Source organism: Streptomyces sp. NPDC048111 (assembly GCF_043202815.1).
GTDB lineage: Bacteria > Actinomycetota > Actinomycetes > Streptomycetales > Streptomycetaceae > Streptomyces.
Genome location: NZ_JBIDBD010000001.1, coordinates 665,027 through 780,369, shown reverse-complemented (window position 1 = coordinate 780,369; position 115,343 = coordinate 665,027). Strand labels below are relative to the sequence as shown.

91 protein-coding genes and 3 pseudogenes (1 of these 94 cut by a window edge) are annotated in these 115,343 nt (G+C 73.0%); 47 read left to right on the top strand and 47 right to left on the bottom strand.

Annotated elements, in window-relative coordinates:
- The 6 genes from ACGF3I_RS03500 to ACGF3I_RS03475 all read right to left on the bottom strand — a co-directional run.
- Positions 1–1,844, bottom strand: partial view of a right-handed parallel beta-helix repeat-containing protein gene (locus ACGF3I_RS03500; RefSeq protein ID WP_393128835.1) — the 5' portion only. 571 nt of this gene lie to the left of the window's left edge; 1,844 of the gene's 2,415 nt are visible here — the first part of the coding sequence; its start codon is at positions 1,842–1,844; the stop codon falls past the left edge of the window.
- A gap of 115 nt (positions 1,845–1,959) precedes the next feature.
- Positions 1,960–2,571: a hypothetical protein gene (locus tag ACGF3I_RS03495; RefSeq protein ID WP_393128834.1), complete on the bottom strand. Its 612-nt coding sequence runs from the start codon at positions 2,569–2,571 to the stop codon at positions 1,960–1,962.
- Between the two features lie 172 nt (positions 2,572–2,743).
- Positions 2,744–3,577: an MOSC domain-containing protein gene (locus tag ACGF3I_RS03490; protein ID WP_393128833.1), complete on the bottom strand. Its 834-nt coding sequence runs from the start codon at positions 3,575–3,577 to the stop codon at positions 2,744–2,746.
- 57 nt (positions 3,578–3,634) lie between these two features.
- A complete protein-coding gene (locus ACGF3I_RS03485; protein WP_393128831.1) occupies positions 3,635–4,087 on the bottom strand; it encodes a DUF6643 family protein in 453 nt (150 codons plus the stop codon).
- A 346-nt stretch (positions 4,088–4,433) separates the two neighbouring features.
- Positions 4,434–5,234, bottom strand: a complete 801-nt coding sequence (locus ACGF3I_RS03480) for a SigB/SigF/SigG family RNA polymerase sigma factor (RefSeq protein WP_393128830.1) — start codon at positions 5,232–5,234, stop codon at positions 4,434–4,436.
- Between the two features lie 264 nt (positions 5,235–5,498).
- Positions 5,499–7,496 carry a SpoIIE family protein phosphatase gene (locus ACGF3I_RS03475; RefSeq protein WP_393128829.1) on the bottom strand — a complete coding sequence of 666 codons (1,998 nt, stop codon included), beginning with the start codon at positions 7,494–7,496 and terminating at the stop codon, positions 5,499–5,501.
- Between the two features lie 375 nt (positions 7,497–7,871).
- Between ACGF3I_RS03475 and ACGF3I_RS03470 the strand changes: the two genes are divergently transcribed.
- Positions 7,872–9,230 carry a TerD family protein gene (locus ACGF3I_RS03470; protein ID WP_393129113.1) on the top strand — a complete coding sequence of 453 codons (1,359 nt, stop codon included), beginning with the start codon at positions 7,872–7,874 and terminating at the stop codon, positions 9,228–9,230.
- Positions 9,231–9,237: 7 nt separating this feature from the next.
- Here the strand turns inward: ACGF3I_RS03470 and ACGF3I_RS03465 are convergent, their stop codons facing one another.
- Positions 9,238–10,485 (bottom strand): glycosyltransferase, encoded by a 1,248-nt coding sequence (locus ACGF3I_RS03465; protein ID WP_393128828.1) that lies wholly within the window; start codon positions 10,483–10,485, stop codon positions 9,238–9,240.
- A 60-nt stretch (positions 10,486–10,545) separates the two neighbouring features.
- Between ACGF3I_RS03465 and ACGF3I_RS03460 the strand changes: the two genes are divergently transcribed.
- The 6 genes from ACGF3I_RS03460 (at position 10,546) to ACGF3I_RS03435 (ending at position 17,289) form a co-directional block, all read left to right on the top strand.
- Positions 10,546–11,328 (top strand): glutamate racemase, encoded by a 783-nt coding sequence (locus tag ACGF3I_RS03460; protein WP_393128827.1) that lies wholly within the window; start codon positions 10,546–10,548, stop codon positions 11,326–11,328.
- Positions 11,329–11,374: 46 nt separating this feature from the next.
- Complete coding sequence (locus tag ACGF3I_RS03455; RefSeq protein WP_393128825.1) at positions 11,375–11,962, top strand: hypothetical protein; 588 nt, start codon at positions 11,375–11,377, stop codon at positions 11,960–11,962.
- A gap of 72 nt (positions 11,963–12,034) precedes the next feature.
- Complete coding sequence (gene lnt / locus ACGF3I_RS03450) at positions 12,035–13,687, top strand: apolipoprotein N-acyltransferase (protein WP_393128824.1); 1,653 nt, start codon at positions 12,035–12,037, stop codon at positions 13,685–13,687.
- Positions 13,688–13,720: 33 nt separating this feature from the next.
- The gene (locus ACGF3I_RS03445; RefSeq protein ID WP_393128823.1) at positions 13,721–14,203 is read left to right on the top strand and encodes an NUDIX domain-containing protein; all 483 of its coding nucleotides are present in this window, start codon (positions 13,721–13,723) and stop codon (positions 14,201–14,203) included.
- 55 nt (positions 14,204–14,258) lie between these two features.
- Positions 14,259–15,062, top strand: a complete 804-nt coding sequence (locus ACGF3I_RS03440) for a 3-hydroxybutyrate dehydrogenase (protein WP_393128821.1) — start codon at positions 14,259–14,261, stop codon at positions 15,060–15,062.
- Between the two features lie 202 nt (positions 15,063–15,264).
- Positions 15,265–17,289: a helix-turn-helix domain-containing protein gene (locus ACGF3I_RS03435; RefSeq protein WP_393128820.1), complete on the top strand. Its 2,025-nt coding sequence runs from the start codon at positions 15,265–15,267 to the stop codon at positions 17,287–17,289.
- 49 nt (positions 17,290–17,338) lie between these two features.
- On the opposite strand, the gene ACGF3I_RS03430 is transcribed toward ACGF3I_RS03435, so the two are convergent.
- From ACGF3I_RS03430 to ACGF3I_RS03420, 3 genes are all read right to left on the bottom strand, one after another.
- Entirely contained in the window at positions 17,339–18,748 is a 1,410-nt protein-coding gene (locus ACGF3I_RS03430) for an MFS transporter (protein WP_393128819.1), read from the bottom strand.
- Between the two features lie 172 nt (positions 18,749–18,920).
- The gene (locus ACGF3I_RS03425; protein WP_393128818.1) at positions 18,921–19,406 is read right to left on the bottom strand and encodes a hypothetical protein; all 486 of its coding nucleotides are present in this window, start codon (positions 19,404–19,406) and stop codon (positions 18,921–18,923) included.
- Between the two features lie 127 nt (positions 19,407–19,533).
- Positions 19,534–20,076: an isochorismatase family cysteine hydrolase gene (locus tag ACGF3I_RS03420; protein WP_393128817.1), complete on the bottom strand. Its 543-nt coding sequence runs from the start codon at positions 20,074–20,076 to the stop codon at positions 19,534–19,536.
- 232 nt (positions 20,077–20,308) lie between these two features.
- Here ACGF3I_RS03420 and ACGF3I_RS03415 point away from each other — a divergent pair, with 232 nt between their 5' ends.
- The 4 genes from ACGF3I_RS03415 (at position 20,309) to ACGF3I_RS03400 (ending at position 26,074) form a co-directional block, all read left to right on the top strand.
- Positions 20,309–21,508, top strand: coding sequence for a glutamate--cysteine ligase (locus ACGF3I_RS03415; protein ID WP_393128816.1), 1,200 nt, complete (start codon positions 20,309–20,311; stop codon positions 21,506–21,508).
- Positions 21,509–21,669: 161 nt separating this feature from the next.
- Positions 21,670–23,454, top strand: coding sequence for an N-acetylglutaminylglutamine amidotransferase (locus tag ACGF3I_RS03410; protein ID WP_393128815.1), 1,785 nt, complete (start codon positions 21,670–21,672; stop codon positions 23,452–23,454).
- Positions 23,451–25,631, top strand: coding sequence for a S9 family peptidase (locus ACGF3I_RS03405; protein ID WP_393128814.1), 2,181 nt, complete (start codon positions 23,451–23,453; stop codon positions 25,629–25,631). The genes ACGF3I_RS03410 and ACGF3I_RS03405 overlap by 4 nt, the downstream gene beginning before the upstream one ends.
- A gap of 197 nt (positions 25,632–25,828) precedes the next feature.
- Complete coding sequence (locus tag ACGF3I_RS03400) at positions 25,829–26,074, top strand: DUF6158 family protein (RefSeq protein ID WP_393128813.1); 246 nt, start codon at positions 25,829–25,831, stop codon at positions 26,072–26,074.
- A 35-nt stretch (positions 26,075–26,109) separates the two neighbouring features.
- Here ACGF3I_RS03400 and ACGF3I_RS03395 read toward each other — a convergent pair whose 3' ends face one another.
- From ACGF3I_RS03395 to ACGF3I_RS03385, 3 genes are read right to left on the bottom strand one after another with little or no spacing between them, the layout of a single operon-like run.
- Positions 26,110–26,841: a phosphodiesterase gene (locus ACGF3I_RS03395; protein WP_393128811.1), complete on the bottom strand. Its 732-nt coding sequence runs from the start codon at positions 26,839–26,841 to the stop codon at positions 26,110–26,112.
- 34 nt (positions 26,842–26,875) lie between these two features.
- Positions 26,876–27,367, bottom strand: coding sequence for a hypothetical protein (locus tag ACGF3I_RS03390; RefSeq protein ID WP_393128810.1), 492 nt, complete (start codon positions 27,365–27,367; stop codon positions 26,876–26,878).
- On the bottom strand, positions 27,364–29,868 hold the full coding sequence (locus ACGF3I_RS03385) for a molybdopterin oxidoreductase family protein (RefSeq protein ID WP_393128809.1): 2,505 nt from the start codon (positions 29,866–29,868) through the stop codon (positions 27,364–27,366). Before ACGF3I_RS03385 ends, ACGF3I_RS03390 begins: the two co-directional genes overlap by 4 nt.
- Before the next feature lie 347 nt (positions 29,869–30,215).
- On the opposite strand from ACGF3I_RS03385, the gene ACGF3I_RS03380 reads away from it, so the two are divergent.
- The 6 genes from ACGF3I_RS03380 to ACGF3I_RS03355 all read left to right on the top strand — a co-directional run bounded on the left by ACGF3I_RS03380 (position 30,216) and on the right by ACGF3I_RS03355 (position 38,246).
- The gene (locus ACGF3I_RS03380; RefSeq protein WP_393128808.1) at positions 30,216–31,229 is read left to right on the top strand and encodes a DNA topoisomerase IB; all 1,014 of its coding nucleotides are present in this window, start codon (positions 30,216–30,218) and stop codon (positions 31,227–31,229) included.
- 550 nt (positions 31,230–31,779) lie between these two features.
- On the top strand, positions 31,780–34,050 hold the full coding sequence (locus tag ACGF3I_RS03375; RefSeq protein ID WP_393128807.1) for a catalase: 2,271 nt from the start codon (positions 31,780–31,782) through the stop codon (positions 34,048–34,050).
- A 215-nt stretch (positions 34,051–34,265) separates the two neighbouring features.
- Positions 34,266–35,357, top strand: coding sequence for a glycosyltransferase family 1 protein (locus ACGF3I_RS03370; RefSeq protein WP_393128805.1), 1,092 nt, complete (start codon positions 34,266–34,268; stop codon positions 35,355–35,357).
- A complete protein-coding gene (locus tag ACGF3I_RS03365) occupies positions 35,354–36,421 on the top strand; it encodes a glycosyltransferase (protein ID WP_393128804.1) in 1,068 nt (355 codons plus the stop codon). Before ACGF3I_RS03370 ends, ACGF3I_RS03365 begins: the two co-directional genes overlap by 4 nt.
- Entirely contained in the window at positions 36,418–37,443 is a 1,026-nt protein-coding gene (locus ACGF3I_RS03360; protein WP_393128803.1) for a glycosyltransferase, read from the top strand. The genes ACGF3I_RS03365 and ACGF3I_RS03360 overlap by 4 nt, the downstream gene beginning before the upstream one ends.
- A complete protein-coding gene (locus ACGF3I_RS03355) occupies positions 37,428–38,246 on the top strand; it encodes a galactosyltransferase-related protein (RefSeq protein ID WP_393128802.1) in 819 nt (272 codons plus the stop codon). Before ACGF3I_RS03360 ends, ACGF3I_RS03355 begins: the two co-directional genes overlap by 16 nt.
- Before the next feature lie 28 nt (positions 38,247–38,274).
- On the opposite strand, the gene ACGF3I_RS03350 is transcribed toward ACGF3I_RS03355, so the two are convergent.
- Complete coding sequence (locus ACGF3I_RS03350; RefSeq protein WP_393128801.1) at positions 38,275–38,508, bottom strand: hypothetical protein; 234 nt, start codon at positions 38,506–38,508, stop codon at positions 38,275–38,277.
- 174 nt (positions 38,509–38,682) lie between these two features.
- Between ACGF3I_RS03350 and ACGF3I_RS03345 the strand changes: the two genes are divergently transcribed.
- Complete coding sequence (locus ACGF3I_RS03345) at positions 38,683–39,117, top strand: VOC family protein (protein ID WP_393128800.1); 435 nt, start codon at positions 38,683–38,685, stop codon at positions 39,115–39,117.
- Between the two features lie 124 nt (positions 39,118–39,241).
- Here the strand turns inward: ACGF3I_RS03345 and ACGF3I_RS03340 are convergent, their stop codons facing one another.
- The 3 genes from ACGF3I_RS03340 to ACGF3I_RS03330 are packed head-to-tail and all read right to left on the bottom strand — an operon-like array spanning position 39,242 to position 41,317.
- Positions 39,242–39,661, bottom strand: coding sequence for a VOC family protein (locus ACGF3I_RS03340; RefSeq protein ID WP_393128799.1), 420 nt, complete (start codon positions 39,659–39,661; stop codon positions 39,242–39,244).
- A complete protein-coding gene (locus tag ACGF3I_RS03335) occupies positions 39,658–40,119 on the bottom strand; it encodes a helix-turn-helix transcriptional regulator (RefSeq protein WP_393128798.1) in 462 nt (153 codons plus the stop codon). Before ACGF3I_RS03335 ends, ACGF3I_RS03340 begins: the two co-directional genes overlap by 4 nt.
- A gap of 58 nt (positions 40,120–40,177) precedes the next feature.
- Positions 40,178–41,317, bottom strand: coding sequence for a mechanosensitive ion channel family protein (locus tag ACGF3I_RS03330; RefSeq protein ID WP_393128797.1), 1,140 nt, complete (start codon positions 41,315–41,317; stop codon positions 40,178–40,180).
- A gap of 590 nt (positions 41,318–41,907) precedes the next feature.
- Between ACGF3I_RS03330 and ACGF3I_RS03325 the strand changes: the two genes are divergently transcribed.
- The 3 genes from ACGF3I_RS03325 to ACGF3I_RS03315 all read left to right on the top strand — a co-directional run bounded on the left by ACGF3I_RS03325 (position 41,908) and on the right by ACGF3I_RS03315 (position 46,112).
- A complete protein-coding gene (locus ACGF3I_RS03325; RefSeq protein WP_393128795.1) occupies positions 41,908–42,114 on the top strand; it encodes a cold shock domain-containing protein in 207 nt (68 codons plus the stop codon).
- Positions 42,115–42,298: 184 nt separating this feature from the next.
- Positions 42,299–44,521, top strand: a complete 2,223-nt coding sequence (locus tag ACGF3I_RS03320; RefSeq protein WP_393128794.1) for an NADP-dependent isocitrate dehydrogenase — start codon at positions 42,299–42,301, stop codon at positions 44,519–44,521.
- Between the two features lie 340 nt (positions 44,522–44,861).
- The gene (locus ACGF3I_RS03315; protein WP_393129112.1) at positions 44,862–46,112 is read left to right on the top strand and encodes a cytochrome P450; all 1,251 of its coding nucleotides are present in this window, start codon (positions 44,862–44,864) and stop codon (positions 46,110–46,112) included.
- A 39-nt stretch (positions 46,113–46,151) separates the two neighbouring features.
- Here the strand turns inward: ACGF3I_RS03315 and ACGF3I_RS03310 are convergent, their stop codons facing one another.
- Positions 46,152–47,624, bottom strand: coding sequence for a hydrolase (locus ACGF3I_RS03310; RefSeq protein ID WP_393128793.1), 1,473 nt, complete (start codon positions 47,622–47,624; stop codon positions 46,152–46,154).
- Between the two features lie 259 nt (positions 47,625–47,883).
- Entirely contained in the window at positions 47,884–49,362 is a 1,479-nt protein-coding gene (locus tag ACGF3I_RS03305) for a peptidoglycan D,D-transpeptidase FtsI family protein (protein WP_393128792.1), read from the bottom strand.
- 313 nt (positions 49,363–49,675) lie between these two features.
- Between ACGF3I_RS03305 and ACGF3I_RS03300 the strand changes: the two genes are divergently transcribed.
- From ACGF3I_RS03300 to ACGF3I_RS03290, 3 genes are read left to right on the top strand one after another with little or no spacing between them, the layout of a single operon-like run.
- Positions 49,676–50,527: a GNAT family N-acetyltransferase gene (locus ACGF3I_RS03300; RefSeq protein WP_393128791.1), complete on the top strand. Its 852-nt coding sequence runs from the start codon at positions 49,676–49,678 to the stop codon at positions 50,525–50,527.
- Positions 50,524–51,363 (top strand): lysophospholipid acyltransferase family protein, encoded by an 840-nt coding sequence (locus ACGF3I_RS03295; protein ID WP_393128790.1) that lies wholly within the window; start codon positions 50,524–50,526, stop codon positions 51,361–51,363. Before ACGF3I_RS03300 ends, ACGF3I_RS03295 begins: the two co-directional genes overlap by 4 nt.
- Positions 51,332–52,039, top strand: a complete 708-nt coding sequence (locus ACGF3I_RS03290) for a class I SAM-dependent DNA methyltransferase (protein ID WP_393128789.1) — start codon at positions 51,332–51,334, stop codon at positions 52,037–52,039. Before ACGF3I_RS03295 ends, ACGF3I_RS03290 begins: the two co-directional genes overlap by 32 nt.
- A gap of 105 nt (positions 52,040–52,144) precedes the next feature.
- On the opposite strand, the pseudogene ACGF3I_RS03285 reads toward ACGF3I_RS03290, so the two are convergent.
- A pseudogene (locus ACGF3I_RS03285) lies at positions 52,145–52,567 on the bottom strand (NPCBM/NEW2 domain-containing protein); the annotation flags it as partial.
- Positions 52,568–52,600: 33 nt separating this feature from the next.
- A pseudogene (locus ACGF3I_RS03280) lies at positions 52,601–54,286 on the bottom strand (NPCBM/NEW2 domain-containing protein); the annotation flags it as partial.
- Between the two features lie 213 nt (positions 54,287–54,499).
- On the opposite strand from ACGF3I_RS03280, the gene ACGF3I_RS03275 reads away from it, so the two are divergent.
- A complete protein-coding gene (locus tag ACGF3I_RS03275; protein ID WP_393128788.1) occupies positions 54,500–56,089 on the top strand; it encodes an FMN-binding glutamate synthase family protein in 1,590 nt (529 codons plus the stop codon).
- A gap of 68 nt (positions 56,090–56,157) precedes the next feature.
- On the opposite strand, the gene ACGF3I_RS03270 is transcribed toward ACGF3I_RS03275, so the two are convergent.
- From ACGF3I_RS03270 to ACGF3I_RS03255, 4 genes are all read right to left on the bottom strand, one after another.
- Positions 56,158–57,426, bottom strand: a complete 1,269-nt coding sequence (locus ACGF3I_RS03270; RefSeq protein ID WP_393128787.1) for a SufS family cysteine desulfurase — start codon at positions 57,424–57,426, stop codon at positions 56,158–56,160.
- Entirely contained in the window at positions 57,413–58,783 is a 1,371-nt protein-coding gene (locus ACGF3I_RS03265; RefSeq protein ID WP_393129111.1) for a family 2B encapsulin nanocompartment shell protein, read from the bottom strand. The genes ACGF3I_RS03270 and ACGF3I_RS03265 overlap by 14 nt, the downstream gene beginning before the upstream one ends.
- Positions 58,784–59,087: 304 nt before the next feature.
- The gene (locus ACGF3I_RS03260; protein ID WP_393128786.1) at positions 59,088–60,401 is read right to left on the bottom strand and encodes an ROK family protein; all 1,314 of its coding nucleotides are present in this window, start codon (positions 60,399–60,401) and stop codon (positions 59,088–59,090) included.
- A 134-nt stretch (positions 60,402–60,535) separates the two neighbouring features.
- Entirely contained in the window at positions 60,536–61,027 is a 492-nt protein-coding gene (locus tag ACGF3I_RS03255) for an NUDIX domain-containing protein (protein ID WP_393128785.1), read from the bottom strand.
- Between the two features lie 104 nt (positions 61,028–61,131).
- Here ACGF3I_RS03255 and ACGF3I_RS03250 point away from each other — a divergent pair, with 104 nt between their 5' ends.
- Positions 61,132–61,662 carry a DUF6328 family protein gene (locus ACGF3I_RS03250; RefSeq protein WP_393128784.1) on the top strand — a complete coding sequence of 177 codons (531 nt, stop codon included), beginning with the start codon at positions 61,132–61,134 and terminating at the stop codon, positions 61,660–61,662.
- Here the strand turns inward: ACGF3I_RS03250 and ACGF3I_RS03245 are convergent.
- Together ACGF3I_RS03245 and ACGF3I_RS03240 are read right to left on the bottom strand one after the other, a co-directional pair.
- Positions 61,659–62,078 carry a VOC family protein gene (locus ACGF3I_RS03245; protein WP_393128783.1) on the bottom strand — a complete coding sequence of 140 codons (420 nt, stop codon included), beginning with the start codon at positions 62,076–62,078 and terminating at the stop codon, positions 61,659–61,661. The two genes, ACGF3I_RS03250 and ACGF3I_RS03245, sit on opposite strands and share 4 nt — an antisense overlap.
- Positions 62,079–62,107: 29 nt before the next feature.
- Entirely contained in the window at positions 62,108–62,944 is an 837-nt protein-coding gene (locus tag ACGF3I_RS03240) for a GNAT family N-acetyltransferase (protein WP_393128782.1), read from the bottom strand.
- A gap of 401 nt (positions 62,945–63,345) precedes the next feature.
- On the opposite strand from ACGF3I_RS03240, the gene lysA reads away from it, so the two are divergent.
- Positions 63,346–64,797 carry a diaminopimelate decarboxylase gene (lysA, locus tag ACGF3I_RS03235; RefSeq protein WP_393128781.1) on the top strand — a complete coding sequence of 484 codons (1,452 nt, stop codon included), beginning with the start codon at positions 63,346–63,348 and terminating at the stop codon, positions 64,795–64,797.
- 19 nt (positions 64,798–64,816) lie between these two features.
- Here the strand turns inward: lysA and ACGF3I_RS03230 are convergent, their stop codons facing one another.
- The 13 genes and pseudogenes from ACGF3I_RS03230 to ACGF3I_RS03170 all read right to left on the bottom strand — a co-directional run bounded on the left by ACGF3I_RS03230 (position 64,817) and on the right by ACGF3I_RS03170 (position 78,734).
- On the bottom strand, positions 64,817–66,724 hold the full coding sequence (locus ACGF3I_RS03230) for an NAD-binding protein (RefSeq protein ID WP_393128780.1): 1,908 nt from the start codon (positions 66,722–66,724) through the stop codon (positions 64,817–64,819).
- A gap of 193 nt (positions 66,725–66,917) precedes the next feature.
- Positions 66,918–67,352, bottom strand: coding sequence for a MarR family winged helix-turn-helix transcriptional regulator (locus ACGF3I_RS03225; protein WP_393128779.1), 435 nt, complete (start codon positions 67,350–67,352; stop codon positions 66,918–66,920).
- Between the two features lie 319 nt (positions 67,353–67,671).
- Positions 67,672–68,193, bottom strand: a pseudogene (locus ACGF3I_RS03220) (PadR family transcriptional regulator); the annotation flags it as partial.
- A 25-nt stretch (positions 68,194–68,218) separates the two neighbouring features.
- Complete coding sequence (locus tag ACGF3I_RS03215; protein ID WP_393128778.1) at positions 68,219–70,240, bottom strand: FAD-dependent oxidoreductase; 2,022 nt, start codon at positions 70,238–70,240, stop codon at positions 68,219–68,221.
- Positions 70,241–70,330: 90 nt separating this feature from the next.
- The gene (locus ACGF3I_RS03210) at positions 70,331–71,116 is read right to left on the bottom strand and encodes a PIG-L deacetylase family protein (RefSeq protein ID WP_393128777.1); all 786 of its coding nucleotides are present in this window, start codon (positions 71,114–71,116) and stop codon (positions 70,331–70,333) included.
- A gap of 602 nt (positions 71,117–71,718) precedes the next feature.
- Positions 71,719–72,132, bottom strand: a complete 414-nt coding sequence (locus ACGF3I_RS03205) for a PTS-dependent dihydroxyacetone kinase phosphotransferase subunit DhaM (protein WP_393128776.1) — start codon at positions 72,130–72,132, stop codon at positions 71,719–71,721.
- A 58-nt stretch (positions 72,133–72,190) separates the two neighbouring features.
- Entirely contained in the window at positions 72,191–72,787 is a 597-nt protein-coding gene (gene dhaL, locus ACGF3I_RS03200) for a dihydroxyacetone kinase subunit DhaL (RefSeq protein ID WP_393128775.1), read from the bottom strand.
- A 37-nt stretch (positions 72,788–72,824) separates the two neighbouring features.
- On the bottom strand, positions 72,825–73,811 hold the full coding sequence (dhaK, locus tag ACGF3I_RS03195) for a dihydroxyacetone kinase subunit DhaK (protein WP_393129110.1): 987 nt from the start codon (positions 73,809–73,811) through the stop codon (positions 72,825–72,827).
- A gap of 140 nt (positions 73,812–73,951) precedes the next feature.
- Entirely contained in the window at positions 73,952–74,854 is a 903-nt protein-coding gene (locus tag ACGF3I_RS03190; RefSeq protein WP_393128774.1) for a glycerophosphodiester phosphodiesterase, read from the bottom strand.
- Between the two features lie 313 nt (positions 74,855–75,167).
- The gene (gene thrS / locus ACGF3I_RS03185; protein ID WP_393128773.1) at positions 75,168–76,469 is read right to left on the bottom strand and encodes a threonine--tRNA ligase; all 1,302 of its coding nucleotides are present in this window, start codon (positions 76,467–76,469) and stop codon (positions 75,168–75,170) included.
- A 270-nt stretch (positions 76,470–76,739) separates the two neighbouring features.
- Positions 76,740–76,988 (bottom strand): type B 50S ribosomal protein L31, encoded by a 249-nt coding sequence (locus ACGF3I_RS03180; RefSeq protein WP_393128772.1) that lies wholly within the window; start codon positions 76,986–76,988, stop codon positions 76,740–76,742.
- Positions 76,989–77,010: 22 nt separating this feature from the next.
- Positions 77,011–77,526, bottom strand: a complete 516-nt coding sequence (locus ACGF3I_RS03175) for a DUF5709 domain-containing protein (protein WP_393128771.1) — start codon at positions 77,524–77,526, stop codon at positions 77,011–77,013.
- A gap of 233 nt (positions 77,527–77,759) precedes the next feature.
- A complete protein-coding gene (locus ACGF3I_RS03170) occupies positions 77,760–78,734 on the bottom strand; it encodes a hypothetical protein (protein ID WP_393128770.1) in 975 nt (324 codons plus the stop codon).
- Between the two features lie 184 nt (positions 78,735–78,918).
- Here ACGF3I_RS03170 and ACGF3I_RS03165 point away from each other — a divergent pair, with 184 nt between their 5' ends.
- The 5 genes from ACGF3I_RS03165 to rho all read left to right on the top strand — a co-directional run bounded on the left by ACGF3I_RS03165 (position 78,919) and on the right by rho (position 84,745).
- On the top strand, positions 78,919–80,064 hold the full coding sequence (locus ACGF3I_RS03165) for a hypothetical protein (RefSeq protein WP_393128769.1): 1,146 nt from the start codon (positions 78,919–78,921) through the stop codon (positions 80,062–80,064).
- An 80-nt stretch (positions 80,065–80,144) separates the two neighbouring features.
- On the top strand, positions 80,145–80,522 hold the full coding sequence (locus tag ACGF3I_RS03160) for a DUF488 domain-containing protein (protein WP_393128768.1): 378 nt from the start codon (positions 80,145–80,147) through the stop codon (positions 80,520–80,522).
- Positions 80,523–80,572: 50 nt separating this feature from the next.
- Positions 80,573–82,132 (top strand): bifunctional phosphatase PAP2/diacylglycerol kinase family protein, encoded by a 1,560-nt coding sequence (locus ACGF3I_RS03155; RefSeq protein WP_393129109.1) that lies wholly within the window; start codon positions 80,573–80,575, stop codon positions 82,130–82,132.
- A gap of 94 nt (positions 82,133–82,226) precedes the next feature.
- Positions 82,227–83,066 (top strand): carboxymuconolactone decarboxylase family protein, encoded by an 840-nt coding sequence (locus ACGF3I_RS03150; protein ID WP_393128767.1) that lies wholly within the window; start codon positions 82,227–82,229, stop codon positions 83,064–83,066.
- Positions 83,067–83,521: 455 nt separating this feature from the next.
- The gene (gene rho / locus ACGF3I_RS03145; RefSeq protein WP_393128765.1) at positions 83,522–84,745 is read left to right on the top strand and encodes a transcription termination factor Rho; all 1,224 of its coding nucleotides are present in this window, start codon (positions 83,522–83,524) and stop codon (positions 84,743–84,745) included.
- 83 nt (positions 84,746–84,828) lie between these two features.
- On the opposite strand, the gene ACGF3I_RS03140 is transcribed toward rho, so the two are convergent.
- The 3 genes from ACGF3I_RS03140 to ACGF3I_RS03130 all read right to left on the bottom strand — a co-directional run bounded on the left by ACGF3I_RS03140 (position 84,829) and on the right by ACGF3I_RS03130 (position 87,826).
- Complete coding sequence (locus tag ACGF3I_RS03140; protein ID WP_393128764.1) at positions 84,829–86,745, bottom strand: hypothetical protein; 1,917 nt, start codon at positions 86,743–86,745, stop codon at positions 84,829–84,831.
- A 173-nt stretch (positions 86,746–86,918) separates the two neighbouring features.
- Positions 86,919–87,116: a hypothetical protein gene (locus ACGF3I_RS03135; protein WP_393128763.1), complete on the bottom strand. Its 198-nt coding sequence runs from the start codon at positions 87,114–87,116 to the stop codon at positions 86,919–86,921.
- Between the two features lie 290 nt (positions 87,117–87,406).
- The gene (locus tag ACGF3I_RS03130; RefSeq protein WP_393128761.1) at positions 87,407–87,826 is read right to left on the bottom strand and encodes a CBS domain-containing protein; all 420 of its coding nucleotides are present in this window, start codon (positions 87,824–87,826) and stop codon (positions 87,407–87,409) included.
- Positions 87,827–88,086: 260 nt separating this feature from the next.
- On the opposite strand from ACGF3I_RS03130, the gene ACGF3I_RS03125 reads away from it, so the two are divergent.
- The 3 genes from ACGF3I_RS03125 (at position 88,087) to ACGF3I_RS03115 (ending at position 93,296) form a co-directional block, all read left to right on the top strand.
- The gene (locus tag ACGF3I_RS03125) at positions 88,087–89,265 is read left to right on the top strand and encodes an acyl-CoA dehydrogenase family protein (RefSeq protein ID WP_393128760.1); all 1,179 of its coding nucleotides are present in this window, start codon (positions 88,087–88,089) and stop codon (positions 89,263–89,265) included.
- 97 nt (positions 89,266–89,362) lie between these two features.
- The gene (locus ACGF3I_RS03120; protein WP_393128759.1) at positions 89,363–91,594 is read left to right on the top strand and encodes a tetratricopeptide repeat protein; all 2,232 of its coding nucleotides are present in this window, start codon (positions 89,363–89,365) and stop codon (positions 91,592–91,594) included.
- 136 nt (positions 91,595–91,730) lie between these two features.
- Positions 91,731–93,296, top strand: coding sequence for a phytoene desaturase family protein (locus ACGF3I_RS03115; protein WP_393128758.1), 1,566 nt, complete (start codon positions 91,731–91,733; stop codon positions 93,294–93,296).
- Positions 93,297–93,318: 22 nt separating this feature from the next.
- Here the strand turns inward: ACGF3I_RS03115 and ACGF3I_RS03110 are convergent, their stop codons facing one another.
- Entirely contained in the window at positions 93,319–95,076 is a 1,758-nt protein-coding gene (locus ACGF3I_RS03110) for a serine hydrolase domain-containing protein (protein ID WP_393128757.1), read from the bottom strand.
- Between the two features lie 224 nt (positions 95,077–95,300).
- On the opposite strand from ACGF3I_RS03110, the gene ACGF3I_RS03105 reads away from it, so the two are divergent.
- The 4 genes from ACGF3I_RS03105 (at position 95,301) to ACGF3I_RS03090 (ending at position 100,598) form a co-directional block, all read left to right on the top strand.
- Positions 95,301–96,410, top strand: a complete 1,110-nt coding sequence (locus tag ACGF3I_RS03105; RefSeq protein WP_393128756.1) for an NAD(P)H-dependent flavin oxidoreductase — start codon at positions 95,301–95,303, stop codon at positions 96,408–96,410.
- Positions 96,407–97,957 carry an acyl-CoA synthetase gene (locus ACGF3I_RS03100; RefSeq protein ID WP_393128755.1) on the top strand — a complete coding sequence of 517 codons (1,551 nt, stop codon included), beginning with the start codon at positions 96,407–96,409 and terminating at the stop codon, positions 97,955–97,957. Before ACGF3I_RS03105 ends, ACGF3I_RS03100 begins: the two co-directional genes overlap by 4 nt.
- 122 nt (positions 97,958–98,079) lie before the next feature.
- Positions 98,080–99,042 carry an RNA polymerase sigma-70 factor gene (locus ACGF3I_RS03095; RefSeq protein WP_393128754.1) on the top strand — a complete coding sequence of 321 codons (963 nt, stop codon included), beginning with the start codon at positions 98,080–98,082 and terminating at the stop codon, positions 99,040–99,042.
- A gap of 32 nt (positions 99,043–99,074) precedes the next feature.
- Complete coding sequence (locus ACGF3I_RS03090) at positions 99,075–100,598, top strand: acyl-CoA synthetase (RefSeq protein WP_393128753.1); 1,524 nt, start codon at positions 99,075–99,077, stop codon at positions 100,596–100,598.
- 78 nt (positions 100,599–100,676) lie between these two features.
- On the opposite strand, the gene paaK is transcribed toward ACGF3I_RS03090, so the two are convergent.
- Positions 100,677–101,969, bottom strand: a complete 1,293-nt coding sequence (gene paaK, locus ACGF3I_RS03085; protein ID WP_393128752.1) for a phenylacetate--CoA ligase PaaK — start codon at positions 101,967–101,969, stop codon at positions 100,677–100,679.
- Between the two features lie 219 nt (positions 101,970–102,188).
- On the opposite strand from paaK, the gene ACGF3I_RS03080 reads away from it, so the two are divergent.
- Positions 102,189–103,715: an alpha/beta fold hydrolase gene (locus ACGF3I_RS03080; RefSeq protein ID WP_393128751.1), complete on the top strand. Its 1,527-nt coding sequence runs from the start codon at positions 102,189–102,191 to the stop codon at positions 103,713–103,715.
- A 130-nt stretch (positions 103,716–103,845) separates the two neighbouring features.
- On the opposite strand, the gene ACGF3I_RS03075 is transcribed toward ACGF3I_RS03080, so the two are convergent.
- Entirely contained in the window at positions 103,846–105,468 is a 1,623-nt protein-coding gene (locus ACGF3I_RS03075) for an acyl-CoA synthetase (protein WP_393128750.1), read from the bottom strand.
- Between the two features lie 166 nt (positions 105,469–105,634).
- Between ACGF3I_RS03075 and ACGF3I_RS03070 the strand changes: the two genes are divergently transcribed.
- From ACGF3I_RS03070 to ACGF3I_RS03050, 5 genes are all read left to right on the top strand, one after another.
- Entirely contained in the window at positions 105,635–106,435 is an 801-nt protein-coding gene (locus ACGF3I_RS03070) for a crotonase/enoyl-CoA hydratase family protein (RefSeq protein WP_393128749.1), read from the top strand.
- A 167-nt stretch (positions 106,436–106,602) separates the two neighbouring features.
- Positions 106,603–107,568, top strand: a complete 966-nt coding sequence (locus tag ACGF3I_RS03065; protein WP_393128748.1) for a Zn-ribbon domain-containing OB-fold protein — start codon at positions 106,603–106,605, stop codon at positions 107,566–107,568.
- A complete protein-coding gene (locus tag ACGF3I_RS03060) occupies positions 107,568–108,629 on the top strand; it encodes a thiolase domain-containing protein (protein ID WP_393128747.1) in 1,062 nt (353 codons plus the stop codon). The genes ACGF3I_RS03065 and ACGF3I_RS03060 overlap by 1 nt, the downstream gene beginning before the upstream one ends.
- The gene (locus ACGF3I_RS03055) at positions 108,626–109,792 is read left to right on the top strand and encodes a thiolase domain-containing protein (RefSeq protein ID WP_393128746.1); all 1,167 of its coding nucleotides are present in this window, start codon (positions 108,626–108,628) and stop codon (positions 109,790–109,792) included. Before ACGF3I_RS03060 ends, ACGF3I_RS03055 begins: the two co-directional genes overlap by 4 nt.
- 126 nt (positions 109,793–109,918) lie before the next feature.
- Positions 109,919–110,182, top strand: coding sequence for a DUF397 domain-containing protein (locus ACGF3I_RS03050; RefSeq protein ID WP_393128745.1), 264 nt, complete (start codon positions 109,919–109,921; stop codon positions 110,180–110,182).
- 58 nt (positions 110,183–110,240) lie between these two features.
- Here ACGF3I_RS03050 and ACGF3I_RS03045 read toward each other — a convergent pair whose 3' ends face one another.
- A complete protein-coding gene (locus tag ACGF3I_RS03045) occupies positions 110,241–111,314 on the bottom strand; it encodes an isoafricanol synthase (protein ID WP_393128744.1) in 1,074 nt (357 codons plus the stop codon).
- Positions 111,315–111,614: 300 nt separating this feature from the next.
- On the opposite strand from ACGF3I_RS03045, the gene ACGF3I_RS03040 reads away from it, so the two are divergent.
- Entirely contained in the window at positions 111,615–114,503 is a 2,889-nt protein-coding gene (locus ACGF3I_RS03040) for an ATP-binding protein (RefSeq protein ID WP_393129108.1), read from the top strand.
- Between the two features lie 189 nt (positions 114,504–114,692).
- Positions 114,693–115,193, top strand: coding sequence for a hypothetical protein (locus tag ACGF3I_RS03035; RefSeq protein WP_393128743.1), 501 nt, complete (start codon positions 114,693–114,695; stop codon positions 115,191–115,193).
- Positions 115,194–115,343: the final 150 nt, after the last annotated feature.

Here is a 115,343-nt window from a genome sequence, read left to right as displayed (position 1 = left end):
CCGCGCTCCAGGACCCCGAGGGAGGCCAGGATCTCCCCGTAGAGCCGGGCCACGGTGGTCTTTCCGGTGCCGGGGGAGCCGGTGAACACCAGATGGCGGCGGGCCGAGGCGGCCTTGAGCCCGGCCTGCTGCCGCCTGCGGCCCACCTCGATCATGTCGGTGAGCGCCCGCACCTCGCGCTTCACGCTGTCCAGGCCCACCAAGGTGTCCAGCTCGCCGAGCACGGCGCCCGAACTGCGCGCGGGCTCGGCCACGGAGTCCGCCGCGTGCCCGCTCGCGGCGGGCTCGACCGCGCGTTGGCCGGGCACCGCGGACAGCAGGCCCATGGTCTGCGTCGCGCTCTGCACGGCGGGCGGTTCGGGAGTGCCCGGCCGTGCGCCGCTCTCGTCGCTGGTGCAGTCCTCGACCACCGCGCCGTCCTCCGAGAACTCATAACCCCGGCGCGCACAGCGCTCGGTGCGGCAGCGCGTCAGTGTCGTGCGACAGCCGTCGATGACGTGGAAGCCGAAGCCGCCGCTGCCGGTCACCCGGCAGGCGTGGAAGGTGCCGCGGCCCTCGGCGGAGACGTAGAACCCCGCTTCGGCCGGCGAGGTGACGGTGACCCGCTCGATGCGCGGGTCGGCGCCCTTGGTCACGATGACCCCGGTCTGCGCGCCGTCGATGGTGCAGCCCGCGAGCGTGCCCCCGCTGCCGTGGTCGCGGAACCAGGCGCCGGTGGAGGCCTCCCGGATCCGGCAGTCGTCGAGCTGCGCGGTGGCGCCGTCGCTGACGGACACGGCGGTGTTGCGGACCTGCGTCAGGTCGCTGTCCACCACATCGGCGCGCGAACCGCGGTCGAGCACGAAGATCGCGTCCGGTACGTCATGGACGCGGCAGCCCTCCAGGACGGCGGCCGCGCCGTCGCTGACCCACACCGCCGGATAGTCGCCCGTGCTCTCGTGGATCTCGCACTGGTTGGCGTCGACCCGGGTGCCCGGGTCCCACACCGAGAGGCCGTTGCGCCCGAAGCGGCGGACCTTGGTGCGGGTCAGCGTCAGGACCGCGCGCGAGCGCAGGTCGACCGCGTTCTCCGGGATGTCGTGGATGTCGCAGTCCGCGAGCGTGAGCACCGCGTCCGTGTCGAGGGTGATGCCGTCGGCGGAGGTGCGGTGCACCGTGCAGTCGGTCAGCTGGGCCGAGGCCCGCGAGGCGATCTGCACGCCGGCGCCCTTGACCTCGTACACCTCGCAGCCGAGCGCCTCGAGACCGCTGCCCTCACCGCTCACGGCCAGCCCGGCCCCACCGGAGTGGTGCACCCGGCAGCGCTCCAGGCGGGGGTGTCCGGCGCTGTGCACCGAGACCCCGGACTGCCCGGCCGCGACGACCTCGCACTCCTCGAACAGGCCGCCCGCACCGTCGAAGACGCCGATGCCGACACCGCCCGGGTTGTCGACCGTGCAGCGCCGCACCGTCGGCCGGGCCCCGCCGCGCACCTCGATGCCCACCGCGGAACGCGTCACCACCCGCAGGTCGACGAGCTCGGGCGCACCGTCCTCGACGAGGAGCGCGGGGGCCGCCGCGTCCTGCCCCTCCAGATACAGGTCCCGCACCGTGGCGGAGGCGCTCACCGTCAGGGCCACGCCGTCCGCCGGAGCGATCCGGACGGAGCCGACGGCGCCCTCGGGACCGCGCAGCGTCACCGAGCGGCGCAGAACGAGATTCTCCCGGTACGTGCCGGGGGCGATGGTCAGCACGTCGCCGTCGCCCGCGGCCTCAAGCGCCGCGGCCAAGGAGGCGTACTCACCCGTGCGGCGGCGCCACCGCGACGTGCCCGTGTGCGTCACCTGGACCGTGCCCTGAGCCATCGTGCTGCCGTGCCCCCACCTCGTGCGTGCGTCATCGCACCCACCTCGACCGTGACCTCGTGCGTGTGCGACTGGTGGTCCACCGTAGCGCGCGCGGCGCCGATGGGTTGACCGGTCAGCTGCCCGCGCCGGTACGGCCCCAGTCCGGACCGTATCGGGCCCACGCGCGGTCCAGCCGCGCATACCGCCGCCGTATCAGCTGTCCTACGGCCAACCGCCGTATGCCCTCCGCCAGTCCGACGGCGGCCGCGGCCGCGCACAGACCCGAGAACACCGCGTGCGTATCGGCCGCGGCCCGGGCCATCGGGTGCGGCACCGGACGGCCGTGGTCGTCCGTCCACAGCCGGAACGTGGCGCCGGGAGCGGGCGACTTCACCGGCGCCCACAGCGTGCCGCTGTGCGAACTGCCGTCGTGCGCCGTCCAGTTGGCGACCACCCTGGTGCGGGCGACATGGCCCGGCGGGCCGTCCGGCTGGGAGAAGTCCCCGCGCTGCTCGGCCCGGCTCACCACCACCGCGGCCGTCGGATGCCGGTGCAGGCGCTGCTCGGCGACGGCCTGCCGCAGCGAGGCGTCGGTGCGCCAACCGCACAGCACCCCGATCGCGGGGGCGGCGAACAGCATGAGGGCCAGGGTGACGAGCGCGATCCAGGCCTCCGCGCGATCGGTCGCACGGCACAGCGGATTGTGCCGCCAGCGCCACACGCCCGCCATCGCTCGCACGATCACGCACCCCTTCGAGCCTCGGACCGTCCCGGCCGGGACGGCATACGCGCCGGCGGCCACGAACAGGGACCTGGGCCGTCCGGCCCGACCTGTCCAACGCGTCCGCCCTCCAAAGGAGTTCCCGCGTGCGGCGGAGCCATGCCCGAGGACCGGGAGCCGTGCCGTCGCGCCGGGGTCAGGCGAGCACCCTCATCGGGTCGCCCACGCGGAGGGTGCCGGTGTTCTCCGGGATCACCAGGACCCCGAACGCCAGCGCCTTGCCGATCCTGCGATGCCGGGCGAGCGTGCGCAGCGGCTCCTTGCCGCGCTCTGCGCCGGCCTGGTCGGTGGTCGTGATGATGCAGCGTCCGCACGGCTTGGCCACCCGGAAGGAGACCTCGCCGATCGAGATCCGCGACCAGTCGTCCTCGGCCCACGCCACCGTCCCGTCGAGGACGACATTGGGGCGGAACCGGTTCATCGGCAGCGGCCCCTCCTCGGGGTGCGCGCCCTCGGCGATCAGCGCGTTGAGGGCGTCGAGCGAGGCGCTCGTCGCGATCTGGAGCGGGAAGCCGTCGGCGAAGCTGACCGTCTCGCCGTTCGGCGCGTAGTCGGCGTCGATCGTTCTGCGCCGGGCCGGGTCGTCGAGGTGCATCAGCCGGACCTCGGTGCCCAGGTAGTCGCTGAACCACGCGTGCGCGGCGTCCCCCGCGGCCACCGCCTTGAACTTGGTGCCGAACAGCGTGACGCCCGTGGCGGCCATCGGCTCCGGCGGCTCGACGACCAGATCGGCGCGCCCGGGCGCGGACAGGCGCACGCCCCCGCCCGGCAGTGTGGCGGCACTGCTCAGGGCGAGACGCGGCCGTTCGCGTTGCGTGACGGCCGTGCCGTCCGTGTCCACCAGCATCCAGCGGCGGTCCCCGGCGAGCCCCCATGGCTCGACCACCGCTTGTGCCGCGTCGTGTCCCCCGACCGACTTGACGGGATGGATGTGCATCCCCTGGACGACCGCGTCGAATTCGCTCTTCATGAGGTCATCCTGCCAGCCGTCCTGACCACTGGTCGGGGCGGCCGGTTCCGCGACGGATCAGTAGCCGGTGCCCTGGTAGGGCCGGTTGTACGGATCCTCGTAGGCGGCGGGCGCCGGCCGGGGCGCGGCGGGCCGCATGGCCTCGTACCCGGTGCTCATCGGACGCTGCGGCATCGCCTGCTGGCCCTGGTAGCCGCGCGGGGCCGAGGGCTGCTGCGGGATGTAAGGGGCGGGCGCGTGCTGGAGCGGCATCGGCTGCTGCGCCTGCTGCTGGTATCCGTACGACGAGGCGTAGGACGGGTTGTACTGCGAGGGGGCGGCCGGCAGGGCGGGCAGGGCCGACGGCAGCGCCGGCAGGTGGTTGCTGCCGGTGTCGTAGAGGGAGGGCACTCGGATCGGGGCGATCTGAGGCGTACCCCGTTCTGCGACGAGGGAGTCGTAGATGGGGGTGTCCGGGAAGAACGGCGCGGAGTAGTAACCGCCGCCATAGGTGGAGCGGGGGGAGGTCATGGCACATAAGTTAAGCCCACGATGTGGCCGTTGGGGAGTCCCAATCTCCGCGTCATCCGATATGCGCCGCTTTTGCCGTTCTGACCTGGCGAAACATCGCGAACGGGGCTGTCGCGCACGGGGGTTCTCCGGCGGGCTCCGTGTTTACGAACCGTGCCCGGAGAGCTACGAACCGCGATGCCCCGCGGCGTGCTCCGCACCCCGTTCGCGGCCTTGTCGTGGCCCGGTGCCGGGGGCCCGTTTCAGCCATGCCCGGTACGGGGCGGCGACACGGGAGCGGGCGGTTGTGGCATCGTGGTGGAACCGGCCCGCCTGGCTCCCCCGTCCTGGCGGGCCGGCCTCGTGCTCAGGCCGCGTCCCGGTGTTCGGCGAGCGCCTGACGGCGGACGCGGGCACAGGTCCGGGTGATCAGCCGGGACACGTGCATCTGGGAGATGCCGAGTTCACCGGCTATCTCGTTCTGGGTCTTGTCCTGGAAGAAGCGCATGTAGAGGATCTGCGACTCGCGCTCCGGCAGGGCGCGCAGCGCGGGCTTGACCGCCTCGCGGTCGACGGCGATGTCGTAGCCCGGGTCCGTCGTGCCGAGGCCGTCCACCAGCGACATCCCCTCGCCGTCACCGGCGCTCGCGCTCTCGGCCCCCAGGGACAGGCTCCGGAACGACTCGATGGCCTCCAGGCCGTCGCGCACCTCGTCCTCCTCCAGGCCGCAGGCGGCGGCGAGTTGGGGGACGGTCGGCTCGCCCGCCTGGCCGGCCAGCAGTTCACTTCTCGCTACGCGGACCTTGTTGCGCAGCTCCTGGACGCGGCGCGGCACGTGGACGGACCACAGCGCGTCGCGGAAGTGGCGCTTGATCTCGCCGTTGATGGTGGGGATCGCGTACGCCTCGAACGCGCCGCGCGCCACCTCGTAGCGGTCGACGGCCTTGACGAGGCCCATCGCCGCGACCTGGCACAGATCCTCGAGGTCGGCACCCCGATTCCGGTACTTCCCGGCCAACCGCCGTGACATGGGCAGCCATTGGGCGACGAGGTCGTCGCGCAGGGCGTCGTGTTCGGGGCCGGCGTCGAGCGCGTGGAGGCGGCGGAAGGCCGCCGTGGTCCGGGGGGCGTCGTGGTGATCGCGCTTGTGTGACATGGCGGTTGCCATGAGGGGGCTCCTGCACGTCGGTGGGGCTGGGTGCCCGCGATCGGCCCTGGTGGGCGTCGTGGCGGGCCCGTTGGCGGACACGCCCAGGGCACAGCTGTCCTGTGGGCGTGCCTCCGGTCCGAAGCACGAGGTGCGCCTGCCCTGGCCTTCACGGGGCAAACGGTCGGGCGCCCCGGCAATGTCCGACGGCCCGTGAAAAGGCACCCGGGCAAGGGCGTTGGGCCCCACCGGCCCCGGGAGCGGCCGGCCGCCGCTCGGGGCCCGTCACCCCCGTCTGCGGCGGACGACGAGCAGCGCACGGTCGTCCACATGGCCCGTCAAGCTGTCGCCGCCTTGTGTCATGAGGGCGTCCGCGATCCGGGCGAGGGGCGCCCCGCGCAGCCGGGAAGTGGTGTCGCAGACGGCTGCGAGGCCGGTGTCGACCGGCAGTTGAGGCCCTTCCACCAGTCCGTCCGTGACCAGGGTCAGCAGGTCTCCCGGCGCCAGCGCGAACGCCGATACGGGGAACGTGTTCCGGGCGAGCACACCGAGCGGCGGCCCGCCCGGATATTCGCGGACCCTCGCCCCGCTCCGCGCGGAGTGCACCAGGGGAACGTGCCCCGCCCGCGCCGTCTCGACCCGGCCGTCCGGGGTGAGCAGGGCGTACAGGCAGGTCGCGAACACCGGCAGCCGCATCTGGAGCATGAGGTCGTTGGTGCGGGCCAGCACCCGGTCCGGAGCCGGCTCCTGCCAGGCGTAGGCGTGCATCGCGGTGCGCACCTGCCCCATCAGCGCGGCGGCCTGCACGTTGTGGCCCTGGACGTCACCGATGATGCAGGCCGTGCTGCCGTCCGGCAGCGCGACCACGTCGTACCAGTCGCCGCCGACGTCCAGGCCCTGGTGGGCGGGGCTGTAACGGGCCTCGATCTCGTAGCCGAGCGCGTCCGGCAGGGTGACGGGGAGCAGATTGCGCTGCACGGTGGCGGCCAGCTCGCTGCGCGCGGACTGCAGCCGGATGCGCTCCCACGCCTGCCCGGCGACGTCCGCCATGACGCCCGCCAGGGTGCGTTCCTGGTTCGACAGGTCGTGCGGCCGGTCGAAGGTGACGACCCAGCCGCCGAGCGGGGACGCGCCCTGGCCGCGCAGCGGGATCATGACGAACGACTCGGCGGCGGTCGCGTCCAGCAGGCCGTGGGCCTGCGGCCAGGAGCGCCGGTAGTCGTCCCGGGTGGCGATGAACAGCGGGGTGCCGGTGCGGATGGCCTCGGTCAGCGGCTTGGGGGCGTCCAGCGGCAGGCCGTGCAGGGAGCGCGCGAGCGCCGGATCGATCCCGTCGCCGAACGTCACCCGCAGCCTGCCCTCCTCGACGAACGCCAGCAGCGTGCCGTTCCCGCCGAACGCGGGGGCCACCTTGTTCAGGATCGCCGCCGTCAGCTCGTCCTCCGTCGCGGCGGCCACGAACGCCGCGGCGAGCTGCTGCACCAGGTCGCCGCGGCGCCTGGCGGCGGCGTGCGCCTTGAGGAGCGACTGGTGGCGCTCCACGGCCGCGGTGGTGTTGGTCGTCGTCCCCACCACCCGCCGGCTCCCGTCGAAGCCGAAGCGCACCATCCGGGCCAGGGTGCGCAGCCAGTTCGGCCGGCCGTGCTCGTCCTGCATCCGGAAGTCGACGTCGACCTGCTCGGTCTCTCCCTTGCGCAGCGCCCAGAACGAGTCCTCCACGCGGCCCACGTCCTCGGGATGGACCAGGGCGAGCAGTTCGGCCAGCGACATGCTGCCCCCGGGGCCGAGGCCGTTGTAGAGCCGCTCCCCGTCGAGCCAGCCGAACGTGTCGCTCGACTCGTCGTAGACCCACAGGGAGTGGTCCGCCAGCACGGTCATGGAGCGCAGCGCCTCCCAGTGCAGCCACTCGCCCTGCTCCTGCTCCTCGATCTCCACCAGCAGGGCCCGGCCGCCGTCGCACCGGGTCAGCCCGCGCGCCGACGTCATGCAGACGACCGCGCCGTCCGGCTGGGCGTACTCGATCGGCTGCCGGTAGGTGCGCCCGCCGCCGCGCGAGGCGTCCAGGAGCAGCTGGCGCGAGATGGCGACGCTGCCCGGCGCGAGGAGGTCGCCGAAGCGCGACCGCCCCGTCCCGCCGGCGAGCAGGACGGCCCGGGCCCGGGGGCTGGCCCGGATCACCTCGGCCGCCCCCGGCTCGGCCGCGGGCGAGAGCAGCACCCACATGCCGTCACCACGCAGCGCCTCGCGGTGGGGGCAGGCTGGGGCGATGGTCTGAGCGCACATGGAGGACACCGGTCTTGATCACAGGAAGGGGCAGGACGTTGAGCGGGCGGGTCGGCGAGCGGGCGGTTGTTGAGCGGGTGGGTCGGCGAGCGGGCAGTTGTCGAGCGGGCGGGTCAGGGAAGGGGTAGGTCAGTGAGTGGGCGGGGCACTCGGCGGGCGGGTCTTCCATCCCAGCCGACCGCCGCCCCCGGCGAGAGCCGCGAAAGTCCCCATCTGCGGGGCGAAGGTCCCCGACGGACCGTCACCTTGTGCGACTTCCCGCGCCGCCCTCCGGGGAGGTAACCCGGGAACCCGGGCCCGGCGTCCGATCGGGCATTAGGTTGACGTACAGAAGATTCCGGGGCACCACGACGCGTGATGGGGGAGAGCATGTCCATGCTTAAAGGAGCCAACGTTCCGGTGCCGGCGCACTCGGTACGCATCGAACTCGCCTGGCGGACCGGCCCCGGTGTCCCCGACGTCGACGCCTCGGCGCTGCTGCTGACCGGCGGCCGGGTGCGCTCGGACGCCGACTTCGTCTTCTACAACCAGCCCGCCCATTCTTCGGGCGCCGTACGCCACGAAGGCAAGCGCTCGGGGCCCGGCGCCGTGACGGACACCCTCTACGTCGACCTGGCGCGGGTGGAGCCCGCGGTCGAGCGCGTGGTCCTCGCGGCCTCCGCCGACGGCGGCACCTTCGGGCGGGTCCCCGGGCTCGGCATCCGCGTCCTGGACGCGGCGGGCGGCACCGAGCTCGCCCGCTTCGACAGCCAGGACGCCACCGTCGAGACCGCCTTCATCCTCGGCGAGCTCTACCGGCGCCAGGGCGCCTGGAAGTTCCGCGCGGTCGGCCAGGGATACGACAGCGGGCTCGAAGGCCTGGCCACCGACTTCGGCATCAGCGTCGACAAGCCCCAGCAGCCGCCCGCCGCGCCGCCGAACCCGTACACACCGGCCGGCGCGTCCGGCGGGCCCACCGTGCCGCAGACCACTTGGCCGGCCGCGCCCCAGTCGCCCTACACCCCGCCCCCGGCGCCGTTCACGCCCTCGGCCCAGCCACCCGCGCGGCACACGCCGACCGCGCCGGTCCCGGCGCCGCCCACCGTCCCGACGCCCGTGCGGCTGTCCAAGGTGACGCTCACCAAGGAGGCCCCCCGGGTCTCCCTCGCCAAGCAGGGCGGCAGTTCCGGTGCGATGCGGGTCAACCTCAACTGGCAGAGCCGCAAGCAGTTCAGCGGCTGGGGGGCCAAGCTGGGACGCGCCACCGCCAACCACTCCGACCTCGACCTCGACCTGTGCGCCCTGTACGAGCTGACCGACGGCCGCAAGGGCGTCGTCCAGGCCCTGGGCAACGCCTTCGGCGCGCTCCACCAGCCCCCGTACATCCACCTCGACGGCGACGACCGCACCGGCGCCGTCGAGTCGGGCGAGAACCTCACCGTCAACCTCGACCAGAAGGACAAGTTCCGCCGACTGCTGATCTTCGTCACCATCTACGAGGGCGCCCGCAGCTTCGCCGACCTGCACGCCACCGTGACGCTCCAGCCGCAGTTCGGCGCGCCCGTCGAGTTCTTCCTCGACGAGTGCACCGTGCCCTCGACGGTCTGCGCGCTCGCCCTGATCACCAACAACGGCGGCGACCTGGTCGTCCAGCGCGAGGCCCGCTATCTGGTGCCCGCGCGCGGCGTCAGCCCGCAGCGGACCATAGACCAGGCCTACGGCTGGGGCATGAACTGGACGCCCGGCCGCAAGTGAGCGCGCCTCACGGCCGCTCGGGTGCGGCCTCGGGGCGGGCATAGGTGCGGCCCTTCCAGGCCGCACCCCGGCCGCGGTAGTGCTGCACCGCCGAGTCCACCGTCATCAGGAGATAGAGCAGCGCCGTGAACGGCAGCGCCGGGGCGAGCGCGAGCGGCTGGCGGTAGTGACGGAGCATCGGCAGATAGGTGCCGGCCATCACCAGCCAGGCGAGCCCGCCCGCCCAGGCCGCACCCCAACTCCCGCTCGCAAGGCCCGAGATGAGGGTGAGCGGCGGGGCGAGATAGACCAGCGCGAGGCCCGCGACCGTACCGGCCAGCACCAGCGGGTTGTGCCGCAGCTGGGCGTAGGCGCTGCGCGAGACCATCCGCCACAGGTCGGCCAGACGCGGATAGGGGCGCACGCTGTCCACCTGTTCCGCGAGGCCCAGCCAGACCCGTCCGCCGGACCGGCGCACCGCGCGCGCCACGGACACGTCGTCGATCACCGCCTGCCGCACCGCCTCCGGGACGCGTGCCCGCTCCGCGGCCTGAGCGCGCAGCAGCACACAGCCGCCGGCCGCGGCCGTGGCACGCGGCCTGCGGGCGTTGATCCAGCGGAACGGATACAGCTGGGCGAAGAAGTAGACGAACGCGGGCACGATCAGCCGCTCCCAGCCGCTCGCCACCCGCAGCCGGGCCATCTGCGACACCAGGTCGAAGCCGCCGCCCCGCGCCGCCGCGACGAGCCCGCGCAGGCTGCCCGCACCGTGCGCGATGTCGGCGTCGGTGAGCAGGAAGTACTCGGGGCGCCTTCCCTCAAGCCCCCCTTCTTCTCCGCGCGCCGGGTCCGCCCCGGGCCCCCCGGACCGCGCGAGCGCCATGCCCTGGCGCAGGGCCCACAGCTTGCCGGTCCAGCCGGGCTCGGGCTCGCCCGGAGCGACCACGGTCAACGGCAGGCCGCCGTGCCGGTCGGCGAGCGCCCGGGCCAGCGCGCCGGTGCCGTCCGAGCTCCCGTCGTCCACCAGGAAGATCTCGGCGCGGCCCGGATAGTCCTGGCCGAGCAGCGACGGCAGGCTCAGCGGCAGCACCTCCGCCTCGTCGCGGGCGGGCACCACCACGGCGACATCCGGCCAGTCCGTGAGGTCCGCGAGCGGTGGCAGCCGCTGGTCCGTACGCCAGAAGAAACCCTGCCCGAGCAGCAGCCAGAGCCAGACGACCAGGGACACCACGGCGATCCATACGAGGGCGCTCACCCGCCGCAGTCTGCCGCACATCCCGGTCCGCGCACGGGACCTCGGCCGGTTTCGCCGGGGGCCGTCGACTATGGTGACCGGGTGAAGATCGCGCTCATGGACTCCGGAATCGGCCTGCTCGCCGCGGCCGCCGCGGTACGCCGCCTACGGCCCGACGCCGAACTCGTGATCTCGTCCGACCCGGACGGCATGCCGTGGGGGCCGCGTACGCCCGAGGGCATCAGGGAGCGCGCCCTCGCCGTCGCACAGGCGGCGGCCGGCCTGCGGCCCGACGCCCTGATCATCGCCTGCAACACCGCGTCCGTGCACGCCCTGCCCGCGATCCGGGCCGCTCTCGAACCCGCGATCCCGGTGATCGGCACGGTCCCGGCGATCAAGCCCGCCGCGGCCCGCCGCGAGCCCTTCGCGATCTGGGCCACCCCGGCCACCACGGGGAGCCCGTACCAGCGCGGACTCATCGGCGAATTCGCCGACGGCGTGCCCGTCACGGAGGTGCCCTGCCCCGGCCTCGCCGAGGCCGTGGAGCGCGCCGACGACGCCGCCATCGACCGGGCCGTCGCGCTCGCGGCCGCGCTCACCCCGCCCGACGTGAGGACCGTCGTCCTGGGCTGCACCCATTACGAGCTGGTCGCCGAACGCATCCGTACGGCGCTGCGCCCGAACGGCGGCCCGCTCACCTTCTTCGGCAGCGCCGAGCCCGTGGCGGCCCAGGCCCTGCGCCGGGCCGGCCTCCTGCCGGCGCCCGACGCCGCCCAGGTCGCAGGCCTGACGGTGCTGCTCAGCGGGCGCCCCGGAAGCCTCCCCGACGTGGCCCTTGCCTACCCCGAAGGGCGCCTCCTGCAGGCCGTCAGCCCCGCTCACTGAGCGTACGGCGGTGCCACCGGAGCGGAACCTGAGTACCCTGCTAGACATGAGGGAACCGTCCCGGGAGTACCCCACGCCCCCCGAGCCCCGCACCGGATCCGGCGCCGTCGAGCCGCCGCCGGAGGTCTGGATCGGCCGGGCGACCAACCGTGTCCAGTGGCTCCTCGCCATCGCCGGTGCGGCCTGCATCGCCCTCGGCGTCGAGCTCGCCGTCGACTCGACGTGGACGTCCGGCGTCCTCGCGCTGCTGATGTCCGTGATCGGCTGCCTGGCGGCCGGTGTACTCGTCCTCTTCGGAACCCTCGCCTTCGTGCACGTCGCGGTCAAGGTCGACGACGACTGCCTGGAGGTGCGCTGCGGCCACATCGGGCTGCCGCGCCGCCGCATCCCCCTCGACCATGTCGTCGGGGCCGACTTCGTGGCCAGTGTCACCCCGCGCCAGTGGGGCGGCTGGGGCTACCGCTGGCGCCCCGAGATCGGCACCGCCGTCGTCGTGCGCCGGGGCGAGGGCGTGGCACTCAAGCTGGGCGACGGGCGCGTCTTCACCGTGACCGTGGACGACGCCGAAGCGGCGGTCGGGGTCATCCGCGACCGCCTGCGCCTGCTCGGCGCCACCAAGTCCCTGAAGGCCTGACGTCCGCGGGGCACCCTCCGCCCCGGCCGCCGGACTCCCCGGCCCACAGGGACCCGCCGTAGACTCCGCCGGGTGAGCACCACCGAAACCCCCACCACCGAGCCGGAACGGCTCGGACCGCGACCTGACGCGCCCGCGCGGCTGCGGACACTGCTGCACCGTCTCGTCGGGCCCGCCGTGGCCGTGCTCGGTGGCGTGCTCCTGTACCTGAGCTTCCCGCCCCGCCCGCTGTGGTGGCTGGCGCTGCTCGCGTTCGCCGTGCTCGGCGGTGTGCTGCGCGACCGGACCTGGAAGGCGGGTCTCGGTCTCGGTTACCTCTTCGGCCTCGGCTTCCTGCTGCCGCTCCTCGTGTGGACCGGGGTGGAGGTCGGCCCCGGACCCTGGCTGGGGCTCGCCGCCATCGAGGCCCTGTTCATCGGCGCGGCGGGCGCGGGCATGGCCGTGGTTTCCCGGCTTCCGCTGTGGCCGGTGTGGTCGGCGGCCCTGTGGACCGCGGCCGAGGCGGCCCGCGCCCGGGCGCCGTTCGGCGGGTTCCCCTGGGGCAAGATCGCCTTCGGTCAGGCCGACGGCACCTTCCTGCCGCTGGCGGCGCTCGGCGGCACGCCCGTACTGGGCTTCGCCGTGGTGCTGTGCGGCTTCGGTCTCCACGCGTGCGTGCGCCAGGCCCTGCGGCTCCGCGGCGCCGGACCGCTGCGCACAGCACTGCGGCTGCCGGAACCCGCAGGCGTGCGCAAGGGCGCGGTGGCGACGGCGCTCCTCACCGTCGTCGTACCGGTCGCCGCCGCCCTCGGCGCCCGCGGCCTGGTCAGCGACGCCGCGCAGGACGGCACCGCGACCGTCGCCGTGATCCAGGGCAACGTGCCCCGCCTCGGCCTCGACTTCAACTCCCAGCGCCGGGCCGTGCTCGACTACCACGTACGCGAGACCCTGCGGCTCGCCGACCGGGTCAGGGCCGGCCAGGAGCCGCAGCCGGACTTCGTCCTGTGGCCGGAGAACTCCTCGGACGTCGACCCCTTCGCGGACGCGGACGCCGGCGCCGTCATCGACCAGGCGGCCAAGGCCATCAACGCACCCATCTCGGTCGGCGCCGTGGTGGGCGGCTACGGAGCCAAGCTCTACAACGAGCAGGTCCAGTGGGACCCGAAGCTCGGCCCGGTCGCGACGTACGACAAGCGCCAGATCCAGCCCTTCGGCGAGTACATCCCGCTGCGCGGCCTCATCGGCACCTTCGCCCCCGGTTACACCTCCATGGTCCGCGAGGACTTCGACCGGGGCACCAGGCCGGGCGTGTTCACCATGGCGGGCACCAAGGTCGGTATCGCCACGTGTTACGAGGCCGCCTTCGACTGGGCGGTGCGCGACACCGTCACCTCGGGTGCCCAGCTGATCTCCGTACCGAGCAACAACGCCACCTTCGACCGCAGTGAGATGACCTATCAGCAGCTCGCCATGTCCCGGGTGCGGGCCGTCGAGCACAGCAGGACCGTCACCGTGCCGGTCACCAGCGGCGTCAGCGCCGTGATCATGCCGGACGGCAAGGTCGTCCAGAAGACGGCCATGTTCACCCCGGCCTCGCTCGTCGCCAAGGTGCCGCTGCGCTCCTCGCAGACGCCCGCGACCCGGCTGGGCACGCTGCCCGAGTGGCTGCTCGTCGCGACGGCGGCCGCGGGTCTGGCCTGGGCGGTCACCCGGACCGTACGCGACCGCCGGCGGACGCGGGCCTGAAGGCCTGTTCCGGACGGCCATTAGGGTCGGGGCATGGCAACTCCTGACTTCATCCAAGACATCCGGGCCCTCGCCGGGCACCAGCTGCTCCTGCTGCCGGGTGTGAGTGCGATCGTCTTCGACGACGACGGCCGGGTGCTGCTCGGCCGTCGCGCCGACACCGGCCAGTGGTCGACGATCGGTGGGATTCCGGAGCCGGGGGAGGAGCCCGCCCACACCGCGGTCCGCGAGGTGTACGAGGAGACGGGCGTGCGGTGCGTGGCCGAGCGGGTCGTCCTGGTGGAGGCCGGGCAGTCCACCATCACCTATCCCAACGGCGACCAGTGCCGGTTCATGGACATCGCCTTCCGCTGCCGCGCCGTCGGGGGCGAGGCGCGCGTGAACGACGACGAGTCCCTCGAAGTGGGCTGGTTCGCCCTGGACGCCCTGCCCGCCCTCAGCGAGTTCGCCCTGTTCCGCATCAAGCAGGCCCAGTCCGACGGCCCCACATGGTTCCAGCCCAGTACTGAGCACTGAAGTATGTGGGCCGACCACATGGGGGGCCGAGGAGCCCCTGCCTAGGGTCGAGAACATGACCGTGCCTCTCGCTCCCGCCCCTTTCCCGCCCGCCGTCACCGTCGACCTGAGGGGCCGCACCGCCCTGGTCACGGGCGCCGCGAGCGGCATCGGACAGGCCTGTGCGCTCCGTCTCGCCGCGGCCGGGGCGCTGGTCAGGGCGGTGGACCGGGACGCGACCGGCCTGAAGGAGCTCACCGCGCTCGCCGCGGGACACGACGGCACGGTCGAGCCCGTCGTCCTGGACCTGACCGACCTCGACGCCGCCGAACGGGCCGCCGCCGGAGCGGACGTCCTGGTGAACAACGCGGGGCTCCAACTGGTGCGCCCCATCGAGGAGTTCCCGCCCGATGTCTTCCACACCGTCCTCACGGTGATGCTGGAGGCGCCGTTCCGGCTGATCAGGGGCGCACTGCCGCACATGTACGCGCGAGGGTGGGGCCGCATCGTCAACCTGTCGTCGGTCCACGGGCTGCGGGCCTCAGCTTTCAAGTCGGCCTATGTGGCCGCCAAACATGGCCTGGAGGGCCTGTCCAAGACCGCCGCCCTCGAAGGCGCCCCGCACGGCGTCACCTCGAACTGCGTCAACCCCGGGTATGTGCGCACGCCCCTGGTGGAACGGCAGATCGCGGACCAGGCAGCGGCGCACGCCATCCCCGCGGAACGCGTCCTCGCCGAGGTCCTGCTCAAGGACACGGCACTCAAGCGGCTGGTCGAGCCGCACGAGGTCGCCGAAGCGGTGGCGTACCTGTGCACGGCGCAGGCGTCCTTCATCACGGGTACGTCCCTGACGCTCGACGGAGGGTGGACGGCTCACTGACCCGGGGCCGGGGCCGGGGCCGGGGCGGGGGCCGGGGCCGAGGTCGGGGCCGGGGCGGGGGGCCCGGGCCAGGCTTAGGGGTGGCTCCGGCCGGGGTGGCCCGACCGAAGCCCGGGCCTCTCCGAACCCGCTTGTCCTGCACCCCTCAACAGTTGTCCACAGGCCTGGCGAGGCCGTCCGTTCGGCAGGTATCCCTGTGACCATGTCCCACGACGACCAGCGACTCAGCGATCCCCAGCACCTGGGCGATCCCCGGCAACCCGGCGATCTCCACCAACGCAGCGACCTCAGGCAACCCGCGGACCTCAGGCAACCTGCCGACCTCAGGCAACTCGTCGGCCGCCCCGAGGCCCCCTACCTGGCGCTCCTCGCCCGTGGCGCGCCCGCGGAGGCGTACGACCGCCCGGTGCTCCTGGCCCGGGCGGACGGTGCCGGCCCCGAGACGCTGGCCGCCCTGGACGCCGCGAAACGGCTCGCCCTGCGCGTACGGGCCGATCTCGAAGGGCGCCGGCGCCGGGAGGCCGAGCTGTCCGCGCTCTTCGAGACCGCCCACGACCTGGCGGGCCTGCGCGATCTGGACGCGGTGCTGCGCGCCATCGTGCAGCGGGCCCGCTCACTGCTCGGCACGGAGGTCGCCTACCTCAGCCTCAACGACCTTGCGGCGGGCGACACTTACATGCGGGTGACCGAGGGGTCGGTCGCCGCCCGCTTCCAGCAGCTGCGCCTCGGCATGGGTGAGGGGCTCGGCGGCCTCGTGGCGCAGACCGCCCGCCCGTACGTCACCGCGAGCTACTTCGAGGACGACCGCTTCCAGCACACGAGCGCCATCGACTCGGGTGTGCGGGACGAGGGGCTCGTCGCGATCCTCGGCGTGCCGCTGATGCTCGGCAGCACCGTGATCGGAGTGCTGTTCGCGGCCGACCGCCATCCGCGCGTGTTCGCCCGTGAGGAGATCGCCCTGCTCGGTTCCTTCGCCGCGCACGCCGCCGTCGCCATCGACACGGCCAACCTCCTGGCCGAAACCCGGTCCGCGCTGGCCGAGTTGGAGCGGGCGAACGAGACGATCCGGGATCACAGCGCGGTCCTGGAGCGGGCGTCGGAGGTGCACGACCGGCTCACCGAACTGGTGCTGCGCGGCGGCGGAGTGCGCGAGGTGGCCGACGCGGTCTCCGAAGTCCTGCACGGCGCCGTCGAGTTCGCGGACGCCGACTCGGCCGAGGCCGCGGCGCTGCGGCTCGGCGACAGCGACGGCCACGCGCTGCGCCACGGCGAGGACTGGCTCGCCGGGGTTTCGGCCGGGGGTGAACTGCTGGGCGCCCTCGTCCTGCACGGCCACGCCGCCCTCGACCCCGTCGACCGGCGCACCCTGGAGCGCGCCGCCCTGGTCACCTCGCTGCTGCTGCTCGCCCGGCGCTCGGCGGGCGAGGCCGAACAGCGGGTCAGGGGTGAGCTGTTGGACGACTTCCTGGACGCGCCGGGCCGCGATCCGAGGCTGCTCCGCGAACGCGCGGCCCGGCTGAGGGCCGACCTGGACGCCCCGCACGTGGTGCTCGCCGCCCGTACCGAGGGCACCGACCCCGGGAGCGCCGCGCGCAGGACGGCCGAGCGCCGGCGCATCGGCTCCGCCGCCGCGTACCTGGCCGCGACCCGGCACGGCCTCGCCTCCGCCCGCGACGGCGGCACGGTGCTGCTGCTCCCGCTGGGCCCGGGTGAGGTCCCGGCCGAGGTCGCCCGGCAGGCGGCGAAACAGCTGAGCGGCGCCCTGCACGAGCCGGTCACGGTCGGTGCGTCGGCCGTGGTGACGGCGCCGGCCAGTACACCCGCGGCGGTCGGCGCGGCCTATGCGGAAGCCCGCCGCTGCCTGGAAGCACTGCGCCTGCTGGGCCGTTCCGGTGAAGGCGCAGCAGCCCAGGACCTCGGCTTCCTCGGGCTGCTGCTCGCCGACGCCCGCGACATCGGCGGCTTCGTCGACCGTACGATCGGCGCGGTCGTGGCGTACGACCGACGGCGCGGCACGGACCTGGTCCGCACCCTGGACGCCTACTTCGCGAACGGCATGAGCCCGGCCCGTACGCGAGAGGAGCTGCACGTCCATGTGAACACGGTGGCGCAGCGCATCGAGCGGATCGGCCGCCTCCTCGGCCCCGACTGGCAGTGCCCGGCCCGAGCCCTGGAGATCCAGCTGGCGCTGCGCCTGCACCGGGCGTCCCCGGCGCTGACACCCTGAGGCGGCGGGCGACCACGCCCGCCGCCGCACCCCCAACCGGGCTGTTCCTTCAGGCAGTTCGGGCATCGGGAACATCGACGGCGGATCCGCCGTCGCCCATGGCCGACCCGTGCGCGGCACGGTCCGCCCCACCGTCGCCGACCCGTCCCAGGTCCCGCTCCCGGGTCTCCTGCGCACACCCGATGGCGACGACGGTGAGCAGGACGGCGGCGATGACATACAGGGCGATGGGTGTCGACGACCCGTAGTCGGAGAGCAGGGCCGTCGCGATGAGCGGGGCCGGCGCGCCCGCCGCGACGGAGGAGAACTGCGCCCCGATGGAGGCCCCCGAGTAACGCATCCGGGTCGCGAACATCTCGGAGAAGAAGGCGGCCTGGGGCGCGTACATCGCCCCGTGGAAGACCAGGCCCACAGTGACGGCGACGACCAGACGGGCGAAGCCGCCGCTGTCGATCAGCGCGAAGAACGGGAACATCCACGCGCCGACGCCGAGAGCGCCGATCAGATACACCGGCCGCCGCCCGATCCGGTCCGAGAGCGCTCCCCAGGCCGGGATGACGACGAAGTGCACGGCGGAGGCGATGAGTACGGAGTTGAGCGCGGTCTGCTTGGCCATTCCGGCCGAGGCCGTCGCGTACACCAGAATGAAGGCGGTGATCACGTAGTAGCTGATGTTCTCGGCCATCCGGGCCCCCATCGCGACCAGGACATCGCGCCAGTGGTCCCGGAGCACCGCGACCAGCGGCAGCCGCTCGGTCACGGTGTCCGCCTCACGTGCCTGCGCCCGGGCCAACGCGGTCTTGAACACCGGGGATTCGTCGACCGAGAGCCGGATCCACAGTCCGACGAGCACGAGCACACCCGACAGTAGGAACGGTATGCGCCAGCCCCATGCCGTGAACGCGGCGTCACTGAGGAGCGCGGTGAGCGCGGACAGCACCCCCGCCGCGAGCAGCTGCCCCGCCGGTGCTCCGGTCTGCGGCCACGACGCCCAGAACCCGCGCCGCCGGGCGTCCCCGTGTTCCGACACCAGCAGCACGGCGCCGCCCCACTCGCCGCCGAGGGCGAAGCCCTGCACCAGACGCAGCGCCGTGAGCAGCACGGGAGCCGCGGCCCCCACAGTGGCGTGGGTGGGCAGCAGTCCGATCCCGAAGGTGGCCCCGCCCATCATCAGCAGGCTCACCACGAGTAGTTTCCTGCGCCCGAGCCGGTCCCCGAAGTGCCCGAAGACGAGCGCCCCGAGCGGCCGCGCGGCGAACCCGACGGCATAGGTGAGGAAGGACAACAGGGTCCCGACCAGCGGGGCGGACTCCGGAAAGAACAGCTTGTTGAACACGAGCGCGGCGGCCGACCCGTACAGGAAGAAGTCGTACCACTCGATGGTGGTGCCGATGAGACTGGCGGCCACGATGCGCTTGAGGTTGGCGGCGGGCGGGGGAGCGGTTGCGGGGGAGGACATCGGCACCACTTCCTGGCGTTCGACGGGGGACGACTGGGTGTCGCCATACCGTAGGAAGGCGCAGGTCAGCGGCGTATGTGGTGGGGCACCATAGTTCCGGGCGGCGGAGTGCGCGCGGCCACCATGACTCGGCCCCGGCCACTCCTCAACGTTCAGGACGACTCAGCAACGTTCAGGACGACGCGGAGTCGCCCGTCTCGTCGCCCCGCCCTGGCGCCGTTTCCGGCCGGGCGGCGTGGTCGGGATGCCCCCGGGTGCGGCGCCGCTCCTTCAACTCGGCCTCGTACAAATGGTTTCTGCCGTCCGCGAGCCGCCGGCGGGCATCGGCTTCGATGCCTTTGAAGGGCTCGTAGTAGGTGGCGTCGTAGGCCTCGACGATCTGGAACGTCCAGTGCCCGGGAATGACGTTGCGGCCCAGCACCTCGTGCGTCACCCGGTCCGCCCACTCCTCGTGGCCCGCCTGGCGCAGCAGTCGTACGGCACGGTCGAGTTCGAAGTCGGCGGTGCCGGTCAGCTGATGGAAGGCGTACAGGTTTCCGCGTGCCCGCTCGGTCGTCTCCAGGGCCTTCGACAGGGCGCCGAGCGCCTCCACCGTGGCGTCCGAGACACCGTCGGGACGCTTGTGATCACGATCCGGGCCGTCGCACTGTTCGTTCATGCCTGCATGTGTGTCCCGCAGCGCGGCACTCACTCCACCGTCCGCCCGCGCGGCCTAAGCCCCCGGGGGCATGGCCCGGCGCCCCCGCCGTGCCGGGTACGCATCCCCCACGCGTCCCGCACAGGGGTCAGCGCCAGGCGGCCGTCTCGTGCGTACTTTGGACGGTGGCCCCCATGTTGCGCCGCATCATCTCGAAGGCGGCCTGTGCGAGGTCCTCATGGATATGGGCGACCGCGTCATGGGGGACGGTGACGTCGAAATGGCGGATGTGGGCGTCTAGCGCGGAGTACAGCACACACTGTTCGGTGACCTGCCCGCACAGCACCACATGATCGACGCCCAGCCGTGTGAGCAGGTAGGCGAGGGGTGTTTCGTAGAAGATCGAATGCCGTGCCTTGACCACGAACAGCGAGTCGTCGTCCGGCTGGATCGGCTCGACCAGGCGGGCGTTCTCGCCGTCCAGCGCCAGCTGGAGCAGCTCGCCGTGGTGCGAGCGCCACTGGCCGAAGTTGTCGTTCACATAGATGACCGGCACATCGGCGGCCCGGGCCGACTCCAGGAGCCGAACCACCTGGGGGAGGGCCTTTTCGGCGGAAGGCAGCAGGAGTTCCGCGTCGGGGTGGTCATAAGTGTTGATCATGTCGATGACGATGAGTGCGCTTTTCCCCATACACCCATGGTGAACCCCGGCGGGTCCTCCTGCTCACGAGGGGGTTCATGAGGGGGCCCGCTCATATGTGAGCCCAGTGGCAGACGGGCACAGGGCGCATATGTGGCGGTGTGCGGGGCACTCGCCGATGGTGGTGAGACGCCCGCCCCGTCGGATGTGACCCGTCCGGATGTGAGCCACCCGGGCGGTCACACAGGGTCGCGGGAAGGCACACAGGGGCCAAGGAGTCACCGTGAACGTGCGCATCGGAGTCGAGGAAGAGTTCCACGTCCTCGAGGCGGAAAGCGGCTTGCTCGTACCGGGTGCCGCCTCGATCCTGGGACGGCTGTCCGGGCCCGGCTTCACCACCGAACTTCACCAGTCCACCGTCGAGTCGAACAGCAAGGTGCACACCTCGCTGCACGACCTGTACCTCGACCTCGCCGGGATGCGACGCCAACTCGACAGTGCCGCTTCGTCGGCCGGACTCGCCGTCGTCGCTTCGGGCACGGCGCCCCTCACCCCGGCCGGCTCGGGCCGCCCGACGGCCGATCCGCGGTACCGGCGCATGGTGCGTGAATACCGGCAGGTCGCCGACGAGCAGTTGATCTGCGGCGCACAGGTTCATGTGGACGTGCCCGACCGGGACGCGGCCGTCCGGGTCATGTGCGTCGTCTCGCCCTGGCTCCCGGCGCTGCTGGCCCTGTCGGCCAGTTCCCCGTTCTGGCAGGGGGCCGACACCGGCTACGCCAGCTGGCGCACGATGCTGTGGCAGCGCTGGCCCACCGCGGGCCCGGCCGGCTGTTTCGCGAGCGCGGCCGACTACGACACCGCGGTACGCGACCTCGTCCGCTCCGGCGTCATCAGTGACGCGGGAATGATCTATTACGACGTCCGCCCCTCCGCGCACGCGCCGACCCTCGAACTGCGCATCTGCGACGCGTGTCCGCGGGTGGAGACCGTGACGCTCGTCGCGGGGCTGTTCCGCGCGCTGGTGACCGACGCCCTGCGACTGCTGCACGAGGAACCCGGCTGGGTGTGTCACGGGCGGCACGAGCTGCTGCGGGGCGCCTCGTGGCGGGCCGCTCGCTCCGGACTCCAGGGCTCGCTGGTCGACCCCGTGACCCACCGGGAAGCGCCCGCGGCGCAGGTGGTGCGGCACCTGCTGACCCGGCTCCGCCCGGCGCTCGAAGCCAGTCGCGACTGGGACGGCGTGGAGGCGCTGACGAACGAGACGCTCGCCCAGGGCGACACCGCCCAGCGCATCCGGGAAGTGGCGCGAGAAGAAGGTCTGCGGGCCTGCGTCGACCTGCTGATCGCCGAAACCCGTGGCCAACGGCGAACGGGCCGACGGCCCTCGCTCGCAGCACGGCGCCTTTCGCCCTACCTCGTGCTGCCCGGCGGCGTCTCCGACGTCGGCACGACAGAGCCGATCGGTCCGATCGGCGGCTGACGGCCCACCCCGCCCCTTGCTGCGGCGCCACCGCCAACAGCATTGAGTGACAGGAGAGTTGAGATGTTCCCCAACGCCCCGAGGCGTACGTCCCGGCCACCGGAGTCGAAACCTTCGATGCCGCACCCGAGGGGTGCCGCCCGCGAGGGAGGCGACCTCCGATGTGTGGCCTGAGCGGAGAGATCCGCTTCGACGGGAAGCGCCCGGACACGGCGGCGGTGATGCGCATGAACGACCGCATGGCCGCCCGCGGACCCGACGGGGACGGGACGTGGACCCGGGGCGCGGTGGCCCTGGGGCACCGTCGTCTCAAGATCATCGACCTGTCCGACCGGGGATCACAGCCGATGACCGATGCCCAGGGCGGTGTCACGGGCGTCTTCAACGGCTGTGTGTACAACTACCGCGAACTGCGCGAGACCCTGCGGCACAAGGGGCATCGCTTCGAGTCGACGTCCGACACCGAGGTCGTGCTGAAGGCGTACCAGCAGTGGGGCACGGCGTGTGTGGAGCACTTCCACGGCATGTTCGCCTTCGCGCTCGTCGAGCACCGCACCGGACGGGTGGTCCTGGCCCGGGACCGGCTCGGAATCAAGCCCCTGTACGTGGCCGCCACCGCCGAGCGGTTGCGCTTCGCGTCCACGCTGCCCGCCCTCCTGGCCGCCGGGGACGTGGACACGTCCCTCGACCCGGCGGCCCTGCACCAGTACCTCAGCTGGCACGCCACCGTCGCCGCGCCGCGCACCGTACTCAACGGGGTGCGCAAGCTCCCGCCGGCCACGGTGCGCGTGGTGGAGCCGGACGGAACCCAGCGCGACCGGCGGTACTGGCAGCCGACGTATGCGCGCAGGCCCGAGCACGCCGGAATGTCCCTGGACGAATGGCGGGACGCGGTCCTGGACGCCCTGCGCACGGCGGTGCGCCGCCGCATGGTCTCCGACGTCCCCGTCGGCGTCCTGCTCTCCGGCGGACTGGACTCCAGCCTGATCGTCGCGCTCCTCGCCGACGAGGGGCAGCACGACCTGAAGACGTTCAGCGTCGGGTTCGAGGCCGAGGGGGGCGAGGAGGGCGACGAATTCGCGTACTCCGATCTGGTGGCGCGTGAATTCCGCACCGACCACCGGCAGTTGATGGTTCCCTCGGGCCGCGTGTCGGCCGCGCTGGACGACGCCGTCGCCGCGATGAGCGAGCCCATGGTCAGCCACGACGTGGTCGCGTTCCATCTGCTGGCCGAGCAGGTGTCCCAGGAAGTGAAGGTCGTGCAGAGCGGGCAGGGCGCCGACGAGGTCTTCGCCGGCTACCGCTGGTACCCGGAACTGGCCGGCGTCGCCCGCGAGGACGAGCCGGAGCAGTACGCCAGGACGTACTTCGACCGTGCCCACGCCGACCTCGCCCGGATCCTGCGGCCCCACATGCTGGCGGCCGAGGACGTCTCCGGCCGCTTCGTCACCGAGCACATGGCCGTGCCCGGAGCGGAGACCGCCCTGGACGCGGCCCTTCGCCTCGACACCCACGTCATGCTCGTGGACGACCCGGTCAAGCGGGTCGACAACATGACCATGGCATGGGGCCTCGAAGCGCGGGTGCCCTTCCTCGACCACGAACTCGTGGAACTGGCGGCCGCCTGTCCGCCGGAGTGGAAGCTGGCGGACGGCGGCAAGGGGGTCCTCAAGGAGGCCGGCCGCAAGCTCCTGCCGCGCGAGGTCGTCGACCGGCCCAAGGGCTACTTCCCGGTACCGGCCATCCGGCACATGGCGGGCCCCGTCCTGGAGCGGGTGCGCACGGTGATGGAAGCCCCCGAGGCCAAGCGGCGCGGGCTCTTCCGCGACAGCTATGTGGCCGAGCTCCTCGCGGCGCCCGACGAGCACCGGACCAGGCGCGGGGCGAACGCACTGTGGCAGGTCGCTCTGCTGGAAATGTGGCTGCAGACCCACGGGATCACATGACTGGCGAAGCCTTCCCGCCCCCAGCCGAGGCGGCCCCCACGGGGCCGCGACCCGCTCCGGACCCGAGAGGGCCGGGAGCGGACGTCGACGGGACGGACGGGTCCGCGGCGCAGCCGCCGTCCGCCTGGCCGGGACCCGCACCGGCCCTGCTCCCGGACGCGGCCGGGCCACTGGAGGCGGTCACCGTGGTCCGGGCGCACGGATGCTGGTGTCCCAGCGCCGGTCCCGACGGCACACAGGCGGCCTTCATCTGTGACCGGGGCGGCGTTCCGCAGCTGTGGGCGGGGCCCGTGGACGGCGCGGACGTCCGGCTCCTGGACGGCTCGCCGGACCCGGTCACCGAGGTGTCCTGGTCACCGGACGGCCGGTGGATCGCCTACACCGTCGCTCCGGGCGGCGGTGAGCACACGCGGGTACTGGCCGTGCGGCCCGACGGGACCGGCCGCCGCGTCCTGGCCGGCGGTGAGCCGGGAAGCTCCGCCCACCTCGGCTGCTGGAGCCACGACGGCTCGGCGGTCGCCGTGACCGTCGCCGCCCCCGCCGTCCAGCCGGCGCACGTGCCCGGAGCGCTCGCGCCGGCGGGGGTCGTAGCGTCGCGTACGGAGTGGACCGAACGGGACGGCCACGCGACCCTCCTGGGCGGGACCCCGCACGACACCGGACCCGGCGCACGGGCGGAGCCCCGCCCCCCGGACCTCATGGCACCGGCCGCCGATTCCGCCACGGCGCCGGCCGGAGGTGACCTGTCGGCCTATCTCGTCGACCCCGACGCCCTGACCTCTCCCGTGCTGCTGGCCGCCGAATCGGACGCCGCGTCCCTGCGCGTGTGCGACCTCAGCCGCGACGGCACGCTCGCGCTGCTGCGCAGAGGGCCGCGCGGACGCCGGGCGGCCGTGATCCGGCGCACGGCGGACCGTTCGACGCCCTTCGTGATGCCCGTCGCCGACGGAGACCCGTGGATCGGCCGGTTCTCGTCCGACGCACGTACCCTCTGGCTGCGCAGCGACGCCGACCGCGAGCACGCGGCACTGTTCGCGGTCGCCCTCGACGCCGCCGGCCGGCCGCTCGGCCGCTCGGTGCAGGCCGAACGAGAGGGCCAGGAACTGGAGTTGCTCTCCCTGAGCAGGGACGGCGAAACGGCGGTGCTGGCCTGGAATGTCCAAGGGGCGAGCGAGGTCGAACTCCTCACGGGCCCCGGAGCACCCGCCCGCGCCGCGCCCCTCTCCCTGCCGCACGAGGTCGTCACACGGATCGCGCCGGCCGGACCGCACGGGCTGCTCCTCGCGCTCTCCGGTTCGCAACGGCGGCCCGGGGTGTGGCGGGCGTACGCGGGACTGCCGCCGGCGCGCACCCCGTGGTCGTCGCGCGACGTCGAGGCCGTCGCTCCGGGCCGCCCGCCCGTACGCCCCCTCCCGCTGCGCTTCTCCGCACGGGACGGGCTGCCCCTCAGCGGTTGGTACTACCGGGCCCCGGGGCGCGGCCCGGGAGAGCGGGCGCCCTGCGTGATCCACCTGCACGGTGGCCCCGAGGAGCAGGAGCGTCCCGTGTTCGACCCGCTCTACCACGAGTTGCTCGGTCGTGGGCTCGACGTCTTCGCTCCCGACGTCCGCGGTTCGTCCGGGCACGGCACGTCCTTCGTCGAGGCCGATCTCGGCGCGGGCCGCTTCGCCGCGCTGGACGACGTCGCGGACTGCGCCGCGCACGCCGTCACCGCGGGACTCGCCGACCAGGCCCGGCTGGGGGTCATGGGGCGCTCCTACGGCGGATACCTGACGTTCGCCTCGCTCGTGCGGCATCCGGAGCTGTTCCGCACCGGCGTCGCCGTCTGCGGGATGTCCGACTTCCTGACGTTCTTCGCCGGCACCGAGTCATGGATCGCGGAGTCCGCGGCCCACAAGTACGGGCACCCCGAACGAGACCGGGAGCTGTTGCGCGCCCTCTCGCCGATGAGCCGCATCGACAGGCTGCGCGCGCCGGTGCTCGCCGTGCACGGCGAGCACGACACGAACGTTCCGCCGCGCGAATCCGAACAGTTCATCCGCGCGGCCCGCGAACGGGGCGTCCCCGCCGCCCTGTTGACGCTGCACGAGGAAGGCCACGACTTCCTGCGCGCGGACAACCGCCGGCTGTTCCGCCGCACCGCGGCGGACTGGATGGAACGCCACCTGCGGACGTGAGCGGACGCCGGGGCCGGCCCTGGGTGCGGCCGCCCTGGCCCCTGGCCAGGCCCCGGCCCCGCAGGAACCCGTCCCGTGGCTTCGTTCTCCGGTGCGCCACCCCGGGCGGACCCCGCCCGGGGGTCGCATGATGGAAGGGGAATCCGGGCGGCGGGCGGCGCGTCCGGGGAAGCGGGGGCGACGAGGAAGGATGCGCGATGGCGGACCGTGAAGCCGGGCGTTCGGCCCGGGACCTGGCAGACGACCACCTGCTCAGAGAGCTGGAATCCGTTCACCGCACGCGCCACGAGACCCTGCTGCACGGGTCGGACGACGCCCTGGCCACCCATACGCGGCGTATGCAGGAGCTGGAGGACGAGTACCTGCGGCGCCATCCGGAGCGCTCGCAGGCCGCGGGCCGCACCCGATCGGGCGCCCGCGCGCGCGTCGGCGAAGAGGGCTGATACCCCCGGGCCCCACTGCCCCCACAGGTGGGGCCTCAGCGTGGTGCCGGAGCATGGCGGCCCCGCCGCGAGCCCGCGTACGCGCCCATGCGCAGACGGGCGAGGCGCGGCGTCGGACGGAAGGACGGCAGGAAGTTCAGGTAGGGGTCGAAGGCGACCGGGGTGTCGTCCGCCGGCGGGCGCACGGTGAGCTGGGCGAAGGTGCGCCAGGTGCCACCGGGGCCCGCGGCGCGGAGTTCGAAGCAGAGCGTGCGTCGCGACACGGCCCGCGCGAAGCCGCGCCGCGTGGCCGGGACGGGCCGGACGCCGGGAACGGGGAAGGCGGCCACGACGGCTGTGCGGGCGCCCACCCGGTAGCCGAGCAGAGTGGAGTACGGCCCCGCGGTGGCGGCGCCGCGCAGGCGCGGGACGTGCCGCATGAGGCGACCGCCGCCCGCCGTCGTCATCAGCAGGTCCACGGTCCGCCCCTGCGCGTCCTGAGTGCGCAGGGCCAGGCCCGCGCCGTCGGGCAGCGCGTCCGGCAGGCCCAGGGCACGGGACCATCGGCCGGTGACCGGGTAACGCCCGGGCGCGTCAAGCCAGTTGACGCCCCACGCGGCGCCGTCGTCGGGCCGCATGGTGAGGTCTCCGTCGAAGCGCACACCGCGCGTATGCAGGGCCGGCCCGCGCCGCACCGCCGCGATCAGTCTCGCCGCCGTACGGACCGCCAAGTGGGCTCCGCGCGCGTGCGACGGACTCGCCGTGCCGCTGTCGTGCTCCGTCACCATGGCAAGGCCCTCGAAGGTCGATAGCTCCGGCGGATCACAGGCTGGTCAGCACCTGTGGACACACATTTTTGATCATGGTGTTGGTCCAGCGCATCTGCCGCAGGTTCTGCGGGTGGCACGACGAGGCGAGCGCAAGGAGCCGCTGCTCCCTCGCCGCCCGGGCCGTCTGGGCCAGCATCTCCCAGTGCAGGGAGTTCTCCGCGGCGGCCAGGTGCAGCTCACGGAGGTCGCGCAACAGCAGCAGTCCGGGCTCCGGTCGGCGCCCCACCGTCTCCGCGACCCTTTCCCGCAGCGCCGAAACGAATCCCGCGTGCGAAGCCGAGGGTGCCTCACTCACGTTCAGTCCGTAGTGACGGGAGATGTCCGCGATGCGCTCCACATGCTCGGTGGACCAGCGGGCCAAGTCCGTGGCCACATGGTGCACTTCGTGTTCCGTACGGTGGCGTTCCGCGGCGGCGAGCAGCTCCTGCGCCAGATGCCGCTCGCCGCGGTGCAGCACGCGCAGCGTCAACGTGATCCCGTTCACCGGCCGTTCTCCTCTCGGGCGCTCCGACTGCCGCCCTGCGTCTGTGGGACCTCCTGCGTGACCCGGGCGTCGCCGCCCCCTGTCGTCGGCGCCACGTTCGCCGCGTCCCGGGCCGGTGCGGAGGCCGCGGTCGTCGGCGCGGGGGCCGCCCTTCCGCCGCCGCGTTCGACCAGGGTCAGCGCGGCGGCGGCCGTCTTGAACAGGGGTTGTTTGGAGGCCGGGTCCCAGTCGGTGATGGTCGCCTCGTTCGCGGCCCGCCCGGGTGTCCTCCCGTCGGGGCCGGACCCCGCCGCGGTGTCCCAGTAGCCGTAGTGGAACGGCACGAACAGCAGACCGCGGCGGATGTCGGTGACCCGCACCCGGGCCCGCAGGGAGCCGCGCGGGGAGGAGACCTCCGTCAAGTCCCCCTCGGCCAGGCCGAGTTCGTCGGCGTCGAGAAGCGACACCTCGACCCACACGTCCGGCGCCGCACTGTTCAACTGCGGGGCGCGGCCCGTCTTGGTGCGGGTGTGGAAGTGGTAGATCGTGCGGCCGGTGGTGAGCTGGAAGGGGTAGCGCTCGTCGGGCCGCTCGTGCGGGGGAATGTAGGCGGCGGCTTTGAGCATCGCCTTGCCGTCCGGGTTCAACGAGCGGTACTCCACCGGCTCCTGGGCGGCGCCGGTCTCCAGGTCCTTGCCGTACGCCTCGCAGTGGTCCGGGTCGGCCCAGCTGATGCCGTCCGTGTAGAGGCGTTCGGTTCCGTCGGGGGCCTCGTCGTTGCAGGGCCACTGGATGCCGCTCGGGCCGCGCAGTCTGTCGTAGGTGAGGCCGGTGTAGTCGCACGGGCGGCCCGCGCTGCACCGCTTCCAGGCCTCGAACGCCGACTCGGGATCGTGCCAGGGGACGAGGGGGGCGTCGTCCTTGTCGCGGAAGTCCATGCGCGCCGCGTAGTCGAGGAAGATGTCGAGGTCCGGTTTGGCCTCACCTGGCGGCTCGACGGCCTTCTCGCTGAGGTGCACCGTGCGGTCGGCGTTGGTGAAGGTGCCGGTCTTCTCGCCCCAGGTCGCGGCGGGCAGCACCACATCGGCGAGCTGGGCCGTCTCGGTCAGGAACAGGTCCTGGGCCACCACGAACAGGCGCTCCTGGGACAGGATCGACCGGATGCGGGCCAGCTCGGGCAGGGACACGGCCGGGTTGGTGCCACTGATCCACAGCATGCGCAGGGAACCCTGCTCGGCGTAGCGGAAGATCTGCATGGCGTGGGTCGGCGGCGCGTAGTGCGGGATCTGCGACGGGTCCACGTTCCACACCGAGGCGAGGTCGGCGACGTGGTCGTCGTTCTGCCAGTTGCGGAAGCCCGGGAGGTCGCCGTTGGCCCCGCACTCACGGGTGTTCTGCGCGGTCGGCTGGCCGTTCATCTGGAGCACGCCCGCCCCGGGGCGGCCCAGCATGCCCCGGAGGAGGTGCAGGTTGTTGACCTGGACGGCGGATGCGGTCGCCTGGTGGGACTGGTACACGCCCTGGAGCACCGTGGACAGGAGGCGTTCGGCGCCGCCCAGGAGTTCGGCCGCCTCCTCGATGCGGGCGGCCGGGACGTCGCAGATGGCGGCGGCCCAGGCCGGGGTGCACTCCTCGACCTGCTTCTTCAGCTCCTCGAAGCCGACCGTGTGGGCCTCGATGTAGTCGTGGTCGATCCGGTCGGTGCGGATGATCTCGTGGAGGAGCGCGTTGAGCAGCGCCAGGTTCGTACCGCCGCGCGGCGCCAGGTGCACGGCGGCCCTGCGGGCGACGGCGGTGGGGCGCGGATCCACGCAGAGCAGCCGGGGCGGGTCGCCGCCTTCGAGGCGGTCGAGGATGCGCATCCACTGCACCGGCTGGGTCTCGGCGATGTTGTGGCCGAACAGCGCGATCACATCGGCGTGGTCGATGTCGTCGTAGCTGCCGGGCTGGCCGTCGCAGCCGAAGGTCTCCTTGAGCGCCTCCGCCGCGGTGGAGGTGCACATCCGGGTGTTGCCGTCGAGGTGGTTCGTTCCGATGCCCGCCCGGGCCAGGACCGCCAGCGTGTAGTACTCCTCCAGGAACAGCTGGCCCGAGGTGTAGAAGCCGATCGAGCCGGGCCCGTTCTCCCGGAGCAGGTCCTGGGAGCGGGACACGACACACTCCATGGCCGTGTCCCAGTCGGTCTCGACCAGGCGCCCGTTCTCCCGCACCAGCGGCCGGGTGAGCCGGTCCGCGGAGGCGTTGGCCTGCCACCCGAAGAGGTCCTTCGGACCGAGCCGGCCGTGGTTCACGCGGTCGTCCGCCCGTCCGCGCACCCCGACCATGCGCCCGTCGCGCACGGCGATGTCCATCGCGTCCCCGTCGGAGTGCAGGATGGAGGCCGCGCGCACCCACTGCTGCACATCGGCTTCCGTCGTCCCCTCGGCGAGATGGGTGTCGACGCGCACCGGCCAGGGTGCGCGCCGGGCGTAGGGCGTACGAGCCCCCCACGGTTGCGCGATCCGGTCCACCGAAGCCTCCATGCCGTGCCTCCCAGCGCCATCGCCGACACGGTGCGAGTCGGTGCCGTCCCCCAGTACCCCCCATTGGGGTTTTCCGACACCGCCCCTGCGCGCTGGATCGGCCCGCGGGCGCCCACATGGGGGAAGAAGACACCTCAACGGGCGAAGTGGTGGTGCGAGGGCCCAGGGGCCGCCCGTTCGGCGCCGGCATCCACTGCCACCGCGGGCCGCGCGCAGCCGCGTCGCGGGCAGCGGAGTGCGTCCGGTGCGAGTGGGTACCGTTCAGCAGCGCGGTGGCGTTCGGGACCGCGGGGACGGCCGGCGGCGGACGCGCCCGGCAGGCACAGGTGATCTTGCGAGGAGGCGCGGTGCGGCTACGGACCAGCGATCCCCACCGGCCCGGGCTGGGCCGGGTGCGGCACGGCCGGGGATTTCGTTACCTCGACCGCGAGGGCGCGGCCCTCACGGACACGGCCGAACTGCGTCGCCTGCGCGCTCTGGCCGTCCCTCCGGCGTGGCAGGACGTGTGGCTCTGCCCCTGGCCCAACGGGCACCTCCAGGCGGTCGGTACGGACGACGCGGGGCGCCGCCAGTACCTCTACCACGAAGAGTTCCGGGCCCGGCGCGAGGAGGCCAAGCACGCCCATGTGCAGGAAGTCGCCAGGGCCCTGCCGCGGCTGCGCGAGGCGGTGGCCGAGGCGCTGAGCGCGCGAGGGCTCGGACGGGGCCGCGTGCTCGCCTGCGGCGTACGCCTGCTGGACCTCGGCTTCTTCCGCGTGGGCGGCGAGAGTTACTCACGCGAGCACCACACATACGGGCTGACCACCATGTTGCGGGACCACGTGTCGTACGCCCGGGGCGAGCTCGCCTTCCGCTACCCCGGCAAGGGGGGCAAGCAGCAAGTCAGGGCGCTGGTCGATCCGGGGGCGTACGCCACGGTCAGGGCGCTCCTGAGGCGGCGGGACGGCGGCCCGCGACTGTTCGCGTACTGGGAAGGGCGCGCCTGGCACGAGGTGCACGGTGCGGATCTCAACGAGGCGCTGCGCGCACTGTCCGGCGCCGAGATCACCGCCAAGGACTTCCGGACATGGCACGCCACCGTGCTGGCGGCGGTCGGCCTCGCGGTCTCGGAATCCGTCGCGCGGCGCTCCGACGCGGCCCGGCGGCGCGCGGTGGTGCGCGTGGTGCGCGAAGTGAGCCACTACCTCGGCAACACGCCCGCCGTGTGCCGCGCCTCCTACATCGACCCCCGGGTCATCGAGTTGTACGAACAGGGGCGCACCATCGCCTCCGACCTCGACGAACTCGGCGCGGACGCGGACTACGGGCATCCCTCCACCCAGGGGCCCGTCGAAGAGGCGGTCCTGCGACTCCTCGCGTGACGCCGGCCGCTCGGGAAGGTGCCGCCGCAACGGGCACCTTCGTAGCGGGGACGTCATGCCGGCGTCGTCGCGCCCGTGCCGGGCAGGGCATGCGAGTGGTCCCGCGTGCCGAACGAGTGACGCCCCGCCGTTCGCGCCCTCGTACGTCAGCGACGCGAATCCTTGAACACGCAGGTGCGCCGAAAAGGCGCGCGGCCTTCATGGCCTGAAACCACGTCGTTTCCCGAGGGCCCGGGCGGGATACACGGGGTGCGTGAACATCGCCGGGACATAGGGGGATATCCGGTGCGGTCCAAGCCGCGCCGATGCCCGGCACACGCGTACAGCGAGCCCGGAGAGCCATGCCCTGTGCTGACCGCCGGCCCCGTCGGCGGGCCCTCGGCGGGCGCATGCGACCGCACTTGATCGCCATCGTCCCCGCTCCTTCGCACGCCGCGGCAAGCGGGTCGCATCGTCTCGCGGACCAGGGCTCGTCTCGCGGACCAGGCGCCCCAGCGCCCCCCTCAACCACCGTTCTGCACGACCCCACCCGCACCAAGGAGCAGCAGAGATGACCGAGCGCAACCCCATCAAAGCCGCGGCGAACAAGGTCGCTGACGCGCTGACCGGCGAGGGCTCCGGCCCCGGGGACAAGATCCCGGGTGCGCCCGCGCCGACCGCCCCCCAGGTGGCGGAGCCGACCGCGCCGGTCGAGCCGCTGCCGCCCAAGGCGGATCAGCACGGCCCCGAGACCGTGAGCCCCACCGGTCAGCCGACGGGCGCGGAGCAGGCCCGGATGGCGCAGAGCGGTGCGTACCTGACGACGGCCCAGGGTGCCCGGCTGCACGACACCGATCACTCGCTCAAGGCCGGGCCGCGCGGGCCGGTGCTGCTCCAGGACCACCATCTGCGCGAGAAGATCACGCACTTCGACCATGAGCGGATTCCGGAGCGCGTGGTCCACGCCCGCGGTGCGGCGGCCCACGGCGTTTTCCAGGCGTACGGGAACGCGGCCGAGGTCACCAAGGCCGCCTTCTTGGCCGAGGGCGCCGAGACACCGGTCTTTGTACGCTTCTCCACCGTCCTCGGCTCGCGCGGCTCCGCCGACACCGTGCGCGACACGCGCGGCTTCGCGACGAAGTTCTACACCGAGGAGGGCGTCTTCGACCTGGTCGGCAACAACATCCCGGTCTTCTTCATCCAGGACGCCATCAAGTTCCCGGACATCGTCCACGCCGGAAAGCCCCACCCCGACCGCGAGATCCCGCAGGCCCAGAGCGCCCACGACACGTTCTGGGACTTCGTCACCCTGCACACCGAGGCCACTCACCACACGCTGTGGAACATGTCCGACCGCGGCATCCCGCGCTCGTACCGGACGATGGAGGGCTTCGGCGTCCACACCTTCCGCCTCGTCAACGCCGAGGGTGTGACCACGCTGGTCAAGTTCCACTGGAAGCCCAAGCTCGGGGTGCACTCGCTGGTCTGGGAAGAGGCGCAGATCGCCGCCGGGGTCGACCCCGACTTCCACCGCCGTGACCTCGCCGACGCCATCGAGGCCGGGGCGTTCCCGCAGTGGGAACTGGGGATCCAGACGTTCCCCGACACCGCCGAGCAGACCTTCGAGGGCATCGACCTCCTCGATCCGACGAAGATCGTCCCCGAGGAGCTCGCACCGGTCCAGCCGATCGGCCTGCTGACCCTCAACGCCAATCCGTCGAACTACTTCGCCGAGACCGAACAGGTCGCCTTCCACGTCGGCCACCTCGTCCCCGGCGTCGACGTCACCAACGACCCGCTGCTCCAGGGCCGGCTCTTCTCCTACCTCGACACCCAGCTCACCCGCCTCGGCGGCCCCAACTTCGGTCAGCTCCCCATCAACCGCACCCACGCCCCGGTCAACGACATGCTGCGCGACGGCATGCACCAGACCGCGGTGCACCGAGGCGTCGCGCCCTACCGGCCCAACAGCCTCGACGGCGGATGCCCCTTCACCGCCGGAGCGGACGCGGGAGCGTTCATCGAAGTGCCGGCCCCGGTGGCGGCGAGCAGGAAGGTGCGGGAGGCGTCCGCCTCCTTCGACGACCACTTCAGCCAGCCGCGCCAGTTCTGGCTCAGCATGACCCCGACCGAGCGCGAGCACATCATCGCCGCCTACACCTTCGAACTGGGCAAGTGCTACGAGCAGGCGATCAAGGAACGCGCGCTGGGTGTACTCGCCAACATCGACCCGCAGCTGTGCGAACAGGTCGCCACCGGCCTCGGCCTCCCCGCCCCCGCCGCGACCCTCCCGCTCACCGATCTCGAACCCAGCCCCGCCCTGTCCCAGATCGGCGAGACCTGGCCGCCGGACGGCCGGATCATCGGGATCGTGGCCGACGGGGCCTGCGACCTCGACGGCGTCAGGGCCGTCCGCCGGGCGGTCCTGGACGCGGGCCTGGTCCCCCTGGTGATCGCCCCCGCCGGGGGCACCCTCGACGCCGGCGGCGATCCGATCACCGTCCAGCGGACGTTCGCCACGGCGCGCTCCGTCGAATTCGACGCCATCCTCATGGCCGGCGCCCCCGCCCCCGGCGCGGACGGCTACGCGGCACGGGACGCCAAGGCCACCGACGCCCCCACCCCGACCGACCCCAGGGTGCTGCTCCTGCTGAACGAGGCCTTCCGGCACTGCAAGGCCCTCGGGCTGTGGGGGGACGCCGCCACCGTCCTGCCCGCGGCCGGCATCCCGGCCGACGCCCCGGGTGTGATCGACGGAGGCACGGGCAGCGCCACCCTGGAACAGGTCATGCACCTGCTGGGCGCCCACCGCGTCTGGGAACGCTTCACCACCAGGGCCTAGCCGGTCACCCGGGCCTGGACCGTCCCGGCGCCGCGTCCACGGACAAGGACGCGGCGCCCCCGCCCGTCAACGGCGGGGGCCACCGTGCGTCACGCCGTGCCCCCTCCCTCCCGCACCACGCTCCACATGCGGCACCCGACGGCGCCGAAGAAACTGGGGCAGAGGACCAGGACCCACCGCTGCCGTTGCCTGCGCCACGACCCGAGGACGTCACCGTGGTTGAACCACCATCCCTTGCCGCATCCCCCGACCCCATCCGGGTCGCCTCGGTACCGGCCGGCCATGTGTACGTCCGGCACTGCTCCGCGCCGGAGGGCGACGGCGTCACCCGCCTGGCCGACCCCCGGCCCAACGGCGCGCCCAGCACCTCGCAGCGCTGGTGGCCGCCGGTGATGCTCGACCCCGACTGGGTGAGCGCCCACCACCAGGACTTCGACGTCTTCCATCTGCACTTCGGGTTCGACGCGCAGAGCCCGGCCCAGCTGACCGCCCTCGTGAACGCCCTTCGTCGGCACGGCAAGCCCCTCGTCTACACCGTGCACGACCTGCGCAATCCCCATCAGTCCGACCCCGCGACCCACGAGGCGGCCCTGGACGTCATCATCCCGGCCGCGGACCAGCTCATCACCCTCACCCCCGGAGCCGCCGAGGCCATCAGCGGCCGGTGGAACCGGACGGCGCGCGTCCTGCCGCATCCCCATGTCGTCGAGCTGCCGGTGCTCGCCCGCACCAGGCCCGCCGCGGACGGGTTCCGGGTGGGCGTGCACGCCAAGAGCCTGCGCCCCAACATGGCCGTACTGCCCGTCGTGCGCGTACTCGCCGAGACCGTGGCCGGTCTGCCGGACGCGGTACTCCAGGTGAACGTCCACCACGAGGTGGACGACCCCGAGGCCGCCGCACACGACCCCCAACTGATGGCCGAACTCAGGGAGTTGGAGACCGCCGGACGGCTCGAACTCGTCCTCCACGACTACTTCGACGACGACCAGCTGTGGGACTACCTGAGCTCGCTCGACCTGTCCGTGCTGCCCTACCGGTTCGGCACCCACTCGGGATGGCTGGAGGCCTGCCACGACCTCGGCACCGCGGTCGCCGCCCCGGACTGCGGCTTCTACGCCCAGCAACGGCCCTGCTTCAGCTACGGGCACACCCAGGAGGGCGGCCTGGACGAGGAGTCCCTGCACAAGGCCGTGCTGCGGGCCCACGAGGAGCGGCCGGCGCCCCGCGCCACCGAGCAGCACCGGGTGCGCGAGCGCGCCGAACTCGCCGCCGCCCACCGCGCCCTCTACGCCCGTCTGGTGCGATGAGCAGGGCGCGGGTGGCCCTGATCGCGTCCGCCCGCTTCCCCATCACCGAGCCGTTCGCCGGCGGTCTCGAAGCACACATCTGGGGACTGGCGCGCGCCCTGACCCGGCGCGGACACCAGGTGGAACTCTTCGCGGCGCCCGGCTCCGACCCGGCCCTCGAAGCGCGTGAACTGCCCGTGCGGCGCGTGGGGTTGAGCCCGGCGGCGTGCGGGGACGTCAGCATGCCGAGCCGCACCTGGATGGAGGAGCACCATGCCTATCTGGGTCTGATGCTCGACCTGGCACGCGACGGCGAGCACCGCTTCGACGTGGTGCACAACAACAGCCTGCACTACCTCCCGGTGGCGATGGCGTCGGCCCTGCGCATCCCGGTGATCACCACCCTGCACACGCCCCCCACCCCGTGGCTCGAATCGGCCATCCAGACCCATGACGCCTGCCCGGTGGTCTTCACCGCCGTCAGCCAGTGCACGGCCTCCGCCTGGCGGCCGACCGTCCCCGAGGCGCGGGTGGTGCGCAACGGCATCGACACGGAGTTCTGGACGCCCGGCCCCGGTGGTGGCGACCTGGTGTGGTCCGGACGCATGGTGCCGGAGAAGGGGGCGCATCTGGCCATCCGCGCGGCCCGCACGGCCGGGGTGCCGCTGAGGCTCGCGGGGCCGGTGTCCGACGAGCGGTACTTCGAGGCGGAGGTCGCGCCCCTGCTCGGCGACGGCGTCCAGTACGTCGGTCACCTCGACCGCAAGGAGCTGGCCGAACTGCTGGGCACGGCCACCGCGGCTCTGGTGACGCCCAGTTGGGACGAGCCGTACGGCCTCGTCGTCGCCGAGGCACTGGCCTGCGGCACGCCCGTCTGCGGCTTCGACCGGGGCGCCCTGTCCGAGATCCTCGCCCCGGACTGCGGCCTGCTGGCGCCCCCCGGCGACGTGACGGCGCTCGCCGAACTCATCCCGCGCGCCATGCGGCTCGACCGCCGGGACGCCCGCCGCAGAGCGGAGACGTTCTGCTCGCTGGAGCGAACCGCGGACGACTACACCGCCCTGTACGAGGAGGTCAGGCGGTGATCGGCTACTACGTCCACCACCAGGGCCGCGGGCACCTCCACCGAGCGCAGTGCATCGCCGCCCACGTACCGGGGCCCGTCACCCTCCTGTCCTCTCTCCCGCGGCCCGACGCGTGGCGGGGTCCGTGGGTGGACCTGCCCCCCGACACCGCCGCCGAGCCCGTCGACGCCACCGCCCGGGGGCGCCTGCACTGGGTACCGCTGCACCACGACGGACATCGTGAACGCATGGGGATCATCGCCCGGTGGATCGTGCGGGAACGCCCGGCCCTGTTCGTCAGCGACGTGTCCGTGGAGGCCGCCGCCCTGGCCCGGCTCATGGGCGTCCCGGTCGTCGTCGCGGCCATGCGCGGCGACCGCCGGGACGAGGCGCACCGCCTCGGATACGACCTCGCGGACGCCCTGCTCGCCCCCTGGCCCGGCTCCCTCCCGGAACCGGGCTGGCCCGCGCACTGGCACGCCAAGACCGTCCACACCGGAAGCATCTCCCGCTACGACGGCCGGCCCCGCCCGACGCGACGGTGCGGCCCGGACGGGCGCGGCGCCGGCAACGAGGTCGTCGTCATGCTCGGCGCCGGCGGCGCCGACGTCACCCCCGAACAGCTCCAGGAGGCGGCCCGGGCCACCCCCGGCTGGTCCTGGACCGTCCTCGGCGGCCCCGACACCCCCTGGGTCGAGGACCCGTGGCCGCTCCTGTGCCGCGCCGGCGTCGTCGTCACGCACGCGGGACAGAACGCCATCGCGGAGTGCGCCGCCGCGCGCGTACCCGCCGTGGTCATCCCGCAGGACCGGCCCCACGGTGAACAGCGCGCCACCGCACGGGCGTTGGCGCGCGGCGGCCTGGCCACGGTGTGCGACGCCTGGCCCGGTCCGCACGAGTGGCCCGCGCTGCTCGCGGAAGCGGTGGCCCGGCCGGAGCGCTGGGCCCACTGGTCTCCCGGCGACGGCGCGGAACAGGCAGGGCGGCTGCTGACCGAGCGTGCCGCCCGCTACGCGAGGCAGGCCCCGTGCGCACCGCGGTGATCACCCTCGCCGCCGGCCGGCACACCCACCTGCTGCTCCAGCAGGACGGGCTCGCCAACGGCGCACGCACCCCCGACCACTACGTGATCGTCTCCATGGCCGACCCCTCGATCGGCTCCCTGACCACCGGGCGCACCCCCGCACCGGACGTCCTCACCCTGCCCCTGGCCGACGGAGGACGCCTGCCGCTGGCCGCGGCCCGCAACGCGGGGGCGGCCCGCGCCCTCGCCCACGGCGCGGAGCTGCTGGTCTTCCTCGACGTGGACTGCGTACCCGGGCCCACGCTCCTGGACGGTTACGCCCGCGCCGCACAGGACGGCATGCTGCTGTGCGGAACGGTCGCCTATCTGCCTCCACCGCCGCCCGGCGGCTACCGGCTGGCAGGCCTTGAAGACCTCGCCCCACCCCACCCCGCCCGCCCGGCCCCCGCGGACGGACAGCTCCTGCGCGGAGGGGACCCGCGCCTGTTCTGGTCGCTCTCGTTCGCCCTGACGGCCCCGACCTGGGACCGCGTCGGAGGGTTCTGCGAGGCGTACACCGGCTACGGGGGCGAGGACACCGACTTCTCCGCCGCGGCCGCCCGGGCCGGGGTCGACCTGTGCTGGGTGGGCGGAGCCCCCGCGTACCACCAGCACCATCCGACACATGATCCGCCCGTCCAGCACCTCGACGACATTCTCCGCAACGGGGCGCTCTACCAACGGCGTTGGGGCAGCTGGCCCATGATCGGGTGGCTCCGCGCCTTCGAGGCCCTCGGCCTGGTCGTCCACGAGCCCGGCGCCGACGCCTGGCGCAGAACCTGACCCCGAGGCCGCGCTCCCGCCGGGTTCGTCATGCCGCCCCCGCCTCCCGGCGCTCGGCAGCACGCGCCTGGCGGCGCAGCTCGGTCTGCGCGGCGCGGGAGCGCCCCGCCCCGGCCCAGTACGGATGCTGGGCGATGCGGCAGGAGAGCCGTTGCAGGCGATAGCGCAGCAGGGTCCTGGCGGGAGAGCGGGCCAGCAGCTCGTAGGTACGGATCCATTCGCGCTGGGTCTGCACGAGGTCGGGGGGAAAGGTTCGCGCCATGGCTCGATTAGAGCACGTGTTCGAATTGCTGCGCACGCCCGCCACGGAACCCCGGCGGTGAGGGCGGTGAGGGCGGCGAGAGCGGCGGGAGGGAGCGTCATGGGGGCGGTGGGAGAGCGGGATCCGTCGGAAAATGGGCGGCACGGTCCCACCCGTCGGCGGTACGGTGCGCCGATGTCAGAGATCAAGCAGTTCCAGGTGACCTTCGACTGTGCCCAGCCCGAGCGGGTCGCCCGCTTCTGGTGCGAGGTGCTCGGGTACGTCCCGCCGCCCCCGCCCGAGGGGTTCACCACCTGGGACGAGTTCCATGAGACCCAGCCGCCCGAGAAGCGGGACGCGTGGTTCGCCTGCAGTGATCCCTCGGGTGTGGGCCCGCGCCTGTACTTCCAGCACGTGCCCGAAGGCAAGGTCGTCAAGAACCGGGTGCACCTCGACGTCCGCGTCGGCACCGGGCTCGTGGGCGACGAGCGACTCGCGGCGCTCGAAGCGGAGTGCGCACGGCTGGTCGCGCTCGGGGCGACCCATGTCCAGACGCTCTACGCCGACGGCGAGAACGAGTCGTGCATCCCGATGCTGGACATCGAGGGCAACGAGTTCTGTATCGACTAGCAGGCGCGGGGCCTTAGTTGGGGGAGGAGCCAGGGGGAGCCCCATCTCCCTCCGGACATGCCCGCGAAGCGGCCGAGGGGCCCCGCGACCGGGGCCCCTCGGCTCTTCCCGCGGCGGGCTCCTCCTACGGGCGGGCCTCCTTGGGCTCCTGCTGGATGCGCACCAGGTTGCCCGAGGGGTCGCGGAAGGCGCAGTCGCGAGGGCCCCACGCCTGGTCGATGGGCTCCTGAAGGACCTCGGCGCCCGAGGCCCGCACCTTCTCGAAGGTCGCGTCGACGTCGTCCGTGCGGAAGACGAACATCGGCAGGACGCCCTTGGTGAGGAGCTCCTGCATGGTGTCCCCGTCGGCCTGCGAGCGGCCCGCGTGCGGCTCCGACAGCACGATCTCCAGGCCGGGCTGGGTCTCGCTGCCGAGCGTCACCCAGCGATGACCGCCCGAGGCGACGTCGTTGCGTACGTCGAGGCCGAGCGCGTCGCGGTAGAAGCCGAGCGCCTCGTCCGGGTCGTTCACGGTGATGTGGCAGTACTGCAGTGCGATCGTCATGGCTCCACGGTAGGCGGCGCCACCCCCGCCTGCTTCTCGGATCCTGCTCGGCCTCCCGGGGGATTGCGCAAGGGCCGCGTGTGCACCTTGGCCACGCACGCAGGCATCGCCGCCACGGCCTCGTGATCGCGGGCGCGATAGGCGCTCGGCGTCTCGCCCACGACCTCGGTGAAGCGCGAGCTGAACGAACCCAGCGACGTACACCCCACCGTCATGCAGGCGTCCGTCACGCTCATGCCGTGGCGCAGCAGCGCCATGGCCCGCTCGATGCGGCGGGTCATCAGGTAGCTGTACGGGGTCTCGCCGTACGCCGCGCGGAACTGACGGGAGAAGTGCGCGGGGGACATGAGCGCGTGCCGGGCCATCGTCGGAACGTCCAGGGGCTTGGCGTACTCCCGGTCCATGAGATCGCGCGCGCGGCGCAGGTGCGCGAGGTTGGCGAGCTCTTCCGGCGTCATGGAGCCGAAGCTACCACCGCCTTCGGACAGCCCGCCCGACCTGCGCGAACAGGGTTGTTCAGCGAAGAATGCCGGGGCTGTCCGGCAGGCTCGCCACATCGGTGGGCGACGCCTCGCGCTGGTGCGGGAAGGCTGTCGGGCTCAGGGGCGCCGGGGCGGGGGCACCGGCGTCGTCCTGCTGGAGGGAGACCGTGCGGGCCGGGGCCGGGATCGAGATGCCCTCGGCGCGGTAGCGCCGGTGCAGGCGCTTGATGAACTCGTGCTTGATCCGGTACTGGTCGCTGAACTCGCCCACCCCGAGCACCACCGTGAAGTTGATCCTCGAATCGGCGAACGTGTGGAAGCGGACGGCCGCCTCATGGCCGGGCAGCGCGCCGGCCACCTCCGCCATCACACCGTCGACGACCTCCAGGGTGACCCGCTCGACGTGCTCCAGATCGCTGTCGTAGCCGACTCCGACCTGCACCAGGACCGTCAACTCCTGTTCCGGACGGGCATAGTTGGTCATGTTGGTGCGGGCGAGCCGGCCGTTGGGGATGATCACGAGGTTGTTCGACAGGTTGCGCACGACCGTGTTGCGCCAGTTGATGTCGACGACGTACCCCTCCTCCCCGCTGCTGAGCCGGATGTAGTCACCGGGCTGCACGGTCTTCGACGCGAGGATGTGCACACCGGCGAAGAGGTTGGCCAGGGTGTCCTGGAGCGCGAGGGCGACGGCGAGGCCGCCCACACCAAGGGCGGTGAGCAGTGGGGCGATGGAGATGCCCACGCTTTCCAGGGCGACCAGGACGCCCATCGCCACCACCACGACGCGCGTGATGTTGACGAAGATCGTGGCCGAGCCGGCCACACCGGTCCTGGACTGCGCCAGGGACTGGACGAGACCCGCGATCACCCGGGCCGCGGTGAAGGTGATGATCAGGACGAGCAGGGCGGTCAGCGTGTGGTCGACGATGCCGGCGACCCGGCCGGTGAGCGGCAGCGCCGACGCCGACACGGCGGTGCCCGCGATGGTGGCGGCCCAGGGGGCGATGGTGCGCAGGGCGTCGACGATGACGTCGTCGCCCGTCCAGCGGGTTCTGAGCGCGTGCTTGCCCAGCCACTTCAGGACCACGCGCAGCAGGAGCGCGGCGGCCAGGCCCGCGGCCATGGCGATGGCGGCGACGACCCAGTCGTGCAGAACCAGGCTCCGGGTCATCGCACGGCCTCCTGGCGGGGCGGGACCGGGGGCCGTATGTGATGTGTCGTCACCTTGTCACCTGTCAGATCGTGTTGCCCGAAGCGAAGTTCACCCCGAAGTTTCCCCCACACCGGAAGCGGCCCGCCATCGCCCCACCCCGGAAGCGGCCCGCCATCGCCCCGCCTCGGAACCGGCCCGTCATCGCCCCACCCCGGCCGCGCGCGGTGGAGGCCGAAGACGGGTCCGGGGACCGGGAAACCCCACGCGCCCGGGGGGCGCCGGGGCCGGGCCGATGTACCGCGGGGAGGTATCAAACCGGCATCGCGGCGGTATACCTACCGGTAGGAACGGGTCCGCGTACCCATGGGTAGGGACGGTCCGCGCACCTGGCCCGCGGCCGCGAGCGGATTCCCTTCACCTCAGGACGGCCGGGGCGCCCCCTCGCGGGCAGGCCCTGCCACAGGTGCGGGAGGCCGCACTGGTCCTCATGCTGGTATGCATCAGTCCTTAATCAGCCCTTACGTGAATCAGCAGCGTGAATCAGCACCCGGTTCCCCTTCTCCCGGCCCCGCACGAGCCGTGGGAACGATCACCCGAGGAGTGAGGTCATGAGCGACAGGTGCGAGGGGATCGTCCAGTACTTCGACCGTGAGAAGGGTTACGGCTTCGTCGTGCCGATCGGGCAGCGCGACGGGATCTATGTGCGGCGGGAGGACATCGAGGGCGAGACCCGGACGCTGTCGGAGGGCCAGCGCGTCTCGTTCGTCATAGAACTGGCCGGTGGCCGCTTCGAGGCCCGCGCGGTACGCCCCTGACCCGGGCCCCGCCCCGTCCGTCAGGCCCGCGCGCCGCCCTCGTCCGGCCCGGGTCCCGCCCCCGCCGGGGTTGGCCGGAAAGGCGGGTCGTGTCCACGCGCACCCCGGGGCCCCGTCGTGACCCGGGGCGATCACGAGATATCTTGATGTCGAGCAATGTTGCAGACGTGGAGCGGAGCACCCGGTGACTGACTCGACCATCATCTACACCCACACTGACGAGGCGCCGGCCCTGGCGACGCATTCGTTCCTGCCCGTGATCCAGGCGTACGCCTCGACCGCCGGTGTCACTGTGGAGACCCGTGACATCTCGCTCGCGGGGCGCATCATCGCGAGCTTCCCCGAGTTCCTCGAGGAGAGCCGGCGGATCGACGACGCGCTCGCCGAGCTGGGCGAGCTGGCCAAGACGCCCGGGGCCAACATCATCAAGCTGCCGAACGTGTCGGCGTCCATCCCGCAGCTCAAGGCCGCGGTCGCCGAGCTCCAGGCCCAGGGCTACGCGCTGCCGGACTACCCGGACGACCCGAAGAGCGACCAGGACAAGGACGTCCGGGCGCGCTACGACAAGATCAAGGGCAGCGCCGTCAACCCGGTCCTGCGCGAGGGCAACTCCGACCGCCGCGCCCCCGCGTCGGTCAAGAACTACGCCAAGGCCCACCCGCACCGCATGGGCAAGTGGACCTCCGACTCGAAGACGAACGTCGCCACCATGGGCGCCAACGACTTCCGGTCCACCGAGAAGTCCGTGGTCGTCGCCGAGGACGGCGCGCTGCGCATCGAGCACGTCGCCGCGGACGGCACCACCACCGTGCTGCGCGAGTCGGTACCGGTCCTGGCGGGCGAGGTCGTCGACGCCTCCGTGATGCGCGTGGCCGAGCTGCGCAGCTTCCTCACCGCGCAGATCGCCCGCGCCAAGGCCGAGGGCGTGCTGTTCTCGGTGCACCTCAAGGCCACGATGATGAAGGTCTCGGACCCCATCGTCTTCGGCCACGTGGTGCGCGCCTTCTTCCCGAAGACGTTCGACAAGTACGGTGACGTGCTGGCCGCCGCGGGGCTCTCCCCGAACGACGGTCTGGGCGGCATCCTCAAGGGCCTCGACAACGTGCCGCACATCGGTGCCGAGATCAAGGCGGCCTTCGAGGCCGAGCTCACCGAGGGCCCGGCCCTCGCGATGGTCGACTCCGACCGCGGCATCACCAACCTGCACGTGCCGTCCGACGTCATCGTCGACGCCTCGATGCCGGCCATGATCCGCACCTCCGGCCACATGTGGGGCCCCGACGGCCAGGAGGCCGACACCCTCGCGGTCCTGCCGGACAGCAGCTACTCCGGCGTGTACCAGGCCGTCATCGACGACTGCCGCGCCCACGGCGCCTTCGACCCGGCCACCATGGGCTCGGTGCCCAACGTCGGCCTGATGGCGCAGAAGGCCGAGGAGTACGGCAGCCACGACAAGACCTTCGAGATCGCGGCCGCCGGCACCGTACGTGTCGTGGACGCCGCGGGCGAGGTGCTCCTGGAGCAGGAGGTCGCCGAGGGCGACATCTTCCGCGCCTGCCAGACCAAGGACCTGCCCATCCAGGACTGGGTCAAGCTCGCCGTGACGCGCGCCCGCGCCACCGGCAGCCCGGCCGTGTTCTGGCTCGACGAGAGCCGCGCGCACGACGCGACCCTCATCGAGAAGGTCCGCACCTACCTCGGCGAGCACGACACCGAGGGCCTGCAGATCGAGATCATGTCCCCGGTCGAGGCGACCGCGTTCTCCCTGGAGCGCATCCGCCGCGGCGAGGACACCATCTCGGTCACCGGCAACGTGCTGCGCGACTACCTGACCGACCTGTTCCCGATCCTGGAGCTGGGCACCAGCGCCAAGATGCTCTCGGTGGTCCCGCTGATGAACGGCGGCGGCCTCTTCGAGACGGGCGCCGGCGGCTCCGCCCCCAAGCACGTCCAGCAGCTGGTCAAGGAGAACTACCTGCGCTGGGACAGCCTGGGCGAGTTCCTCGCGCTCGCGGTCAGCTTCGAGCACCTCGCCACGACCACGGGCAACGCGCGCGCCCAGATCCTGGCCGACACCCTGGACCGCGCCACCGGCACCTTCCTCAACGAGGACAAGTCGCCGAGCCGCAAGCTGGGCGGCATCGACAACCGCGGCAGCCACTTCTACCTGGCCCTGTACTGGGCCCAGGAGCTGGCCCAGCAGACCGAGGACGCGCAGCTCGCCGGCGCCTTCGCGGCGCTCGCCAAGACGCTGGCCGAGCAGGAGTCGACCATCGTCGAGGAGCTCATCGCGGTGCAGGGCTCGCCGGTCGACATCGGCGGCTACTACCAGCCGGACGCTGCCAAGGCGTCCGCGGTGATGCGTCCCTCGAAGACCCTGAACCAGGCCATCGCCTCCCTCGCCTGACGCCAACTCCCCTGCGGGGGAGCGCAGTTGAGTACGCAGCCGCCCCGGCCGGAACCATCCGGCCGGGGCGGCCGCGCGTCACGCCTCACGCGCGGCGGGGCAGCCGGACCGTCAGCGCGTACCGGCGCGCGGTCCGCCCAGGGTTCTCGTCGTCCTCGCCGACCAGGAGCAGCCGCGGCCGGCCGGCCCCGTGCGCGCGCCCCGCGGGAACGTGGCCCTGGCGGACCGGGCGGAGCCGCGGGCCACTTATCCTGAGCCACTCAGTCCGTACCCGGCGTCCTGGCCGCACAACTTGTCCTTGGAGTCCGCCTTGAGGGTAAATCTCCGTTCCCGAGTCACCATGTGGCTCGGGCGCACCTACCTTGCCAGGATCCAGAAGCGCGGTATCGGCCCCGGCACGATCTCGCTGCTGCCGGACGCGCTGCTGATGCCGCTGCGCCGTGACGGACTCGACCCGGTGCCCGAGCTGACCGCGCGGCAGGCCGAGGAGCCGGTCACCAAGGTCCCGCTGCCGTTCGGCATGGACGCCTGGGTGGTCACCGGACACGACGCGGTGAAGGCCGTGCTCGGCTCGGCCGACGGGTTCAGCAACGATTTCACGCATCTCGCGGGCAACGCGGGTGTCCTGGAGGAACAGCATCCCGGCGGGCTCGGGTTCAGCGACCCGCCGGTGCACACGAGGCTCCGACGCATCCTGACGCCCGAGTTCACGATGCGCCGTCTGCGCCGGCTGACCCCGCGCATCGACGCCCTCGTCGCCGAACGGCTCGACGCGATGGAGGCCGCGGACGGCACCGTCGACCTGGTCGAGGCCTTCGCCCTGCCCATACCCTCGCTGACCATATGCGAGCTGCTCGGCGTGCCCTACGAGGACCGCCACGACTTCCAGCAGCTGGCCATGGAGCGCTTCGACCTGTTCGCCGGGGCCACCGCCCCGCTCGGCGCGATGTCGGCCTCGCTCTCCTACTTCCGCGACGTCGTCAAGAAGCAGCGGGAGAACCCCGGCGACGGCCTGCTGGGCATGATCGTCAAGGAGCACGGCGACAGCGTCGGCGACGACGAACTGGCGGGCCTCGCCGACGGGGTGCTCACCGGAGGCTTCGAGACCACCGCGAGCATGCTGGCGCTCGGCGCCCTGCTGCTGCTCAAGGACCCGGAGGCGTTCGCCCGCATAGGGCGGGACGAGGAGGCGGCCGCGGCCTTCGTCGAGGAGGCCCTGCGTCATCTCACCGTCGTCCAGCTGGCCTTCCCGCGCTTCGCGCGCGAGGACGTCGAGGTCGCCGGGGTGCTCATACCCAAGGGCGACATGGTGCTCTGCTCGCTCAGCGGTGCCAACCGCGACGCCGCCTTCACCCCCGACGGCGCGGCCTTCGACCCGCACCGCCGGGCCGGCGGCCACCTCGCCTTCGGCTACGGCATCCACCGCTGCATCGGCGCCGAACTCGCCCGCATGGAACTGCGCGCCGCCTTCCCCGCCCTGGTCCGCCGCTTCCCCGAGATGCGCCTCGCCGTCCCGGCCGAGGACCTCGCCTTCCGCAAACTGTCCATCGTGTACGGGGTGGAGTCGCTGCCGGTACGGCTGCGCGCCTGACGGCAGCCGCCCGGACCGGAGCCCGGGCGGCCACGCCGGTCAGCTCACCGTGAGCGCGGTGTCGTCCAGGACGAACGACGTCTGGAGCTTGGAGCCCTCGGTGGCGGTGCACCGCAGGGTCACCGTCTGGCCCGCGTAGGCGCCGAGGTCGAAGGTGCGCTGGGTGTAGCCGCTCGCCGCGTTCAGGTTGGAGTACGAGCCGAGGGTGGCCAGAACCGCCCCGCTGCCGCTCAGGACCTGCACCTTGAGGGTGTCGTACGCGGTGCGCGCCGTTTCGGCGGTGTCGATGTGCAGCGGGAGGGAGAGCGAGGCCGCACAGCCCGCCGGGATCGTCACCGACTGCGACAGCGTGTCGGTGTGCGCCGTGCCCTTCCCGCCGAGCCACGCCTTGTACGTACCGGTGCGGGCGGCCTCGCCGCTGCGGTTGGTGATGACGCCGCTGGTCGCCGTCCACCCCGAACTCCCCGACTCGAAGCCGGGGTTGGCGAGCAGCTGGGCGCCGGCGCAGCCGCCGGGGTCGCCGCCGCTGCTGCCCGCCGTGCCCGCCAGCCAGGCGGTGGCGTTGAGCGCGAGCGCAGCGTCCGTGCCCGCCGGGTCGTTCCACCCGTCGTACAGGGTGTTGCCCGACTGGCCCGTGCCGTCGTCCACGGGCGAGCTGTCGCCCCAGAAGGCGACACGGCCGCTGCCGAAGGTGCTGGTGGCGAAGAAGGCGCCGGTGTTTCCGGACGAACCGGTGCGGTACACCAGGCCCTTGGCCGCCGGGTTGTCGGCCGGCTTGAGGGTCACCGTGGTGCCGTTGCGGATGATGCTGCCGGTCACCTTGCCGAACGTGCCGTTCAGGACCGGGTCCAAGGAGTCGGTGACGGCCCTCGGGTTGTCGGTCGCGATGTTGAGCGAGTCCACGGAGAACCCGAACGGGTCGGTGCTGTCGACCGAGTTGCTGGTCATCAGGTCGTTGATGACCTCCACCGCGTCCGCGCCGTCGTTGTTGCGGTCGGATCCGGTGTGGTCGGAGATGAGGAACAGCCCGCCGCCGTTCTTCACGAACTGCATCACGGCGGTCTTCTCGGACGCGCTGAGCAGCACGTTCGGCTCCGGCAGCACGAAGGTGTCGAAGTTCTTCAGGTCGAGCGCCGAGGACGTGCCGTAGGTGATGGCGTTGCCCGAGGGCAGCGTCTTGAGCGCGTAGTCGCCGGTCTTCTGGAGCGCGACGCCCCAGGACGACAGGGCGCCGGTCCAGTCCTTCTCGGCCGAGGGGGAGGGGTTCTGTCCCGTGGGGTCGGGCTGGCTGGTGCCGATGATCCAGTCGGCGTTTCCGGCCGTCTCCGCCTTGGAGTTGTCGAAAAGGACCCGGTGCGGGCCGGCGGCGCCGACGGTGGCCGGGCGGGCTGGTGCGGGGGAGGGGGTGACGGCCTGGGCGGCGGCGCCACTGGCGACGATCAGCGCTCCGATCGCGGCCAGTACACCGGCGGTCCTGCGGGGCGAGGGGGCGAGTCTGCCGGCTCCGAGCATCCTGCGTACCTCCATGAGGGGTGGGGGGCAAGGTGGTGGGGACACCAAGTCTGCGCGCGTAGAACGGCGTTGTACGGACGTCCGTGCGGCGCGCGGTTGAACCGTACATGGCGGAAAGGCTGCGGCGGCAGGCCTTGACGGGCGCGAAATCCGCTGCCCGTCCCCTCGTGCTCCGCCGCCGCGGCCCGTGCCGTGCGGTCCTCACCGTGCCCTGATGGAGGGGGAGTTGAGCGGCGCCGCGAGCGGTGCGCCGCCCCGCTCACTTCTTCAGGACGGCCTCCATCACGGACTTCGCGATCGGGGCGCCCAGCTTGCCGCCGGCGATCTCGGAGCGCTCGATGTTCATGTCGGCCGGGTCCACGAACACGGCCACCGCCACCGGCGAGGTCCCGTCGCTCTGCTTGGCGTACGACACGAACCAGGCGTAGGGCCGCTTCTCGTGCACATCGGCGCCGTGCTGCGCCGTGCCCGTCTTGCCGCCCACGGTGACGCCCGGCATCCGGACCTTGTTCGCGGTGCCGTCGCTCGCGGTGAACTCCATCATTTCCTGCACCTTCTTCGCGGTGCCCTCCGAGACCGCCTGGTGCAGCACCTCGGGCTCGGCCTTCTCCAGCGAGGACAGGTCCGGCCCGCGCAGTTCGTCGACCATATACGGCTTCATCACCTTGCCGTTGTTGGCGATGCCCGCGGTGACCATGGCCATCTGGAGCGGGGTGCTGGTCAGGCTGCCCTGGCCCATGCCGGTCAGGGCCGTCCCCGGCTTGTCCAGCTTGTCGGGGTAGGCGCTCTTCGCCGTGCGGACCGGAATGAACTGCTCCGCGTTGAAGCCGAACTTCTCGGCGGTCTCGCGCATCCTGTCGCCGCCGGTCTTCAGCGCGGTCTCCAGGAAGACGTTGTTGCAGGACCACTGCATACCGGTCTTCAGGGACACCTTGTCGCACAGCGAGTTGTCCACGTCGTTGCCGACCCGGGTGGTGCTGAGCGGCAGAGTGTAGGGGGCCGGCGCGTCCGGCATAGGGGCGTTGATGTCCGTGACGACGCCGTGTTCCAGGGCGGCCGCCGCCGTGAGGATCTTGAAGGTCGACCCCGGCGGATACACCTCGCGCAGGGCCCGGTTGCTGAGCGGCTTGCTCTTGTCGGCGTCCAGCCTCAGGAATTCCTCGCCCTCCTTCTTCGAGATCCCGGCGAAGGACGAGGGGTCGTAGGAAGGGGTGCTCGCCATCGCGAGGATCCGGCCGGAGCGCGGGTCGAGCGCGACCACCGCCCCCTTGGCCTTGAGCTTGGTGAGCCCGTCGTACGCGGCCTTTTGCGCGCGCGGATCGATCGTGGTGATCACGTCGCCGCCGCGCGGGGACTCCCCGGTGAACAGGGACTTGGTCCGGTCGAAGAAGAGCCGGTCGTCCTTGCCGTTCATCACCTTCGCGTGCACGCCCTCCAGGAACGTCGCCCCCTGCGCCTGCGAGAGGTAGCCGGTGATCGGCGCGTACAGGGGGCCGTTCTTGTAGGTCCGCTTGTACTTGAAGTCCGAGCCGGGCGTCGCCACCGAGCCGGTGATGGGCTGCCCACCCACCACGATGTCGCCGCGCGGCTGGGAGAACGCGTCGATCTGCACCCGCCGGTTGTGCTGGTCGTTGGCCAGACTGTCGCCCTTCACGAACTGGACCCAGGTCGCCCGGACCAGCAGGGCGAGCACCATCACCCCGCAGAAGACGGCTATGTGCCGCAACGGCTTGTTCATCACGCTCCCAGAGACGGTTCGAATGGGGTTGAACCCGGACATGTAGTGATCATCAGAACAGGTCCGATGCTCCGATGTCCAAGAGCCCTCGGCACGTCTGCGCCATAGCGATGCGGCTATCGGTGCAGGTCATGGCGGTATGAGGAGGCAATTCACCTGGTGCGGCTGTTACGGAAGGGTCACACGGAGGCGGCCGGGACGGTCGTCACCGGGCGGCTCCGCACGCCTTCGGGCCGGGAAAAACCCGGCGCCGCGTCGCACGCAATTCACCGGGTGCACATATGGCGCTCCCATACTCACTGCGCGGAAGCCCATGCGGACACCACAGAGGGATTCGACTGTGCCCCACGTCGCGCAGAACGTCACGTCCACGCCCACGCCCACGCCGTCGACTCCGGCGCTCCCCGCCCCCGTGCCCCCGATCTCCGCCGCGGCGCCGGCCGGGCCTGGCCCGTACCACGCCTCCATCGCGCACACCGAGGAGCAGATACGGGCCGCCCAGCGGCTGCGCCACCGTGTCTTCGCCGAGGAGATGGGGGCTGCCCTGGACACCCCGCTGCCCGGCCACGACATCGACGCCTTCGACGCCGTCGCCGACCACCTCGTCGTGACCGAGACCGCGTCCCGGGAAGTGGTCGGAACCTACCGGCTGCTGCCGCCCGGGCGCACTCAACTGTCCTACAGCGAAGCCGAGTTCGATCTCTCCTCGCTCGCCGCCCTGCGTCCCTCGATGATCGAGGCGGGCCGTTCCTGCGTGCACCCGGACCACCGCTCGGGCGCCGTCATCAACCTCATGTGGTCCGCGCTCGCCCGGTACGTCCTGCTGTCCGGCCACCGCTATCTGGCGGGCTGCGCCTCGGTGCCGCTGGCCGACGGCGGTGCCGCCGCCGCGCATGCCTGGCTGCTCGGCAACGCCCAACACTCCTCTCCGCCCGAACTGCGGGTGCACCCCCGGCGCCCCTGGCTGCCCGCGGCCCCGGCCGGCGGACGGTCGGGGTCCGCTTCCCTGCCGCCCCTCCTGCGCGGCTACTTCCGGCTCGGCGCCTGGATGTGTGGCGCGCCCACGTACGACCCCGACTTCCATGTGGCCGACTTCTTCGTCCTGCTCGACATGGACCGGCTCGGCGACCGCTACCGCCGCTTCTTCCTCGGGGACGTCCGGTGAGCCCCTGGTCGGTGGAGGCGCCCTGCACCCCCCACTGCCTGACCGGGGCAGCGCCCCGCGTCCCCCTGGCGGAGACGGCCCGCCGGTACGCGGCGCTCACCCGCACCCTGACGCACTCCCTGGCGATGGGGGATCGCCTGGCGGATCCGCGGGTGCTGCGCGAGCAGGCGCGTGCCGTCCTGCGCGCGCTCGGCGTACGGCTCGAAACCGACCCGGCACCGGGCGGGGGCGCGCCCGGGGCGCTGATCGTCGCCAACCACATCTCCTGGCTCGACGCCGTGGCGCTGCTCGCCGTCGAGCCGGCCACGGTCCTCGCCAAGCACGAGGTCGCCCGCTGGCCGGTGGCGGGCACGCTCGCCCGGCGGATCGGCGCCCACTTCATCGACCGCACGGCGATGCGCGAACTCCCGCTCGTGGTACAGCAGTTGGCGCGGACCCTGCACTCGGGGCGATCCGTGCTGGTCTTCCCGCAGGCGACGACCTGGTGCTCCGTCACGGGCGGCTGCTTCCGGCGGGCCGCGTTCCAGGCGGCCATCGACGCGGGCGCACCCGTGCGTCCCGTCACCGTCGACTACGTCCAGGCCGGTGCCCCGAGCACCGTCGCGGCCTTCCTCGGCGGCGACGACTTCACGTCCTCGCTGCGCCGCGTGGCCGCCGCCCGCGGTCTGAGCGTCCGGATCACCGTGCACTCGGACCTGCGCGGCACCGACCGGCGGGACCTGGCCGCCGCGGCCCGCGCCGCGGTCTGCGGCGCGCACCCGCACGAACGGCACCGCGCGTCCCGGGCCTCTAAGCTGGGCAGCCATGTTCGCACCCCAGGGCCCCACCTTCCGTGAGCTGACCGTCCAGGCGCTGTCGTCCGTCGAGCGCGGCTACGACCTCCTGGCCCCGAAGTTCGACCACACGCCCTTCCGCACCCCCGAAGTGATCCTCGATTCGGTGGCGCGGGTGCTCGACGGGCTCGGCCCGTTCGGCCGGGGCCTCGATCTGTGCTGCGGCACCGGCGCCGGACTCGACGTCCTGGACAAGGTGTGCCAGGAGCGGGTCACCGGCGTCGACATCAGCGCCGGGATGCTCGCCGTCGCCGCCCGCGCACATCCGGAGGCCGATCTGGTGCGGGCCGACGCCCGGGCGCTGCCGCTCGGCCCGGAGTACGACCTCGCCGTCAGCTTCGGCGCGTTCGGGCACTTCCTGCCCGGCGAGCGGCCCCGCCTCTTCGCCCAGACGTATGCCGCGCTGCGCCCCGGCGGCCGGTTCGCCTTCCCGGTGGTGGCCCCCGCGAGGCCCGGCAGCCCCGGCCACCTCGCGATGCTCGGCTTCGACGCGGTGATGCGGGTCCGCAACGCCCTGTGGCGCCCCCCGTTCGTCATGTACTACCGCGGCTTCGGTCTCGCGGACGTACGCCGTGAGCTCACGGCCGCCGGGTTCTCCGTCGACCTCCACGCCCTGGAGGAGCTGGGCCGCCGCACGGACGGCAGCCCGCGTGCCCGGCTGGTCGTGGCCACGAAGTAGCGCGCCGGCGGGAGGCCCCCGGCCCGGCGCTGGAAGGCGGGGCCGCGACCCTCCGACCCGGCGGGCCCCCTGGGGTGCCGCCGGGTCGGAGGACCACAACTCCCCTCAGGCGCAAGTGAGTTGGGGGGTGAGCCAGTCCGCGTGGTCGTAGTCGACGCCGTCGCCCGAGTCCGTGACGACGAGACGCAGTTCGTTCGCCCCGCTCACGTCCGCGCTGACCGTCTTCGCGGCGTCCGCGCCGGTGATCCTGCCGCTGTCGGCGGCCGGCACTCCGTCCCGGAACACCTGGAAGTCGACGGACCCCTTGGCGCCGACCTCGTCGTCCACGCCGACGCCCGCCCGGAACGAGGTGCAGCCGCCGCCCAGGTAGTAGGTGATGTCCGAGGCGGCGTGGGTGCCGAGGCCCTGGGCGTAGGTGGTGCCGCCCACGGTGAGCGTCCTGCCGTCGCCGGCGGCCTGTTCGCCGTTGCTGCGGTCGCGCTCGACCGGGCCCCAGCCGTTCGCCGCCGACGTCCAGGCCAGGTCGCTCAGTGCGTGGGTACCGGCCGACGGGCCCCGGCCGCACGCCAGTTGGGGGTTGGCCCAGTCCGCGTGGTCATAGGTGATGCCGTCCCCGCCGTCGCTCACCACCAGGCGCACCCGGGTGCCGCCGCCCAGGTCCGCGGTGAGCCGGCGGGGCGGGTCGCTCGCGGTGCGCACCCCGCTGTCGGCGACGAGCGTGGCGTCCCGGTAGATCCGGAACACCACGGAGCCGCCCGCCGTGGACTCGTCGTCCACACCCACGTCGACACTGAGCGTGCGGCAGCCGCCGCCCAGGAAGTACGTGATGTCCGAGGCGGCGTGGGTGCCGAGGCCCTTGGCGTAGGTGGTGCCGCCCACGGTCAGCGTCCTGCCGTCGCCGGCGGCTTGTTCGCCGTTGCTGCGGTCGCGCTCGACCGGGCCCCAGCCGTTCACGGCCGAGGTCCACGGCAGATCACTGAGCTGGTCGAGCCCGGTGGGCGGTGGCACCGGAGTGCCCGGTGTCACCCGGTACATCACCGTGCCGTGCGCGGGCACCGATGCGCTGATGCCGCCCGTGGTGCTGCTGGTCTGCCGGGACCACAGGTCCTTCAGGGCGTACGAGGAAGCGCCGCCGATCCCGAGGGCCTCGACCGTCGTCGAGATCGTACGGGCGGTGGCGTTCTCGTTGGTGAGCGTGACCGAACGCCCGCCGTCCGCAAGGGGTTTGGACATCACGACCAGACCCGACGCGTTCGACACGACGGTGCCCTGTTTGCCGAGGGGGTCCTGGTCGATCGCGATGACGTCGGTGTTCTTGAGGATCGCGAGGGTGGCCGCGCTCGGGGCGCGCAGGTCGCTGCCGATCAGGAGCGGCGCCGCCATCTGGGACCACAGGCTGAAGTGGGTGCGGTACTCGGTGTCCGTCATGCCGCCGTTGCCGACCTCCAGCATGTCCGGATCGTTCCAGCCGCCCGGCCCGGCGTAGGGGGCGAGCGGCTGGTTCTGGTGGGCGATGCCGATCATGCTGGACCAGGAGTCGCTGATGTCGCCCGTGGTGCGCCAGGAGTTACCGGTGCCGGACGCCCAGTTCCAGGGCTGGTTGGAGCCCCACTCGCAGATGCTGTAGAGAATGGGGCGGCCTGTCGCCTTCAGCGCGTCGCCCATCGCCCGGTAGCGCTGCCGGGCGTCGACCCCGTTGTTGTTGCAGTTGTCGTACTTGAGGTAGTCGACGCCCCAGGACGCCCACAGGTCGGCGTCCTGCTGCTCATGGCCGAGGCCGCCGGGAAAGCCCTGGGTGTCGCAGGTCTTGGTACCGGCGCTGGAGTAGAGCCCGAACTTGAGGCCCTTGGCGTGGACGTAGTCGGCGACCGCCTTGATGCCGTGCGGGAAGCGCACCGGGTCGGGGACGAGGTTGCCGGAGGCGTCCCGGCTCGGCAGCGCCCAGCAGTCGTCGATGTTCACATAGGTGTAGCCGACGTCCTTGAGGCCCCGCTCGACGAACGCGTCGGCGATCCCCTCGACCATCGACTCGTTGAACTCGGCGCGGCAGTGTGTCGAGTTCCAGTTGTTGAACCCCATCTGCGGGGTACGCGCCAGACCGTTGTCCACGGCCGCACCGTTGTCCACGGCTGCGGCCGGGGGCGCCGAGACGGTCTCCACGGCGACCGTCACACCCCCGGCGAGGAGAGCGAGGGAACCCAGGGTGGCGGTCAGGCGCTGTCGGAAGCTGTGCGGTTCGGCAGTCAAGTGCGGCTCCGGTGGGGGTCATTGGCGCACAACTGAACGGTGTCGAACGAAAGCAACCACATCTCAGCGGTCGGGCAAGTGCATGTCAAGAGAAGTGGCGGCCGAGTCCGCAAAGTACCGGCCGTGCCCGGCGGGTTCCGGGCGGACACGGCGGCCGGCTGGTAGGAACGCGGGGCGAGTCGTCGGCGTCGGGCCGCGAGAAGGAGAGACAACGTGAAGCGCACAGGCCTGGTGGCCGCCCTTGCCCTACTGGCGGCGGTCGCCGTCGCCCTGGCCGTGGCCGTGTCCCCGTGGTGGTGGGCGGCCGCCGCCCCGCTGCTCGCGGTGGCCGCGACCGGCATCCACGACCTGGTCCAGCGCCGCCATTCGGTGCTGCGCAACTACCCGGTCCTCGGACACGCGCGCTTCCTGCTCGAAGCGATCAGGCCGGAGATGCAGCAGTACTTCATCGAGCGCGACTACGACGGCCGGCCCTACGACCGCGACACCCGCTCCACGGTGTACGAACGCGCCAAGGGCACCGCCGACCAGGACCCGTTCGGCACCGAACTCGACGTGTACGAGCCGGGGTACGAGTTCTTCGCGCACTCGGTGGCGCCGCGGCCGGTCGCCAAGGACGCCTTCCGTGTCTCCGTCGGCGGCCCCGACTGCACCCGCCCCTACGACATGGCCCTCCTCAACGTGTCGGCGATGAGCTTCGGCTCACTCTCCGCCCAGGCGATCCTCGCCCTCAACCGGGGCGCGAAGGAGGGCGGCTTCGCCCACGACACCGGTGAGGGCGGCATCTCCGAGTACCACCTGCGCCACGGCGGAGACCTCGTCTGGGAGATCGGCACCGGCTACTTCGGATGCCGCACGGACGACGGGGACTTCGACGCCGACGAGTTCGCCCGCAAGGCCGCCACCGACTCCGTGCGCTGCGTCTCGCTCAAGCTGTCGCAGGGAGCCAAGCCGGGCAAGGGCGGGGTGTTGCCGGGCTCCAAGGTGACCGCGGAGATCGCCCGGGTGCGCGATGTGCCCGAGGGACAGACCGTCGTCTCGCCCAACCACCACCGGGTGTTCTCCACCCCGCGTGAACTCGTCCGCTTCATCGCCCGGATGCGGGAACTCGCGGGAGGCAAGCCCACCGGCTTCAAGCTCTGCGTGGGCAGCCGGCGCGACGTCCTGGCGATCTGCAAAGCCATGCTGGAGGAGGACATCACCCCCGACTTCATCGTGGTCGACGGCGCGGAGGGCGGCACCGGCGCCGCCCCGATGGAGTTCGTCGACCACGTGGGCACCCCGCTGACCGACGGGCTCTCCATCGTCCACAACGCCCTGCTCGGCGTGGGGCTCCGCGACCGGGTGCGGATCGGCGTCAGTGGCAAGGTCGCCACCGGCTCGGACATCGTCAAGCGCCTGATCCAGGGCGCCGACTACACCAACGCGGCCCGCGCGATGATGTTCGCCGTCGGCTGCATCCAGTCACAGCGCTGCCACACCAACCACTGCCCCGTCGGCGTCGCCACCCAGGACCCGCAGCGCGGCCGGGCCCTCGACGTCGAGGACAAGTACCAGCGGGTGCGGCGCTTCCAGGAGGCCACCGTGCACAGCGCCATGGAGATCATGGCCTCGCTCGGCGTCAGCGACCCCGCCCAGCTGCGCCCCGACATGCTGCGCCGCCGCACCTCGCACCACGCGATCGCCACCTACGCCGAGCTCTACCCCTGGCTGCGCCCCGGTCAGCTGCTCTCCCCGGCCACCCTCCCCGAGGAGTGGGCCAGGTCCTGGAAGGGCAGCGACCCGGACTCCTTCAGCGCCTGAACTCCTGGAGCGCCTGAAGTTCTGGAGCGCCTGAGCTCCGCCGTCCGGACCGCCACCCTTCCCCCGCGTCAGGCGGAGGCGTGCAGCTCCATCAGCGACACCACCAACTCGTCCACCTCCTCAGGGGTGTTGTAGAGCGCGAACGAGGCGCGGGCCGCCGCCTCCAGGCCGTAGTGGGCGAGGGCGGGCTGGGCGCAGTGATGGCCGGCCCGGACGGCGATGCCGTCGCGGTCGAGCCAGGAGGCGATCGCCGCCGGGTCGTGGCCCGCCAGGGTGAAGGTGAGCACCGCGATCCGCTCCGGCGCCGAGCCCAGGACCTCCAGACCCGGCACCGCCGCCAGCGCCTGCCGGGCGTACGCGGTGAGCGCGTCCTCGTACGCCGTGACCGCGGCCCGGTCGAAGGAGGTGAACCAGTCAAGCGCGGCGAGCAGCCCCACCACCCCGGCGATGTGCCCGGTGCCGGCCTCCAGGAGATGGGGGACCGGAGCGAACGTGGTGCGCTCGAAGGACACCGAGTCGATCATGTTGCCGCCGCCCTGCCAGGGCCGCAGGCCCGCCAGGACCTCCGGCTTGACGTAGAGCGCTCCGATGCCGGTGGGCCCGTACAGCTTGTGCCCGGAGAAGGCGTAGAAATCGGCGTCCAGATCGGTCACGTCGACCGGCAGATGGGCGACCGCCTGCGCGCCGTCCACCAGCACCTTCGCGCCGTAGCGGTGCGCGAGCGCGGTCATCTCGCGGACCGGGGGCGCGGTGCCGAGGACGTTGGAGGCCTGACTGAGGGCCACCAGCCGGGTGCGCGAGGACAGCAGGTCGGCGTAGGCGTGCTGATCGATCCGCCCGTCGGCGAGCAGCGGCACCGGGACCACGCGCGCCCTGGTCTCGCGGGCGATCAACTGCCAGGGCACGATGTTGGAATGGTGCTCCAGGACGGGCACCAGGATGTCGTCGCCGGGACCGAGGTTGGCCCGGCCCCAGCTCTGCGCGACCAGGTTCACGGCCTCCGTCGTGCCGCGTACGAACACGATGGAGTCGGGCGAGGGGGCACCCAGGAAGCGCGCGACGGCGGCCCGGCCCGCCTCGTACATCTCCGTGGCCTCGCGGGCCATGGTGTGGGCGCCGCGGTGGATGTTGGAGTTCGCCACGCCGTAGTAGCCGCTCAGCGCCTCGATGACCTGGCGCGGCTTGTGGGTGGTGGCCGCGTTGTCGAGCCAGACCAGCGGGTGTCCGTTGACCGTGCGGTGCAGGGCGGGCACGTCCTTGCGCGCCGACTCCGGTGCGAACCCGCCGGGTTGGCGGCCCGGAAGGGCGGGCCGCTCGGCAACGTCAGGAGTAGTCATGGTAGTTGGACACCTCGACGTTCTGGAGCACCGCGATGGCGTCCTCCACGAGGACGGCCGTGTTGAAGTACGCCGTCATCAGGTACGAGGTGATGCCCTTCTGGTCGACGCCCATGTTCCGCATGGACAGGCCCGGTTCGACCTCGTCGGGCACCGCGGCGGGCCGCAGCCCCACCACCCCCTGCTCGGCCTCGCCCGTGCGCAGGAGCAGGATCTCGGTGGTGCCGACGCCGCCCCCGCCGGAGAACCTGACCTTGTCGGACGGGATCAGCGGTACTCCCCGCCAGGTGAGCAGGGGGCTGCCGAAGCGGGTGTCGGTCACCGGCGGCACGCCCCGGCGGGTGCATTCGCGGCCGAAGGCGGCGATGGCCCGGGGGTGCGCGACGAAGAAGCCGGGCTGTTTCCACACCCGGGCCAGCAGCTCGTCGAGGTCGTCCGGGGTCGGCGACCCGGTGCGGGACTGCACCCGCTGGCCGGCGGAGACGTTGTTGAGCAGACCGAACTCGGGGTGGTTGAGCAGCGCCGCCTCCTGGCGCTCGCGCAGGGCCTGCACGGTGAGGTCGGCCTGGGCGCGGGTCTGGTCGATGGGGCCGTTGTACAGGTCCGCGACCCGGGTGTGGACGCGCAGCACGGTCTGGGCCAGCGTCATGTGGTACTCGCGGGGCGCGTCCTCGTAGTCGACGAAGGTGCCCGGCAGTTCCACCTCGCCGACGTGTCCCGAGCTGAGGTCGATGGGCGCCTCGCGGTCCGGCTCGGTGCCGTCGGCCGCGGTGTAGGCGTCCACGGCGGAGCGTAACGCCGGGCTGCGGTCGGCGAGTTGGGACAGCGTGGCGCGGTCGGCGCACAGGGCGGTGCCCGGGGTGAGGGCCTTGACGCGGTAGGGCATCGGCTCGCCACGGGTCCAGGCGCCGAGGTCGAAGTACTGGCCGTCGCCCGCCACGTCGAGCAGCGCGTCCTCGCCGTACCGACCGGTGACCCGCTTCTCCGCGCGGCCCTGCACGAGGACCCACAGCCGTTCGGCCGGATCGCTCTCCTGCACCAGGACCTGTCCGGAGTCGAACGTCACCGGCGTGAAGGCGCTGGCGAGTTCACCGAGCAGCTCGTCGTCGGCGTCACGCAGGTAGGGCAGTTCGCGCAGATCGCCCGGCATGACGCGCGGGGTGCCGTCCTCGTCGTACGTGGAGATCCGGTCGTCGCCGAGGATGAAGGAGCGGCGGCGGTTGACGCGGTAGACGCCCGCTTCGACGTCCACCCACGGCAGGGCGCGCAGCAGATAGCGCGGGGTGACCCCGAGCATCTGCGGGGCTGTCTTGGTGGCGGTCGCGAGCTGGCGCGCCGCGTCCGGGCTCAGGCTCATCCGCTGGTGGGTCACATGGTTCACAGGAGCGTTCACCGGTGCCTCCTCGTCGGGTTCGTGACGAGAACCGATCGTGTTCCCGGAATTCCTTCATCACAAGAGGCATGTGCCGGAGGCAGTCCTGAAATGACGGTGCCAGAGCCTCGAAAACCCGCCCCGGCGCAGGTCGGAGCGGGTTCGGTGCGGAGTGGATGAGACGCGATTCAGCCTTGCGGCACTCGCTGTTGGCTTCTGAAAGCCCGGCTTATGCGAGGCTTTATCCAGTCGAATTCCGAGATCGTCGGCGTGAATGCGACGCTGTTCGTCAGCGTGCCGCCCGCTGATCCACAGAGGTGCGCCAGCCCGCCTTTTCCGTCGGTGTCCCGGATTCGGTGAGGGGCTCGCGATGGCCGCCGCGGGCGAAGAACCCGGCGAGTGGGAGGGTCGCCGCGCCGACGGTGACGGCGTCGGGGCCGAGCCGCCCGAGCTCGATGGTGACGCGCTCCGCGGGATGGCGCAGGGCGTAGGCGGTGGCGTGCGCGCGCACCGAGTCCAGGATGTGCGGCCCGAGCTGGAGCCCGGCCCAGCCGCCGATGAGGATGCGCTCCGGGTTGTACAGGTTGATCAGGTCCGACAGACCGGCGCCCAGGTATTCGGCGGTCTCCTCCAGCACCGCACGCGCGACGGGGTCGGCGACGGCGCCGTCGGCCGCGGGTCGGGCGGCGGCCAGCAGCGCGGTCACCGCCGTCTCCTCGTCGGCTCCCGGCGCGAGGTCGGCCCCGGCCTCGCGCCAGCGCTGGATGAGCGCCTCGGCGCCCGCGTACGCCTCCAGGCAGCCGAGCGCACCGCACCGGCAGCGCCGCCCGCCGACCCGCATGGTGGTGTGGCCCCACTCGGCGGCGCTGCTGTGCGCGCCGCCGTAGATCGCGCCGTCCGAGACGATGCAGGCGCCGACGCCCGAGCCGAACAGGACGATCACGGCGTCCGAGGCCCCTTGGCCGCCGCCGAACCACAGCTCGGCCTGGCCGAGCGTCTTGGCCCCGTTCTCGATGAAGTACCGCGTCCGGGGCGGCAGTTGGAGGCTGTCGCGCAGCAGGGACTCCAGCGGTACCGCGTCCCAGCCGATCGTCTGGCCGTGCACCACGGCGCCGTCGGGGGAGCTGCGGTCGACGATGCCCGGCACGCCCACGCCCACGCCGAGCAGCCGAACGGGGTCGAGGCCGCTCTCGCGCAGCACGGCGGCGACCCCCTCGCCGATGCGGCCCACGATGTGAGCGACGTCGTATCCGCCGGCTCCCAACGACAGCTCGACGCGCGCCAGTTCACGGAGCACGAGGTCGAACAGCTCCACCCTGACCCGGGTCTCGCCCACGTCCACGCCGATGAGATGGCCGCTCTCGGGGGAGACCCTGAGCAGGGTGCGCGGCCGGCCGCCGTCGGAGTCCACCACCCCCGCGTCCTCCACCAGTCCGTCGGCCGCGAGTTCCGCGACGACGTTGCTGATGGACCCGGAACTGAGACCCGTCGCCGGACCCAGCGCCTGACGGCTCATCGGGCCGTCGAAGTACAGCCGCCGCAGTACCGCCCCGCGGTTGTCCCGGCGCAGGTCGCGGACGGTCCTTCTGTTCGGTGTGGCCATGTGGCTCCCTCCCTGAGGGCAACATACCGGTGCGAGAGCCTGGGCCGCGCCATGGTGACGCGTCTTAACTCATGCCCTAAATTAAGCCATGAGCTTGAGCGTCGGAGAACAGGGGTGTCCCGTGCGTCCCGGGGTCAGCCGCCCGCTTCGCCCTGGGGCAGCTGGGACAGATGGGCCAGCAGGCGTTCCAGGAAGGCGTCCTGGCCCCGCACGAGGAGGGGCGCCGCGGCCTCGGGGGTCAGCCACGCGAAGCGGTCCATCTCCGGGAACTCGCGCAGCGTGCCCGAACCGCGCGGCCACTCCATCGTGAACGTACCCGGCACGGCGTCGGCCGGATCCAGATCGGCCTCCACCGCCCACACCGTCACGATCTTGCCGTTGCGCTGCACGATCTCGCCGAGCGGCACCGGTGTGCCCTTGGGCGGAGGCAGGCCGAGTTCCTCCTGGAACTCGCGCCGGGCCGCCGCGTGCGGAGCCTCGTCGGGGCCGTATTCACCCTTGGGCACCGACCAGGAGCCGGCGTCGCGCCGGGCGTGCAAGGGACCGCCCATGTGCCCGATCAGCACCTCGATCCCTGGTGGCGTCCTGCGGAACAGCAGGAGGCCGGCGCTGCGCTTTGCCGTCATGCGGCCAGTCTGAGGCCGTGGCGCGCGCCGCGCCACGGGGCACGGGGGTCACCACGCTTCCGGTTGATATGTATGGGTACTGGGATGCGAAGGAGGTGGTGGACATGGCGGACTCGGGCCGGGACGAGACGGCCGAGGAGCGGGCCGACCGCAAGTGGGGTGATCTCCTCCAGGAGCTGAGGGTCGCCCAGACCGGCGTGCAGATCCTGTTCGGCTTCCTGCTCGCGGTCGTGTTCCAGCAGCGGTTCACCAGTCTCGGCGACACCGACCGCGCCATCTACGTCACCACGGTGGTGCTCGGTGCGGCGACCACGGGGGCGCTGATCGGGCCGGTCTCCTTCCACCGGATGCTCGCGGGACAGCGGCTGAAGCCGCAGACCGTGGCCTGGGCCTCGCGGCTCACGGTCATCGGCCTGGTGCTCCTGCTCTGCACCGTGGCGTGCTCCCTGCTGCTCATCCTGCGGGTGGCGCTGCACAGCGCACTCGCGCCCTGGCTGGTGGCGGGTGTGGTCTGCTGGTTCGTCTGCTGCTGGTTCGTGCTGCCGGCCTTCGCCCGCAGGCTGCACCACGACCGCCCCTCCGAGGACCACGACCGCCCCTCGGAGGACCGGGACCGCCCGGCGGGCGGCGCCTAGGAACCGGCCCCCGCCGCCTCGTCCGAGTCGGAGCGCTGGGCCGAGACGGCGAGCGTGAAGGAGTGGCCCGCCGGGTCGGCGTAGACGCGTTCGTCGCGCGGCCCGTTGTTGTTCTTGGTGTCGACGGGCGTCCCGCCGAGTGTGATCACCTCTCGCTCGGCGGCGTCCATGTCGCCGTACGCCACGACGATCCTGAGGTGCGCCTGCTGAGAGTCCTCGGGGCGCGGCCAGCTCGGCGGGGCGTACCCGTGGTCGTGGCGGATCGCCAGATGGACGCCGTCCCCGCCGACGATCTCGACGAAGTCCGGGTTGGGGCCGGTCTTGATCTCGCCACCGAGCAACTTGGCGTAGAACTCGGCGAGTTCGACGGGTTCGGCACAGTCCAGAACGAGGATGCTGGTCTTGGATACGCTCATGCGGAACGAGTGCCCGCCCCCGCCCCGCCCTAACGCCCGCCCTCACGCACCGTGTCCGCGCCGGTGCGGATCGCGCGTTCGCGGGCGGCGTCCGGTGGCAGGGGCACGCCCTGCGCGGCCGGCGCGCCCGTCACGTAGTGCACGTCCTCGCGCACCAGGCGGAACCCGGCGGTCCAGGCGGTGAGCCGGCTCTGACGGTCGTGCCGGGCGCAGTTCCAGGCGGCGGTGCGGCCCCGGGTCGCGATGTCGCGGCTCAGCGCGAGCACGCAGGCCAGGGCGAGGCGCTGGTGGCGGCGCCCCGGCCCGGTGACCACGGCGATGTGCTCACAGGTGTCCCCCCGGAAGTAGGTGCAGGCCAGCGCGAGGAGCCGGCCCTGCCGGAAGGCCCCCCAGGCGTGTCCCGAGCGGCTGAGACCCGAGGGGCCGCCCCAACTGGCGTGGATCCAGGCCGAGTCGGCCGGAAGTCTGCTGACCTCGGGCACGTCCAGCGAGGTCAGCGGGCGGACGGTGACACCCCGCGGCGGGCGCGGCGCGGCCGTCCGCTGCTGCTGTACGTACAGCATGCGCGCCGACGGTACGACCTCGTCGAACGCGGCCGTCAGGGCGGGCAGGAAGGCGGCCGGGGCGTCGACGCGGTGGTGGGCGAGCGGCGCCAGGTCCCACGGGTCGAGTGCGTCCGGGGAGCCGCGCAGCAGCGCGTGGCGGGCGCAGTGAACGGCGAACACGCGCGGCCCGGCGACCCGGTCGGCGAGGACGCGCCCGTTCCCGGTCGACAGGACGTGCTCGGCCAGTGCCGCGGGGCCCGGCTCGAAGGCGTCGGACCAGTCGGCGAGGAGGGCGAGTTGGGGCAAGGACAGTTCGATCACTGAAGAGCTCCGATCCGGGCGGCGGATGGTCGGCCTCGGGTCCGGCGGGGGCCGAGGCGAGGTGACGACTGCGGTGCGCGGTGCGGTGAGGAGTGCGTACCCAGTGCGGCGCGCGGTAAGAGCGCGGCGGGGTGGATCCGGCGCGTTGGAGACGATCGCGGCCGCCCCCGCCAGTGTTGCCCAGGGCGTGCCGCGGTGGTGTCAGCATCGCGTCAGAGCGCGGCGCCTTCGCGTCAGCGTCGCGTCAGGGGTGCCGGCGGCCCGCGCCCCCGGGCGTAGCGTCACCGATGTGCCCCGGCCCGCCTCCCCGCGCCGGGGCCCCCTCGGCGAACCGCCCGCACAGCCGCCCCACCCGGCCCCCACTCACCCAGCTCATCGCGAGGATCCTCCAGGAGGAGCCCATGCCCCAACCCACCAGCGGCGACGACGAACCGGACCCCGGCGAACGGGCCCCGGCAGGAGCCTCGTTCCTGACCGTACGGTCCGGGCCCGCGCAGCGCACGGCCCGGCCCGGCGGCCCGGTCGTCCGTACCGCGACGCCCGCCCCCGGCGTTCGGGACGACCTGTCGGTGTGGCCGGCCTCCACCACCCGGCTCGTCCACGGCGGCATCGCGGTGGGCGGGGTCCCGCTCACCGAGGTCGCCCAACGCTTCGGCACCCCCGCCTACGTCCTGGACGAGGCCGAGGTGCGCGAGCGCTGCCGCACCTACCGCAGCGCCTTTCCCGAGGCCGACGTGCTGTACGCGGCCAAGGCGTTCCTGTGCCGGGCGATGGTCCACTGGGTCGAGGAAGAGGGTCTGGGCCTCGACGTGTGCTCGGCCGGCGAACTCGAACTGGCCGTCACCGCGGGATTTCCCGCCGAACGCGTCGTGCTGCACGGCAACGCCAAGTCCCCGCACGACATCGAGGCGGCGCTGCGCCTCGGCGTCGGCCGCATCGTCATCGACAGCCCCGCCGAGATCACCCGGCTCGCCGCGGTGCTCGGCCCGGGCCGCCGCCAGAAGGTGATGGTGCGGGTGGTGCCCGGCATCAGCGCGGGCGGCCACGAGAAGATACGGACGGGCACGGACGACCAGAAGTTCGGGCTCTCCCTCACCGACGGCCAGGCCCAGCACGCCATCACCCGTGTCCTGGCCCGCCCCGAACTCGAACTGGCCGGCCTGCACTGCCACTTGGGCTCGCAGATCACCACCGTCAAGCCCTACCTCTCGGCGGTGCGCCGCATGGTCGGCCTGATGGCGCGAGTGCGGGACGCGCACGGCGTGGTGCTGTCGGAGCTGGACATGGGCGGCGGCCACGGCGTCCCGTACCGGCCCGGCGAGGACGGCCTGGACATCACGGCGCTGGCCCGCCGGATGCGCGCCGAGTTGATCGAGAGCTGCGCCGCGGCCTCCCTGACGGTGCCGCGGCTGCTCGTGGAGCCGGGCCGCGCCGTGGTCGGCCCCGCGGGCGTCGCGCTCTACCGGGTGCTCGCCGTCAAGCGCACCGGCGACACCCTGTTCGTCGCGGTCGACGGAGGCATGAGCGACAACCCGCGGCCCGCCCTGTACGGAGTGCGCTACGCGCCCCGTCTGATCGGACGGGCCGCAGCGGGACAGCCCTGCCGGGCGACCGTGGTCGGCCGGCACTGCGAGGCCGGCGACGTCCTGGCCGCCGATGTCGAGCTGCCCGGTGACGTCCACCCCGGCGATCTGCTCACCGTCCCGGTGGCCGGCGCCTACCAGCTGTCCATGGCGTCCGGCTACAACCTCGTGGGCCGCCCGCCGGTCGTCGCGGTGGCGGGCGGCCACGCCCGGCTGCTCGTGCGCCGGGAGTCGCTCGACGACTTCCGCAGCCGTGACGTCGGGCACTGAACTCGCCTGTCGTAAGCGGTCATTGGGGCCGCTGGAGCACGCGCGCCGAGGGCCGGCGGCCCAGGAGTTCGGCCAGGCCCCGGCGGGTGGCGGCCAGTACCACCCGGTCCTCGGCCCGCAGGACGTACTCCGGCGGCACCTGCCACACCAGGTCGCCGGGCGTGCCCGCGCGTACCCGGCGCGTGGCGCCGAGGTCGGGGACACGGTCGGCGGGCGAGGACGTGTCGAGCGCGAGCACCCGCCAGGCCCCCTCGCGGAACGCCTCCGCGACGGTGCGCCCCTCCAACTGCGGGTGCCCCGCCACGTCGACGGCCGCGAAGAGCAGCACCTTGCGCTCCACCGGGATGGCGCCGAGGATCTGACGTCCCATCATGGCGCTGGCGAAGGCGGGCGCCGCCAGGTGCGAGACGCTGCGGCTGCGGGTGAGCGCCCCGGGGTGCGCGGCGCGCAGGGTGCGGTGGACGGCCGTGGCGAAGTCGTCGTCGTACAGGCGCATCACCACGCGCAGATCGGGCTTCACCGAGCGCGCGTACAGGGCGGCTTCGAGGTTGGTGGTGTCCGAACTGGTCAGCGCGAGCAGGGCGTGCGCGCGGTGGATGCGCGCCGACTCCAGGAGGCCCTCCTGGGTGACGTCCCCGATGACGGTGGGCACCCGGAGGCGCCGGGCGAGCGCGATGCCGCGCGCCTCGGGGTCGGCCTCCACGCACACTACCGGAATGTCCAGCTCGCGCAGCCTCGCCAGGACCCTGGCCCCCACCTTTCCCATGCCGAGCAGCACCACGTGCCCCGAGAGCCCGCGCGGGGGCCGGACCAGGGCGGAGGCGTTGCGGAAGGTGCCGAGCCCTTCCAGGACGGCCGCGATGAGCACCGGCAGGAGCAGCAACCCGACGAGTCCGGACAGGAGTTGGAGCACCTGGCGGCCCACCGGCTCGTCGATGGCCGGGTCGTCGATCGCGAAGATGTCGAGGAGGGTCAGATAGGCGGCGTGCAGCGGGTCGTCGCCCGTGGTGAGCCAGGTGGCGATGGCGAGCGCGACCACGGAGGCCACGATCCCGGCGAGCGACCAGCGAAGCCGCCGCGAGAACAGCCGCCCCAGCGGAGCCCCGAGGTCGGTGAGGCGGCCCGGCGGCTGGGCGGGGCCCGTGTAGGTGACGGTCTCCAGGACGACCCGGCCGCGGTGCCCGGCCTCGGCCACCGACCGCTCGCCCGGCAGCAGCCGGGGGCCGTCCGTGCCGCTGCGGTCCGAACCCTCGGCGCCCGCCGGGTCGTTGGCGGTCGAGGACAGCAGGGCCAGTGTGCACAGGCCGGGGTCGGTGGCCTCGCCCGGGCCCGGGGGCCGGCGCTGTCCGGCCCGCAGCAGTACCCCGTCCGCGTGCACCACCTTGCTGGTGCCCGCCAGCGCGGTCGCGGCGAGCGCGGGGGCCGCGGTGTCGGCGTCGGACAGGACGGTGGTGTACGCCTCGAAGGCGGCGGGATCCGGGTCGGGGGCGCCGAGGGCCGAGGCCTGGTCGAGCAACTCCTGGAGGTACTGGCCGAGTTTGCGGTTGTAGAGCCGGATGACGAGCCGCAGGCGGGGGTTGAGGCGCCGGGCGATGAGGGCGGCCCGGATGTTGGTCTCGTCGTCGCGGTGCACCAGGGCGAGCGCCGCGGCCCGCTCGACGCCCGCCTCCGTCAGCGCCTCGTCGTTCGGTGCGACCGCCTCGATCCGGGTGCCACCGGCATCCTCGGGGCCGGGCGCCGTGGTACGGAGCACCACCGAGGACATCCGGTCGAACAGGGCGGAGGCCCTGGCCCGGCCGCCGGCCGGGAGCCGGGCCGAGGGGTCCTGGCCGTCGGGCGGTACGACGAGGACGACGCGCTCCCCGTACACCTCGCGCAGTTCTCCGGCGAGCCGGTGGGCCAGCGCGCCGTCGCCGCTGACGATCATGTGTCCGACGGGCGGTCCCGGCCGCGGCTGGGACACGAGCGGCTGTTGAGGAAGTGAAGGCACATCCCCGACCTTGCCTCATCGGACGGTGCCGCGTCGACGGGCGCCGGGGCCGTAGGGTGCGGGCCGGGCTGTTTCCCGGGCGGCGCGCGAGCTGTCAAGGCGGCCTTGGTGAACGTGGAGTGACGACCCGTCAGCCGTGGTCCTCCGCTTGGCTGTTGTAGCGCAGCAGATACGCGGCGAATCGGTCCAGGTCCTCCGGCGCCCAGTCGGCGAGCCGTTCATGGAAGGCCTGGCGGCGCAGTTCGGCGGCCTCCGCGAGCTTGGCGGTACCGGCCGGGGTCAGTTGGAGGAGCTGGATGCGCTGGTCGTCCGGGTCGCTGATCCGCTCGATGAAGCCGAGCTTCTCCAGCGCGGCGATCTGCCGGCTGATCGTCGACTTGTCGAGCATGTAGTAGGCGGCCAGGTCGGTCGCCCGGCAGCCCTGCCGGTCCTCCAGGTGGGACAGCAGGGTGAACGAGACGAGGGAGAGCTCCGGGTGCATCCGGGCGGCGGCGGCCCGGGCCCGCCGGGCGAACGCGGTCAGCTCACGCTGGATGGTGACGACCGACTGGTCTCGGCTGAGCACGGTGTCCCCCTTTCGTCTCCACGGATCGGTCGCGGATCGGCCCGCGTGCGGTATGGGTCTTGCGGTTCGGCCTGTGGGCCGGTTGCAGAATACAACGCTGCCGGGCGGGGGTGGGGCGCCGCGCCGGGTGGGTCGGGCGCTCACCGCGCGGGGCGCCGGGTGTGGTGGTCGGGCACTACGCGCGCGGGGCGTCGGATGGTGCGCCGGGGCGGTCGGAGCGGGGCCCATCGGCGGGGTCGGTGCCGTGGGCGTAGGCCGCGTCCGGGCGGGGCTGGTCGGCCGGGGCGGTGGTCGGATCCTGCTCGCGGTGCTCGGTGCCCAGGGTGCCGAGCGCCTCGGTCAGCCAGCCGATCCAGAACGTCTCCAGCTCGATGCCGCCGCGCAGCACCAGATGGCGCAGCCGGTCCTGCTCGGTGTCGCGGTCCGGCGGGAAGTCCTTGGCCTCGATCCCGTGGTACGTCGCCAACTGCTCGCGGTGCAGGGCGAGATGGCGCTCCAGCTCGGGGCGCAGACCGTCCGTGCCGATCACCGCGGCGGCCCGCATGCGCAGCAGCAGCGGGTCCCGCATCGGCTTCGGGTCCTGGCCGGCCGCGGCCCAGTCGGCCAGCTCCGCGCGGCCCGCGGGCAGCACCTCGTACTCCTTCTTCTGCCCGCGGGCCGGTACGGCGGACTCCAGCGCCCGGATGAACCCGGACTGCTCCAGTTTTCCCAGCTCGCGATAGATCTGCTGATGCGTGGCCGACCAGAAGTAACCGATCGACTTGTCGAAGCGGCGCGTCAGTTCCAGCCCCGACGAGGGCTTTTCGAGCAGTGCGGTCAAGATCGCGTGCGGGAGGGACATGACCGCATCCTAGGTTCGCCCCGGCTCAGAGCGCCGCGGCGAGCCGGGTGCCCTGGTCGATGGCGCGCTTGGCGTCGAGCTCGGCGGCCACGTCGGCGCCGCCGATCAGGTGCACCGCCGCGCCGGCCGCGCTCAGCTCCTCGTACAGGCCGCGCCGCGACTCCTGGCCCGCGCACAGCACGACCGTGTCGACGGGCAGCACACTGGACTCGCCGTTGACGGTGATGTGCAGGCCCGCGTCGTCGATCCGGTCGTAGCGCACGCCGGGCACCATGGTCACGCCGCGGTGCTTGAGCTCGGTGCGGTGGATCCAGCCCGTCGTCTTGCCGAGCCCCGCGCCGACCTTCGTCGTCTTGCGCTGGAGCAGGTACACCTGGCGCGGCGGCTTGGGGCGCTCGGCCGCGCGCAGCCCGCCGCGCTCGCCGTACGTGGTGTCGACGCCCCACTGACGGAAGTACGTCTCGGCGTCCAGGCTCGCCGCGTCGCCGCCGTCGGTGAGGAACTCGGCGACGTCGAAGCCGATGCCCCCGGCGCCGATCACCGCGACGCGCTCACCGACCGGCGCGCCGTCGCGCAGTACGTCGAGGTAGCTGACCACGCTCGGATGGTCCGAACCGGGGATCTCGGGTGTGCGCGGGGTGACGCCGGTCGCGATCACGATCTCGTCGTACGGGCCGCCGGCCAGGTCGGCCGCGGACACCTCGGTGTTCAACCGCACGTCCACGCCGAGCAGTTCGAGCTGGGTGCGGTAGTAGCGCAGCGTCTCGTCGAACTCCTCCTTGCCGGGCACCCGCTTGGCGATGTTGAGCTGGCCGCCGATCCGGTCGGCCGCGTCGAACAGGGTGACGGCATGCCCACGGCCGGCCGCCGAGACGGCGAAGGCGAGCCCGGCGGGGCCGGCGCCGACCACGGCCAGACGCTTGGCGAGGCGGGTGGGGGAGAGGACGAGCTCCGTCTCGTGGCAGGCGCGCGGGTTGACCAGGCAGGAGGTGATCTTCCCGCTGAAGGTGTGGTCCAGACAGGCCTGGTTGCAGCCGATGCAGGTGTTGATGGTCTCGGCGCGGCCGGTGGCCGCCTTCGCGACGAACTCCGGGTCGGCGAGGAAGGGGCGGGCCATCGAGACCATGTCCGCGCGTCCCTCGGCGAGCAACTGCTCGGCCACCTCAGGGGTGTTGATGCGGTTGCTGGTGATGAGCGGGACCGACACCGAGCCCATCAGCTTCTTGGTCACCCAGGTGTAGGCGCCGCGCGGGACGGAGGTCGCGATGGTCGGGATCCGCGCCTCGTGCCAGCCGATGCCGGTGTTGATGAGCGTCGCCCCGGCCGCCTCGATCGCGCGGGCCAGCGTGATGACCTCGTCGAGGGTGGAACCGCCGGGGACCAGGTCGAGCATGGAGAGCCGGTAGATGATGATGAAGTCCGGGCCGAGGCGCTCGCGGGTGCGGCGCACGATCTCCACCGGGAAGCGCATCCGGTTCTCGTACGTGCCGCCCCAGCGGTCGGTGCGGTGGTTGGTGGCACCGGCGATGAACTCGTTGATCAGATAGCCCTCGGAGCCCATGATCTCGACGCCGTCGTAGCCGGCGTCCCGGGCCAGCCCGGCCGCCCGTACGAAGTCCTCGACGGTCGCCTCGACCTCGTCGTCGCTCAGTGCCTTCGGCACGAACGGGCTGATCGGCGCCTGCAGTGCGCTCGGCGCGACCAGGTCCTCGTGGTAGGCGTACCGGCCGAAGTGCAGGATCTGCATCGCGATGCGTCCGCCTTCGCGGTGCACCGCGTCGGTGACGGTGCGGTGCTGGGCGGCCTCCGCGCCGGTGGTCAGGCGCGCGCCGCCCGGGTAGGGGCGGCCCGCGTCGTTCGGGGCGATGCCGCCGGTGACGATGAGGCCGACCCCGCCGCGGGCGCGCTCCGCGTAGAACGCGGCCATCCGCTCGAAACCGTTCTCCGCCTCTTCCAGCCCGACGTGCATCGAGCCCATCAGCACCCGGTTGGGCAGGGTGGTGAACCCGAGGTCGAGGGGGCTCAGCAGGTGGGGGTACGCGGTCATGGGGGCGCCTCCGGATGGGATGTCGTCACCACCCGTTGTAGTCCAGCGAACCCCGGTTATGCAACAAGTTGCATAACTCTGAGGCGGCGCTCACATCCAGGGTGGCGGTCCCTCGGGGGCGAGCTGGTGGACGTCGAAGAGCACGGCCGCCTCCACGCCGAGGGCGGGCCCCGAGGACCGTGCGATCCACGTCAGGAAGGGGCGCGGGGCGAAGTTGCCCGCCTCCTCGCCCAGGCCCTTGGTGTACTCGGCGTGTGCCGCGAGCGAGGCGATGCCGCGCTCCAGGGGTTCGCCGGTCACGTCCACGCCGTGGGTGGGACGCTCGGGGCCCGCGAAGGCGACGAAGCGCACGCCGGGCCACGGCTCCAGGCCCTCGTCGGCGAGTTCCGGGAAGATCCAGCGGTTCCCGGCGTCCCGGGCCGCGTCCAGCGCGGCGAGGCCCACCGCGCGGTGGTCGGCCTGGTTGACCAGACCGCCGATCATGCGGATCGTGTACGCGCCCGAGACGATGACGTCCGGCCGGAAGCGGCGGATGGCGCGGGTGAGGTCGCGGCGCAGGCCCGTTCCGTACTCGACGACGCCGTCCCGGTACCCGAGGAACTCCACGTCGCTCACGCCGACCTCGCGCGCGCCGGCCCGTTCCTCCGCCTCACGCAGCGGGGCGGCGCGGTCGGGGTGCAGGCCGTCGATGCCGGCCTCGCCGCGGGTCGCCAGGAGGTAGCCGATCTGTTTGCCCTGCGCGGTCCAGCGGGCCACGGCGGAGGCGGTGCCGTACTCGATGTCGTCGGGGTGGGCGGCTATGGCGAGGCAGCGGGTCCAGTTTTCGGGGAGTGGGGGGAGGGGGGGTTGGGGGGTGGGGTCCTCGAAGGGGCTCATGCCTTCATGATGGATCCGCTTCGGTTCGGGGGATACTGGGCGTGCCTGGGGTCGGGGGGTGCGGGGGGCCTCTGGGGCTCCGCCCCGAACCCCGGGGGCGCTTGCCCACCCGCCCGCCCGTGACGGGGGTTGGAGGGTGCCTGGCCCTGGGGCTGCGCCCCAGACCCGCTGAGGGGCTCCGCCCCTCGAATCCTGGCGGGGGCTCCGCCCCCTGCACCCCTGCTCAGGGGCTGCGCCCCCGAACCCCCCTTCGCGCCTGAACGGCGCTCGTCCTCAATCGCCGGACGGGCTGAGGTGCCCGGTGCGGGCCAGCGCAGTGCCGCTAGGGGCGCGGGGAACTGCGCGAGAAGCGAGCACGGCCCGCACGTGACCGAAGGGGCCCGGGAGGGCGGGGCACCCCGCAACCCGCCCAGCACCAGCCCCGCCAAGGGGCGCGGGGAACTGCGCGAGAAGCGGGCACGGTCCGCACGTAACCGGGGGTTGGGGGCGCGGGGAACTGCGCAGAAGGGGGCGCTCTGGTCGCGCCCGGCCGAAGAGGCCAGGGGGCCGGGGGGCGGCACCCGGCACCCCGGAGGGCAAGCCCCGCCCAGGGGTCAAGGGGGTTACCTCTTGGGGTAGGACTTCGCCTCCTCCGCCGCCGCAACAACCCCCTCAAGCCCCACCCCCGCCGAAGCACTCACCACAGCCCCCACAGCCCCCTCCACGAACGGCGCGTCCACCAGCCGTGTCCCGGTGGGGAGTTCGTCCCCCTCCGCCAGCAGCGCCTTGACCGTCAGGACCGCGCTTCCCAGGTCCACCAGGATCGCGACGCCCGCCCCGCGGTCCACCGATGCGGCGGCTGCCACGATCAGCTCCGCGCTGGTGCCAAGGCCGCCGTCGGGCAGGCCGCCCGCGGCAGCCACGGGGGCCGAGGGGCCGCCCCCCGCCAGGCCGCGGGCCAGGTCGGCGACGGCCGTGGCGACCGCCGCGCTGTGCGAGACGAGCACCACCCCGACCAACGGCCCGGACCCGCTCACGCGGCGCCCCCGCTCAGCGCGCCAATGGGCAGGGCCACCGACCTCACCCCGAACCCGCTCACGCGGCCACCTCCCCCAGTGCGGCGATCAGCAGCGCCGCCGAGGTTGCCCCGGGGTCCTGGTGGCCCTCGGAGCGTTCGCCGAGATAGCTGGCCCTGCCCTTGCGGGCCCGTAGCGGGACGGTGGCCAGTGCGCCCGCCTCGGCCGCTTCCGCCGCCTCGGTGAACGACCGGCCCAGCGCCTCGACGGCGGGGAGCAGCGCGTCGAGCATCGTCTTGTCCCCGGCCGCGGCCCCGCCGAGCTGTGCCACGGCCGCGACGCCCGCGCCGAGCGCCTCGGCCAGGCCCGCCCGGTCCACCTCTGCCGCGTCGCCGAGTTCCTTGCCCGTGCGGCGCAGCAGGGTTCCGTACAGCGGACCGGACGCGCCGCCGACCGAGGAGATCAACTGCCGTCCCGCCAGGGCGAGTACGGCCCCCGGTGTCGGTGGGGGCTCCTTGTCGAGCGCCGCCGCGACGGCGGTGAAGCCGCGCTTCAGGTTCGCGCCGTGGTCGGCGTCGCCGATCGCCGAGTCGAGTTCGGTCAGCCGGGCCGCCTCCCGGTCCACCGCGGCGGCGGTCGCGTACATCCAGCGGCACATGAACGCGGCGTCGAGCACAGGCCCTCCTTGAGGCGTCGGTCCTTCATGCATCGGTTCAGCAACCCCAGCGCAGCGCGGGCGTGTTGACCGGGGCGTCCCACAGCCGCAGCAGCTCCTCATCGGCCTGACAGAGCGTCACCGAGCAGCCCGCCATGTCCAGCGAGGTCACATAGTTCCCCACGAGCGTACGGGCCACCGCGATGCCCCGCTCGGCCAGCACCCGGTGGACCTCGGCGTTGAATCCGTACAGTTCGAGCAGGGGAGTGGCCCCCATCCCGTTCACCAGGAGCAGTACGGGGCCGGTGGGCCGCAGATCGTCCAGGACGACCTGTACCGCGTAGTCCGCGATCTCCCGCGAGGTCATCATGGCGCGCCGCTCACGCCCCGGCTCGCCGTGGATGCCCACCCCCAACTCCAGCTCGCCCGGCGGGAGTTCGAAGGTCGGGCTGCCCTTGGCGGGAGTGGTGCAGGCGGTCAGGGCGACCCCGAAGCTGCGTGTGCTCGCGTTCACCCGGCGCGCGACGGCCTCCACCCGCTCCAGCGGAGCACCCTCCGCGGCGGCCGCCCCGGCGATCTTCTCGACGAAGAGGGTGGCTCCGGTGCCCCGCCGCCCCGCCGTGTAGAGGCTGTCGGTGACCGCCACGTCGTCGTCGACCAGCACCTTGGCGACGGCCACGCCCTCGTCCTCGGCCAGTTCGGCCGCCATGTCGAAGTTGAGCACGTCGCCGGTGTAGTTCTTGACGACGAACAGGACTCCCGCGCCGCCGTCCACGGCCGCCGCCGCCCGCACCATCTGGTCCGGCACCGGTGAGGTGAACACCTCGCCGGGGCACGCCGCGGACAGCATCCCCGGCCCCACGAACCCGGCGTGCAGGGGCTCGTGCCCCGAGCCGCCGCCCGAGACCAGGCCCACCTGTCCGGCCACGGGTGCGTCACGCCGTACCACCACCCGGTTCTCGACGTCGACCGTGAGGGAGGGGTGCGCGGCGGCGATGCCGCGCAGCGCGTCCGCCACGACGGTCTCGGGCACGTTGATGAGCATGTTCACCATGACCTCCGGGGTGGGGCGTGCGGAGTGCGAGTGGGGCGGTCCCCAGTATCACGCGAACGGCCTGGGTCAGGGGGTGTTGGCGTGATGTCAGGTTGCTTCCGTCGTGACCCTCGGGTGTTACTGACGTGGCGTCAGGCCGCTTCGGCGGCGCTGGGCCGTACGGCGCGTTCCATGACGTCGGGGCGGTTGGTGATGATGCCGTCCACCCGCAGCTTCACCAGACGCAGGGCGGCGGCCGCGCTGTCGACGGTCCACGCGTCCACGCGCATCCGCCGGCCGTGCGGCCCCATGAGCCGGTGAACGGCGGCCACGTACGCCGCCGTCACCGCACCCTGCGGGGGATTGACGGCGTCGCTGAAGGCGGCGTACCGCGTGAGCTGGGAGACGGGCGGGCTGCCCAGGAAGCCGGTGCGCACCCCGGGGTGCAGACGGTGCGTGGTGCGCAGCGCGTCGGCGTTGAAGCTCTGCACGATCAGGCGCCGGGTGAGATGGCGCCGGTCGAGCCATCCGGCGCGGCCCAGGACGTCCAGGGTCTGGCCCTCGATGCCCGGATACAGCTCGGGCTGCTTCAGTTCGAGGAGCAGGCCCTGGCCCGTCCGGTCCAGACGGCCCAGGTACTCGCCGAGCGTGGGGACGCGCTCGCCGCGGAAGCGGGGCGCGAACCAGTTGCCCGCGTCCAGCTTCTTGATCTCGGCCAGCGTGAACGAGCCGACCGCCCAGGGGGAGCGCCGGGGATAGCGCCGCTTCACGTCCGTGGTGCGGGCCAGGGTCGTGTCGTGGATGACGACGAGCGCTCCGTCCCGGGTGCGCTGGACGTCGTTCTCGACCCAGTCGGTGCCGAGGTCGGCGGCCCGCTGTACGGAGCTGAGGGTGTTCTCCGGCGCGTAGGCCGACGCCCCGCGGTGCCCGAACACGATGGTGTGCCCGGACGGCCCGGACGTCGCCGCCTGCGCGGGCAGGGCGAGGGCGAGCGCGCCGCAGAGCGCGCTGACGACGGTGGACACGACGGTGGACACGACGGTGCGGTGGCGCATGCGCATTCCTCACGACGGCACGGATCGACGCCGCCGAGGGTGACAGGCGGTCTCGTTCCCGGGCGTGTCCGCCATGACGCGTTTGCCGAGACGTGGGGTGCGTTCCCCGGTGCGAGTGGCATCCGTTCGGCCAGGAGGCGCAAGGGCGGGCGTATGACCGAAACGGCCCCCGGGCCCCGCCACCCCCGCCTGCCCGCCCGCCCCCGTTGCCCGCACCCCCTGTGCCCGCGCCACCTTTGCCCGCACCTCCTGCGCCGGCATCCCGTGCGCCCGCACCCCCCCCGGGCGCCCCCGCCCCGGAAGCGGACCCCCCTCAGTGAGACTCGGTCAACTCCGCTTCCTCCGGCCAGAGTTCGAGGCTCCGCCCGGCCACCAGCGCGCCGACGCGATCCAGGAGCGCGCCGGTCCCAAGGGTCGCGGGACGCCGTCCGTCGCGCAGCCGGAGGGCGACGTCGCCGGACGCGGCCTCCCGCGCCCCGATCACCGCCTGGTACGGGACGCGCCGCGCGGCCCGCACGCGGGCGCCGAGGGTGCCCTGTTCCGGCCCGGCGAGCTCGGCACGCAACCCCGCGGCCACAGCACGCTCCACGAGTGCGGCCGCCGGCCCCGCCTCCGCCTCGGAGACCGGCACCACCACCAGCTGGACCGGCGCAAGCCAGGCCGGGAAAGCTCCGCCGTACAGTTCGATGAGGTGCGCCACGGCGCGCTCCATGCTGCCGATGATGCTGCGGTGGACCATCACCGGGCGGTGTTTCGCGCCGTCGGGGCCGATGTAGTGCAGGTCGAACCGCTCGGGCTGGTGGAAGTCGATCTGCACGGTGGACAAGGTCGCCTCCCGGCCCGCCGCGTCGGCGATCTGCACATCGATCTTCGGGCCGTAGAACGCGGCCTCCCCCTCGACCGCCTCGTACGGCACCTTGCTGTCGTCGAGCACCTGGGTCAGCAGGGCCGCCGCCCGGCGCCACATGTCGGCGCCCGCGACGTACTTGCCGTTCGCGCCGGGCAGGGAGAGCCGGTAGCGGGCGGGCCGGATGCCGAGGGTCGCGTAGGCGCGGCCGATCAGGTCCAGCGCGGCCCGCGCCTCACCGGCTGCCTGGTCCATGGTGCAGAAGACGTGCGCGTCATTGAGCTGGATCGCCCGCACCCGGGTCAGCCCACCGAGCACACCGGACAGCTCCGAGCGGTACATCCCGCCCAACTCGGCCATTCTGAGGGGGAGTTCGCGGTAGCTGTGGGCGCGTGAGCGGTAGATCAGGGCATGGTGGGGGCAGAGGCTGGGACGCAGGACGACCTGTTCGGCGCCGAGGTCCATCGGTGGGAACATGTCCTCGCTGTAGTGCGACCAGTGCCCCGAGATCTCGTACAGTTCGCGCTTGCCGAGCACCGGCGAGTACACGTGCCGGTAGCCCGCCCGGCGTTCGGTCTCGCGGACGAACTCCTCCAGGGCGTGCCGCACGGCCGCGCCGTCCGGCAGCCAGTAGGGCAGTCCCGCTCCCATCAGCGGGTCGGTGTCGAACAGGTCGAGTTCACGGCCGAGTCGGCGGTGGTCGTGCACGGGGTTCTCCTCGCGGTCTTCGCCGGGGACGAGTGACCGCACGGAAAAGACCCGGGGCACTCGGCCCCGGGGCTTTGACGTACTCAGCTGTCAGCGCGCCGGGACACTCTCCGGCGTCGTCGTCCACTGCACAGCCGCACGCTTCATGCCGCTGAAGCTAGCAGGACCTCCGTGAGGGGTGCAGCCCTTTTTCCGGCTGCCTGCGCCGGCCCGCCCGCCCCTCGCGGTCCGCCCACCCCTCTCGGTCCGCTCGCGCCCGTCGGCCCGCCCCGGTCCTTGCGGCCCGCCCGTACCCGGTGGCCGGGCGGCGGCACCCCGCGGCCGGTCCGCTCACTCCTTGCCCTCGTAGCGGCGCTCGAAGCGCGCGATCCGCCCTTCCGGGTCCACCGTGCGGGCCTTGCCGGTGTAGAACGGGTGGCTCTCGGCGGAGATCTCCACGTCGATGACGGGATAGGTGGCGCCGTCGTCCCAGTCGATCGTCTCCTCGCTCGTCGCGGTCGACCGGGTGAGGAAGGCGAATCCTGCCGCCCGGTCACGGAAGACGACCGGCTGGTACGAGGGCTGCTTGTCGCGCTGCATGGGGGCTCCCGGGTCTCTGGGGTCAGCGGGTGTCGTCGGATGCGGGGCGTGCGGGGTCCTCGAAGCCGTCGAGGTACTCGGTGTCGTCCTCGTCGACGATGTGCACCGCGGCCTCCTCGGCCGAGGCCGCCGCGCCGTCGATGCCGACGTCCCTGGCGAGCATCCGGGTCTCGTCGTCGGGGTGGGCGCCCTCGTCGGGGGCGACGAGCCTGCCCGCGCGGGCGCCGCCGACCTCGTTGTCGCGCGGCTCGCCGTCGGTGTCCCAGGTGTCGCCCATGCCGTCGCCGTCGGGCACCGCGATCTCGGGGCGCTCGTCGGCCAGGCGCCGCTCCAGACTGTCCCCGCGCAGGCGCTCGGCCGCGGTCACGCCGGTGCGCTCCACCGCCCAGGGCCGTTCCGGGGGCGAGTACCCCACGTCGAGGGGATCGGCGGGGCCGTCGTCCAGGGTGTCCTCGGCGCCCAGCAGACCTTCGTCGTCCTGCACCTCGGAGCCGTCGGGCTGATAGACCTCGTCCCCCCACGCCTCGCTGTCGACCACGGCTACCTCCTGGGTTGCGGCCGGTGGCTCCTGCGCCGCTCGGTCGATCGGGCAGCCGCCTCCAGTCTCGGTCCGCCGGGCCCGCGGCGACCACCGCACGCGAGCCACCCGGGTGATCACGGGCCGGTGTGGTATGGGAGCGAGTTGCTCGGCCGCACCTCCGCGAGGCGGCGCCGCACTCCGTGCCGGCGGGGTGCGCCGACGGCGACGGCGTCCTCGACGGGCTTGCGGACTCATCCGGCCCCGGTCCGGCGGCCCAACTGACTTGACCGGCAAGGGGGTTGACGGCGCCCCCTGAGGAATCCGGCGAGTACGAGCAGCCAGAGCGCGAGCGCGATCCACAGGACGACCTCGCCCAGCGTGTGCAGTCCTGCGACCCCGGTGGCGGCCGAGGCCGACAGCGCGGCGACCGCCGTCATGCCGACGGGGAACACGGTGGACCAGCGCCGGATGTCGTAGCCGGGCCGGGGCCGGTACGCCTCGGCGGCGAGCAGCACCGCGCACGCGGCGAGATTGAGCCCGAGCAGGACCAGGGTCAGCGTCCGCAGGGCCGTGTGCGCGGCGCCGGTCCACAGCGGGGACAGGGTCAGCTTCGAGGCGGTCAGCGCGGAGATGGCGAGCGCGCCGCCGCCGATCCACTGGTCGCCCGCGCCGTCCCGCACCTCGCGCGGGTCGAACCGTACGAGCGCGTCGCCGTAGAGGACCAGGCCGAGCACGAGCGCGGCCAGGGCGGCGCGGGCGAGCCAGTCGCCCCGGCCGGCCAGGGACAGGGTGGCGGCGAGCACCCCCAGGCCCTGGGTGGCGACACACACCAGGAACGCCGCCCCGGGCATCGCGCGCTGCCAGTGGCGCACGACCGCGATCATCAGGACGGGCCAGAGCGCCGCGGCGAGCGCCAGCAGGGCCGCGGCCGTCCCCGTCGCGCCGAGCGCGGCGAGCCGGGTGCCGAGCACCGTGGTGGCGGCCACGGCGGTGAGCGCGGGCGGGGTGTCCGCCTCGCCCGACCACCGGGTGCGGTTGGCGAGGAACCGCGCCGCGAAGTCCCCGGCGAGCAGTAGCCACAGCGCGACCGCGAGGACGAGCCCGATCCGGGACAGCACCTCGTACCCGGTCAGATGCAGCCCGATCGAGATGATCGCGGTGGCCATCACGGCGGCTCCCGCCGCCGGGGGCAGCTCGGCCCACCACCGGTTCACCTGGCACTTCATGCGCCCATCTCAGCGCGGCCGGATGCGCCCCGCCACCGAGGTGGCTTCTTCGGGGAGATGTTTGTATAGTACAACTGATAGAAGTTGTAAAAGCCAACCATTGGGTTCGCGGTCCGTGCCCGGTCCTTTTCCGATCGGTCCGTGCCGAGCGGTCCGCCGCGAGCCCGATCAGAAGGGTCCTGTCATGTCCGGAGGCCACAAGGCCGGACGGGTCACCGCGCCGGGCGACGTGCGTACGGCGCCGTCGAACCCCGCGCTGCGCCACGTCCTCACGCATCTGATCACCCCGCTCCTGATGTGCCTCGGCATGGGACTCGCCTACCTCGGCGCGTTCGCCACCCCCGAGCCGCACCACCTGCCGGTCGCGGTCGTCGGATCCGGCCCGCAGGCGAAGGTGTTCGCGCAGACCGTGAAGGACGAGGCGGGCGACAAGCTCGACGTCCGCACCGTCACCGACCGCGCCACCGCCGTCGACCAGCTCAAGCACCGGCGGATCTCCGGCGCCTACGTCCTGGACGCGAAGGCCCCCGAGGTCGTCGTCGCCTCGGCCGGCTCCGACATGAGCGCCACCGCCGTCGAGAAGGTCTTCACTCCGGCGGCCACCGCCCAGGGCCTCCCGCTGAAGATCACCGACGTCGTTCCGCCGGTCCCCGGCGACCCCACCGGGTCCGGCATCTTCTTCCTGCTCATCGCCGTCAGCATCGGCTCGTACGCCTCCGTCGCCGTGCTCGGCGCGGCCGGGGCAGGACTTTCGACGCGTACGCGGGCGGGTCTCGTGGCCGGGGTGTCCTTCGTGGTCTCGCTGATCGGCGCGGCCTTCGCCGGCCCCCTGTTCCACCTGGTGGACCACGGTCTGTGGGGGGTGTGGGCGATGTCCTGGCTGTACTCGGCGGGCATCCTCCTGCTCGGCGCCGGGCTCCACACCTTCCTCAAGCGCTGGACCACGCTCGCCGTGATGGTGCTGTTCGTGATGCTCAACTTCACCAGCTCCGGCGGCCTCTTCCGGCCCGAGCTGCAGGACGGCTTCTTCGGCGGCCTGCACGCCTTCTGGAACGGCGCGGGCCTCGTGGAGGGCATCCGCGACCTGGTCTACTTCGACGGCCGCGGACTCGGCCGCAACGTCTGGGTCCTCGCGGTCTGGCTGCTGCTCGGCGCCGTGGTGCTCGCGGTCGCCGGAGCGGTCGAACGCCGGCGCGCCGCCGCCGAAGGGACCGCTCCCGCCCCCGCCCCGGCGGCTCCCGTGCCCCCGGCCGGGCACGCGCGGGAAACGGCGCAGGACATCGCGGAGGAGGACGCCGAGGAGGAGATCGAGGAGACGGTCGGCGTCTGAGGCGCCTCGGTCGCGGAACGTACCGGCGCTCGACAGGGTTGGACCGTGTACGACATCCGGGCAGGACATCGGGAGGCACGATGCCGAGCAGGCGCACACCGCGGGTCCGCCGCGTCTACGATCCGCCCGAGGAGGCCGACGGCGTACGCGTGCTGGTCGACCGGCTCTGGCCCAGGGGGCTGTCGAAGGAGCGCGCGGCCGTCGACGAGTGGCCCAAGGCGCTCACGCCCTCGACGGAACTGCGCCGCTGGTACCACGAGGACCGCTCCCGCTTCGCCGAGTTCCAGCAGCGGTACGAGGCCGAGCTGACCGGCGCCGAACAGGCCGAGGCCCTGGAGCGTCTGGCCGGCCTCGCCGGGGACGGCACCATCACCCTGCTCACCGCCGCCAAGGACGTCGACCACAGCCATGTGCCGACGCTGGTCGCGGCCGTCCGCCGGAGCCGCCCGTCCGGGTGACCCGGCGGGCGGCCCGTCATCATCCGGGCTAGGCAGGGGACATGTCACCGATGACACGACTGGGCACGATCGACCGCCGCTGGTTCGAGCGGGTGGCCACCGCGCGGCTCGCCGGCGCCGACCAGGTGCTGCCCCGGCTGAGCCACGCGGCCAACCACGGCCGGCTCTGGTTCGCCGCGGCGGGCGTACTCGCGGTGGCGGGCGGGCCCACCGCCCGCAGGGCGGCCCGGCGCGGCATCGGCGCGCTGGCGCTCGCCTCCCTCACCACCAACACCGTCGCCAAGTACGCGACCCGCCGCCCGCGGCCGGTCGCCGACACCGTTCCGCTGGTGCGGCGCCTCGCCAAGGCGCCGCTGACCACGTCCTTCCCCTCCGGTCACTCGGCCTCGGCCGCGGCCTTCGCCGCCGGGGTGGCCCTGGAGTCCACCCGCTACGGTGCCCTGGTCGCGCCGCTCGCCGCGGCCGTGGCGTTCTCCCGCGTCTACGTCGGCGTCCACTACCCCGGCGATGTGCTGGCCGGCTGCGCGCTCGGCATGGCCGCGGCCGCCGTCACCTGCTACTGGTGGCCGCCCCGGCCGCAGCCCGTCCATCCCCTGCACACCCGCGCCGAGGCGCCCGCCCTGCCCGAGGGCGAGGGGCTCGTCGTGGTCGTCAACGGCGGCTCCGGCCAAGGCGTTCCGGGCCGGCTGCCCGCCGAGGACCATCTGCGGCTGCTGCTGCCCAAGGCCGAGATCGTCGGGCTCGGAGCCGACGACGACCTCGGCGACCTCCTCGACGAGGCCGTGGCCCGCGCGGAACAGCTCGACCGGGTGCTGGGCGTGTGCGGCGGCGACGGCACCGTGAACGCGGCCGGTGAGCGCGCCGCCCGCGCCGGGCTCGCCCTCGCGGTGTTCCCCGGCGGCACCTTCAACCACTTCGCCCTGGACGCGGGCGTGGCCGCCTTCGAGGACACCGCGTACGCCGTCGAGCACGGCGAGGCGATCCGGGTCGACCTCGCGCGGGTGCGCGACGGCTCCGGGCGGGACGTGACCGCGTTCGTCAACACCTTCAGCATCGGCCTCTACCCGGACCTGGTGCGGATGCGCGAAGGGATGCAGGACCGGCTCGGCAAATGGCCCGCCGCCGCCGTCGCCCTGGTCCGGGTGCTGCGCACCGCGGCCCCGCTGCGCCTTGAGGTGGACGGTCAACAGCGTTCCCTGTGGCTGCTGTTCGCGGGAAACGGCCACTACCATCCGGAGGGCCTGACGCCTTCGCACCGGCCCCGCCTCGACGAAGGGCTCCTCGACATCCGTACCGTCGACGCCGAACCGCGGTTCGCCCGCACCCGGCTCGTCGTCTCCGCGCTGGCCGGCGCACTGCGCCGCTCGCACGTCTACCGGGGCGAACGCGTCCGCTCGATCCGGCTCACCGGGCTCGACAACGTCAACTCCCTTGCCTACGACGGCGAGACGGCCACCGCACCCGACTCCCTGGCCCTCGACAAGGCGGAGCGGGCCCTCGTCGTGTACAGCCCCGCCCGGCCCCAGGACGAGATCGCCCAGCGGGCCCGCACCGCGTCGGCCGCCCTCGCCGCCGGAGCCGCGGCGAGCCGGGCGCGGCCCGCGACCTGAAGCCCGCGAGCTGAAGCCCGCGACCCTGCGGACACGCGCCGCGTGCGCACGGCGCATTGCGCTAGAGCACGCTCCAACTCGTAGCGTCGTGGACATGAACAGCGCAGAGAACGCCTACAACGCCGCCGCCGTCTCCTCCGGAGCCGAGACCACCGACGAACGCTTCGAGCGCGGGCTCGCCCTGCTGCGCACCGTGGGCGGCCAGGAGCGGCCCGCGGTCCTCGACAGCCTGGCCGACATCGCGCCCGACCTCGGCCGCATGACGGTCGCCTTCGGCTACGGGGACGTCCTGTCCCGCCCCGGACTCACCCTGCGCCAGCGGCAGATCGCCACGGTCGGCGCGCTGGCCGCGATGGGCAACGCGGCGCCGCAGCTGCGCTTCCACATCGACGGCGCGCTCAATGTGGGGGTCACGCCCGCCGAGATCGTCGAGATCCTCATCCACACCGCGGTGTACGCGGGCTTCCCGGCCGCCCTCAACGGCATCGGCGCCGCCCGCGAGGTCTTCGAGGCGCGCCCGGACGCCGCGGCGCCCGCGGCCGACAGCGAGCCGCTGCCGGGCGACCGCTACGAGCGGGGCCTCGCCAAGCTGGCCGAGGTGGACGGCCATGCCGGCGACCAGGTCGTCGCGTCGATGCAGGACATCGCGCCCGATCTCGCCCGCTACATCGTCGAGTTCGCCTTCGGTGACATCTACGCCCGCCCCGGCCTCGACCTGAAGTCCCGCGAAATCGCCACGGTCGCCATGTGCACGGCCCTCGGCAACGCGGCCCCGCAGCTGCGCGTCCACATCCACGGCCTGCTGAACGTGGGCGGCAGCCGCCAGGAGGTCATCGAGGTCATCACGCAGATGGCGGGCTACGCGGGGTTCCCCGCCGCGCTGAACGGCATCTCGGCGGCGCGGGAGGTCTTCGAGGAGCGGGGCGGGGAGTAGGGGGGCCTCCTGCCCGGGCCCGCCGGGCCCCGCCGCGGGTCGGGCTGCCGCCTGGCGCCGGGCCGCGTCGGCCGGGCCCCGGCGCTGCGGGCCGGGGCGGGGCGGGGAAAGCACCGTCCGGCGACGTAGGCGTACGCGCAAGGCGTGGGCATGGGTCGTACGGTCCGGGGGCTGGGGGTAGCCAGGTGCCCGGTGCGGGGTGCTACTCTGCGAACAGCACGTGTGTACGCCCCTTCTCGCGGCGTCCGTGCTGGTTTCCTCCCGGTGCCGCCTCCAGCGCGGCGCCCACCGTTTCCCCTCCCGGCCACGGCACGGCCCACCCGGATCCCCGCGAACACGTCCAGATCTCATCCGGACGTCGCTCGCCGCGGCCCCCTCCGGATCGGTTCGGATCCTCAACCAGTGCTGTACGGCCCGGACTTCTCCTGCGCTCCGACGCGCGAAGGGACCCTCCTGTGCTCAGCACCCTCGAACACCCCACGACCACCGACCCCACCACGGCCCCAGACCCCACGCCCCCGGACCCCACGACCTCAGACCCCGCGGCCCACCCAGCCAACCCGACCAGCCCGACCAACTCGTCCCACCGCGACCGCACCGCTCAGGCCCCGCTCGCCGGAGTCCTCGATCTCACGGGCGGGCAGGGCAGACTGCGAACCGCCGGGTACGCCCCGGCCCCGGGGGACATGAAGTTCCCCGCCTCCCTCATCCGTCAACTAGGCCTGCGCAAGGGAGACTTCGTCGAATACGAGGGCCCCGTGCCCGAACGGGTCGTGCGGGTCAACGGCCGCCCGGCCGAAGCTCTCCGCGGGCGGCCGCACTTCGCCGACCTCACCCCGCTGCACCCGCGCGAACGGCTGCGCCTCGAAACCCGGCCGGACCGTCTGGCGGGCCGTGTCGTCGACCTCGTCGCTCCCGTCGGCAAGGGGCAGCGCGGCCTGATCGTCGCTCCGCCGAAGACCGGAAAGACCGTCCTGCTCAAGGAGTTGGCGCAGGCCGTCACCGAGAACCATCCCGAGTGCCACGTGATGGTGGTCCTCATCGACGAGCGGCCCGAGGAAGTCACCGACATGCGCCGCTCGGTCCACGGTGAGGTGCTCGCCTCGACGTTCGACCGGCCGCCGAAGGAACACATCGCCCTGGCGGAACTCGCCGTCGAGCGGGCCAAGCGCCTGGTCGAGCAGGGCCGTGACGTGGTCGTGCTCCTGGACTCGCTCACCCGGCTGTGCCGCGCGCACAACAACGCGGCGGGCCCCGGCGGGCGCACCCTCAGCGGCGGGGTCGACGCGGCCGCGCTGCTCGGCCCCAAACGGCTGTTCGGTGCCGCGCGCCTCACCGAGGAGGGCGGCTCGCTCACGATCCTGGCGACCGCCCTGGTGGACACCGGCTCGCGCGCCGACGACTACTTCTTCGAGGAGCTCAAGAGCACCGGCAACATGGAACTGCGCCTGGCCCGCACCCTCGCCGACCGGCGCCTGTTCCCGGCCGTCGACATCACCCCCTCCGGCACCCGCCGAGAGGAACTCATCCTGGACCAGGCCGAGTTGAGCGGTGCGCGCGGACTGCGCAGGGCGCTTCACCACCAGGACGCCTACGGCGCCCTCGACGCGCTGCTTGTCAAAATGCGCCAGGCGCCGGACAACGCGGCCTTCCTGCGACGGATCCGCCTGACCGCCTGAAGCGCGGGGCCTCCAGACGGACCGCCCACCGGCTTCCGGCCGGGCGGGGCGCCGCGCCCGCGCCGTACGGTCGATGGGCCTGCTCAGCCCCGGGCCGGCACGGCCGCCGCGGCCTCGGCGAGGAGGCGGTACAGGACGGGCACCGGGATCGCCGGACTGGTGACCGCCGACGCCGCCGTGTCGCGATCGTGCAGCAGCCCACAGAGGACGCGGGCCGGCAGCCGCGGACTGCGTACGGCCGCCCCGCGGACCTCGGACGCCGGGTCGTTCACGAGCCGCACGGCGTCGGCCGGCGACAGCCGGGGGTCTTCGGCCGCGCGGCGGCGCACCTCTGCCGCCGGATCGCGGGCGAGACGTGCGACGTCGGCGGGCGTGGACTCGGGGTCGTCCAGAGCCAGCCGGCGCATCCGGCCATCGGGATCGTCGATGTGGCGCAGCAACCCCGCGCGCGGGAAGTTGGGGTGGCCGCGGGGGCGGTCGGGGTGTGACAGGCTGCCGTCCCACCAGCGCCAGACGTCGAGCAGCAGCTCGGCCGGCGCGTCGTCGCACGACTCGGCGAGGAACAGGCGGACCGTCCGGTCCTCGTCGCGCGCCAGCCGCTCCACGACGTCCGGCGGCAGCCGCCGCGCGCGGGCCACGCTGCGACGGACGAGCGGATGCGACGACCCGGCTAGGCGGCGCATGGCGTCGGCGTCAGCGTGCAGGGCGACGACCCAGGGCAGCGCTCGCGACAGCAGCGACGGGTCGAACTCGTGGCGCACGGCGGCGCGTTGGTCCTCTGTCAGGTCGGCCCGCAGTGCCACGGTCGAGCGGACGTCGCCGTCCGGATCATCTGCGAGGACGGCGACGCCCCGTGCGCTCACCCGTGGATTGGCGGCCAGCGCCAGGCGTGCCCCGTCGTCTCCCTCCCGGATCAGCTCCTCCTCCAACTCGACCGCCAGGCAGCACTGTTGAAGCGCTCGTCGGGGTGCGTGCAGTGCGCCGAAGGCGGCGCGGGGCATGGGTACGCCCCTGTGGTGTGCGAGCAGCGCCTCGGTGCGTACCGCACCGTCGTGGTCGGCCAGAAGGCGTTCCCGCAGCGGCGCGGCGAGCTCGTCCCATCGGGCGCAGGCGGCGGCCCGCACCACGGGGTCGGTGTCGTGGGTGAGGCCGGGCAGGTGGCGCGCGGGGAGCCCCGGCAACACGGCGGCCTCGGCGCGGCACGGCCCGGTGACGAGGTCGTCGTACACGTCCTCGGGCAGCTCGACGCCCCGGGCGCAGGCGTGCTCGGCCCAGAGCGCACGCCGGACCGGTGACGGTTCCGCGCGGATCAGACGTACCCACTGGGCGGGCGTGAGCCTCGGCCGGAAGGTGTCGACGGTCGCGGCACGCACCCGCGCCTCGGGATGCGTCACGGCGGCGTCCAGGACGGCGGGACGGCCGCAGCCGTGCAGGAAGCCCTCCGCCACGTCCAACAGCCGGATCAGGAGGGCGTCCGGCGCAGCCGGATTGAAACCGAGCCCCTCGGCCCAGTGCAGGGGCCACGCCGGGCGGCCCGGCGCCGACGCCCATACCGCGTCGCGCTCCGCGGCCGTCTCGCGACCCGCTGCCTCGGCGGCCTCCTCCAGCCGGCCCCGCAGCCGGTCGATGGCGGTGAGCCGGGGCCCCTCCGGACCGGGCACTTCGGCCACGAGCACCTCCCCGTCGAGGGACAGCGCCAGAAAGCCGGGGCCGCCGCTCAACCCCGGCGCACCACCGGCCGAGCGCACGCGGGTCCACCACGAGTCGTTGCCGCCGATCCGATGCCCGAGGACGGCCACCAGGAACTCGCCCCCGGCATCGGCGAGGCGCGACCACCACGCGGCGTCCAGCACCTCCCGCAGCGCGCCGTCCGGTGCCGTGGTTCCGCGTGCGACGCGCCACCCGGCCTCGGGCGGGAGCACGTGGCCCGGCGGTACGTCGGCGAGGACCGTGAGCCCGGCGCGTCGAAGCAGTTCGTGGAGGTCTTCCCGGGGTGACATGCCGTCATGATCCTCATCGGACCGCGGCAGGGCCAAACGCCCTCCGGGCCGCGGCGGGCGCACACCATGCGCCCGCCGCGGACGTCCCGCAGTCCCCGGCGGCGTCGCGGGTCCTGGGGGCCGTCCACGGCGGGCGGCAGGTCGGGTGGTCGGCCGGGGCTCGGGCCGGGCTTTCAGGGAAGCAGTTTGTCCAGCGCCGCAGGTCCCTCGGCGGCCAGCTTGCGCTCGGCCCACGCGAGGTTCTGCGGGGTGACGTCCCGCCCGGACGCGAGCACCAGGTCTTCGGCGCTGACCTCGCCGCCGGCTCCCGTGTGCAGCAGGGCGTCGGGGGTCACGGGCTCGTGCGGGCTGGAATCGGACCGGTCGTTCATGTGGCGCCTCCTACGTTCGTCCGGTAATGCACCATTGTCGCCCCCGCCTACCCCGACCGCATCCGGCCCACACGCCCCTTCTGGACGCATCCGGATTGCGGGTGCGGGTTCGCTCCGAGGGGCTCGGGCACAGCGCGCGGGGCCGGCCCGGCGAGGCATCTGGGGAGCGCCGGCCAGGTGGTCGAGTGCAGCCCCGGTCGAGCGTCGGCCCGGCGGGGCTCTGGGTCCGTGGCCGGTCCCGGCGGGCCGGGACGCGCTCGGCCCCGCCCGGCACCCGCCGAGGGCACCCCTCAGGAGTCCGCGTACACCCGCCCCGCGTACGACGCGAACGCCTCCGCCGTGAGCTTTCGTGCCAGGTCCGCCTCCGCGATCATGCCGACCGGTGTGCCGTCCTCGACGACCACGATGCGGCGGATCCGCGCCTCGCTCATCGCCTTGACCGCGAGCGAGGCGTCCGCGCCGGCGTCCACGGTGTGCACGCCGCCCTCGGCGAGCTCGCCGGCCGTCACCTTCGCCGCGTCCTTGCCCGCGGCCAGCACCTTCACGACGATGTCCCGGTCGGTCACGATGCCGGACAGCTCGCCGTCGCTGCTCTTGACCGGCAGCGCGCCGACCCCGTGGTCGCGCATCAACTGGGCGGCCCGGTCGAGGGTTTCGGACGCCGGGACGCAGCGGACGTCCGCGGTCATCAGGTCACGGGCAGTGGTCACGGGAGCCTCCGGTCGGGGATGCGGATCGTGTGCGGTGTGCGGTGCGGTGTGGGATGTGCGCGGTGCGGTGCGCGCAGGCGCGCCTCGGCCATGCTCGCCGGGCGCGGCGGCGTCGGCGACCGCTCGGCGCCGATCGGGTGCCCGGCCGACGGCGCGGCCCCACGCCGACGGCGGTTCCGGACGGCGTCCGGATCCCTTCCGGATTCTTGGAACACGTTCTACTGTGTGCGCCGCCGTACCGCGACCGTCCTGGAGGGGCCGTGCACCTCGCATACACGCCTGAGCAGCAGCAGTTGCGCACCGAGCTGCGGACCTACTTCGCCGAGCTGGTGCCGGACAACGTCTACGCCCGGTACGCCGACCCGGCCGCCCAGAAGCGGTTCTACCGCGAGACCGTGCGGCGGCTCGGCGGGGACGGCTGGCTGGGCGTCGGCTGGCCCGAGGAGTACGGCGGGCGCGGTCTGAGCCCCATGGAGCAGTTCATCTTCTTCGACGAGGCCGCCCAGGCCGGCGTCCCGCTGCCGCTGATGGCGCTGAACACGGTCGGCCCGACGATCATGCAGTTCGGCACCGACGAACAGAAGGCCCACTTCCTGCCGGGGATCCTCTCCGGCGAGATCGACTTCGCCATCGGCTACAGCGAGCCCAACGCCGGGACCGACCTCGCGGCCCTGAAGACGCGCGCGGTGCGCGAGGGCGAGACGTACGTGGTGAACGGGCAGAAGATCTGGACCACCAACGGCGACACCGCGGACTGGGTGTGGCTCGCCGTCCGCACCGACCTGGACGCCCCCGCCCACAAGGGCATCACCATGCTCCTCGTGCCGACCTCCGACCCCGGCTACAGCTGCACCCTCATCAACACGCTCGCCTCGCACGACACCACGGCCAGCTACTACGAGGACGTCCGGGTCCCGGTCGACCGCCGGGTGGGTGAGGAGAACAAGGGCTGGCGGCTGATCACCAACCAGCTCAACCACGAGCGCGTCACCCTGGCCGCCCACGGCACCATGGCGATCCGCGCCCTGCACGACGTGCGGCGCTGGGCCGCGGACACCAGGCTCGCCGACGGCCGCCGCGTCCTCGACCTCGGCTGGGTCCGCAAGAACCTGGCCCGCACCCACACCCGCCTGGACGCGATGAAGCTCCTCAACTGGCAGATGGTCAACGCCGTCCAGGAAGGCACGCTCACCCCCCAGGACGCCTCCGCCGTCAAGGTGTACGGATCCGAGGCGCGCCGGGACGCCTACGCCGCGCTGATGGAAGTCGTGGCCGCCGCCGGCCCCTTGAAGGAGGGCTCCGCAGGCACGGTCCTGCACGGCGAACTCGAACGCGGCTACCGGTCCGCCGTGATCTTCACCTTCGGCGGCGGCAACAACGAGATCCAGCGCGAGATCATCGCGTGGATCGGCCTGGGCATGCCCCGCGTCCGGCGCTGAGCCGCCCCCGCCCGCCCCGTACACACTCCGCGCCGGGGCAGCCATACTGGACGGGCCGGGGTAGGGCTCACGGCAGTGACGGGGGCGACGGCACCAGATGGCGGACACCAGGCTGATCCACGGCCGCTTCCGGCTGCTCGACGTGATCGGGCGCGGTGGCATGGGCGAGGTGTGGCGGGCCCGTGACGAGTCGCTGGAGCGGCGGGTCGCGGTCAAGGTGCTCAAGCCGCTCGCCCCGGGCAGTGAGGAGTCGTTCACCCGGGTGCTCAGGGAGCGGTTCCGGCGCGAGGCGCGGGTGGCCGCCGCGCTCCAGCACCGGGGCGTCACCGTCGTCCACGACTTCGGGGAGTACGAGGGCGGGCTCTACCTCGTGATGGAGCTGCTCGAAGGCCGCGACCTCAGCCAGCTCCTGGACGACGGCGAGCGGCACCCGCTGGCCGTGCCCGAGATCGTGGACATCGCCGAACAGGTCGCCGCCGCACTCGCGTACACCCATCAACAGGGCATCGTGCACCGGGACTTGAAGCCCGCCAACATCATGCGGCTCGACGACGGCACCGTGAAGATCTGCGACTTCGGCATCGCCCGGCTCGGCGCCGACATCGGCTTCACCAGCCGTCTCACCGGCACCGGCATCGCCATGGGCACCCCGCACTACATGTCGCCGGAGCAGATCGGCGGCACCGATGTGGACCACCGCAGCGATCTGTACTCGCTCGGCTGTGTGCTGTACGAGCTGTGCACCGGGGCCCCGCCGTTCGACCAGGAGGACGCCTGGGCGGTGCTCGTCGGGCACCGCGACACCGAGCCCCGCCCGCTGCGCGAACACCGCCCCGAACTGCCCGGCTACCTCGACGACGCCGTGCTGGCCCTCCTGGCCAAGGAGCCCGAGCTGCGCCCCGGCGACGCGGGTGAGCTGGGGCGCCGCCTCGCCGAGGGCAGGGCCGCGGGCCTGCCGTCCGCGGTCCCGGCGCAGCCGTCGCGGCCCGCTCCCCGGCTGCCGTCCTGGACCAAGGGGATGACCACGGGTCACAAGGCGACCCGCGCCCCCGACCCGGCCACCGCCCCCGACCCCACCGCGGGCCTCACCGGCGAGTGGACCGCCCCGCCCGCGTACGGCCGCCACGACGGCGCCGTCGGCGGGGAGACGGGCCGGCCGACGCCGTCGCCCGAAGCCGTCGCGGCCCTTGTCGCCCGCCACAGGGCGGGCCTCAGTCTCGGCCGGCTCGGCCGGTGGGCGGAGGCCGGTGAGGTGCACCGGGCGGTCGCCGCCGAACGCGCCCACGTCCTGGGCCCCGACCACCCCGACACCCTCGCCAGCCGCTACGAGCTGGCCTTCACCCTCAGCAGGACCGGCCGCACCGCCGACGCGCTGCGCGCGTTCGGCAAGGTGGCCGACGGCCGCGGCCGTGCGCTCGGCCCCGACCACCCCGAGACCCTCGACGCACGCCAGGAGACGGCGTACGTCCTCGGCCGGCTCGGCCGTCACTTCGAGGCGCACCAGGTGTACGTCGCGGTGCTCGCCGCCCGCGAGCGCACCCAGGGCCCCGACGACCCCGACACCCTGCGCTGCCGGCACAACCTCGCCTTCAACCTGAGCCGGCTCGGCCGCCTGGAGGAGTCGTGCGCCATGGCCCAGGAGGTGGCCGCCGCGCGCACCCGGGTGCTCGGCGCGGGACACCCCGACACCCTGGCCACCCGGTACGAAGTCGCCTACGCCCTGGGCCTGTTGGGACGCTGGATCGAGGCGCTCGCCACCTACCGCGAGGTCGCCCGGGGCCGGGCGGCGGCGCTCGGCCCCGACCATCTGGACACCCTCGCGGCCCGCTACGAGATCGGCGTCAGCCTCGGGCGCCTGGGCCGCAGCCGGGAGGCCCTGGAGCTGTACGGCGAGCTGGTCGCGGACCGGACCCGGGTCGACGGGCCCGACGACGAGGAGACCCTGCGCGCCCGGCACGGCCTCGGCGTCAACCTCGGCCGCCTCGACCGCTGGGAGGAGGCCCTGCGCGAGGCCCGTGACGTGTGCGCGCTGCGCGAGCGGGTGCTGGGCCGCGAGCACCCCGACACCCTGGTCAGCGCCCGTGAGGTCGCGGTGGGTCTCGGCCGGCTGGGCCGCTGGTCCGAGGCGCTCGACGTCTACCGCCGCGTGGCCGAGTGCCGCGCACGGGTGCTGGGCGCCGGCCATCCGGACACCCTGGCCGGCCGCAACGACGAGGCGAACTGTCTGGAACAGCTGGGCCGGGGGCCCGAAGCGATGGAGCTGTACCGCGAGGTGGCGGCGCTGCGCCGGGGGAGTGCTGGGCTGCCTCGGCCCGGGACTGCGCCGTAGGAGCGCCTGACGCCCCTGATCCGGGACTGCGCCGGGGAGTGCCGGACGCCTTGACCGGGGACTGCGCCGTAGGAGCGCCGGCCGCCCCGACCCCGGACGGGGTTCCGCGCGCGATCGTCCCGTGTTACCAAGGGGCATGCCCGTACGCACCGCGTTCGCCCGTGAGTCCTACGACGCCGTCATCGTCGGGGGCGGCCACAACGGCCTGGTCGCCGCCGCCTATCTCGCCCGCGCGGGCAAGTCCGTGCTCGTCCTGGAACGGCTGGACCGCACGGGCGGCGCAGCCGTCTCGACCCGGCCCTTCGCCGGGGTGGACGCCCGCCTCTCGCGCTACTCCTACCTCGTCTCGCTGCTGCCGAGGAAGATCGTCGACGATCTCGCGCTCGACTTCGCGGTCCGCAAGCGCACCGTGTCCTCGTACACGCCGACCCTGCGGAACGGACGCCCCGGCGGCCTCCTGGTGGGCGGCGGCGAGGAACGCACCGCCGCCTCGTTCCGTCAACTGACGGGATCGGACGCCGAGTTCACCGCGTGGCAGGCCTTCTACGCCACGATGCGGGAGGTCGCGGGGCGGGTCTTCCCCACCCTCACCGAACCGCTGCCCAGCGCCGCCGCGCTGCGCGAACGGATCGGCGACGACGCGGCGTGGCGGATGCTCTTCGAGGAACCCATCGGCGTCGCCGTGGAGGACCGCTTCACCGACGACCTCGTCCGGGGCGTCGTGCTCACCGACGCCCTGATCGGCACCTTCGCCGACGCCCACGACCCCTCGCTCGTCCAGAACCGCTGCTTCCTCTACCACGTGATCGGCCAGGGGACCGGCGACTGGGACGTGCCGGTCGGCGGCATGGGCGCCCTGACCGACGCGCTGGCCGGCGCCGCGCGGGCGGCCGACGCGGAGATCGTCACCGGCCACGAGGCGACCGCGATCCGCACCGACGGCACCGAGGCCGAGGTCGACTACGCGACGGCCGACACCAGCGGCACGGTCGCCGCCCGCCACGTCCTGGTGAACGCCTCCCCACGGGCCCTCGCCGAGCTCACCGGCGACCCGCTGCCCGAACCCGCCGAGGGGGCGCAGCTGAAGGTCAACATGCTGCTCAAGCGTCTTCCCCGGCTCCGCGACACCGCGGTCGACCCGCGCGAGGCCTTCGCCGGGACCTTCCACATCGCCGAGGGATACGGCGAGTTGGCGACCGCCCATGCCGAGGCGGCCCGCGGCGAGCTGCCGGGCGCGCCGCCGTCGGAGATCTACTGCCACTCCCTGACCGACCCCACCATCCTCGGCCCCGAACTGGCCCGCGAGGGCTACCAGACGCTGACCCTGTTCGGCCTGCACACCCCGGCCCGCCTGTTCGCCGAGGACAACGACAAGGCCCGCGAGACCCTGCTCTCCGCCACCCTCGCGCAGCTGGACGCCCACCTCGCCGAGCCGCTGGCCGACTGTCTCGCGCGGGACGCCGACGGCCGCCCCTGCATCGAGGCCAAGACCCCGCTCGACCTCGAACGCGACCTGCGGCTGCCCGGCGGCAACATCTTCCACCGGCCCCTGGCGTTCCCCTACGCCGACGGCGCGACGGGCCGCTGGGGCGTCGAGACGGAGCACGCCAATGTGCTGCTGTGCGGGGCCGGGGCGGTGCGCGGCGGCGGAGTGAGCGGCATCCCCGGGCACAACGCCGCCATGGCGGTACTCGGCCGCTGAGCCGGCGCTGGGGCAAAGGGCCTCAGTCGGCGGACAGCGCCCAGCCGGCCGCCTCGATACGGGCGGTGTCGTCGGGGCGCGCCGCGTCGAACAGGGTGGCCCTCGCCCCGTCCGCGACCCGCAGCCCGTCCACGTACACCCCGCGCCCCACGTAGTGCGGCCCGGTGAGATGGCGCCAGCGCAGCCGCAGGGGCCCGGCGCCGAGCACCGCGGCCACCTCGTGCCACACCCGCCCCGACCACCCCGTCACCGAACCGGCGGGATGCTCCACGGCCGTCTTCCCGGGGAGCGCCGTCGTGAACGGCACGGGACGCCAGGCCCGGCCCCCGTCCGCGGAGGCCTCCAGGACGACCGTCCCCACGCCCGGCTCGGTGTCCCACCACAGGGAGCAGGTGAGGCGGGCCCCCGCCGCGGCCCGCACCTCGGGCAGCGTGAGCGTGGCGGACGTGGCGGGCGCCATGCCCCCGAACCAGGCGGGCCCGCCGTGCCCGGTGCGCACCGGGACCGCGCGGGCGAGCGCGTTGCCCGCGGCCACCCGGGGCGCCGAGCCGGTACGCCACGTGCGCACCGGATGAACGGAGTTGGCGAGGATCACCAGGAAGGTGTCGGTGCTGGGGTCGACGACGAGGCTGGTTCCGGTGAAGCCCGTGTGCCCGGCGCTGCGGGGCGTGGCCATCGCGCCCATGTACCAGTGCTGGTAGAGCTCGAAGCCCAGCCCGTGCTCGTGCCCCGGGAAGTCCGGGGTGAAGTTGGTGAAGAGCAGGTCCACGGAGGACGGGGACAGGATCCGGGCCCGTCCGTAGGCGCCGCCGTTCAGAAGGGTGCGGGCCAGTACCGCGAGGTCCCAGGCGCAGGAGAACACGCCCGCGTGCCCGGCGACGCCGCCGAGCCCGTAGGCGTTCTCGTCGTGCACCTCCCCCCACACCAGGCCCCTGTCGAGCCCCGACCACGGCTTGCGGGCGTCCTCGGTCGCGGCGATGCCCGGCCGCCAGGACCCGGGCGGGTTGTACCGCGTGCGGTGCATCCCGAGCGGAGCGGTGATCTCGTCGTGGAGCAGGCGATCGAGAGTGCGGCCGGTGATCTCCTCCAGGACCAGCTGGAGCGTGATCAGATTCAGATCGGAGTACAGGTAGGCGCTGCCGGGCGGGTGTTCCAAGGGCTGGTTCCACAGGAGCTTCAACTTCTCCTCGTACGTCGGCGCCCCGTACAGCGGGATCCAGGGCGGGAATCCCGAGGTGTGGGTGAGCAACTGCCGTACGGTGACGTGCTGTTTGCCCGCCGCGGCGAACTCCGGCAGAAACGAGGCGACCGTCCGGTCCAGGGCGAGGGCGTTCCGCTCGATCTGCTGGACGGCGAGCAGCGAGGTGAACAGCTTCGACACCGAGGCCAGGTCGTACACCGTGTCCTCGGCCGCGGGGATGCGCCGCCCGGCCGGGAGCTCCGCCGCGGTGTCGCTCGTCTCGTCGTACGCGCGGTAGCGCACCGCGCTGCCGATCGCCGTGTGCAGCGCCACCGTGCGACCGCGCCCGGCCAGCAGGACGGCCCCCGCGTACCAGGGGTGCTCGGGCGAGGGGCCGAGGAAGGACTCGGCCTCCGTCACCAGGCGCGCCAGGTGCCCGGGCAGCAGCCCGGCCTCATCGGCGGTGCCGCGCCGCAGCGTGCCCGCCCGTACCCCGGCCCGCGCCGCACCCGGCCACGAGCCCGCCGCCAGCGCGCCGCCGAGCCCGACGGCCGCACCGGCCAGCCGTCGCCTGCTCACCCCTGGCTCGTCCCCGGCCATCGGACCACTCCCTTTCCCGGCCGGCCGCCCCGGCACCGTGAAACCAACTTTCGCGATCATGGCGATCACCGGAAACTTTCTTCCCCGGCCCCGCCCGTGTCAATGACCCGCCGCGCCGCCACCGCCACCGCCGCCACCGCCACGACACCGCGCGGCACAAAGAAACTGACGCAGCATCAGAAAATCTCTTCCTTCGTCGCCCCGGCTGCGGCATCCTGCGCCCCATGCAGACGGAGCTGAGCAAGAAACTGGGAGTCGAGCACGCCGTCTTCGGTTTCACGCCGTTTCCGGCGGTGGCCGCGGCCATCACCCGGGCCGGCGGATTCGGCGTGCTCGGCGCGGTCCGCTACACGGCCCCCGACGACCTCGCGCGCGACCTCGACTGGATGCAGGAGCACACCGCGGGACTGCCCTACGGGCTCGACGTCGTCATGCCCGCCAAGAAGGTCGAAGGGGTCGGCGAGGCCGAGATCGAGGCCATGATCCCCGAAGGGCACCGCCAGTTCGTGCGGGAGACCCTGGCCAAGCACGGCGTGCCCGAACTCGCCGAGGGCGAGGCCTCCGGCTGGCGGATCACCGGCTGGATGGAACAGGTGGCCCGCGGCCAGCTCGACGTCGCCTTCGCGTACCCGATCAAACTCCTCGCCAACGCGCTGGGTTCACCGCCCGCCGACGTCGTCCGGCGCGCCCACGACCAGGGCGTGCTCGTCGCGGCGCTCGCGGGCAGCGCCCGGCACGCCCGCCACCACGCCGAGGCCGGCATCGACATCGTCGTGGCCCAGGGATACGAGGCCGGCGGCCACACCGGGGAGATCGCCACCATGGTGCTCGTCCCCGAAGTGGTCGAGGCGGTCGGCCCGCTGCCGGTGCTCGCCGCCGGGGGGATCGGCAGCGGTGAGCAGATCGCCGCCGGACTGGCGCTCGGCGCCCAGGGCGTCTGGCTCGGCTCGCTGTGGCTGACCACCACCGAGGCCGAGCTCCACTCCACCGCGCTCACCCGCAAGCTCCTGGCGGCGGGCTCCGGCGACACCGTCCGCTCCCGGGCACTCACCGGCAAACCGGCCCGCCAGCTGCGCACCGAGTGGACCGACGCCTGGGACGACCCGGCCGGGCCCGGCACCCTGCCCATGCCGCTCCAGGGCCTGCTCGTCGCCGAGGCCGTCTCGCGCATCCAGAAGTACGAGGTCGAGCCGCTGCTCGGCACGCCCGTCGGGCAGATCGTCGGACGGATGACCGCCGAGCGCAGCGTCCAGGAGACCTTCGACGATCTGACCCGCGGCTTCGAGCGCGCCATCGACCGCATCAACCGCATCGCCGGGAGGGACGCCCGATGAACCAGCCGCCCAACGGCTTCTGGGCCCAGGCCACCGCCGACCCCGACCGCCCCGTCCTCATCGCGCCGGACGGCGAGGAGTGGACCGCGGGCCGGCTGCACGGCGCCGTCAACCAGCTCGTGCACGGACTGCGGGCCGCCGGCCTCGAACGCGGCGACGCGTTCGCGGTCGTGCTGCCCAACGGCGTGGAGTTCTTCACCGCCTACCTCGCCGCGTCGCAGGCCGGGTTCTACCTCGTCCCCGTCAACCACCACCTGGTCGGCCCGGAGATCGCCTGGATCGTCTCCGACTCCGGCGCCAAGGTGCTCATCGCCCACGAGCGCTTCGCCGAAGCGGCGAGGGCCGCGGCCGACGAGGCGAAGCTGCCCGCCTCCCACCGCTACGCCGTCGGCGAGGTGCCCGGCTTCGTCCCGTACGCCCAACTCCTGGACGGGCAGCCGGAGTCGGTGCCCGAGGAGCGCACGCTCGGCTGGGTCATGAACTACACATCCGGCACCACCGGGCGCCCCCGCGGCATCCGGCGCCCGCTGCCCGGCAAGCCGCCCGAGGAGACCTACCTCGGCGGATTCCTGGCCATCTTCGGCATCAAGGCCTTCGACGACAACGTCCATCTGGTGTGCTCGCCGCTCTACCACACGGCGGTCCTCCAATTCGCCGGCGCCTCCCTGCACATCGGGCACCGCATCGTCCTCATGGACAAGTGGACGCCACAGGAGATGCTGCGCCTCATCGACGCCCGCGCCTGCACGCACACGCACATGGTGCCGACCCAGTTCCACCGGCTGCTCTCGCTGCCCGACGAGGTGAAGGCCCGCTACGACGTGTCGTCCATGCGGCACGCCATCCACGGTGCCGCACCCTGCCCCGACCACGTCAAGCGCGCCATGATCGACTGGTGGGGGAGCTGCGTCGAGGAGTACTACGCGGCCAGCGAGGGCGGTGGTGCGTTCGCCACCGCCGAGGACTGGCTGAAGAAGCCGGGGACGGTCGGAAAGGCCTGGCCCATCAGCGAGTTGGCGGTGTTCGACGACGACGGCAACCGCCTCGCGGCAGGAGAACTCGGCACGGTCTACATCAAGATGTCGACCGGTGGGTTCAGCTACCACAAGGACGAGTCCAAGACCCGCAAGAACCGCATCGGCGACTTCTTCACCGTCGGCGACCTCGGCTACCTCGACGAGGACGGCTACCTCTTCCTGCGGGACCGCAAGATCGACATGATCATCTCGGGCGGCGTGAACATCTACCCGGCCGAGATCGAGGCCGCGCTCCTCACCCACCCCGCCGTCGCCGACGCGGCCGTCTTCGGCATCCCGCACGCCGACTGGGGCGAGGAGGTCAAGGCCGTGGTCGAGGTGGCGGAGGGCGCGGAGCCGGGTGAGGCGCTGGCGGCTGCGATCCTCGCCCACTGCGGGGACCGGCTCGCCGCCTACAAGCGCCCCAGGACCCTCGACTTCATCGAGACGATGCCCCGCGATCCCAACGGCAAGCTCTACAAGCGCCGGCTGCGCGAGCCGTACTGGGAGGGGCACGAGCGCGCGATGTGACCCGGCGGACATTTGACCGCCCGCGCCGGCGTCCTGCCCGCGGGGCCGGGTTGAATGACGCGGCGACCGCCGGGCACCACCGGCGGGCGCCGAGCACCGTACGGGGGAGGGTGGTGCACGCGATGACGGAGCACGGCATGCGGGGGCATGGGGTGGTGGCGCACGGCGAGGAGTTCGAGTCGCACCGGCAGGTCCTGCTCGGCCTCGCCTATCGGTTGCTCGGCTCCCGCTGGGACGCCGAGGACGTCGTCCAGGACGCCTATCTGCGCTGGCGCCGCGTCGACCGGGCCGAGGTCAGGGACGCCCGGGGTTTCCTCATCACCGTCGTCTCCCGCCTCGCCATCGACCAGCTGCGCTCGGCCCGGGTGACGCGCGAGGCCTACCCCGGGCCCTGGCTGCCCGAACCCGTCGCCACCGACGCGTTCGGACCGCTGGACACCGCCGAACTGCGCGACACCCTCGCCTACGCCACCGTGCACCTCATGGAGCGCCTCACCCCGCCGGAGCGCGCCGTGTTCGTCCTGCGCGAGGCGTTTCAGCTGCCGTACGAGGAGATCGCGTCCATCGTGGACGCGAGCGTGGCCAACTGCCGTCAGCTGTACAGCAGGGCCGGCCGCCATCTGGCGTCGGGCCGCGACCGCTTTCCCCTCGCCGCCGACGAGCACGCCGATCTGCTCGCCCGCTTCCTCGAAGCCGCGCAGGGCGGAGACCTCGGCGCGCTCGCCGACCTGCTCGCCGAGGACGTCGTGGCGTGGAGCGACGGCGGCGGCAAGGTGTCGGCCGCGCGGCGCCCGGTCATTGGTCGCGCCAAGGTGCTCGCCTTCCTCACCGGGCTGCTCACCCGGTACGCGGTGGAGGCGTTCGAGATCGTCGACGTCAACGGCGGCCCCGCCGTGTCGCTCACCACCGACGGCCGGCGCCAGATCGCGCTCGTCTCCTTCCGTAACGGCCTGGTCGAGGCCGTCTACACGATCCGCAACCCGGACAAACTCGCCCGCTTCTTCGGCGGCACACAGACGCGCGCCACCGCCGCCGGGCCGGACCCCCGCCGCCCGGTACGGCGGGTCGTGGCGCCCGGACCTTGACCACGCCCCGCGGGCCGCCCCAGGATCCAGCCATGGACGAGGTACGCAGCAGCACCGTCGACGGCATCGTGCGCCGCAGCGCCCGCCGCACCCCCGACCGCGTGGCGCTGCGGTACGCCCGGCGCACCTGGACCTACGCCGAACTGGACGCGGCCGTCTCCACCGCCGCCGCCTTCCTCACCGCGCGCGGCCTGCGCCCGGGGGACCGGGTCGCCGCCTACGGCCACAACTCCGACGCCTATCTGATCGCCTTCCTCGGTTGCGCGCGGGCCGGGCTCATCCACGTGCCGGTCAACCAGCACCTCATCGGTGACGACCTGGCGTACATCCTGGACCAGTCCGGCGCCGCCCTGGTGCTCACCGATCCCGCACTCAGCGCTCAAGTGCCCGCAGGCGTACCGGTGTTGCCCCTGCGCGACGGCCCGGGCTCGCTGCTCGACGCGCTCGCCGAACCGGTCCCGTACACGCGGGAGCGGGCAGCGGGGGAGGGGGAGCGGGAGCGGGACGAGCGGGAGGTGGTGCAGCTGCTCTACACCTCCGGCACCACCGCCCTGCCCAAGGGCGCGATGATGACCCACCGGGCCCTGGTCCACGCGTACGTCTCCGCCATCGCGGCACTGGATCTGCGCCCGTCGGACCGGCCCCTGCACACGCTGCCGCTCTACCACTCGGCACAGATGCACGTCTTCCTGCTGCCCTACCTCGCGGTGGGCGCCGAGAACACCGTCCTGGACGCGCCCGACGCGGACCGCGTCCTCGATCTCATCGAGCGGGGCCGCGCCGACTCGCTGTTCGCGCCGCCCACCGTATGGATCGCCCTTTCGGGCCACCCCGGCTTCGCCACCCGCGACCTCGGCGGGCTGCGCAAGGCGTACTACGGGGCCTCGATCATGCCGGTGCCCGTCCTGGAGCGGCTGCGGCAGCGCCTGCCCGGGCTCGCCTTCTACAACTGCTTCGGGCAGAGCGAGATCGGCCCGCTCGCCACCGTGCTCGGTCCGGACGAACACGAGGGGCGGCTCGACTCGTGCGGGCGCCCGGTGCTGTTCGTGGAGGCCCGCGTCGTCGACGAGAACGGCAAGGAGGTGCCCGACGGAACGGCCGGTGAAGTCGTCTACCGCTCCCCGCAGTTGTGCGAGGGCTACTGGGAGAAGCCGCAGGAGACCGAGGAGGCCTTCCGGGACGGCTGGTTCCACTCCGGCGACCTCGCGGTACGCGACGGCGACGGCTACTTCACCGTCGTGGACCGGGTCAAGGACGTCATCAACTCCGGCGGAGTGCTCATCGCCTCGCGCCAGGTGGAGGACGCGCTGTACACCCACCCGGCGGTCGCCGAGGCGGCCGTGGTCGGGCTGCCCGATCCGCGCTGGATCGAGGCGGTCACGGCGTTCGTGGTCCGGGCCCCCGGCGGCGCGGTGACCGAGGCCGAGCTCATCGACCACGCCCGGCAGGCACTCGCCCCCTTCAAGGCTCCGAAGCGGGTCGTCTTCGTGGACGGACTGCCGCGCAACGCGAGCGGAAAGATCCTCAAGCGCGAACTGCGTGACCGGCGCGCCTGAAATGCCCTGCGAGTGAGCCGAGTTGGGCGTCCGCCGGGCCCGCGTGCGGCGAAGCGGGCGCCCCTCCGCGCGGCGACGTCAGTCGCGCGCCTCGCGCAGGTCGACGATGCGCTTGAACTTGCCCACCGAGCGCTCGATGGTCTCGGGGTCGACGACCTCCACCGCGACCGAGACGCCGATCCCGTCCTTGACCGCCGTGACGATCGAGCGGGCCGCCGCCTCGCGCTGCTCCGGCGCCGTGTCCGCCCGGGCCTCCACCCGCACGGTCAGGGCGTCGAGACGGCCCTGGCGGGTCAGCCGCAGCTGGAAGTGCGGGGCGAGACCGGGGGTGCGCAGCACGATCTCCTCGACCTGGGTGGGGAAGAGGTTCACCCCGCGCAGGATGACGAGGTCGTCGCTGCGCCCGGTCACCTTCTCCATCCGCCGGAAGACCCGGGCCGTACCCGGCAGCAGCCGCGTCAGGTCCCGCGTCCGGTAGCGGATCACCGGCATCGCCTCCTTGGTGAGCGAGGTGAAGACCAGCTCGCCCCGCTCCCCGTCCGGCAGCACCTCGCCGGTCAGCGGATCCACGATCTCGGGGTAGAAGTGGTCCTCCCAGATGTGCAGCCCGTCCTTGGTCTCGACGCACTCCTGCGCGACGCCCGGGCCCATCACCTCGGAGAGGCCGTAGATGTCGACCGCGTCGATGGCGAACCGCTCCTCGATCTCGCGGCGCATCTCCTGCGTCCACGGCTCGGCGCCGAAGATGCCCACCTTGAGCGAGGTGGAGCGCGCATCGACGCCCTGCCGCTCGAACTCGTCGAGCAGCGTGAGCATGTAGGACGGGGTGACCATGATGATCTCGGGGCGGAAGTCCTGGATCAGCTGCACCTGACGTGCCGTCATGCCGCCGGAGGCGGGGATCACCGTGCAGCCGAGCCGCTCGGCGCCGTAGTGGGCGCCGAGGCCGCCGGTGAACAGGCCGTATCCGTAGGCCACATGGACCTTGTGACCGGGCCGGCCGCCGGCCGCGCGGATCGAACGGGCCACCACGTCCGCCCACGTGTCCAGGTCCCGCTCGGTGTAGCCGACCACGGTCGGGCGGCCCGTGGTGCCGCTGGAGGCGTGGATGCGGCGGATGTCCCGCTCCGGGACCGCGAACATCCCGAACGGGTAGTGGTCGCGCAGATCGGACTTGGCGGTGAAGGGGAAGCGGGACAGATCGGCGAGGGACGTGCAGTCCTCGGGGCGGACGCCCGCCTTGTCGAAGGCCTCCCGGTAGAAGCCCACGTGCTCGTACGCATGGCGCAGGGAGGCGCGCAGCCGGTCGAGCTGAAGGGCTTCGAGCGCCGGCCGGCTCAGGCGCTCGGCCTCGTCCAGCTCTGGTGTCATCGTTGCGCTCCCGTCCTCGCTCCGCCCCCGTGGGGTGCGACGAAATCGGACGACCGATCATTCGGTCGTTATGTACTGGATCAGTAATTCAGCAGCCGGGGGCGCGCGTCAAGGCCTGTGGACAACCCGGGCGGGCCCTCGCCGCCGCCCGCCCGGCGCCGGTCGCGCCGTGAGCGAACGCCGTTGCGGCGCCGCGCCGGCGGCTGTGAAGATCGCCGCATGCCCACGTTCACGACCTCCGACGGAACCCGCCTCGCCTACCACCTGAAGGGCGAGGGGGAGCCGCTGGTGTGCCTGCCGGGCGGGCCGATGCACGCTGCTGACTACCTCCAGGACCTGGGCGGCCTCGCGGACCACCGCGAGCTGGTGCTGCTCGACCCGCGCGGCACGGGTGGCTCGCAGATGCCGAACGATCCGGCGTCCTACCGCTGCGAGCGCCAGGTGGCCGACGTGGAGGCGCTGCGCGTCCACCTCGGCCTCGACCGCCTCGATCTGCTCGCCCACTCCGCCGCAGGCAACCTCGCCCTCCTCTACGCCGCCCGCCATCCCCACCGCGTCCGCTCCCTCACCCTGGTCGCCGCAGGCATGCGCGCGGTGGGCATCGAGGTGACGGAAGACGACTGGCGGTCGGCCGTCGCGCTGCGTGCGGGCGAGCCCTGGTACGAGCGGGGCCGCGCCGCCTTCGAGCGGCTGTGGAAGGGGGAGGCGACACGGCGGGAAGTGGGGGAGGCCATCACGCCGTTCGCCTACGGGCGTTGGGACGAGGCGGCGCGACGTCACGCCGCCCTCACCGAGGCCGCCGCCACCCCCGAGGCGGCCCGAGCCCACTACGCCGACGGCGCCTTCGACCCTGCCTCCACGGTGGCCGCGCTGCGCGGGCTGACCGCGCCCGTGCTCGTCGTGGCCGGTGCGTACGACAGCGGGCCCACGCCCGCCCACGCGGCGGAACTGGCCGCGCTGTTCCCCTGCGCCGAGGTCGCCGTCCAGCGCGGCGCGGGTCACTTCCCCTGGGTCGACGACCCCGGCGCCTTCGTGCGGACCGTGGCCGCCTTCCTGGACCCGGACGTGCGCTCGGTCGTCGTGGACGGGGTGCGCCTGGCCTACCGCGTGCGGGGCCCGGAGGCGGCGCCGCCCGTGGTCCTGGTGCACGGGCGCGGCGGCGACAGCCGGGACTGGGACGTGATCGCCGAGCGGCTCGCGGCCACCCGCCGGGTCTACGCCCTCGATCTGCGCGGGCACGGTCTGAGTGACTGGCCGGGCACCTACTCCTTCGAGGCCTTCCGCGACGACCTCCGCGGATTCATGACGCAACTCGGCCTGCGCGGCGCGGAGTTGGTGGGCCACTCGATGGGCGGGGCGGCGGCCGCGCTCCTCGCCGAGGACGAGCCCGGCCTGATCGGCCGTCTCGTCCTGGAGGAGACCCCGCCCTTCTTCCCCCTCGACCCGCCGCGCGGTCCCGTCGAGCCCCCCGAGGGGCGCCTGGCCCTCGACTGGGCCGTGATCACGGCCACCAACACCCAGCTGAACGACCCGGACCCGGCATGGCGGCGCCGGTTCGCCGACATCACCGTGCCCACCCTCGTCGTCGCGGGCGGCCCGAAGAGCCAGATCGACCAGAAGCAGCTGGCCTGGATGGCCTCGCGGATACCGGGCGCCCGGCTGGTCACCATCGACGCGGGCCACCTCGTGCACACCGAACGCCCCGACGCCTTCCTCGACGCGCTGGCCGCGTTCGGCGTCGGGTGAGCGGTGTGCGCGGCGCGGGGCGGGCGGCGCCGCGCTCGCGGTGGGCGGCGCCGACGGGGATGCCCCAGCGGCCACCCGGTGAGCGCCGCCGACGGAGATGCGCCGGCGCCCGCGCGGTGGGCGCCGCCCCTCAGCCCGCGTCCGCCTCGGCGGCCACCGAGCGCGCCCAGCGGTAGTCCGCCTTGCCGCTGGGGGAGCGCTGGATGCTGGGGGCGATCACCAGTTGGCGGGGCACCTTGTAGCCCGCGAGCCGTGTGCGGCAGTGCGTCTGGATGTCGTCGAGGGTGGGCCGGGCCGCGCCGGCGCGGACCTGGACCACCGCCGCCACATGGCTGCCCCACCGGGCGTCCGGCACCCCCGCCACCAGCGCGTCGTAGACGTCCGGGTGCGCCTTGAGGGCCTGCTCGACCTCCTCCGGATACACCTTCTCGCCGCCGGTGTTGATGCACTGCGAGCCGCGGCCGAGGACGGTGACGATGCCACCCTCGTCCACCGTCGCCATGTCGCCGAGCAGCACCCACCGCTCGGAGCCCTTCTGGAAGAAGGTCTCGGCGGTTTTCACGGGGTCGTTGTAGTAGCCGAGCGGTACGTGCCCGCGCTGGGCGAGGCGCCCCACCTCGCCGACCGGGACCGGCTCGTAGGTCGCCGGATCCACCACCATCGTGCGTTCGTTGACCTCCAGCCGGAAGCCCTTCTCCGGACCCGAGTCGTCCGTGGCCCGGCCGTTGGAGCCGGACTCGGACGAGCCGAAGTTGTTGAGGATCACCGCGTTCGGGACCAGCTCCTGGAGCTGTTCGCGCACCGTCTGCGACATGATCGCGCCGGACGAGGACACGCTGAACAGCGAGGACAGGTCGGTGCCCCGGAGCGGGCCGTGCAGCGCGTCGACGAGGGGCCGCAGCATGGCGTCGCCCACCAGCGAGACGCTGGTGACCTTCTCCTTCTCGATGGTGCGCAGCACCTCCTCGGGCACGTACTTGCGGTGGATGGCCACGCGCTGGCCGTAGTTGAAGGCGACGAACGACGTGAGCGTCGAGGTGCCGTGCATCAGGGGAGGGGCCGGGAAGAACGTCAGGCCCTCTCCGCTCCTGGCCACCCGCTCGGCCAGTTCCTCCGGCCGTCCCACCGGCTCGCCGGCCGGTTCGCCGCCGAACAGCCCCGCGAAGAACAGGTCCTCCTGACGCCACATCACCCCCTTGGGCATGCCCGTGGTGCCGCCCGTGTAGATGATGAACAGGTCGTCGGCCGAGCGCGCCGCGAAGCCCCGGGCGGGCGAGCCCGCCGCCTCGGCGTCGGTGAACGCGACCGCGTCCAGGGCCGGCGCGTCCTGGGCACGGGGACCGACCCGGATCAGGTGCCGCACGTTCTCCGTCTGCGGCAGCGCGCCCGCCACCCGCTCGGTGAACTCGGCGTCGAAGACCAGCGCCGCGAGGTCGGCGTCCCGGTAGAGGTAGACCAACTCCTCTTCCACGTACCGGTAGTTGACATTGACCGGCACGAGCCGCGCCTTGAGGGCGGCGAGCACCGTCTGGAGGTACTCGACGCCGTTGTAGAGGTGCAGCCCCAGATGCTCGCCGGGCTTGAGCCCCGCGTCCAGCAGATGGTGGGCGAGCCGGTTGGCGGCCTCGTCCAGCTGACGGTAGGTCAGCCTGCGTTCGGCGCCGGTTCCGGGGTGGTCGATGTACACGAGAGCTTCGCGGTCCGGGACCACGTCGACGACGGACTCGAACAGGTCGGCAAGGTTGTACTCCACCATTCCTCCTGACACCGGCCCCGACTGACTCGGGGGCCATCAGAGCAAAGCCGCGCACAACTGGGAAGGGCTGCCGCCGAAGAAATCTGACTGCCTGTCAGAAAACTATTGAACTGGCACCGCCCCTACTGCAACCTGTTCTAGGTCTTGAGACGGGAGGACGGCAATGGGTGGTACGGAACACCTCAGCGTGCGGCGCGAGGGCGCCACGCTGGTGCTCACCCTGAACCGGCCGGAGGCGAAGAACGCGCTCTCGCTTCCGCTGCTGGTGGGGCTCTACGACGGCTGGCTGGAGGCCGACGCCGACGACTCCGTCCGCTCGGTCGTGCTCACCGGAGCGGGCGGCGACTTCTGTGCGGGCATGGACCTCAAGGCCCTCGCGGGCCGGGGCATGGCGGGCGACCAGTACCGGGACCGGCTCAAGGCCGACCCCGATCTGCACTGGAAGGCGATGCTCCGCCACCACCGCCCGCGCAAACCCGTGATCGCGGCGGTCGAGGGGTACTGCGTGGCCGGCGGCACCGAGATCCTCCAGGGCACGGACATCCGGGTCGCCGGAGCCGGGGCCACGTTCGGACTCTTCGAGGTCAGGCGCGGACTCTTCCCCATCGGCGGGTCCACCGTGCGCCTCCAGCGGCAGATCCCGCGCACCCACGCGCTGGAGATGCTGCTCACCGGGCGGCCCTACAGCGCCCAGGAGGCGGCCCGGATCGGGCTGATCGGCCGGGTCGTGCCCGACGGCACGGCTCTGGACGCGGCCCTGGAGACCGCCGAGCAGATCAACGCGTGCGGGCCGCTGGCGGTGGAGGCGGTCAAGGCGTGCGTGTACGACACGGCGTCCATGAGCGAGACGGACGGGCTCGCGGCGGAGCTGGAACGGGGGTGGCCGGTGTTCGCCACGGCCGATGCGAAGGAGGGGGCGCTGGCCTTCGCGGAGAAGCGGGTGCCCGTCTATCGGCGGGCTTGAGGTTCGCCCCGCCGGGGGGTTCGTCCGGGTGCCGGCCGGTGGGTGGCGCCGGGGTTCCGCCCCGGACCCCGTTCGTGCCTTGACGGCGCCGGTCCTGAACGCCGGACGGGCTGCAGGTGGCCCCGTGTGGGTGGCCCCGGATCACTTGGAACGCAAAGGAGTTGACCATGACAGGCTCCGCCTCAGCCGATGTGCTGCGTGCCCCGCTCGTCGTCGAGTTCCCCTTCACCCGGTCCCTCGGGCCGGTGCAGAGCGCCTTCCTCACCGGGCTGCGCGAGCGCACCGTGCTCGGGGTGCGCACCGGCGACGGACGGGTGCTCGTGCCACCCGTCGAGTACGACCCGGTCACCGCCGAGGAGCTCGGCGAGCTCGTCGAGGTCGCCCCCGCCGGCACCGTCACCACCTGGGCCTGGAACCCCGAGCCGCGCCGGGGTCAGCCCCTCGACCGGCCCTTCGCCTGGGTCCTCGTCGAGCTGGACGGGGCCGACACCTCGCTCCTGCACGCCCTGGACGCTCCCGGGCCGGACGCCGTGCACACCGGCATGCGCGTCCGGGTCCGCTGGGCCGCGCAGCGCACCGGCGCCATCACCGACATCGCCTGCTTCGAGGCGGGCGAGGAGGAGGGCGCTGGGAAGCGTCAACCCGGCGCGCACAGCGGGGAGTTCGAGGACGCCGTCACCGGGATCGTCGCGCCCGCACGGCTCGACTACGTCTACAGCCCGGGGCGTGCCCAGTCCGCCTACATCAACGCGCTCTCCGAGCGCAGGACCGTCGGCGAGCGCTGCCCCTCCTGCCGGAAGGTGTACGTGCCGCCGCGCGGGGCCTGCCCCACTTGTGGGGTCGCCACCGAGGAGCGGGTCGAGGTCGGGCCGGCCGGAACGGTCACCACGTACTGCATCGTCAACATCAAGGCCAGGAACCTCGACATCGAAGTGCCGTACGTCTACGCGCACATCGCGCTCGACGGCGCGGGCCTCGCCCTGCACGGCCGGATCGGCGGCATCCCGTACGACCAGGTGCGGATGGGGCTGCGGGTCGAGCCCGTGTGGAGCGAGGGCGGCCGGTATCCCGACCACTACCGGCCCACCGGCGAACCCGACGCCGACTACGAGACCTACAAGGAGCTGATCTGATGGCGCCCACCCCTCCGCGGCGGGACGTGGCGATCGTCGCGTTCGCGCAGAGCGACCACCGGCGCCGCACCGACGAGCTGTCCGAGGTCGAACTGCTCATGCCGGTCCTGCACCAGGTCCTCGACGCCACCGGGCTCAGGACCAGCGACATCGGCTTCACCTGCTCCGGCTCCAGCGACTACCTGGCCGGGCGCGCCTTCTCCTTCACCATGGCGCTCGACGGCGTCGGTGCCTGGCCGCCGATCTCCGAGTCCCACGTGGAGATGGACGGCGCGTGGGCCCTCTACGAGGCCTGGGTGAAGATCCTCACCGGCGAGGCCGACACCGCCCTCGTCTACGGATACGGCAAATCGTCGCCGGGACAGGTGCGTGACGTGCTGACCCGCCAGCTCGACCCGTACTACGTGGCGCCGCTGTGGCCCGACTCGGTCGCGCTCGCCGCCCTCCAGGCCCGGGCCCTCATCGACGCCGGGGACGCCGACGAACCCGCGCTCGCCGCGGTCGCGGCCCGCAGCAGGGACGCGGCCACCCACAACTCCCATGCCCAGGTGCGCGGTTCACGCCCGCAGGGCGAGTACGTGGTCCAGCCGCTGCGCACCGGCGACTGTCCGCCCGTGGGCGACGGCGCGGCGGCCGTGATCCTGGCCGCCGGGGACCGGGCGCGCGAGCTGTGCGCGCGGCCCGCCTGGATCCGTGGCATGGACCACCGCATCGAGGCGCACAGCCTCGGGGTGCGCGACCTCACCGACTCGCCGTCCGCCCGCCTCGCCGCCGAACGGGCCGGGGCCTTCGAACGGCCGGTGGACACCGCCGAGTTGCACGCGCCGTTCAGCTCTCAGGAGGTCGTCCTGCGCAAGGCGCTGCGGCTCGGGCCCGAGGTCACCGTCAACCCCTCCGGGGGCGCCCTCGCCGCGAACCCGATCATGGCCGCGGGTCTGATCCGGCTCGGCGAGGCCGCGGCCCGCATCCACCGGGGCGAGTCCGACCGGGCGCTCGCGCACGCCACGTCCGGGCCCTGTCTGCAGCAGAACCTCGTCGCCGTCCTGGAGGGGGAGTCATGAGCAAGGAACCCGTGGCCGTCGTCGGCGTGGGCCAGACCCGGCACGTGGCGGCCCGGCACGACGTGTCCCTCGCGGGTCTCGTCCGCGAGGCCGCCCAACGGGCCCTGGAGGACGCCGAGTTGACGTGGCCGGACATCGACGCCGTGGTCATCGGCAAGGCGCCCGACTTCTTCGAGGGCGTCATGATGCCCGAGCTGTACCTGGCCGACGCCCTCGGCGCGGTGGGCAAACCCATGCTGCGGGTCCACACCGCGGGCTCCGTCGGCGGATCGACCGCGCTCGTCGCCACCAACCTCGTCGCCGCACGGGTGCACGGCACGGTGCTCACCCTCGCCTTCGAGAAGCAGTCCGAGTCCAACGCCATGTGGGGACTCTCGCTGCCGGTGCCGTTCACCCAGCCGTTGCTGGCGGGCGCGGGAGGCTTCTTCGCGCCGCACGTCCGGGCCTACATGCGGCGCACCGGCGCCCCCGACACGGTGGGCTCCCTCGTCGCGTACAAGGACCGGCGCAACGCCCTGAAGAACCCGTACGCACACCTCCACGAGCACGACATCACCCTGGAGAAGGTCCAGGCCTCACCGATGCTGTGGGACCCGATCCGCTACTCGGAGACCTGCCCGTCCTCCGACGGGGCGTGCGCGATGATCCTCACCGACCGGGCGGGCGCGGCCCGTTCGCCCCGCCCCGCGGCCTGGGTGCACGGCGGAGCGATGCGCAGCGAGCCGACCCTGTTCGCGGGCAAGGACTTCGTCTCGCCCCAGGCGGGCAAGGACTGCGCGGCCGACGTCTACCGGCAGGCCGGCATCGCCGACCCGCGCCGCGAGATCGACGCCGTCGAGATGTACGTCCCGTTCTCCTGGTACGAGCCGATGTGGCTGGAGAACCTCGGCTTCGCCGCCGAGGGCGAGGGCTGGAAGCTGACCGAGGCCGGTGTCACGGAACTAGACGGCGATCTCCCGGTGAACCCCTCGGGCGGCGTCCTGTCCACCAACCCGATCGGCGCCTCCGGCATGATCCGGTTCGCCGAGGCCGCGCTCCAGGTCCGGGGCCTCGCGGGGGAGCACCAGGTGGAGGGCGCCCGCAGGGCGCTCGGGCACGCCTACGGCGGCGGCTCCCAGTTCTTCGCGATGTGGCTCGTCGGCTCCGAGCCGCCCGCGCGCTGAGTCCGGTGGACGGCGGACGGGCCCGCAATCCGGTGGACGGGGACGGGCCCGCTCCGGCGGCCTGTCCGTCCCACCCGGCGATCGCTAGTGTGGCCCCGGACGACAGAACCGGGGAGGAGCACGGACGTGGCCGACACCACCACCCAGCACACTTCGCAGGCCCTTGCGGGGCACACCCGTTCCGGCTGGGACAAGCCGGAACTCGATCTCAGCGGGGCCGACTGGCAGTCGAGCAGCCGGGGGGCGGGGGACGTCCAGATCGCCTTCGTCGAAGGCTTCATCGCCATGCGCAACAGCGGCAGCCCGGGCAGCCCGTCGCTGATCTTCAGCCCGGCCGAATGGCGGGCCTTCATGATCAACGCCCGCGACGGGGAGTTCGACCTCACCTAGCGGCCCGTGCATGCGGCCCGCCGTCCCGAGGGCGGCGGGCCGCACGCACGACAGCGTTCTACGCGCCCTCGCGCTCCCCGGTGGCCTGCTCCGGGAAGAGCTGGGCCCAGGGCCGCTGCCGTCCCTCGCTGACGGCGGCGATGCCCGCCTCCCCGTACCGCGCGGTCTCCAGGGACCAGGCCAGGTTGCCGCTCATCAGCGCGCGCATCCCGTCCACGTAGTCGGCCACCTGGGCGCGCACCTGCTCGGGCAGGCCGGTCTCGTCGAGCTGGGCGGCGAGTTCCACGGTCAGGTGCTGGAAGCGGGCGATCCTGGAGTTGGCCATGGCGGCCACCCGCCGCAGCGCCGACTCGACCGTGCACATCTCCTGGCGCATCAGGATGATGACGCTGTTGTTGACGTCGCCCGCCGCCAACTCCTTGTCCACCGACACCATGTCGTTGACGAAGATGATGACGTCCGCGGTGATCTCCCGCATCTCGGCCAGCGGCACCCCCTCGTGCAGCTCCCGCGGCAGCGTGTAACCGCCGCAGCGCTCCACCAGATCCAGGCAGGGCTGTACGCCTATGGAGTCCCGACGGCCGCGCAGGAACCCGGGCAGCGACAGGGTGCCGTTGCGGGTCCGGTTCAGCGCCTCCCAGTGATAGGCCGTCAGGTACTCGCGCCAGTGCGCCCGGAAGCGGTCCTGCCACAGTAACGGGGTGCCCGAGGTCACCCGTTGCCACAGATCGCGAAAACTTTCGGCCAGCCGGTTCGTGGCCTCACCCGGCACCGGTGGCGCGTCGCCCATGGTGCGCAGCACCGTGTCGATCTGCCGCAGCACCACGTCGGGCCGCTTGCCGAGCGGCCCGTCGAACTGGTCGTCGAAGACGAAGAACCAGGCGTTGAGGTCCGTCGCCAGGGCGAGGTGCGCGTCCGAGGCGTCCGGATAGAAGTACGCCATCAGCCGTTCCAGGCCCATCGCGTCGTATTCGGCCGTCGCCTGCTCCCCGGCCAGCATCCCGAACTCGTGCAGCCAGTCCAGGGTGTGGCGCCGGGCCAGCGCGTGCCGGGGGTGCCGGCGGGCCGGGAAGGGAATGTCGACGAGCCCGGTCCGCGTCCGGGCCGACCGGACCCTGCCAGTGCTGCCCATGCGGCACCGCCTCCTTAGTGCTCCGTACGTCGTTCAATCATCAAGGTCGCGGCGTCCAGGGGCCAGTCGTATGGCGCCGGAGTCCGACAGCGCATGGGGGGCGTACGCGGCCCCTGTTGGCGCCCCTTACGGACAATCCGCTGCCAACCGTCCATGGATTCAGCCAACTTAAAGAGTCAAGCAGGAGACGGAAGTAGGTTATTCATGTCACGGTACGTGTCCGGGGCGTAGGCTCGGTGCTACTGCCAGAAGGGGACCGCTGTGGCGGAGACGAAGGGCCGGGGCGGGGTTCCGCGCCGGATGCTCTTTGAGCGCGATGACGAACTGACACTGTTCGACAGCATGTTGGACGACCTGTGCGGCCGCGCCGGTGAGGGGAGCGCACCCAACGGCGGGCTGCTCGCCATCGCCGGATCGGCAGGTCTGGGCAAGACCACACTGGTGGCCGAGGTCCGGCGCAAAGCCGCCGCCCGTGGCTGCACCCTGCTGGCCGCGCGCGGCAGTGAGCAGGAGGAGGGCGTCGCGTTCCACGTCGTGCGCCAGCTCGTGCAGCCCGTCCTCGCCTCGAGCAGTGAGGACGAACACCGCAAGATACTGGGGAGTTGGTACGACATCGTCGCACCGGCCGTCGGCCTGGTCGCCTCCCGGGACGAGGTCGCGCCCGACCCGCAGGGCGTGCGTGACGGCCTCGACTGGCTCGTCACCCGCTTCGCCGTCCAGTACGCACCCGTCGTGCTCGTGGTGGACGACGCGCACTGGGCGGACGAGGAGACCCTGGCCTGGCTCACCTCGTTCGCGCTGCGCGCCTCCGACCTGCCGCTGCTGATCGTCGTGGCCTACCGGCCCGAGGAACTGCCGCGCCACGCGGCCGAGTTCCGCCGGCTCGCCACCCGGCACGGTTCGCGCCCGCTCGACCTGTCGCCGTTCACTCCGGGCGCGGTGAGCGATCTGGTGCGCGACATGCTCGGCGAGGGCGGCGACGAACTGTTCGCGCGCGAGTGCTGGGCCCTGACCGCGGGCAACCCCTACGAGGCCGTCGAACTCGTCGCGCGCATCCGCGACCGCGGCATCAAACCGCAGTACGTGAACGCCACCGAGCTGCGCGAACTGGCCTCCGCCGTGCGCGGCAGCGGGCTCATCGACCGACTCGAGCGGCTCGGCCCGTCCGCCGTCCGGCTCACCTGGGCCGTCGCCGTGCTCGGCACCGACGCCGACCGCGACATGGCGGCCGGCGTCGCCGGCCTCGGCGCCGAGGAGATGGCCGACGCCGTCGAGCGGCTGCGCGACGCGCGCATCCTGGCCGCGCCCGGCGACGCCCCGTCCCGGCTCGACTTCTTCCACCCGCTCGTCGGCACCGCCGTCTACCGGGCCATCCCGGCCGCCATGCGCGTCGCGATGCACGGCCAGGCCGCCTTCGCCGTCAGCGAGGCCGGACTCGGCGCGACGTCCGCGGCCCGCCACATCATGGAGATGCACCCCGAGAGCGACCGGTGGGCGGTGTGCCAGCTGCGCGCCGCCGCCCGCGACTACCTGCGGGCCGGTGCCCCCGACGCGGCCCGGCGCTGTCTGGCCCGCGCCCTGCGCGAGCCGCCCGCCCTGGAAGAGCGCGCCGAGGTCCTCTACGAGCTGGGCTGCTCGGCGCTCCTGAACGAGCCCGCCACCACCGTCAACCACCTCAAGGCGGCACTCGAAGAGCCCGAACTCGCCCCGGAGCTCCGCGAATCCGTCACCTACCGGCTCGCCCAGGCGCTGGCCCACACCGACCGCATGGGCGAGGCCGCCGCCGTCGTGGCCGCCGAGGCCAAGCACTCCACCAGCGCCCGCACCCGGCTGCGGATGCAGGCCGAGACGTTCCAGTGGAACGCCTTCCGCGCCGACGAGGAGGACTCGCCGACCCGCTCGCGCAGCCTCGCCAAGCTCGCCGAGCACCTCAACGGGCGCGGCAAGGCCGAGCGCTACATCCTCGGCCTGCGCGCCTGGGACGCGATGGTGCGCGGCGAGCCCGCCGAGACCGCCCTGCGCTACGCCGAGCAGGCCCTGGAGGGCGGGCTGCCCTGGACCGACGACAACTGGGGCTTCGAGGTCCCGATCCTGGTCGCGCTCACCTTCATGTACTGCGACCAGCCCGGCCGCGCCGACGACCTGTTCAGCCAGGGCATCGCCGACTGTGAACGCAAGGGCTGGCGCGGCGCCCACCTGTCCTTCGGCCTGACGCTGCTCGGCTACATCAAGTTCCACCGCGGCCGGCTCGCCGAGGCCGAGGACCTGGTGCACAGCGGACTGCGGATCGCCGACCGCGTCGGACAGCAGATCCCGGCGCAGTGGTTCGCGCTCGGCATCCTCATCGAGATCCTGCTCGCCCGCGGCCGCGTGCAGGAGGCGCAGGAGCTCTCGGACACGTACAACTACGGCCAGGTCGTCCCCGACGCCGTGGTCTATCCCGACTCCGAGACCGTCTACAGCGAGCTGTTGATCGCCCGGGGCCTGCGCACCGACGCCGAGGAGCGGCTGCGGGCCGTCGGCCGCAGGCTCGAACCGCGCGGCATGCGCAACCCCATGTGGTGCCCGTGGCGACCGCTGCTCGCCCAGACGATCGCCCACACCGATCCCGGCGGAGCCGCCGAGATCGCTCAGGAGGGCATCGAGATCGCCCGGCGCTTCGGCACCCCGGGCGCCATCGGCCGGGCCCTGCACGCGGCCGCCAAGGTGGCCTCGGGTGCCGACAGCCTGGCCCTGATGGCCGAGGCCGTCCGCCAGCTGGAGAAGTCGCCGGCCGCCTACGAACTGGCCCAGGCCCTGGTCGACCACGGCGCGATGCTCAGCAGGGCGGGACTGCCGCAGGACGCGGCCGACCTCCTCATGCGCGGTCTGGAGAGCGCCGCGCTCTGCGGCGCCGACGCGCTGGCGGCCCGGGCCCGTGAGGAACTCGCCGCCTCGGGCCTGCGCCCGCTCCAGTTGCGCGCCATCGACTCGGACTCGCTCACCGCGCAGGAGAAGGCGGTGGCCGAGCGGGCCGCTCAGGGCTGGGAGAACCGGCGCATCGCGGACGAGCTCGGCACCAAGGAGCGCACCGTCGAGCTCCTGCTCTCCGGCGCCTTCCGCAAGCTCGGCACCAACCGCGACGGCCTCGCGGGCCTGCTGCCCCACCAGTCCCGCGGCTCCGGCACCCGAGGCGTGCCGAGTCCCTGACCCCGACCGGACCACGGCCCCGGCACCCGAGCCATCCGAGCGGCGCGGGAGCCGGGGCCGCGCCGTGCCGGCCCCACCCCGGCCGCGGGAGGAGGCGGGCCCGGGGTCCCGGGCGGGCCCGGGCGCCGACCCGCCCAGGGCCCCGGGCCCGGCTCCGGCAGGGCGCCGCGGGCACGTACCATTGAGGGCATGTCCTTCCTCCGCCGCCGCAGCGCCGCCACTCCCGCGGGCCCGGACTTCGACGTCCTGGCCATGGACCCGGGAGACTGGCCCGGCAACCTGGGCGCCGGCCTGCTGCCCGCCCCCGACGGCAGCTGCCAGGGTGTCTTCCTGCGCTACGACCTGTTCGGCGGCCGGGGCCCCGCGATGATCATCGGCAATCTGCCGGAGGGCTCCCCGGCCCGCGAGATGGCCGAGGGCCAGGTCCCCTTCGAGGTGGCCCAGCTCCTGGTCGCGCTGGAGAACGACGAGCCCATCGAGGTCGTCGGCACCGAGGACATGCCGGTGATGCAGGGCGACAACCTCCTCATCGTGCGCCGCCTCAAGCTGTCCGAAAGCCGCATCTCCTGCGTGCAGTTCGACCGCAGCGACAACGTGCTCGTCACCATCGCCAGCTGGGACCGGCCGATCACCGACGACCTGTACGCGCTCCTGAAGCCGCTGCCCGCAGAGCTCTTCCAGCAGGCCTGAACGACACACCGGCGCATCGCCGCACGGCCCGGCACCCCCCTCCCGGGGGTGGGGGGGGGGGGCCCGCCCGCCGCGCCCCCCCCCCCCCGGCGGCGGCCGGGGGGGGCGGGGGCGGCCCCCCCCCGCGGGGGCCCCCCCCACCGGGCGCGG

Coding starts and splice junctions, on each gene's coding strand:
- ACGF3I_RS03060 (WP_393128747.1), top strand. CDS start 107,568: ATGGCGCCCACCCCTCCGCGGCGGGACGTGGCGATCGTCGCGTTCGCG.
- ACGF3I_RS03290 (WP_393128789.1), top strand. CDS start 51,332: ATGTTCGCACCCCAGGGCCCCACCTTCCGTGAGCTGACCGTCCAGGCG.
- ACGF3I_RS03480 (WP_393128830.1), bottom strand. CDS start 5,234: ATGGCAACCGCCATGTCACACAAGCGCGATCACCACGACGCCCCCCGG.
- ACGF3I_RS03080 (WP_393128751.1), top strand. CDS start 102,189: ATGCCCACGTTCACGACCTCCGACGGAACCCGCCTCGCCTACCACCTG.
- ACGF3I_RS03120 (WP_393128759.1), top strand. CDS start 89,363: ATGGCGGACACCAGGCTGATCCACGGCCGCTTCCGGCTGCTCGACGTG.
- ACGF3I_RS03170 (WP_393128770.1), bottom strand. CDS start 78,734: ATGAAGTGCCAGGTGAACCGGTGGTGGGCCGAGCTGCCCCCGGCGGCG.
- ACGF3I_RS03070 (WP_393128749.1), top strand. CDS start 105,635: ATGGGTGGTACGGAACACCTCAGCGTGCGGCGCGAGGGCGCCACGCTG.
- dhaK (WP_393129110.1), bottom strand. CDS start 73,811: ATGCTCATCAACGTGCCCGAGACCGTCGTGGCGGACGCGCTGCGCGGC.
- ACGF3I_RS03330 (WP_393128797.1), bottom strand. CDS start 41,317: ATGACCCGGAGCCTGGTTCTGCACGACTGGGTCGTCGCCGCCATCGCC.
- ACGF3I_RS03245 (WP_393128783.1), bottom strand. CDS start 62,078: ATGAGCGTATCCAAGACCAGCATCCTCGTTCTGGACTGTGCCGAACCC.
- ACGF3I_RS03260 (WP_393128786.1), bottom strand. CDS start 60,401: ATGGCCACACCGAACAGAAGGACCGTCCGCGACCTGCGCCGGGACAAC.
- ACGF3I_RS03110 (WP_393128757.1), bottom strand. CDS start 95,076: ATGGCCGGGGACGAGCCAGGGGTGAGCAGGCGACGGCTGGCCGGTGCG.
- lysA (WP_393128781.1), top strand. CDS start 63,346: ATGCCCCAACCCACCAGCGGCGACGACGAACCGGACCCCGGCGAACGG.
- ACGF3I_RS03100 (WP_393128755.1), top strand. CDS start 96,407: ATGAACCAGCCGCCCAACGGCTTCTGGGCCCAGGCCACCGCCGACCCC.
- ACGF3I_RS03325 (WP_393128795.1), top strand. CDS start 41,908: ATGAGCGACAGGTGCGAGGGGATCGTCCAGTACTTCGACCGTGAGAAG.
- ACGF3I_RS03420 (WP_393128817.1), bottom strand. CDS start 20,076: ATGGGGAAAAGCGCACTCATCGTCATCGACATGATCAACACTTATGAC.
- ACGF3I_RS03310 (WP_393128793.1), bottom strand. CDS start 47,624: ATGCTCGGAGCCGGCAGACTCGCCCCCTCGCCCCGCAGGACCGCCGGT.
- ACGF3I_RS03035 (WP_393128743.1), top strand. CDS start 114,693: ATGTCCTTCCTCCGCCGCCGCAGCGCCGCCACTCCCGCGGGCCCGGAC.
- ACGF3I_RS03115 (WP_393128758.1), top strand. CDS start 91,731: ATGCCCGTACGCACCGCGTTCGCCCGTGAGTCCTACGACGCCGTCATC.
- ACGF3I_RS03430 (WP_393128819.1), bottom strand. CDS start 18,748: ATGTCCTCCCCCGCAACCGCTCCCCCGCCCGCCGCCAACCTCAAGCGC.
- ACGF3I_RS03065 (WP_393128748.1), top strand. CDS start 106,603: ATGACAGGCTCCGCCTCAGCCGATGTGCTGCGTGCCCCGCTCGTCGTC.
- ACGF3I_RS03255 (WP_393128785.1), bottom strand. CDS start 61,027: ATGACGGCAAAGCGCAGCGCCGGCCTCCTGCTGTTCCGCAGGACGCCA.
- ACGF3I_RS03230 (WP_393128780.1), bottom strand. CDS start 66,724: ATGATCGTCAGCGGCGACGGCGCGCTGGCCCACCGGCTCGCCGGAGAA.
- ACGF3I_RS03300 (WP_393128791.1), top strand. CDS start 49,676: ATGCGGACACCACAGAGGGATTCGACTGTGCCCCACGTCGCGCAGAAC.
- ACGF3I_RS03095 (WP_393128754.1), top strand. CDS start 98,080: ATGACGGAGCACGGCATGCGGGGGCATGGGGTGGTGGCGCACGGCGAG.
- ACGF3I_RS03345 (WP_393128800.1), top strand. CDS start 38,683: ATGTCAGAGATCAAGCAGTTCCAGGTGACCTTCGACTGTGCCCAGCCC.
- ACGF3I_RS03375 (WP_393128807.1), top strand. CDS start 31,780: ATGACCGAGCGCAACCCCATCAAAGCCGCGGCGAACAAGGTCGCTGAC.
- ACGF3I_RS03445 (WP_393128823.1), top strand. CDS start 13,721: ATGGCAACTCCTGACTTCATCCAAGACATCCGGGCCCTCGCCGGGCAC.
- ACGF3I_RS03155 (WP_393129109.1), top strand. CDS start 80,573: ATGACACGACTGGGCACGATCGACCGCCGCTGGTTCGAGCGGGTGGCC.
- ACGF3I_RS03180 (WP_393128772.1), bottom strand. CDS start 76,988: ATGCAGCGCGACAAGCAGCCCTCGTACCAGCCGGTCGTCTTCCGTGAC.
- ACGF3I_RS03305 (WP_393128792.1), bottom strand. CDS start 49,362: ATGAACAAGCCGTTGCGGCACATAGCCGTCTTCTGCGGGGTGATGGTG.
- ACGF3I_RS03040 (WP_393129108.1), top strand. CDS start 111,615: ATGCTCTTTGAGCGCGATGACGAACTGACACTGTTCGACAGCATGTTG.
- ACGF3I_RS03465 (WP_393128828.1), bottom strand. CDS start 10,485: ATGTGCGGCAGACTGCGGCGGGTGAGCGCCCTCGTATGGATCGCCGTG.
- ACGF3I_RS03335 (WP_393128798.1), bottom strand. CDS start 40,119: ATGACGCCGGAAGAGCTCGCCAACCTCGCGCACCTGCGCCGCGCGCGC.
- ACGF3I_RS03135 (WP_393128763.1), bottom strand. CDS start 87,116: ATGAACGACCGGTCCGATTCCAGCCCGCACGAGCCCGTGACCCCCGAC.
- ACGF3I_RS03485 (WP_393128831.1), bottom strand. CDS start 4,087: ATGACCTCCCCCCGCTCCACCTATGGCGGCGGTTACTACTCCGCGCCG.
- ACGF3I_RS03270 (WP_393128787.1), bottom strand. CDS start 57,426: ATGACTACTCCTGACGTTGCCGAGCGGCCCGCCCTTCCGGGCCGCCAA.
- paaK (WP_393128752.1), bottom strand. CDS start 101,969: ATGACACCAGAGCTGGACGAGGCCGAGCGCCTGAGCCGGCCGGCGCTC.
- ACGF3I_RS03395 (WP_393128811.1), bottom strand. CDS start 26,841: ATGGTGACGGAGCACGACAGCGGCACGGCGAGTCCGTCGCACGCGCGC.
- ACGF3I_RS03090 (WP_393128753.1), top strand. CDS start 99,075: ATGGACGAGGTACGCAGCAGCACCGTCGACGGCATCGTGCGCCGCAGC.
- ACGF3I_RS03055 (WP_393128746.1), top strand. CDS start 108,626: ATGAGCAAGGAACCCGTGGCCGTCGTCGGCGTGGGCCAGACCCGGCAC.
- ACGF3I_RS03190 (WP_393128774.1), bottom strand. CDS start 74,854: ATGCGCCACCGCACCGTCGTGTCCACCGTCGTGTCCACCGTCGTCAGC.
- ACGF3I_RS03105 (WP_393128756.1), top strand. CDS start 95,301: ATGCAGACGGAGCTGAGCAAGAAACTGGGAGTCGAGCACGCCGTCTTC.
- ACGF3I_RS03435 (WP_393128820.1), top strand. CDS start 15,265: ATGTCCCACGACGACCAGCGACTCAGCGATCCCCAGCACCTGGGCGAT.
- ACGF3I_RS03490 (WP_393128833.1), bottom strand. CDS start 3,577: ATGAAGAGCGAATTCGACGCGGTCGTCCAGGGGATGCACATCCATCCC.
- ACGF3I_RS03265 (WP_393129111.1), bottom strand. CDS start 58,783: ATGAGCCTGAGCCCGGACGCGGCGCGCCAGCTCGCGACCGCCACCAAG.
- ACGF3I_RS03250 (WP_393128784.1), top strand. CDS start 61,132: ATGGCGGACTCGGGCCGGGACGAGACGGCCGAGGAGCGGGCCGACCGC.
- ACGF3I_RS03365 (WP_393128804.1), top strand. CDS start 35,354: ATGAGCAGGGCGCGGGTGGCCCTGATCGCGTCCGCCCGCTTCCCCATC.
- ACGF3I_RS03215 (WP_393128778.1), bottom strand. CDS start 70,240: ATGACCGCGTACCCCCACCTGCTGAGCCCCCTCGACCTCGGGTTCACC.
- ACGF3I_RS03340 (WP_393128799.1), bottom strand. CDS start 39,661: ATGACGATCGCACTGCAGTACTGCCACATCACCGTGAACGACCCGGAC.
- ACGF3I_RS03425 (WP_393128818.1), bottom strand. CDS start 19,406: ATGAACGAACAGTGCGACGGCCCGGATCGTGATCACAAGCGTCCCGAC.
- ACGF3I_RS03475 (WP_393128829.1), bottom strand. CDS start 7,496: ATGTGCGCTCAGACCATCGCCCCAGCCTGCCCCCACCGCGAGGCGCTG.
- ACGF3I_RS03045 (WP_393128744.1), bottom strand. CDS start 111,314: ATGGGCAGCACTGGCAGGGTCCGGTCGGCCCGGACGCGGACCGGGCTC.
- ACGF3I_RS03160 (WP_393128768.1), top strand. CDS start 80,145: ATGCCGAGCAGGCGCACACCGCGGGTCCGCCGCGTCTACGATCCGCCC.
- ACGF3I_RS03140 (WP_393128764.1), bottom strand. CDS start 86,745: ATGTCACCCCGGGAAGACCTCCACGAACTGCTTCGACGCGCCGGGCTC.
- ACGF3I_RS03315 (WP_393129112.1), top strand. CDS start 44,862: ATGTGGCTCGGGCGCACCTACCTTGCCAGGATCCAGAAGCGCGGTATC.
- ACGF3I_RS03470 (WP_393129113.1), top strand. CDS start 7,872: ATGCTTAAAGGAGCCAACGTTCCGGTGCCGGCGCACTCGGTACGCATC.
- ACGF3I_RS03385 (WP_393128809.1), bottom strand. CDS start 29,868: ATGGAGGCTTCGGTGGACCGGATCGCGCAACCGTGGGGGGCTCGTACG.
- ACGF3I_RS03455 (WP_393128825.1), top strand. CDS start 11,375: ATGAGGGAACCGTCCCGGGAGTACCCCACGCCCCCCGAGCCCCGCACC.
- ACGF3I_RS03165 (WP_393128769.1), top strand. CDS start 78,919: ATGTCCGGAGGCCACAAGGCCGGACGGGTCACCGCGCCGGGCGACGTG.
- ACGF3I_RS03150 (WP_393128767.1), top strand. CDS start 82,227: ATGAACAGCGCAGAGAACGCCTACAACGCCGCCGCCGTCTCCTCCGGA.
- ACGF3I_RS03410 (WP_393128815.1), top strand. CDS start 21,670: ATGTGTGGCCTGAGCGGAGAGATCCGCTTCGACGGGAAGCGCCCGGAC.
- ACGF3I_RS03350 (WP_393128801.1), bottom strand. CDS start 38,508: ATGGCGCGAACCTTTCCCCCCGACCTCGTGCAGACCCAGCGCGAATGG.
- ACGF3I_RS03440 (WP_393128821.1), top strand. CDS start 14,259: ATGACCGTGCCTCTCGCTCCCGCCCCTTTCCCGCCCGCCGTCACCGTC.
- ACGF3I_RS03210 (WP_393128777.1), bottom strand. CDS start 71,116: ATGAGCCCCTTCGAGGACCCCACCCCCCAACCCCCCCTCCCCCCACTC.
- ACGF3I_RS03405 (WP_393128814.1), top strand. CDS start 23,451: ATGACTGGCGAAGCCTTCCCGCCCCCAGCCGAGGCGGCCCCCACGGGG.
- ACGF3I_RS03400 (WP_393128813.1), top strand. CDS start 25,829: ATGGCGGACCGTGAAGCCGGGCGTTCGGCCCGGGACCTGGCAGACGAC.